The sequence below is a fragment of the Pseudomonas marginalis genome (genome assembly GCF_001645105.1).
Taxonomy (GTDB): domain Bacteria; phylum Pseudomonadota; class Gammaproteobacteria; order Pseudomonadales; family Pseudomonadaceae; genus Aquipseudomonas; species Aquipseudomonas petroselini.
The window spans coordinates 376955-461843 of the sequence record NZ_LKEG01000026.1; the positions used below are offsets into that span (position 1 = coordinate 376955).

The window sequence follows — 84889 nt, forward strand, 5'->3', positions numbered from 1 at the left end:
CTGCTTGCCACCGTCGGGCAACTTGAACTTGCCGGGTACACGGGCCGACAGCTCAACCAAGCGGTAGTCGAGGAACGGCGTACGCGCTTCCAGGCCCCAGGCCATGGTCATGTTGTCGACGCGTTTGACCGGGTCGTCCACCAGCATGACCGTGCTGTCCAGGCGCAGGGCCTTGTCCACTGCCGCATCCGCGCCGGGCATGGCGAAGTGCTCGCGGACGAAATCACCGGCGGCGTCATTGGCGGTCAGCCATTTTGGCGCGACGGTGGCTGCGTAGTCGTCGTAGCTGCGGTCGAAAAACGCATCGCGATACGCGGCGTAGGGATCGGCGGCGCCGTCCACCTGCGGGTACCAGTGGTAACCGGCAAACAGTTCGTCGGCGCCCTGGCCGCTCTGCACCACCTTGCAATGCTTGGCCACTTCCCGTGACAACAGGTAGAAGGCGATGCAGTCATGGCTGACCATCGGCTCGCTCATGGCACGGAACGCCGCCGGGAGTTGCTCGATGATCTCGCTTTCGGCAATGCGCAATTGATGATGACGGGTGCCGTAGTGCTTGGCGATCAGGTCCGAGTACTGGAACTCGTCGCCACGCTCGCCACCGGCGTCTTCAAAGCCGATGGAGAAGGTCGACAGGTCTTGCACGCCGACTTCACGCAGCAAGCCCACGAGCATGCTCGAATCGACGCCGCCGGACAGCAGCACGCCGACATCCACGGCGGCGCGTTGGCGGATGGCCACGGCTTCGCGGGTGCTGTCGAGTACGCGGTCAGTCCAGTCTTCCAGGCTCAGGTTGCGTTCGTCGTCATGTGGGCCGTAGGGCAGGGTCCACCAAGTTTTTTGCTCGGTCTTGCCGTTGGCGTCGATGCGCATCCAGCTCGCCGGCGGCAGTTTTTCGACGCCTGCCAGCAAGGTACGCGGCGCAGGCACCACGGCGTGGAAGTTCAAGTAATGATTGAGTGCCACCGGATCGAGGATCGGGTTGATATCCCCGCCTTTGAGCAACGCCGGCAAGGCCGACGCGAAGCGCAGGCGCTGGCCGGTGCGCGACAGGTACAGCGGCTTCACACCCAGACGGTCGCGGGCAATAAACAGGCGTTGGGCATCACGTTCCCAGATGGCGAACGCGAACATGCCATTGAGCTTGGGCAGCAGCGCTTCGCCCCAGGCGTGATAACCCTTGAGCAGCACTTCGGTGTCGCCGCCGGAGTAGAAGGCGTAGCCGAGGGCTTCCAGCTCTTCTCTCAGTTCAGGGAAGTTGTAGATCGCGCCGTTGAACGCCAGGGACAGCCCCAGTTGGCAGTCGACCATCGGTTGTGCAGAGCCATCCGACAGGTCCATGATTTTCAAGCGCCGATGGCCCAGCGCGACAGGCCCCTGGGCATGAAAACCCCAGGCGTCAGGCCCACGCGGGGCCAGGTGATGGGTGATGCGCTCAATAGCTGCCAGGTCGGCAGGTTGGGCATCGAAACGTAACTCTCCAGCTAATCCGCACATAAATTCCTTACCGGTTTTTCCGTTGGGGAGGGATGAAATGCCGCACGCCAAAAAGGCCGGGCGTTGAGAAACTGACCCGTGTGGTGGATGGGAGTTTTAGAACGATCGGTTATAAGGCGATTGGGCATCAGTGCGGTGATGCGTCAGTCGAGGGGGGTTAGATAGGTAGGCGCAACAGCCTCAAGCCCGTTGATAAGGTTTGGCGAAACACCTGCCATACGGACAATTGCCATGCCTGTCGTACCCTCTGAAACACCCCAATCCTTGAGTTCCGAGATGAAGCTGGCGGCCCTTCTTCAACTGACCGGCGACTTGCCCAGGCGTGCAGTGTGTAAAACCCTCAGGACGTGCCCCGGATCAATCCCCGCAGGGCAAAACGGTTGGGGTGGCAGGCGTGGGCGACGCTGGAGGGGACGGGCAGCGGTTCGTCATTCAGCCAGGCGGTCAGCAGCTCTGCCGCCAGCGGGGCGGTGATCAAACCTCGCGAGCCGTGCCCGCTGTTGATGTACAGCCCATCGAGCCAGGGGCAGGCAATGTCCGGGACTTGCCGAGCATCCTTGCGCAGCGCTGCGTAGGCCAGGTGGAACGCCTCGCGGTCGGCCAGTGGCCCGACAATCGGTAGATAGTCGGGGCTGGTGCAACGAAAGGCCGCACGGCCTTGCAGGTGCTCGGGGTCAAGGGTGTCGGCGTGCAGGCGTTGCAGCAGGTCAACGGAGATTTCCCGCAACATCTGCAGGTTACCGAGGTGTTCGGCGGTGCTGGGGGTGAGGTCTTCGCTGGCGAAGTTGAAGCTGGCGCCGAGCGTATGTTCCCCCAAGCGCGCAGGCGCGACGTAACCCTCGGCGCACACCACCGTGGCCAGTGCCTGGCTTTGCGGGGTTTGCGGCAGGCGGCTGATTTGCCCGCGAATGCGTTTGAGGGGCAGCTCGGCGCTGACCGGGAAGCGGTTGATCTCGGCGGCGCCGGCCAGCACCACCACGCTGGCGCTGGCCAGCAGGGTGTGGCCGTCGTGGGCGTGCCATTGGCCATCGACCTGGCGCAACTCAAGGGCCTCGCGATGCTGCAACAGCGTGATCAGCGGATGTGTCGCTTGCCACTCGCACAGTGCCGGCGGATGCACCCAGCCGCCTTCGGGGAAAAACAGCCCGCCGTGTTCCAAGGCCACGCCGGCGCGCGCCTGGGCCTGCGCCTGATCCAGCACGTGCAAAAGCTCCGGCGCGAAGGCTTGGGCCAGCTGCGCCTGGCGTTCGGCCTCCTTGGCATTGAACGCCAGTTGCAGCACGCCGCAACCGTCCCAGTCGACGCCACGGTGCAGGTGTTCGAGCAGCCGGCGGGTATGGCCGAAGCCGCTGAGGATCAATTGCGACAGCGCCGTGCCATGCGCCGAAAGCTTGAGGTACAGCACGCCCTGCGGGTTACCCGAGGCTTCCTGCGCCAGCGCCGCGTGACGCTCCAGCAGCGTCACCTGCCAGCCGCGCGCCGCCAGGCTGGCGGCGCTCGTGCAGCCGGCCAGGCCGCCGCCGATCACCAGGGCCGTGCGCGCGCCGGGCAGCGGCGCGGGGCGGGCAAACCAGGGTTTGATAGCCTCCGGCGCGGGCGTTTCGGCGGGCCAGCCGAGAAACTCGCCGCGCAGGATTTCCCACTTGTGGCCGATGCCCGGCGTGCGCTTCATCTTGAAGCCGGCGGCGTTGATCAAGCGGCGCACCCAGCCGGTACTGGTAAAGGTGCTGATGGTCGAGCCGGGGGCCGCCAGCCGTGCCAGTTCGGCAAACAGCTCGGCGGTCCACATGTCGGGGTTCTTGGCCGGGGCAAACCCGTCGAGAAACCAGGCGTCGACCTGCGCGTCCAGTTGGGGCAATTGTTCCAGGGCGTCGCCGATCAGCAGCGTCAGCGTCACGCGGCCGTGAGCCAACACCAGCCGTTGGAAGCCTTGATGAATGGCGATGTACTGCGCCAGCAACTGATCGGCAAACGGCTGCAGTTCCGGCCAAAGGGCGAGGGCACGCTGCAGGTCGGCGTGGCTCAGCGGGTACTTTTCCACGCTGACAAAATGCAGGCGGGCACCGGCCACGGCGTGTTGCTCGAACAACTGCCAGGCGCAGAGAAAATTCAACCCCGTGCCGAAACCGGTTTCGCCAATTACCAAGTGGCCCTGGGCCGGCAGGGCGGCGAAGCGCTCCTGCAAACGGTTCTGTTCGAGGAACACGTAGCGCGTTTCTTCAAGGCCCGACTTGTCGGAGAAGTACACATCGTCGAAGACCCGCGAGTGTGGGCGACCTTGCTCATCCCAGTCGAGCTGGGCGTGGGTAACGGGGTTCATGGGCGACTCATAGGCAATAGAAGCAGGCAAAGGCAAGGCGGCCATTCTAGCTGATCAACAGGCGTTGAATTGACCTACGGCAAGCACGCGTGGAATTTCCTCCCGCACGGCGTTGCCCAATCCGCTAGTCTTGAGCCATCTTGAAACGGAGCTGCCCATGTTCGAATCCGCCGAAATCGGTCACGCCATCGACAAAGACACCTTTGAGGCCGAAGTGCCGGCCCTGCGCGAAGCCTTGCTGGAAGTGCAGTACGAACTGCAGCAGCAGAAGCGCTTCCCGGTGATCATCCTGATCAACGGCATCGAAGGCGCCGGCAAGGGCGAGACGGTCAAGCTGCTGAATGAATGGATGGACCCGCGCCTGATTGAAGTGCGCACTTTCGACCAGCAGACCGACGAAGAACTCGCCCGGCCACCGGCCTGGCGCTACTGGCGCCAACTGCCGGCCAAAGGGCGCATGGGGATTTTCTTCGGCAACTGGTACAGCCAGATGCTGCAAGGCCGGGTGCATGGGCAGATCAAGGACGCGCGGCTTGACCAGGCTATTGCCGGCGCCGAACGCCTGGAAAAAATGCTCTGCGACGAAGGCGCGCTGATCTTCAAGTTCTGGTTCCACCTGTCCAAGAAGCAGATGAAGGCGCGGCTCAAGGCCCTGGCCGATGACCCGTTGCACAGCTGGCGCATCAGCCCGTTGGACTGGCAGCAGTCCGAGACCTACGACAAGTTTGTGCATTTCGGCGAGCGCGTGCTGCGGCGTACCAGTCGCGACTACGCGCCGTGGCATGTGATCGAAGGCGTCGACAGCAACTATCGCAGCCTCACCGTGGGCAAGATCCTGCTTGAAGGCCTGCAAAACGCCTTGAAACTGCCCAAGGGCAAGGCCAGCGGCATGAACCCGGCACCGTTGCCGTCGGCTGTCGACCAGATGAGCCTGCTCAACAGCCTCGAGATGACGCTGCACCTGGACAAGGACGATTACGAAGAACAGCTGATCACCGAGCAGGCGCGGTTCTCCGGCCTGATGCGCGACAAACGCATGCGAAAGCACGCTCTGGTCACGGTGTTCGAAGGCAATGATGCGGCAGGCAAGGGCGGGGCGATTCGCCGGGTGGCGGCGGCGCTTGACCCACGCCAGTACCATATCGTGCCGATCGCTGCGCCCACCGAAGACGAACGTGCCCAGCCTTACCTGTGGCGGTTCTGGCAGAAAATCCCGGCACGGGGCAAGTTCACCGTGTTTGACCGCTCCTGGTACGGCCGCGTGCTGGTGGAGCGGATCGAGGGCTTCTGTACCCCGGCCGACTGGCTGCGCGCCTATGGCGAGATCAATGACTTTGAAGAACAACTGCGCGACGCAGGGGTGATCGTGGTCAAGTTCTGGCTGGCCATCGACAAACAGACCCAACTGGAACGCTTCCAGGCGCGTGAAGAGATCCCGTTCAAGCGCTTCAAGATCACTGAAGACGACTGGCGCAACCGCGACAAGTGGGATGACTACCGCGCCGCCGTGGGCGATATGGTCGACCGCACCAGCACCGAAGTCGCGCCCTGGACCCTGGTGGAAGCCAACGATAAGCGCTGGGCGCGCGTCAAGGTGTTGCGCACCATCAACCTGGCCTTGGAGGAGGCGTTCGCCAAGTCCGACAAGCACGATAAAAAGAAAAAGAAATAATGGCCGTCAGGCTTGCCTATTGTAGTGAGCGGGCTTGCCCCGCGCTGGGCTGCGGAGCAGCCCCAACCCAGGCCCCGCGCCCTTTCAGACAAACCTGATTGGCAGGTTTTAGGGCCGCTTCGCAGCCCAGCGCAGGGCAAGCCTGCTCACTACAACAGCCTCAATCACCACAACAGCCCTGGTCACCGCAGGGCGAGCACGCTGGCCATGCTTTTGTATACGCCGGGTGAATGATCGTCGCGGTTGCGCAGGGCTGGCTCTATGCTCGATTCAACCACCACACGATCGAGGTAGCCCATGCGTGAAGTAGTGATTGTCGACAGCGTGCGAACCGGCCTGGCCAAATCCTTTCGCGGTAAGTTCAACCAGACCCGCCCGGATGATATGGCGGCCCATTGCGTCAACGCGCTGCTCGCCCGCAACGGCATCGACCCGGCCACGGTGGAAGATTGCATCGTCGGTGCCGGTTCCAACGAAGGCGCGCAGGGCTACAACATCGGCCGCAACGTGGCGGTGCTCTCGCAACTGGGCACGGGGACGGCGGGCATGACCCTCAACCGTTTCTGCTCGTCGGGGTTGCAGGCGATTGCTATCGCCGCCAACCAGATCGCCTCGGGCTGCAGCGAGATCATCGTCGCCGGGGGTGTCGAATCCATCAGCCTGACAATGAAAAGCGTCAACACCGACAACCTGATCAACCCGCTGTTGAAAGAGCAGGTGCCGGGCCTCTACTTCCCCATGGGCCAGACCGCCGAGATCGTCGCGCGTCGCTACAACGTCAGCCGCGAAGAACAGGACCTGTATGCCCTGCAAAGCCAGCAGCGTACTGCCCAGGCCCAGGCCGATGGGCTGTTCAACGATGAAATCGTGCCGATGGCGGTCAAGTACAAGGTCGAGGACAAGAACACCGGCGAAGTACAGGTGCTTGACGGCGTCGTTGATCGCGATGACTGCAACCGTCCCGACACTACGCTGGCCAGCTTGCAGGGCTTGAAACCGGTGTTCGCCGAGGACGGCTCGGTGACGGCGGGCAACTCCTCGCAGCTCTCCGACGGTGCGTCGATGACCCTGGTGATGAGCCTGGAAAAAGCCCTGGCCCTGGGGCTTAAGCCCAAGGCGTTTTTCCGTGGGTTTACCGTGGCGGGCTGCGAGCCGGACGAGATGGGCATCGGCCCGGTGTTCTCGGTGCCTAAGCTGCTCAAGGCCAAGGGGTTGCAGGTTGCGGATATCGACCTGTGGGAACTCAACGAAGCGTTCGCCTCCCAGTGCCTGTATGCGCGCAATCGCCTGGAAATCGACAATGCCCGGTACAACGTCAACGGCGGCTCGATCTCCATCGGGCACCCGTTCGGCATGACCGGTTCACGGCAGGTCGGGCATTTGGTGCGTGAGTTGCAGCGGCGTAATCTGCGCTACGGCATCGTCACCATGTGCGTGGGCGGCGGCATGGGCGCGACGGGGCTCTTCGAAGCCGTGCGCTAGACTCGGAAGCGGATTTGTGTAGTGAGCAGGCTTGGTGTGGTGAGCAGGCTTGCCCTGCGCTGGGGCGCGAAGCGGCCCCAAAACCTGCCAACCAGTTCTGCCTGAAAGAACGCGGCGCCTGGGTCGGGGCCGCTTCGCAGCCCAGCGCAGGGCAAGCCTGCTCACTACACCCACCCTGCTTCCCTATTTTGAACTGCGGCGTATCTACAATTGTGCGCTTGCCCCTAGAATGCCCGCTCCACTTCCTCTGGCTTCTGGGGCGCTCATGCACATCTCTTCCGGCCGCTGGGTCTATGGTTTTCTCCTGACCCTGCTGACCGCGCTGCTCTGGGGCATTCTGCCGATCAAACTCAAACAGGTCCTGCAGGTGATGGACCCGATTACCGTCACCTGGTTTCGCCTGACCGTGGCCGGTGGTTGCCTGTTCATCTACCTGGCGCTTACCAAGCGCCTGCCCAGCCGCAAGGTGCTGGGCCCCAAGGGCGGCTGGCTGGTGGGAATGGCGGTGTGTGGCCTGGTGGGCAACTATGTGTTGTACCTGGTGGGCCTGAAAATGCTCAGCCCCGGCACCGCACAGTTGGTGGTGCAGATGGGGCCGATCTTTTTGATGATCGCCAGTGTGTTTGTGTTCAAGGAGCGCTTCAGTCGCGGGCAGGTGCTGGGGTTGTTTGTGTTGATCGCAGGCTTTGGCTTGTTCTTCAATCAGCGCCTGGAAGAGTTGCTGACGTCCCTCGGCGCCTACACGGCCGGGGTACTGACGATCCTGCTCGCCACCTCTATTTGGGTGTTCTACGCCCTGGGTCAGAAACAGCTGCTGACGGCGTGGAATTCGTTGCAGGTCATGATGGTGATCTACCTTACCTGCGCGTTGTTGCTCACGCCCTGGGCACATCCCTTGGAGGCACTGGACCTGAGCCCGCTGCAAGGCTGGCTGTTGCTGGCGTGCTGCATGAATACCCTGGTGGCCTATGGCGCCTTTGCCGAAGCGCTCGCCCACTGGGAAGCCTCGCGGGTCAGTGCGACGCTGTCGCTCACGCCGCTGGTGACGTTTGTGGCGGTGGCCTTGGCGGCGTGGCTGTGGCCCGAATATGTGCAGGCCGAAGAAATCAACGCCCTGGGGTATGCCGGGGCGTTGGTGGTGGTACTGGGCTCGGCGACCGTGGCGCTGGCGCCGTCGTTGCTCGCCGGGCTCAAGGCCCGGCGGTTGCGGGTGACGTCCTAGGCTAGGCGCCCAGCATGTCTTGCGGTCGAACCCATTGGTCGAATTCCGCATCGGTGAGGTAGCCCAGGTCCAGCGCCGCCTCCCGAAGCGTCAACCCTTCGGCGTAAGCCTTCTTGGCGATCTCTGCGGACTTGTCGTAGCCGATGTGCGGGTTGAGCGCTGTGACCAACATCAATCCACGTTCCAGGTGTGCGGCCATCTGCACGGGGTCGGGTTCGAGCCCGGCCACGCAGTGTTCCTGGAAGTTATTACAGCCGTCGGCCAGCAGGCGGATCGATTCCAGCAGGTTGTGAATGATCACCGGCTTGTACACGTTCAACTGCAAGTGCCCTTGGCTGGCGGCGATGCCGATGGTCACGTCGTTGCCCAAGACCTGGCAGGCCAGCATCGACAGCGCTTCGCACTGGGTAGGGTTGACCTTGCCGGGCATGATCGAGCTGCCCGGTTCGTTGGCCGGCAACTTCACCTCCGCCAGCCCGGCGCGCGGGCCGGAGCCCAGCAGGCGCAGGTCGTTGGCGATTTTCATCAGGGCCACGGCCAGGGTTTTCAGCGCGCCATGCAGGGTCACCAGCGGCTCGTGGCCGGAGAGGGCGGCGAATTTGTTCGGCGCCGTGACAAACGGCAGTCCCGACAGCGCCGCCAGTTCGGCGGCAATCGCCTCGCCAAACCCATGGGGCGCATTCAGCCCGGTGCCGACAGCGGTGCCGCCCTGGGCCAGCTCGCACACGGCGGGCAGGGCGCTGCGAATCGCGCGTTCGGCGTAATCGAGCTGGGCGATAAAGGCTGAGAGTTCCTGGCCAAAGGTGATCGGCGTGGCATCCATCATGTGGGTGCGACCGGTCTTCACCAGCTTCATATGCCGCGCGGCCAACTCGGCCAGCCCGCCGGACAATGTCGCGATCGCCGGCAACAAGCGCTGATGCACTGCTTGTACGGTCGCAATGCTCATGGCGGTCGGGAAGCAGTCATTGGAACTCTGGGAGCGGTTGACATGATCGTTGGGGTGCACCGGGCTCTTGCCGCCGCGCGGGTTGCCCGCCAGCTCATTGGCGCGGCCGGCGATCACTTCGTTGGCGTTCATGTTGCTCTGGGTGCCGCTGCCGGTCTGCCAGACCACCAGGGGGAACTGGTCGTCGTGTTGACCCGCCAGCACTTCGTCGGCGGCCTGTTCGATCAGGCGGGCGATGTCGGCAGGCAGGTCGCCATTGCGGTCGTTGACGCGTGCCGCGGCTTTCTTGACCAGGGCCAGGGCGTGCAGTACCGCGAGGGGCATGCGTTGTTCGCCGATGGCGAAGTTCACCAGCGAGCGTTGGGTCTGCGCGCCCCAGTAAGCGTCATCCGGGACATGGACTTCTCCCAGGCTGTCGGTTTCGATACGGCTCATCGGGCACACTCCTTCAGGTTCGTTTGCGCAGTTTAGGCTGTGATGAGCCCTGGGGGTTCCCCTAAAAGACTTTTCATCGGATTGGGCGCCGCAAATCCAGGCCCTACAAGGCGTGGGGTTGAGCCATGGCGTTTTTTAGGCGCAGAATGGGCGCCCTTGGGGTCTTACCTCGCCTGCTAGAAAAGGAAACTCGATGACTCGTCTTCGTGCCATCTGTACCGCGGTTGCTCTGGTTTGCGCCAGCGGCCAGGTTTTTGCCGATACCGCCAGCCACAACGCCAGTGCCGAAGCCTTCCTTACCCTGGCCCATGCCGACAAGCTGGGTACCCCGGTGTACATGCAAGTGCAGCAAATGTTCGCCCAGCGTTTCGAACAGACCAAGGCGCCTGCCGCCAAGCAGTCCGTACTGGACAGCTACCAGGCCAAGGCCAACGCCGCCCTGGACCAGGCTATCGGCTGGCCAAAGCTGAAGCCTGACATGGTCAAGCTCTACACCACCAACTTCAGCGAATCCGAACTCAAGGACCTGGTTGCCTTCTACCAGTCGCCACTGGGCAAGAAAGTCCTGGAAAAAATGCCGCAACTGACCCAGCAATCGGCCCAGATGACCCAGCAAAAGCTGGAAAGCGCCGTGCCAGTGGTGAACAAGCTGTTGGAAGACATGACCAACGAGCTGACGCCAAAAGCTGCCGCACCGGCCAAGAAGAAGTAAGCAGGAATGACCATGCAACAGCGTATCGAAACGGCACTTGCCGCCCTGGGCACCGACCACTTGAGCGTGCTGGATGAAAGCCATATGCACAGCCGTGGGTTGCAGACCCACTTCAAGGCCGTGCTGGTCAGCCCGCAGTTCGAGGGGCTCAACCGCGTCAAGCGCCACCAGAAGGTCTACGCCACCCTGGGTGACCTGATGAGCGAGTTTCATGCGCTGGCGCTGCATACCTACACGCCTGATGAATGGGCGAAAATCGACGCAGCCCCGGCCTCGCCGACCTGCGCCGGCGGGCACTGACACTCTGGCGCATGGGCTTGTTGGGGCTGCTTCGCCGCCCAGCGGGAGCAAGCTCCCTCGCCACAGTAAAGAGGCGGTCCATAAACGTCGCCAATTTTGTTAGAATCCGCAACGCGCCGCTTAGCCGGCGCGTTTTTTTTGCATCCGGTTCACCCCTTACGAGGGTAGCCACCTGGAGAGAACACCCATGACTCAACCGATCGTCGTGGCGGCACTGTATAAGTTCGTCACTCTCGAAGATTACGTCGCCCTGCGCGAGCCACTGTTGCAGGCGATGGTCGACAACGGCATCAAAGGCACCTTGCTGATCGCCGAAGAAGGCATCAACGGCACCGTTTCCGGCAGCCGTGAAGGCATTGATGGCCTGATGGCCTGGCTGAAGACCGACCCCCGCATGGTCGACATCGACCATAAAGAATCCTATTGCGATGACCAGCCGTTCTACCGCACCAAGGTCAAGCTCAAGAAAGAGATCGTGACCCTGGGCGTCGATGGCGTCGACCCGAACAAGAAAGTTGGCACCTACGTCGAGCCGCAGGACTGGAACGCGCTGATCAGCGACCCGGAAGTGCTGTTGATCGACACCCGTAACGACTATGAAGTGTCCATCGGCACCTTTGAGGGCGCGATCGACCCGAAAACCACCAGCTTTCGCGAATTTCCCGACTACATCAAAGCCAACTTCGACCCCGCCAAGCATAAGAAAGTCGCCATGTTCTGCACCGGTGGCATTCGCTGTGAGAAGGCCTCGAGCTACATGCTCAGCGAAGGCTTCGATGAGGTTTATCATCTCAAGGGCGGCATCCTGAAGTACCTCGAAGAGGTGCCCCAGGAGGAAACCAAGTGGCAGGGCGACTGCTTTGTTTTCGATAATCGCGTGACCGTACGCCACGACTTGAGCGAAGGCGACTACGATCAATGTCATGCTTGCCGCACACCGGTGAGCGTTGAAGACCGCGCCTCCGAGCACTACGTGGCTGGCATCAGTTGCCCGCATTGCTGGGATAAGCTGCCGGAGAAAACCCGTCGCAGCGCGATCGACCGGCAAAAGCAGATCGAGCTGGCCAAGGCCCGCAACATGCCGCACCCGATTGGTTTCAACTACAAGCAAACCCCTTCCGAGGCCTGAGCCATGTCCGCGCGCCTGCTCTACATAATGGACCCGATGTGTTCCTGGTGCTGGGGCTTTGCTCCGGTGGCCGAGGCGTTGGTGGAGCAGGCCCAGGCGTCCGGCGTGGAACTGCACCTGGTGGTGGGCGGCTTGCGCACCGGCAGCGGTGCGGCGCTGGAGCCAACCACCCGGCGCTACATCCTGGAGCACTGGCAGGCGGTCACCGAGGCCACCGGCCAGCCGTTCAAGCGTGAAGGCGCGTTGCCCGATGGTTTTGTCTACGACACCGAGCCGGCGTGCCGCGCCATCGTCACCGCCCGCAGCCTGGCGCCGGACTGTGCCTGGACGCTGCTGGGGCTGATCCAGCGCGCATTTTATGTCGAGGGTCGCGACGTGACCTTGGCCAGTGTGCTGGTGGAGTTGGCCGAGCAAGCGGGCATCCCGCGTATCGAGTTTGCGGGCGCCTTCGACCGTGCCGAGCAACACGCCGCCACCGCTGCCGACTTTACGTGGGTGCAGGATCTGGGCATCGCCGGTTTCCCGACGCTGCTGGCCGAGCGCAATGGCCAGTTGGCCCTGCTGACCAATGGTTACCAGCCGTTGTCCGACCTGTCGCCGTTATTGGGCCGATGGCTGGAGCGGGCAACCTGTGCATGAACGCCCTCAACGCACCGATCGCCTGACCTGGGCAGAAATCCGCCGGCTGGCCCTGCGCCACAAGAAATCCCTGTGGATCGCCAACGGCGTTGCCGTGCTGGCGACCCTGTGCAGCGTTCCTATCCCTTTGCTGTTGCCGTTATTGGTGGACGAAGTGCTGCTGGGCCACGGCGATGCGGCCCTGAACGTGATGAACCACGCGCTGCCTCTGGGTTGGCAGAAGGCGGCGGGCTATATCGGCCTGATGCTGCTGGTGACCCTGCTGCTGCGCTGCGGTGCGCTGGTATTCAACGTGGTGCAGGCGCGGCTGTTTGCGCGGCTGGCCAAGGACATCGTGTACCGCATCCGCGTGCGCCTGATCGAACGGCTCAAGCGTATTTCCCTGGGCGAATATGAAAGCCTGGGCAGCGGCACGGTCACCACGCACCTGGTCACCGACCTGGACACCCTGGATAAATTCGTCGGTGAAACCCTCAGCCGCTTCCTGGTGGCCATGCTCACGCTGGTGGGCACCTCGGCCATTTTGGTGTGGATGCATTGGCAGCTGGCCTTGCTGATCCTGCTGTTCAACCCGCTGGTGATCTACGCCACGGTGCAGTTGGGCAAGCGCGTCAAACACCTTAAGAAGCTGGAGAACGACAGCACCGCGCGCTTTACCCAGGCACTGACCGAAACCCTGGACGCCATTCAGGAAGTGCGCGCCGGCAACCGCCAGGGTTTCTTCCTCGGGCGCCTCGGCCAGCGTGCCCAGGAGGTGCGTGACTACGCGATCCATTCCCAGTGGAAAACCGACGCTTCCAGCCGCGCCAGCGGTTTGCTGTTCCAGTTTGGTATCGACATCTTCCGCGCCGCCGCGATGCTCACGGTGCTGTTCTCCGACCTGTCCATTGGCCAGATGCTCGCGGTGTTCAGTTACCTGTGGTTCATGATCGGCCCGGTGGAACAGCTGCTGAACCTGCAATACGCCTACTACGCGGCGGGCGGGGCGCTGACGCGGATCAACGAACTGCTGGCGCGTGCCGATGAGCCGCAGTACGCCGGGGGCCAAGACCCGTTTGCCGGGCGTGAGACCGTGGGCATCGAGGTGCGCGGCCTCAGTTTCGGCTATGGCGAAGACCGGGTGCTCGACCAGTTGAACCTGGCCATCGCTCCCGGTGAAAAGGTGGCGATCGTCGGCGCCAGCGGTGGCGGCAAAAGCACTCTGGTGCAGCTGCTGCTCGGGCTCTACACGCCCCAGGCCGGGACGATCCGATTTGGCGGCGCTACCCAGCAGGAAATTGGCCTGGAGACCATTCGCGAGCACGTCGCCGTGGTGCTGCAACACCCGGCGCTGTTCAACGACACCGTGCGCGCCAACCTGACCATGGGCCGCGAGCGCAGTGACCAAGCCTGCTGGCAGGCACTGGAAATTGCGCAGTTGGAGGCTACCGTCAAGGCATTGCCGATGGGCCTGGACAGTGTGGTGGGGCGTTCCGGGGTGCGGTTTTCCGGCGGGCAGCGTCAGCGCCTGGCGATTGCGCGAATGGTGTTGGCCGAGCCGAAAGTGGTGATCCTCGACGAAGCGACTTCCGCCCTGGACGCCGCCACCGAGTACAACCTGCACCAGGCGCTCGCGCGCTTCCTCAGCGGGCGTACTACACTGATTATTGCCCACCGCCTGTCGGCGGTTAAGCAGGCCGATCGAGTATTAGTCTTCGACGGCGGTCACATTGCTGAGGATGGTGATCATCAACAGTTGATTGCCGACGGCGGCCTGTACGCCAAACTCTATGGACACCTGCAACAAGTGCGTTGATTTAGCCTAGGCTGAGCTATCAGAAGCGGATTTTCGCGTGCGTATCCAGCAGTGCATGTGCAAGGGACTTCATGAAGCAAAAGCGGACTCTCGGAACGCCAAGGCTGTTGGGCATTGTCTGGCCCTTTATCGCCGTCGTACTGTTCCAGGCATTGTTAGGCTGCGTCAGTCTTTACGTGCTTTCGGCAGTACGCGGCTATGTGGCTGGCGAAAGCCTGTGGTCCAAGGGCCAGAAAGACGCCATCTATTACCTGACGCTGTACGCCGATAACCGCGACGAAACTACTTACCTCAAGTACCAGCAGGCCATTGCCGTGCCTCAGGGCGGGCATGAACTGCGCATTGCCCTGGACCGTCCCACGCCCGACCTGAGCGCTGCACGACTGGGCATTCTCAAAGGCGGCAACCACCCGGATGACGTTTCCAGCCTGATCTGGTTGTACCTCAATTTTCGCCATTTCAGTTACCTGGAAAAAGCCATCGAGCTGTGGACCGTCGGCGATGGCTACCTGGTGCAATTGGATGAACTGGCGCGTGAGATGCACAGCTCGATCACCCGCGACCAGGTCAGCGCCAACGATGTGCAGCAATGGAAGGCGCATATCATCGCCATCAACGAAGGCGTGACGCCCGCTGCCAAGGCCTTTAGTGATGCGTTGGGCGAAGGCTCGCGGATGATCCTGGGGTTGCTGCTGATCACCAACTTGGCCACGGCGCTCGGCCTGATTGTGCTGGCGTTGTTGCGTACGCATAAGTTACTGGCTCAGCGCCACGCCTTTGCCGATGCCCTGCAACAGGAGAAGGAGCGGGCGCAGATCACCCTGGAGTCGATTGGCGATGGGGTGATCACGACCGACGTCGACGGCGCCATCAGCTATATGAACCCGGCGGCCGAGGCGCTGACCCACTGGAATTCGGCCCAGGCGCAAGGGTTACCCCTGGCAGCGCTGTTCAACTTGCTGGATGACAATGCCCAGCCCGACGGCTTTACCTTGATCGAACATATCGTGAAGGGCCAACTGAGCGGCGGCAGCGAGCATTCGAAAACCATCCAACGCCTGGATGGCAGTACGGTGTCGGTGACCCTGGTGGGCGCGCCGATCCGCAGCGGGGGTAAAGTCACCGGGGCGGTGCTGGTGTTGCATGATATGACCCAGGAGCGTCAATACATTGCCAACCTGTCCTGGCAGGCGACTCACGACGCCCTGACCGGCCTGGCCAACCGTCGTGAATTCGAGTTCCGCCTGGAACAGGTGCTGCATCCTGCCGCTCAGCAGTACGGCGGGCGACATGCCTTGATGTTTCTTGACCTGGACCAGTTCAAGCTGGTCAACGACACCTGTGGCCACGCGGCGGGTGATGAGCTGCTGCGGCATATCTGCGCGCTGCTGCAATCGGACCTGCGCGAAGGCGACACCCTGGCGCGCCTGGGCGGGGATGAATTCGGCATCCTGCTGGAGAATTGCCCGGCGGCGGTGGCGGAGAAAATCGCCGAGAGCCTGCGCCATACCGTGCAAAGCCTGCACTTTGTGTGGAAGGGCCGGCCGTTCATGACCACCGTCAGCATCGGCCTGGTGCACTTGGGGCACACCCCGACCACCCTGGAAACCTCACTGCGCGCCGCCGACATGGCGTGCTACATGGCCAAGGAAAAGGGCCGCAACCGTGTGCAGGTGTACCACGCCGACGACTCGGAACTGTCGCTGCGCTTTGGCGAAATGGCCTGGGTGCAGCGTCTGCACATGGCCTTGGAAGAGAATCGGTTCTGCCTGTATGCCCAGGAAATCTCACCCTTGGGGCAGACCGACGGTGGTGATGGGCATATTGAGATCCTGCTGCGCCTGCACGACGAAGCCGGGCGCATCATCTTGCCCGACAGCTTTATCCCGGCCGCCGAGCGCTACGGTCTGATGACATCCCTGGACCGTTGGGTGGTGGAGAATGTGTTCAAGATCATCGCCCGTTGCCTGCACGAGCGTCCGGGTCGCCCTATGGCCATGTGTGCGATCAATCTGTCAGGCATAACTATTGGTGATGATGACTTTCTCGGATTTTTGCGTGAGAAATTTCATACTTACGCAATTCCGCCCGGCATGATCTGTTTTGAAATAACCGAAACCAGCGCTATTGCAAACTTGGGCAGTGCGATCCGCTTTATTAATGAACTCAAAGCCTTAGGCTGTCAGTTCTCGTTGGATGACTTTTGTGCCGGAATGTCCTCATTCGCCTATCTCAAACATTTACCTGTAGACTTCCTGAAGATCGATGGAAGTTTCGTAAAGGATATGCTGGACGACCCGATTAACCGCGCGATGGTCGAAGTGATCAACCACATCGGCCACGTCATGGGTAAGCGCACAATTGCAGAGTTTGTCGAGACACCGCAAATCGAACAGGCGTTACTCGAAATTGGTGTGGATTACGCTCAGGGCTACCTGATTGAACGACCGCAATTGTTTACCTTTGATAGCTTGCAGTGTCGACCTGTGCGGCCGCAGCCTCTGTTATTCAAGGCGCCCGGCACATTCCGCTGAAACATTTGCTGGTCTGTACAATCACACTTAAAAAGGAGCCTTAACAGTGATCGACACATTCAACAGAACCGGCCCGCTTATGGAAGCCTCGAGTTACCCCGCCTGGGCTCAGAAACTGATCCTGGACTGTAGCGAGAGCAAGCGTCGAGTTGTCGAACACGAACTGTACCAGCGCATGCGCGATAACACGCTCAGCGCCAAAACCATGCGCCATTACCTGATCGGTGGCTGGCCAGTGGTGGAACAGTTTGCCTTGTACATGGCACAGAACCTCACCAAGACCAAATTTGCCCGCCATCCTGGGGAAGACATGGCGCGCCGCTGGCTGATGCGCAATATTCGCGTGGAACTCAACCACGCCGACTATTGGGTGCACTGGGCCCGTGCCCATGGTGTGAGCCTGGAGGAGTTGCAGGCCCAGAACGTACCGCCGGAGTTGCATGCACTGAGCCATTGGTGCTGGCACACCAGCTCCGCCGATTCGCTGATCGTGGCCATCGCCGCGACCAACTACGCGATCGAAGGGGCGACCGGGGAATGGTCCGCCGTGGTGTGTTCCACCGGCGTCTATGCGGCGGCTTTTCCCGAGGAAGAGCGCAAACGTGCGATGAAGTGGCTGAAAATGCACGCCCAGTATGATGATGCCCACCCGTGGGAAGCGCTGGAAATCATCTGCACCCTGGCCGGCATGAACCCGACCAAGGAACTGCAGGCAGAACTGCGCCAAGCCGTGTGCAAGAGCTACGACTACATGTTCCTGTTCCTGGAAAGCTGCATGCGCCTGGAGAAAGAGAAAGCCCCCGCAGTGATGCGTGAGCGCCAGGCGCGGGTCGCCAGCGAAGCTTGACCTGTGGTGAGGGAGCTTGCTCCCTCGCCACCCTTGAAGTGTCGCGCGTTGGCGGGGTTACCCCGCCATCGCCAGGCGGTTACGGCCTTCGCGCTTGGCCACGTACAACGCGGTGTCGGCTCGGCGCAGCAGGCTTTCGGCAGACTCGGCGGCCAGTAAGGTCGAACAACCGAGGCTTACCGTCAATTCGATCCGCGTGTCATCCGCCCAGTAGTCTTGGGCCTGTGCCGCCTGGCGCAGGCGCTCCCCGACCATCGCCGCCGCGTCTCGGCCGGTGTTGGACAGCAGGATCAGAAACTCTTCCCCGCCAAACCGGAACACCATGTCCACGTTACGCAACTGGCCCTTGATCGCCGCGGCGACGGCGCGCAATACATTATCGCCCGCGGCGTGGCCATGGTTGTCGTTGATGCGCTTGAAGTGATCGATGTCGATCATCAACAAGGACAGCGGGTTCAGGTGCCGGCGCGCCATGTCGATTTCCCGTTGCAGGGTCTGGTCCATGGCGATGCGGTTGCCGGTCTCGGTCAACGGGTCGCGCAGGGCACTGCGGGTGGCGGCGCGATACAGCAGGGCGTTGCGCATCGGGTAGAGCAGGGGGGCCAGCAGCGATTCGAGCTGGCCGAGCTCCTCTTCCGACAGCCGTTGGTTACGCCGAAAGATCAGCTCGCCCAGGTGTTCGCCTTCATGGCTCAGGCTGTAGCTCACCGAATGGTGGCCGCGATGGCCGAATTCCAGGCGCAGGTCGCTGGCTTGATGACGGTATTGTAGGGCGTCCAAGGGCACCAGGCGCTGGATCTCGCGGAAGAACACGCCGAGGATGCGCTCCGGCTCCAGGCTGGTTTGCAATTGCTGGCCGAGCTGTTGGCGAAGTTGCGCAAGGGTCGTGGGGCGGCGTGGAAGGAGGGATGGCTGACCAAACCCCAGGCGTTGCAATTTGGCACTGTCGAAGTCAATTGCGTTGGTCTGGGTAGGTGTTTTCATAAGCGATCGGCCTCTAAGCACTAAGCTGTCTTACAGGCTCGATGAGAGTGGCAAGTGCCAAGCGTCTTACTGTTCCTTCAGTTCCGTAAAACATTAGTAACAGTTTAGACCGCTTTGCAGTGGGTTATAACCCCTGGGCACCGCCGCACGTCTTGTCATCGCTTAACCTGCTTGGGATTGGTTAGAGCGATATTCATGCCAATTTGTTTAACATTATTAAATGTTCTTATAAAACAACGACTACTCCCTAATCAGGAAGCAGTCGTTGAATCAGCGCGCCGGTTATTTGGCTGATGTCCGACTTAATGCCGCTGGCCTACCAGGGTGGTGTGGTCAATCTGGTCAATCGACGTTACGCCGGTCAAGGTCATCGCCACGCGCATTTCTTTGGCGAAAATGTCCAGCAGGTTTTCCACGCCGTTTTGGCCATCGGCAGCCAGGGCATAGGCGCTGGCGCGACCCAGCAGGCACGCCTTGGCCCCCAGGGCAAGCATGCGCACCACGTCCAGCCCGGAACGGATGCCGGAGTCCACCAGCACCGTGAGGTCATCGCCCACTGCATCGGCAATCGGTGGCAGGGCCTTGGCGGTGGACAGCACGCCGTCCAGTTGGCGGCCGCCATGGTTGGACACCACGATGCCATCGGCGCCGAAACTCACTGCGTCCTTGGCGTCCTGGGGGTCGAGGATGCCTTTGATGATCATCGGGCCTTTCCAGAATTCGCGGATCCACTCCAGGTCTTTCCAACTGATCGACGGGTCGAAGTTGTTGGCGAGCCAGCCGATGTAGTCTTCCAGATGCGTGGGTTTGCCCAGGTACTTGGAGATATTGCCCAGGTCGTGCGGGCGGCCCATCAAGCCGACGTCGAAAGCCCACTGCGGCTTGGTCATGGCCTGCAGCATACGTCGCTGCGCGGCGAACGGGCCGGACATGCCCGAGTGCGCATCGCGATAGCGGGCGCCGGGCGTGGGCATGTCCACGGTAAAGACCAGTGTGGTGACCCCCGCGGCTTGTGCGCGCTCCAGCGCGTTGCGCATAAAACCCCGGTCCTTGAGCACATAGAGTTGGAACCAGATCGCCCGCGCGCTTTGTGACGCGACTTCTTCAATCGGGCACACCGACACGGTCGACAGGCAGAACGGAACGCCTTTGTTCGCCGCCGCTTTAGCCGCCTGAACTTCACCACGCCGCGCATACATGCCGGTCAGGCCTACCGGGCTGAGGATCACCGGCATGTCCAGTTCCTGGCCGAACACGGTGGTTTTCAGGCTCAGGTTATCCACGTTGCGCAGGATGCGCTGGCGCAGGCTGATCTCGGCCAGGTCCGAACTGTTCGCACGCATCGTGTGTTCGGCGTAGGCGCCGCCGTCGATGTAGTCGAACAGGAAGCGCGGCAGCTTGCGCTGGGCGGCTGCGCGGTAGTCGGAGGCGGACGAGATGATCATGAACGGTGTCTCCACGAGGCAGGGCGGATCAGGATAGGTAAATTTCTGTCATGATAAAAACAACTTTTATCACTGGTATCCAGTCGCCAAGGGAATACTGATGAACTTGAGAACATTGCGTGCCTTTGTCGAAGTGGTGCGCCAGGGTGGTTTCTCTCAGGCCGCCGAGGTGGTGTCCCTGACCCAATCCACCGTGAGTAAGGCGGTCAAGACCCTGGAAGAGGAGTTGGGCACGCCGCTGCTCAACCGTCTTGGCCACCGCAACGAACTCACCGCCGCCGGCGAAATTGCATACCGCCGTGCCTTGGTGCTGCTCGCCGAGCACAACGATCTGGTGGCCGAGATCAACGACCTGCGTGGCCTCAAGCGTGGCGTGCTACGTATCGGTTTGCCACCGGTTGGCTGCGGTGTGCTGTTCGCGACGATGTTCGCCACCTACCGCAGCCGCTACCCGGACATCGACATCGAACTCACCGAATACGGCAGCAAAAAACTGCGCGAGTGCCTGGAAGCAGGAGAGGTCGACCTGGCGGCCCTGCTGCTGCCGGTCGACGAAGACTTTAACTACCAACCGGTGCGCAATGAACCGCTGATGGCCGTGCTGCCCATCAGCCATCCACTGGCTTCGCACACCCGCATCGACTTCACCGACTTGGCGGACTCGCCGTTCATCTTGTTCGAAGCGGGCTTCGCCCTGAACGCCAAGATCCTCGCCGCCTGCGAGCACAAAGGCGTCACCCCAAAGGTGACCGCCCGCAGCGGGCAGATCGACTTTATCGTCGACCTGGTCGCCGCCGGCCTGGGCGTGGCCTTCCTGCCGCGGATGCTGGCGCACAAACATCAACATGCCGGCATCGCCCTAGTCCCCTTGGACGAACCCCACACCGACTGGCACATCGCCCTGGCCTGGCGCGCCAGCGCCCACCTGCCACCCGCCGCCTTGGCCTGGCTGGAGTTGGCCAAGGAACACGCCGATTCAACCGGCTATCCGGTTTAATGCCACCGAATGCCAGGCAACGCTTGACTTCTCCTTTTTAATCAGTAACATACGGCGCATTCCGCGATAGCTCAGTTGGTAGAGCAAATGACTGTTAATCATTGGGTCCCTGGTTCGAGTCCAGGTCGTGGAGCCNGAACATAAAGAGAAGCCTGCAGAAATGCAGGCTTTTTTTTGCCTTGGATTTCTCCAGGGTGATCAAAGCGCACAGCGTGACCAGCATGAAGCCGTCTCAAATCCTACGATTAAGAGGGAAGCTCCATGAAAGTCGCTGCAGTCGTTTCAACCAAAGGCGGGCCGGGTAAAACCACGGTCGGCGTCAACCTAGGCGCGTTCTGCGCCGATGCAGGGATCCGCATCCTGCCCATCGATCTGGATAATCAGCCGTCGCTGTCGTCGTTTTATGCGCTATCGCATGAGGCGCTTGAAAGGATCGACTACCACTTCAATGAGGGCGAGAGCATTACTGGCATTCCCAGTGGTTTGGAGGCGATGCGCCAGATCACAGGCGGCTTTCAAGATGCTGATTTGATCGTCATTGCGGCGCGTCCTTCTATGGGGAAAACCAGTCTGACATTTAGTGTCGTGGATGCAGCGCCTCAACAGAAGCCAACCAACACGGTCCAGATCTATAGACATGTCGATGGGAGACAAACGGCCTCCAGCACAGATCAATCCGGTAGCGACCGCAGCGCTTACCCTACAAGACTCCCTTGAAGCAGTGATGGCTCGGAGACATCATTGCTATCAAAGCGTTCATAAGTTGTACAAAAATAAATATCTGTACAACTTTTCATAAAGTTCTCAATCTCAATGCCGACAGGATGTCTGAAACGTTTAATTGCATAAAACGTGATTAGCCGAATGAGCCAGACAGAGCCAGGCATTCGAGAAAATGGAGTGTTCTCAACTACACATCAACTACAAACCGTCCCATTCCGGGCTGTGAGAACTCCATGAACATCCTTGCTCCTGCCGTACACCTGGCTGACCGATTACGCTTCTCCACGAAATTCGGTGTGCTTGCAATCATCGTCCTAATCCCTTTGGTTCTGCTCGGTACGCGCGTGATCCATCAGATCAACGGAAGCCTTGAGGTCATTCGCTCGGAACAAGTAGGCCAGCGCTATCTATTGGACGTAACACCTGTACTACGCCTATCGATGTTGCAACGTGCGCTCACCAACCGCTTGCTCAGCGGGGATAAAACCGCTCAAGCCGATCTGTCGGCCAACCAGTTGAAGTTGGAGGACGCGTTTTCGAAACTGGCTGCAACCGACCGACAAGTCAACACACAGCTGGAAACCGGTGATCGAGTGCAGCGTCTGCACTCTGGGGCGCAGCGTTTGATTGAGCGGGCGAAAGCGGATGCCAACCAGAGTGCCATCTTCGACGACTGGAACGATCAGCTCACCGAGACGTTGAACTTCGTGTACTACGTATCGGCCACGTCGGGCATGGTGCTGGATGAAGATTACGCATCGTTGTTCATGATCGATCAGAGCACCTTAAGGCTGCCACGACAAATCAATATCGTCGGGCAATTGCGCGGGCTGGCCAGCGGGCTACATGACGGGCGAACGTTGAGTGGGGGTGAGCGCAGCGTCATCAAGTCGATGCTTAAAAATGAGTTGCTCATCCATAAAGAACTTCAGCAAAGCCTGGCACTTTTGCGCCGCAGAGAACCCGCCCTCACCGATAGTATTCAGGCGCCGATCACCAGTGCTTTTGCGAGCCTCGACAGCTTCCGCGCCGACCTCGAAGTATTGATTGGCGCGCCAGGCGACATCATCAGCGGCGTGCAGAACTTGCCGGCCAAGGGCAATGCGGTGGTGGCTGAGTTGTACAAAGCGCAAGACACGCTGCAAGACGCACTGTTGAATGCGCTTGAACGCCGAGTTCAGGAAAAAACGTCGGAACGGCTATTCATTCTAGGTATGTTTGTCGTTCTTGGCCTGTTGCTGGTGTATGTGTTCAGCGGCATCTACAGCGCCATGCGTCGCACGATCAACGATGTTTTGATTGCCACCCAACTCATTGCTCAGGGCGACCTGAGCGTGCGAGTTCAAGTGCGCGGCAAAGATGAAATGGCCGACGTGGGCAACGGCCTTAACCATATGGTGCAAGCCTTTGGCTCCTCGCTTGCCCAGGTCGAGCGAAGTTCACAATCGGTCTCCGATGCGGCGGAGCGCATTGGGGTGTCGATTGACCGGGCTAAACGCGCGATGAGCGCCCAGCAAAGCGAAACCGAACAAGTCGCTACGGCTATCAACGAGATGACCACCAGCGTTGCTGACGTGGCGCAAAACACCGAGGGTGCCGCCCACGCCGCTGGGCACGCCAGCCAGTCCTCCAATACCGGCCTGGCGAAGATGCAGGAAACCCGCGTGACTATTGAAGCCTTGGCCGATGAGGTAGAGCGCAGTGCGCAAAATGTTTCGGCACTCGCGCAACACAGCCAGCAGATCGGCGGCGTGATTGAGGTGATCCGCAACATTGCTGATCAAACCAACCTACTGGCGTTGAACGCGGCCATTGAGGCGGCCCGCGCCGGTGAGCAGGGTCGAGGATTCGCGGTGGTCGCCGACGAGGTCAGAACTCTGGCCTCGCGCACACAAAACTCAACCGAAGAGATCCGCCGGATTATCCAAGAGCTGCAACTGGCGACAGGCGACGCCGTCGAACAAATGAAAGCGGGCAAACTGCGCGCGCAGGAATGCATCGAATCCGCTGATCAGGCCTCGACTAGCCTGGATGCAATCAATGACGGCGTCGAGCAAATCGTAGGAATGAACACCCAGATAGCCAGCGCGGCGGTTCAGCAGCACGCCGTCTCGGAGGATATCAATCGCAATGTGACCGAGATTCGTAACGGTAGCGTTGCGCTGATGGAGGGCATAGAGGACAACGCTGTGACTGCGGAGGAGCTCACGCTGCTGGCAGGGGAACTGCGTACTGTCGTTTCGCGTTTCAAGCTGTAACGCGACAAGGGGGGGCCGAATTTGTTGGCAATAAAAGATTTGTGGCACAGTCCGTTTCGGGTAAATGGCGGGTAAATGGGGTCTGACCCCAATTAGTTTCGGCGCATTCCGCGATAGCTCAGTTGGTAGAGCAAATGACTGTTAATCATTGGGTCCCTGGTTCGAGTCCAGGTCGTGGAGCCNCAACATAAAGAGAAGCCTGCAGAGATGCAGGCTTTTTTTTGCCTTGGATTTCTCCAGGGTGATCAAAGCGCACAGCGTGACCAGCATGAAGCCGTCTCAAACCCTAGGATTAAGAGGGAAGCTCCATGAAAGTTGAATCGCCCCGGACTCTCTAGGCATCAAATAACCGGGAAGGGCGCGCGCCCCCTCCCTCCTGGCCACAAAACAAGCGCCGCGCCGTTTGCCCCATTTATGGGATATCACTTTGCGCTCTTCGCTATAACCTTATAAGCAACTGCCAATTAGACTTGAACCGTGCATTCCATGCCGTGATCGAGGATAACAACGTGCAAGAGATATTCAGCATCAACTGGCTGCTTTGGCTGTCAACCATGGCCCCGCTGACGCTTAGTGCAGGGCCCGGAAACTTGATGGTTGCGACATCGGGCGCACAAAGCGGTGTACGTCGTTCGGTGCAGTTCATCATCGGCCTGGACATCACCTATTTCCTGCTGGCGGTGCTGGTCGGGCTGGGGCTTTACCACACGCTGATGAACAGCCCGCGGCTGGTGTGGGTCCTGCAAGTGCTCGGCAGTTTCTACATTCTGTGGCTGGGTGTACGCCTGCTGCGTCGTCCGCTGAAGGCGCCTGGCGACAAAGCCATACATTTGCAGTTTCGAGACGGCATCGTCGTGCAGTTGGGCAATGTGCAGGGCATCGTGATGCTGATGGTGATGTTTTCCACCTTCATGCCCTCCGGAGAGACCAGCAGCAGCACGGTCCTGATTTTGAGCGCTGCACTGATTTCGCTGAATTTCTTTTCCCATGTCGTCTGGGTATCGATGGGCTCGTCCGTGCAGAGACTGATCCATGCGCGGCCCAAGCTGCTGGTGTTACAGAACGCGGTGTTTGGGTTGATGTTGATCGCGGTAGCGGTTTGGATTTTCCTGCGTACCGGCCCGCTGTAAGGAGGTCGCATGACCCATGCCTATGCTGTTGTCTTCGCCACGCCTGGAGAACCTCAGGTCCTCGAACTACGGGACTACCCATTGCGGGCAGCCGGCCCCGGGGAAATCACCGTTGCCATTGAGGCGGCTGGCGTCAATTTCATCGATGTACATCGGCGCTCCGGGGCGCTTGAGGATGGATCTGCCTTTCCACGAACCCTGGGCGTGGAGGGTGCAGGAAGGGTGGTCGACTGTGGACCGCAGGTGCGAGGTTTGAGCCCCGGCGACCGGGTCGCATTCGTGGACAGCTCCACAGGCAGCTACGCCAGTCACGCTGTACTGCCAGCCACTCGCGCCATTCGACTGCCCGATGACGTATCGAGTGAAACCGCCGCTGCATTGATGTTCAAGGGGCTGACCGCCGAATACCTGACTCATCGCTGCGTACCGCTCGCGCCTGACGATTGGGTCGTGTGGCATGCGGCGGCTGGCGGTGTGGGGAGCATTGCCACAGGCTGGCTGGCGGCCAGGGGCATACGGGTGATTGGGCTTGCTTCCAGCGAAGCCAAGCGGCGCCAAGTGCTGGATGCCGGCTGCTACGCGGCCCTTGACTCCGATGCTCCCGGAGCCTTGTCGTTCATTCGTGACGTGACCGACGGCAAGGGCGCTCACACCGTATTCGACTCTGTCGGACGCGCTACCTTTGAGCTGTCATTGGCCAGCTTGCGTCAGCGCGGTCATCTGGTGCTGTTTGGCAATGCATCGGGCGACGTGACGGGGTTCAATCTGTCGCGGCTTGGAAGCATGGGCTCGCTGCATGTAACGCGACCGTCCTTGAAGCATTACATCGGTCAGGACGCCGAACTTGCCAGCAGTGCCGCACAGGTGCTCGCTTCGCTGTCCAAAGGTTTGATTGCTGTGCCCCTCATCACGCGCCTTCCGCTCGCCATGGCAGCCGAGGCTCATCGCATCATGCAGGACCGGCAAACCCAAGGCTCACTGATCCTGGTGCCATGACCCTTCATCCACCGCACGCTATTACATCTCTGCCGTTTTGCTGTGGAACAGCTCCGTCAGGTAGTCCACCACTTGATCGACGCGACCCACGCCCTGCGTCGCCTGATTGCGCAGCAGCCATATATCGGAACTGTGCAGCGGGCTGTCGGCCAGGACCTGACGCAAGCCCGACTGGTGTGCGACATAGGTCGGCAGCGCGGCGATCCCCAGATGAGCTTCCACCGCCTTGAGCTGGGCATTGAGATTGGATACGCGCATCCACGGTTTCTGCTCGCCGCTCACCTCATTGAGCCATTGCGCGAGCGGCATATAAGACATCTCCTCGGTCCAGCCAATCAGTTGGTGGTCCTTCAGGTCATCCGGCGTCGCGGGCAGTTTGTTAGCGGTCGCATACCCGTCCGAACAGAAAAGCCCCTGCATCAGCGTACCGACCCGGCGCATGGTGAAGTTACCGTTTTCCGGCCTGCGCAGGCGGATAATGATGTCGCTATGGCTTTGCGTGAGTTTTGACGACACCGCCGTATTGATGAAGTCGAAGCTGATCTCGGGGTATCGATCACGGAAGTCCGCCAGCCCGGGAATGATCAGGTGCGTGCCCATCAGCTCCGGGCAATCGATGCGCACCGGACCAGCCATCCGGTCATTTGGCTGCGATATCTGACGCTCCATGAGCTTGAAGCGCTCCTGCGTCTCCAGTGCCAGCGGAAGCAACGCTCTGCCGGCTTCCGTCAGGAAATAGCCGTTGGTCTTTTTCAGGAACAGCACGGCACTCAGCGACTCCTCAAGTGCGGCGATCTTGCGCGACACCGTCGATGCCGAAATTTTCAGCGAGTTTCCCGCCTCGGTCACGTTATTGGACTTGGCCACGAAGATAAAAACTTTCAGATCATCCCAGTTCACGTTGATGCCGTACTCAAAAATGAAAAATCGATCCCCACCTATTTCTGTTCGAAATAAAGAGAGGTCACGGTACAGTTTTTTTCGATGGAACGAACCCGCAGAGGAAACATGGATGATACGTAACTCGATGCGCACCCTTCCAGGGTTCATGCAGCCATTTTTGAGCTGGCTGACCGCCAAGCCTCTACCTGAGGATCTTAACCAGGTTCGTACGCTGAAACCCATTCACCATATTCTTGTATCAGCGGGATTAATTGCATCGGGCGTGGTGTTGGCCGGCGTCGGTTACTTGCACGGCAGCGTCATTTTGTGGGCACTGGGTTTTGGAGTAAATGGGGTCTGACCCCAATTAGTTGGGTCTGACCCAAATTAGTTATTAGGGAGAGGGCGGGATCAACAACCAAAAATGTGGTAAACAATAGCGAACTGCTAAGCGATCTTCGGCAGGTAGAAGCAGGAAAAATGGACTAAGATTTACAAGGACGGTTATGATGCGGTCGGAAATAAAGTGTCGATTCATTACTTTCAAAGTGAAAGTGGGAAAGTTTTTAATGTGAAAACTAAGCCAGATTGGACTAATTATTGATGGGAAATCCAGTTTTAGTCGTAGAGCTATATGAGCCAGAGGAGGCTGCTCGATTTTTAGCTGCCACATCTATCGGGTTGTTGAAGTCGATTATTGATAAAGTTATGACACTTGCTGAAGCTGAACGTTTATTGTTTTCGCCTAGAACTGTAAGGGTGCTGGGTGAAAAAGGCATTTCTTCAGAGCTGTGTGGAATTATTATGGACTGTTGTGAGTTGGGCGATATCTTGGATTTACTGCCATTAAAGTTTGATGGTGAATTGAATAAAATGATTGGGCGTTTTTCTAATTATATAATTGGTACGGTCGCACAGGACCCGTACGCTGCCCATGCAAGATTAAAATGAAAGTGGAAAAGGATACTGAATCTCGATGAATTTGAGATAATCTTGCAAAAGGTGATAAGTATTATTTAGATGGGCAGCATAAAAACATCTTGAGGTTTTTGATAACAAGGGAAGAGTTAAAAGTGTCTTGAATCTTGATGGGTCGTATAATGATGGGGGTAAATGGGGTCTGACCCCAATTAGTTTATAAAGTTTTATCGTGAAGATCCGCGGTCGCCACGTCCTGACAGCATGGAAGTGACCTATACGATAAATGGAAAGGCCGAAAAAGTTATGTTTGAAAATGAAGCCCATGAGATTCCGGAGATTATATAGTGGTTACTCAAGACCTACAGTTGGTGAAGCAGATTTTTGAGTTGCTAGATGCTGGTATCGTGGATGGCTATGACTCTTTTTGTTATGAGGCAAGAGTGAGTGTGGGGTATATGGAGACGGTTCTTACTGTCGAGAAAGAAGGGGTTCGTGTGACGGATGCAGAAACGGATTACAATGGAGCAATTATCTATCGTTTGGTGAAAGAGTTGAGAGAGTGCGCCACCAAGCGTGGTGAAAATTGGAATTCGTTTGTGATGACTTATGCGCGTGGAGGAGAGGTTAAAACCAAGTTTGACGTCTGATGCCGATTGACCTGTCCTATTATCTGGAATAACGCAGACGGATGACGAGCTTCTAGAGGTAAATGATCTGGTTTGGTTTGCTACGAACCAGGACTGGGTGCTTGCGGGGGCATGGTGTTGTCCCCGACGTGCTCCGCGTTTCGATTTCAAATTATGAATTGTTGTATGATTTTTTATTCGTTAACAGAGGCTTATGATTGCGATATTGAAGGGGAGTGATTTGAAGTTTTTTTGATTGTCCAGCAACGCGTGAGTGCTTTCTGCAGTCGTTTATTTAGATGGCTAAGAAAGGTTTGTATAGTTATGGCGCTGAGAGTGTAAACGGGGTCAGACCCTGAGGGATCCCGGCAGGGCTGGCAGGAGGCGATGGCCCATTGGGTTACCGAGGGGCGGATACGATACTTTCCGCCGGTGCTGGCTTTGGGAAAGTCCCTCTCTTGATGGGGGGCTTCGGGTGGGTTGAGAGCAGTAAATGAAGCTGTAAATGGGGTCTGACCCTGAGGAGTAAAATTCTGATAGGCGAAATGTGTTTAAAGACTATGAGTTGTTATTGGATTCAATAGAACGGTAAATGGGGTCTGACCCCAATTAGTTCCCAGCAATCCCATCTCTCCACCACTTTTTTCGTGGTCCCTATGCGCCTAACAGCCAGCAAATGACTGTTAATCATTGGCTCCCTGGTTCGAATCCAGCTCATGGAGCCATATAGCGACATAAAGAGAAACCTGCACAGATGCAGGCTTTTTTCGCCTTGGATTTGACCCGGCCCCCCCCTGCCCAACGCACAGGTCGTTGCCTTAGACAACGATCCTCAATGCCATAGCGTTGAGTCCGTAAAGCGGGCGTTTGTCCGACTCCTGAAAAATAAAGTCATGGATCCATTTTGGATGCCGTGGAACTGGCCTTATCTGCCAACCCACCACTGGCTTGTCTGCTGGCAAACGTCATCCCAGCAGTTATTCATCCGTCACCACCCATTTATTGTTCAGGAATCCAACAACCGTGATAGCCAGCACCGCATTGCCTTATTCCGCACCTCTACCCTTTTTGCAGCGAGAGCAACCCACCACTTCGCCAATGGCGTCGCACCCACCTACCGTCCCATCACTGAATGAATCACAAACACCTGTGTACAAGCCCTTCGTCTTAACGGGCGATGCTTCCAACTACTACCTCAAAGACTCTGCCAACCCCCGTCAATCGCACTCGCTCTATCTTCTGGATACCAGGAAGGGGGTCTATAAGCAGAGCGCCAAGCGCGTCGTATCCGATGGGAATGGAGGCTGGCAGAGGGATGTCGGTTTGAAGGGCGGCAAGGAAGATCCGAGAGTGACACAACAAGCCACTCTTAGACGAGAGTTGCAGCAAAACTTGGTTCAGGCCAGGTCTACGGCGGTCCAGACGGCTTCAGCGGTGAACGCAGAAGGTGCTGCTAACGGCGGCTATGTTTCGAACGCAACGCTTACCGCCAACGCTGAGGCTCAGAACGCAGTGCGGCTGCTTGAAGCAGCCCTGCGTAACTTAGGGTTAGGAGGAGGGGAGTAAGTGTCCGAGCACTACGTCTTGCGTGATTATCCCCCCCGGCGCGCACCAGCACGCCGCGCTCCAGTTCATCCACCACCGCACTCTGCGGCAACCAGGCAACGCCATAGCCCTCGATAGCCATGCGCATCAACCTGAAATGTTTGAGATAGGGCTCACAGTGTCGCTTTGGTCGATCCCACAACGATCCTTGCGCGCCGGTGCGTCAGCCTTTCTTCGGGGGATCATGACCCCGGATAAAAAAATTTTACGGACCCCGCTTGAAATTTTTCCGCCTGAACCTACTTAGGCTTTACGCGATGCCGAATCCGGGTCGCGTACTTAATCACTTGGAGAAAACTCAGGAGATTTTGCAATGGCTACTACTCTTTCGTTGGCCCCACTGTTCCGCCACTCCGTCGGCTTTGACCGGTTCAATGACCTTTTCGAATCGGCGCTTCGCAGCGAGGCCGGTACCACCTATCCACCTCACAACGTCGAAAAGCACGGCGATGACCACTACCGAATCGTCATCGCGGCCGCAGGCCTGGTGGAGGATGACCTGGATATCCAGGTGGAAAAAGGTGTGCTGACCGTCGCCGGCGGCAAGCGCGAGCACAATGAAAGCATCACCTACCTGCACCAGGGCATCGCCCAGCGCGCGTTTCGCCTGTCGTTCCGCCTGGTCGACCACATTGAAGTGCAGGGCGCGCAGCTTTCCAATGGTTTGCTGAGCATTGACCTGCTCAGGGTTGTACCGGAGGAAGCCAAGCCTAAGCGTATTGCGATTGGTGGTGCTGCGAAGGCGGATGTGAAGTCCATCAGCGAGCAGTGACTGAAATGAATAAAGGCGCTCTTTGGAGCGCCTTTATTCGTGGTCTTCATACACGATGTCGCGGTGCCCAAACGGTGCAAAGTAACCTGTGGCGAGGGAGCTTGCTCCCGTTGGGGCGCGAAGCGGCCCCCGTTGTTGCATGACAGACCTGGGGCTGCTGCGCAGTCCAACGGGAGCAAGCTCCCTCGCCACTGGCACAGTGTTCTCCCTTAGCTGAAGGGATCAGGGCTTGTTCTGCACACCACAATCCGGGAGTGTTTGGGCTGTTTGCTGCTGCGCAGCCCGTGCCTCCCGGCTCTCCCACTTGGCAATCACCAACGGCGCCAGCGCATTGCCCAACACGTTCAGGGCGGTCGTCGGCATTTCCATCAAGCGATACACCCCCGCGATGAACGCGATCCCTTCCAATGGCAACCCGGCACTGGCCAGGGTCGCCGACAGAATCACGAACATAAACCCTGGTACCCCGGCAGCGCCTTTCGAGGTGAGCACCATCGTCACCACCAGCAGCGCCTGGTCCCCAAGGCTCAGGTCGATACCGTACAACTGCGCCACGAACAAGGTGCCGATGCCGAGGAACAGCGAGGCACCGTCGAGGTTGAACGAATACCCCACCGGTACCACAAAGCTCACCAGTGAAGGCGGTACGCCGTAGGTTTCGAGCTTCTTCATCAGTTGCGGCATCACCGCCGCCGAGCTGGCGGTGGAGAAGGCCAATACCAGTTCATCCTTGATATGCCGCATCAGCGCGAACAGGTTGATGCCGCACAGGCGTGCCACCAGGTTCAGCACCACCAGTACAAAAAAGGCGATGGCCACGTAGCTGACCATGATCAACTTGGCCAGCGGCATCAGTGAGCCGAAGCCGAAGTTGGCCACGGTCACCGCGATCATGCCGAACACGCCGATGGGCGAGTAGGCCATGATCATCGAGGTGACCTTGAACATCGCATCCGAGACGCCCCGTAGCAGGGCAATCACCGGGTCTTTGCGCTCGGCGGGCAAGCGCGCCACACCCAACCCGAACATCACCGCAAAAAACAGCACCGACAACAGGCTGCCCTGGGCCATGGCGTTGATCACGTTGTCCGGGATGATGCCGACGATGATTTGCCCCAGGCTGTGGCCGCCACCATTGCTGGTGGGCAGGGTGATAGTCGCCGCGTGCAGGCTGGACAATTCCGTGCCGACGCCCGGCTTGAGCAGGTTGCCCAGCACCAGCCCGACGATGATCGCCAAGGTGGTGATGCAGAAAAAATACCCCAGTGAGCGCGCCCCGATCCGGCCCAGGGATTTGCCGTCACCGTGGCCCGCAATGCCCACCACCATGCAGGAGAATACGATAGGCACCACGATCATCTTCATCAGCTTGATAAAGATGTCGCCCGCCGGTTGCAACAGATTGTCCACCAGCCACGGCCGGGATTCGGGAAAGCGGTGCAACAGGGCACCCAGGGCGATGCCGGCGAGCAAGCCGATCATGATTTGCCAGACCAGCGCGATACGGGGCGTGTGCATAGGAATGCCTCATTTGAGATCAATGATTTTAAGTTGTTGTTCTAGGCAGTCAAAACAGCGGCCGTCCGTGGGTCGCCGGGTGCAGCGGGAAACCGTCAGCGCAGGTCGCGGCAGGCGTCCTTGAGACGACGGCACCCTTCTTCGATCACTTCTAACGAGCTTGCGAAGGACAGGCGCACATAGGGCGACATGCCATACGCTGCGCCGCTCACGGTGGCCAGGCCGTAGTCACGCAGCAGGTAGTCCACCAGTTGGGTGTCGCTGTCGAGGCGATCGCCTTGTGGGGTGAGCTTGCCCATCAGTGCGCTGACGTTGGCGAACACGTAGAACGCGCCGTCCGGCGGGGTGCAGCTCACGCCGGGGATGCCCGCCAGCAGGGCCAGCATGCGTGCGCGGCGTTGCTGGTATTCCTCGCGCATCGCGGCGATGGGCGCCTGGTCTCCGGCAAACGCAGCCACGGCAGCCGCTTGGCTCAACGAACTGGGGCACGTGGTGGTTTGCGACAGCAGCTTGGCGATGGCCGCGATCAGCCAGGCGGGGCCGGCACCAAAACCCAGGCGCCAGCCGGTCATGGCGTAGCCTTTGGAGGCACCGTTGACGATCAGCGTGCGCGGCTTGAGGTCGGGCGCCAGGCGCGTCAATGGCACGTGCCGGGCTTCGCCATACACGAAGTGCTCGTAGATTTCGTCGGCCATGATCAGCACATGAGGATGACGCCGCAGCACCTGTGCCAGCGCCAGCAGGTCGGCCTCACTGTAGACCGCGCCGCTGGGGTTGTTCGGGCTGTTGAGGATCACCCATTTGGTGCGCGGGGTGATCGCCTGTTCCAAGGCGTCGGGCGACAGCTTGAAGCCCAGGCTTTCGTCGCCGGGAATGATCACCGGCGTTGCATCGTTGAGCCGTGCGATATCGGGGTACGACACCCAGTAAGGCGTTTGCACTATGACTTCATCACCCCGATTCAGCGTGGCGGCCAGCGCGTGATAGATGATGTGCTTGCCGCCGCAACCGGCCACCACTTCATCCAGCCCGTAGACCAGGTCGTTGTCCCGTTGCAGCTTGAGGCAGATGGCCTGGCGCAGGGCGAGGGTGCCGGTGGTCGGCGTGTAATGGGTGTCGCCGCTGTGCATCGCCTGGCCGGCGGCTGCAAGGATATGCGCCGGGGTGTCGAAGTCCGGCTCGCCTACGGTGAAGTTGACGATATCGCGGCCCTGGGCGCGCAACTCGGTCACCAGCGCGTTGGCGGCAATACTGGGGGAGGGCGCGATGCCCAGGACGCGGTCAGACAAAAAGTGCTTCATGGCGCCAACCCTGCAGTGTCCAGGACCTTGTCGATCCAGCTCTGGCGCACGGCACCGCTGGCGATCTCGGCTTTGACAGCCTCTTCATGTTCGGCATGCTGCGCGGCGCGGCGCAGCACTTCGGCGGCGTCTGCCTGGGAGAACGCGACCAGGCCGTCTTCATCGCCTACCAGCAGGTCGCCGGGGTTGATGATCATACCGCCGATCGACACCGGCACGTTCACTTCGCCGGGGCCGGTTTTGTACGGGCCGGTGTGCACAACGGCGCGGGCATAGCACGGGGTGTCCTCAAAGCTGGCGACATCGCGGATCGCCCCATCAATCACAAACCCCACGCAGCCGCGTTGCTGGGCGTAGAGCTTGACCAGCTCGCCGATCACCGCGTTGTTGGTATCGCCCTGGCCATCCACCACCAGCACATGGCCGGGTTGCAGCAAGCTCAAGGCTTTGTAGATCAGCAGGTTGTCGCCGGGGCGGGTTTTTACCGTGATAGCCGTGCCGACCAATTTGCCGGTGCGGTTGTAGCGCGTGAGGCCACGGGCGCCGATGTGCCGGCCGAGGTTGTCGCTGATGTGCGGGGTGACCACCTGGGCGAAGGCCTCGACCAGTTCGGCCGAGGCCATGGGGGCGTTGGGAAGGATGCGTGAACCGGGCAAGGACATGGCAAATCTCCAGAATCGTTGGATAGCAACGGGCTATGGCCAGATCTTAGGAGTGATAATCGGAGAGTTTTAGCGATATTTTATGATGTGTTAGCATCGCTTTTTTTCATGATTGGTCCGCCATGATTACCTTCAAGCAAATCGACGCGCTGTACTGGATCGCTGAACTGGGCAGCTTCGAAGCGGCGGCCAACAAGCTGAACATGTCGCAGTCGGCCATCTCCAAGCGTATCCAGGAGCTGGAAGACACCTTCGACGTCGAGATTTTCGACCGCAGCAAGCGCAATGCCCGGCTGACGGAAAAGGGCGGCGAGCTGCTCGACTACGCCCGTGACCTGCTCAACAGCCGCGACCAATTGCTGGAACGGGTCAGCGCCCGTGAGGTGCTGGTGCGCAGGTTTCGCCTGGGCGTCACTGAACTCACCGCGCTCACCTGGTTGCCGGCGTTGGTGGAAGCGCTGCGCCAGGCCTACCCCAAGGTGCAAATCGAGCCGTCGGTGGAGCTCAGCAGCGAGCTGTTCCGCAAACTGGAAAGCGACCAACTGGACCTGGTGATCGTGCCCGACGTGTACAGCGATCCGCGTTTCCACAGCACCGCGCTGCAATGCGTGGAAAACGCCTGGATCTGTTCGCCGGGTCTTATCCCTGACGCAGACCCTGTCAGCCTTGAGACCCTGGCCAACTACACGGTGTTGACCCAGGGTTCACAGTCGGGCACCGGCTTGATCTACGAGCGCTGGCTGGCCGCGCACAACGTGCAGATGCCACGCACACTCACCAGCCATAACCTGCTGGTGCAGGTGGGGTTGGCGTTGTCGGGGATCGGTGTGAGCTATTTGCCAAAGGCGTGTCTGTCCCACCTGATCGAGCAAGGGGCGTTGCGCGCGTTGGTCACGCAGCCGGAATTGCCGACTATTCAGTATGTGGCGCTGCACAGGGTGGATCGGCAATTTGGCTTGAACCAGGACGTGGCGCGGATGGCGCAGGCGTGCTGCAATTTTTCGCGCCTGTTATTTTAGCGCACGTGGAACGTGGCCAGGCCGGTGGGTATGCCTGTGTCTCGGTATCGTGATGGCGTAAGTTCAACGTTCTTGACGATGCATCGACCCGCTCCTCTCTCTAGCAAGAGGTCCAAGCGCATGGCGTTTACCACCCTGATACTGGATGCACCCGGCCCTCCATTGTTATTTGAGGAAGTTGACCGCTTCCTTGAGTTGGGCCTAGTGGTCACACTCAATCTCTATTATTTCGCGGATAAACACAGCATTCGCCAACACTATGGCGAGCGCCTGCGGTACACCGAGATCAACGGCCACGACAGGCAAGCGTTCATCGACGCCGTGACTCAGGCCGGGGGGTACAGCGTGTTCAAGACGCGCCTGAATATTCCCATGGACGGCGAACTGATCCGCGCCGCCGTATCACCGGCCTTGCCCACGCCGCTGCGCGCTATCGCCCAAGCCGGTGCAGGCCTCAACCATATCGACCAGCAAGAGGCGCAGCGGTGTGGTGTGACCTTGCTGAACACGCCGGGCTCCAACGCGACGGCGGTCGCCGATTATGTGGTGGCCCAGGCGTTGTTTTTATCCAGAGACCTGGACCACTACAACGCCGAAACGCACTGCGGTCGCTGGTCCAAGGGCACCTTGGCGCCAAGCCTCGAATTCAGTGAACTCACGCTAGGGTTGGTCGGCACGGGCAGCATTGCTCAAGAGGTCGCACGCAAAGCGGGATCGCTCGGTATCAAGGTCATCGCCACCGGTTCCGAACGTTTTACCGAGCAGGCTGCGCGCAGTCTTGGGCTTGAGCGACGACCAACCCTCGAGCACGTGCTGGAGGAGGCCGACGTGGTCTCTATTCACGTCCCGCTGACACCGCTCACCCGAGGCCTGTTCGGGCTTGCCCAGTTCAGGCAAATGCGCCAAGGGTCGGTGCTGATCAACACCGCTCGCGGCGGCATCGTCGATGAAGCCCAGTTGGCAAGCTTCATGACCGCGTTTCCCAGGCACCTCAAAGCGGTCGCCATCGATACCTTCGCGCTGGAAAAAGACCGCTTCAACTCGCCCCTGGCAGGCGTCGGCAATGCCCAACTCACACCGCATATCGCAGGCAACACGACGACGGCGATCCGTAGGGCTTCACGGCAGATTGTCGACAAGATCCATGCGTTCAGCCTCACGTGAGCCTGTGGCGAGGGCGCTTGCTCCCGTTGGGCTGCGCAGCAGCCGCAGCCCTCAGGAACGCGCCGTCCCTGACGCACCTGTATCAGCCGATGTGGGGACGCTGCGCGTCCCAACGGGAGCAAGCTCCCTCGCCACAGGGGAGGCGAGGGAGGCTGCAATGTCCCAAGTCAGCATGAGTTGGCTGATCGCTGCGTCGAGGGTGGCGTGCGGGACGTTATCGCGCGCCAGAATCGAAACGCCCTGCAGGAAACTATCAAACACCGACGCCATCACTGCCGGGTTAACCGTGGGCGGCAACTGCCCCAGACGAATCGCCCGTTCCACACACGCCACAATCCCCGCCCGCGTACGCAGCCGCGACTGCGTCAACCCATCCGCCACCCGCGCATTCTCCGGGCTCGGCGCGCTCATCACGCCCAGTGCCACCATGCAGCCCTTGGGGTGTCCGTCTTCACACTGCATGCGCGCGGATTGGCGCAGTGCGGTTTCAACGGCCCGGCGCGGTGGCAGGTTTTCGTCCCACAGGCATTCAGTGACCTGGGCGTAGGTCGCCAGATAGCGCTGCACGCATTCGTCGAACAACGCTTCTTTGGAACCGAAGGCCGCGTAGAAACTCGGCGCGGAGATCCCGCCGCCCAGGCCGGCCTTGAGCTGCGCCAGTGACGTGGCGTCGTAGCCGTGCTGCCAGAACAGGTGCATGGCCTGTTCCACGGCGTGTTCACGGTCGAAGGTGCGGGGGCGGCCCATTTGTGCCATGAGAGATCTCCGGTGGAAAGCGAGATAAATACTAGTCGATACATAAGTCGTTGACAACGCATGGCGTACGCCCGCAACATCTGTATCGATCAGTATTTAAGTCTCACTCAAGGAGTTTCCCGTGACCCCCTCATTGACCTTATCGGCGTCATCCGACCGTCTGCCCATCGGCGCCTTGCTCGCCCTGGCGATGACCGGCTTTATCTGCATCGTCACCGAAACCCTGCCCGCCGGCCTCTTGCCGTTGATCAGCGAAGGCCTGGCGATTTCCCCGTCCATGGCCGGGCAGATGGTCACCGCGTATGCCTTGGGCTCGGTGCTGGCAGTGATCCCCATGACCATCGCCACCCGCGGCTGGCGCCGGCGTAATGTGCTGCTGCTGACCATCGTCGGCTTTTTGCTGTTCAATTCCATCACGGCGCTGTCGTCCCACTATGGCGTGACCCTGGTGGCACGCTTCTTTGCCGGTGTCGCGGCGGGGTTGGCCTGGAGCCTGCTGGCCGGTTACGCCCGGCGTATGGTCGCGCCCCATCAACAGGGCAGGGCGCTGGCGTTGGCGATGGTTGGTACGCCGATTGCGCTGTCGTTGGGTGTGCCGCTGGGTACCTGGCTGGGCGGCTTGGTGGGGTGGCGCACGACCTTCGGCCTGATGTCGGCCGTGAGCCTGGTACTGATTGCGTGGGTGCTGGTGAAAGTCCCGGACTACGCGCCCCAGCCTGCGCATCAGCGCGTGTCGTTGGGCAAGGTGCTGACGACGCCGGGCGTACGGCCGGTGCTGGCGGTGGTGATGACGTGGATGCTGGCGCACAACATTCTGTACACCTACATTGCACCGTTCGTGGCGCCTGCTGGCTTGTCGGAGCGGGTTGACCTGGTGCTATTGGTGTTCGGGATGGCCGCGTTGGCGGGGATCTGGATCGCGGCCAGGTTGGTGGAGCCGCTCTTGCGCAACACGGTCCTCGCCAGCCTGGCGGTGTTTGGCGGCGTCTCGCTGGTGTTGGGCTTTTTTGGCGGTGTGCCTGAAGTGGTGTACCTCGGTGTGGCGGTCTGGGGCCTGAGTTTTGGCGGCGCGGCAACCTTGCTGCAAACCGCGCTGGCCGATGCAGCGGGGGATGGCGCGGATGTGGCGCTGTCGCTGAACGTGGTGGCCTGGAACAGCGCCATTGCCGGCAGCGGCGTGGTCGGCGGGGTATTGCTGGATACCTGGGGCGTGGCGTCGTTTCCGTGGGCGATGCTGGTGTTGGTGGGCGTGTCCCTGGCGATTGCCTGGGGTGCCAGCGCCCATGGTTTCAAGCCCGGCCGGCGGGCCGGTGCGGCAATAGTGGCCCATTAAACCTTCGGTCGAGCGCCATAGGGTGTACGCTGGGTCTCAATTCATCGGATATTAGCCCTTCATGTCCACACAAAGCGAAGAGAGCCGCCAGATCGTAGCTTCTCTGGCGCACCGTGTTGGTCCCACCGCTGATATTGCAGGCATCGCCCAGGCGATCATGTCGATATTGCAGGACATGGACGCAGCACTCACCCCCATTATCGGGCAGCAAGGCTGTGTCGCGCTGTTGCGTCGCAGCCTGCACCTCAGCGCCTCGAAGCATGCGCGACTGGCCGGTGTGCATGACCGCGTGCAGGCCGCGCCGGATCGGGCCGAACTCAAAGCCCTATTGCTCGAGCAGAGCGAAGCCGATGCGTTGTTTTTCGGTGAAGAGCTGTTGACCACCTTTTACGCCTTGCTCACCACGCTGATCGGGCCCTCGCTGACCGCGCGTTTACTGCGCGACGTATGGGCACCTTCTTTGAGCGACACCCCTTCGCAGGAAAATTCGCCATGAGCACCAAAGTAACTATCAACCGCCTGGCTACCGGTGTGCCAGGTCTGGACGAGGTGCTGGGCGGAGGTTTGCCGGAGTTTTCGTTCAACCTGATCGCCGGCCCGCCCGGCTGCGGCAAGACCACCTTGGCGCATCAGATGATGTTCGCCCTGGCGACACCTGAACGCCCTGCGCTGTTTTTCACCGTGCTGGGCGAGCCGCCGCTGAAGATGCTGCGTTATCAGCAGCAGTTCGACTTTTTCGACAACGAAGCGATCAACCAGTCGATCCGCTACATCAACCTGGCCGACGACACCCTGGCCGGTGATTTGGATGAAGTGCTGCGGCGCATCGTCAGCGAAGTCGAGGCGCATTCACCGTCACTGGTGTTTGTCGACTCCTTCCGTTCGGTGGTGCTGGCCAGCCAGACCCAGCACAACCCCAACAACAACCTGCCGCAGTTCGTTCAGCAACTGGGCATGTTGATGACCACCTGGCAGGCGACCACCTTCCTGATCGGCGAGTATTTCACCGAAACCGACACCAACCCGATTTTCACCGTGGCCGATGGGCTGATCTGGTTGCGCCAGAGCGTCGAGCGCAATTCGATGGTGCGCAAGATGGAAATCATGAAGATGCGCGGCCAGCCGACCTTGCCGGGGCTGCACACGTTCCGGATCGCCAGTTCGGGCATCAAGGTATTCGCACCGGCCCCGCTCAACCCGGTCGAGACGCCGATGACGCTGCCGGTGCAACGCCTGAAAATGGGCGTGCCACGCCTCGACGAGATGCTCGGCGGCGGCTTGCCCCGTGGTTATTCGCTGCTGGTGGCGGGGCCTTCGGGGTCGGGCAAAAGCATTCTCGCGGCCACCTTCCTGGCCGAGGGCGCACGCAATGGCGAAACCGGGGTTATCGCGGTGTTCGAGCAACGCCCCAATCACTCGCAAAACGCCACGCTCGCTGACTTGATCCTCAGCGGCAAGGTTGGCCTGGTGGACAGCCGGGCGCCGGACCTGTCGATTGATGAGATTGTCCAACTGCTGCTCAGCGAAATCAGCCGCCTGGGCGCCACGCGGGTAGTCATCGATTCACTGTCGGGCTTTGAGTTGGCCCTGGCGCCGACCTTTCGCGCCGACTTCCGCGAGTCGTTGTCGCGCATGGTCACCGCGTTGACCCGCGCCGGGGTCAGTGTGTTGATGACGTCGGAGCTGGAAGACCGCTACACCGACCTGCGCTTCAGCCCCTACGGCACGGCGTTCCTCACCGACGCGATCATCGTGCAGCGCTACATCGAAGTGCGCAGCCGCCTGTTGCGCATCATGGCCGTGGTCAAAGTGCGCGCCAGCGCCCACTGCGACGAGCTGCGCCAATACCACATCAATGACGATGGCCTGCAGATCGGCGAGATGCTCGTTGACCAGGAGGGGCTGCTCGGTGGACGCCCGACCACCCGGCGCACAGGAGACCCTGATGTTTGAGCTGACCCATGAGTAATACGCCTGGGGAGGACGAGCGTAAGGTGGCCAATGCTGCCCACGAACTCTTCCTGCTCGGCCAGAAAACCGTTGAGGCCCGCGCGGTATTGGCCGCGCTGCAGCAACAGCTGGACGACGCCAACAGCCGTTTGGAGGATTCCCAGCACGTCGAGCAACTGATCGAGGCCAACCAGCAGTTAGTGCTGGCGATACTCCTGGCGCAATCCGACGCGGTCGCGGCCCCCCAGGTCGAGGATCAGCCGCTGTTTCAGGCGCTGCGCGAAGCGAACGCGCAGTTGGTGATCGCCGCACTCAGCGCCCAAGACCTGCAGGCCACGGCGGAGCGGGCTTTGGGCCAGCAAAAAAGCATCCTGGCGATGGTCGCCCACGAGCTGCGCAACCCGCTGACGCCGATCAGCCTGATTGCCGAGCGCATGGTGCGGCTGCCCAGCGACCAACTGCCGCGCATGCGCGAGTTGATCGAAGGCCAGGTGCAGCATATTTCCCAATTGGTCGACGACCTGTTGGATGTCTCACGCGCCAGCACCGGCAAACTGCGTATCCACCGCCGCGAGGTGGACATGCTGCGCATCCTGAATGCTGCCGTCGATGCCTGCAGCCCGGTGATGATCAGCCGCAAACAGCAATTCGACGTGGCGCTGCCCGACGCCGTCCTGACCGTGGACGGCGACCCTGTACGGCTCGCGCAGATTCTGCACAACCTGCTGGGCAACGCGGCCAAGTACACCCAGGTGGGCGGCACCATTGCGATGGTGGTGACCGCAGAGGCCGGACAGCTCAGGATCAGCATTGCCGACAATGGCATCGGCGTGACCGCCAAAGCCTTGCCGTTCATCTTTGATCCTTATGTGCAAGACGCCCACGCCATCGGTTTCAACAGTGCCGGCCTGGGCATTGGCTTGACCGTGGTGCGCGAACTGGTCGAAGCCCATGGCGGCACGGTGACGGGCAAGAGTGAGGGGCATGGCAAGGGCAGCGAGTTTGTGGTGAGGCTGCCCCTGTCGGGTTAAGGGATCAACCGCGCGGCGCGCAACTGATCGAACACCGCGAAAAACGCCTGGTCGCTGGCCTGGTAAGCGGTGAAACCCAGCTGGCGGCTCTTGGACATGTCCGTGACCACCTCGATCGGCCGCCCCAGGTCGGCATCGGTGTGCCACGGCGAGACGAGCCGGCTGATGTCGGCTTCTTTCAACCCATGCTGCGCAACCATCTGGCTCCAGGCGGACTGGTCATCGGCCATCTGCTGCTCAAGCGGGCAGGGCTGGGCGGGGAAGTCTGCCGGGGTGAGGCCAAAGTAATCGGCGATTTGCCCCCACATCCATTGCCAGCGGAACACATCGCCATTGGTGATGTTGAACGCCTGGTTCGCCGCCGCCGGTGTGGTCGCCGCCCATAGCTGTTGTTGGGCCAGTTGCCGGGCATCGGTCATGTCGGTGAGGCTGTCCCACTGCACACGCGAACCTGGGAACACAAACGGGCGCCCGGTGTGTTTGCACACGCTGGCGTAGACGGCGAGGGTGGTCGCCATGTTCATCGCATTGCCCACGGCCACGCCCGTGACGGTGTGCGGGCGGTGCACGCTCCAGGTGAAGCCGTCTTTCTCGGCCGCAGCGAACACTTCGTCCTCTTGGGCGTAGTAGAAATTCTCCACGTCCAGGCGGCCTTGTTCTTCGCGGAACGGGGTCTGCGGCAGGCTGCCCTTGCCATAGTTCTCGAACGGGCCGAGGTAGTGCTTCAAACCGGTCACCAGGGCCACATGCTGCACCGTGCCGGCGGGGCGCACGGCGTCCAGCACGTTGCGCACCATGGCGGCGTTGACGCGGATGTTCTCGGCTTCCGTGGCCTGGCGCGACCAGGTGGTGATGAACACATGGGTGGGTTTCAACTCGGCCAGTGCCTGCTGTACTGAGGCCGGGTCTTGCAAGTCGGCGGCTACCGGGATCACGTCAGGTATCTGGGACGGGCTACGCGACAGCGCGGCAACCTGCCACTGGTTATCGAGCAGTAACTGGGTGGTGGCGCTGCCAACGATGCCGCTGGCGCCCACGACGAGTGCGGTCTGGGTCATACAATTCTCCCTAGGATGTAGGGTTCTGAGCCCTGGCGTGTAGGAGAGGTTCAACCTTATCCGTGAGCCTTGCGGCACCAAACCGGCCTATCAGGGTCCATACACCCCGCACGAACATTCGCGCTCGTCCGTTTACCCTCACCATAAGATCTAACGCATGTACCTACGCAAGATTGCAGTCGGGCTGTCGGCCCTCGTTTTACTCTCCACCGCTGTAGACGCACGCAGCCTGGCCAATCCCTACACCCCCACGCAGCAACGCAGTTCGTTTGACGGTTGCGCCCAACTTTTTCCCGCCACCATCCCGATCAACATGGCCACCGTCCCGGCGTCGATGAAGCCCTTGGCCCTGTGCTCCGACACCTTCGCGGTGCTGTACTCGCAAACCAGCAAGACCCCGCTGGTGGTGGTTGAACGCCTGAATGCCGCGCAGTTGAAAGACGCCAAAGGCGAGGAGCGCACCAACCAGTTCTACCCCGACCCACGCATCCCCAAGGCCGGGCGCGCCGAGCTGAGCGACTACCGCAGCCAGCACCCGGCCGTGGACCGTGGCCACCAGGCCCCGGCCGCCGATGCACCGAACGCCCATGCCATGGCTCAATCCTTCGCGCTGTCGAACATGGTGCCGCAAGACCCCACCAACAACCGCAAGATCTGGAGCAAGGTCGAGGCCGACGTGCGCAAGTTTGCCCAGCGCTCCGGCGGCGATGTGTACGTGTTTACCGGCCCGCTGTTCGACGCCGGCTACAGCACCATCGGTAAAAACAAGGTCTGGGTGCCGACGCGCCTGTTCAAGCTGGTGTACGACGCCTCGTCCCGGCGCGCCTGGGCGTATGTGCTGCCCAATGCTGAGACGCGGATCCAGAAGCCGATGGACTACGACACCTTCGTGAAGAGCACCGGGCTCAAGTTGTTGGGGAATCTTCCGGTTTCCGGGTCGGTGGGGCGGACGTGATCGACGCGGGCCGATCCATCTGGCGCTTGAGGGTATAGAGCGCCACACCCACCGCCAGGATGCCCGACACGGCGCCGACCCCCAGCGCCCAGCGCGGCCCGAGGTGGTCGGCCACCCAGCCGACGATAGGCGCGCCGATCGGCGTGCCGCCCAGGGCCACGCCGACACGCAGGGCGATCACCCGGCCGCGCATGGCCGGCTCGGTGGTGAGTTGCATCAGGCTGTTGGTGGTGTTGCTGAAGGTCATGGCGCCCACGCCGATGATCACCAGCGCCACGGCAAACAGCCAGTAGTTCGGCGCCAGGGCCGCCAACGTGCAGCCGATCCCGAAGATCGCCGCGCCGTTGAGCAGTGACCTGAACTGCGGTCGTTCACGGCCAGCCGCGATCAGGGCGCCGGCGATGGTGCCGATGGCCAACGTCGAAGACAACAGGCCATAGCCGCGCGCATCGGTATCGAACACGCGGACCGCCATGGTCGAGATGAAAATCGGGAAGTTCATGCCGAAGGTGCCGATCAGAAACAGCATCAGCAGAATCGCCTTCAAGTCCGGCCGCGCCCACACATAGCGCAAGCCCTCGGTGAGGCTGCCCTTGGTGCGCAGGGCGCGAACCTTGGCGTGCTGCCCCGACACCCGCAGGAAAAACAACGACGCCAGCACCGCAAAAAAACTGCTGCCGTTGAGCAGGAATGCCCAGCCGGTGCCCACCGACGCGATGGTCAGGCCGGCCACCGCCGGGCCGATCATGCGCGCCATATTGAACGAGGTGGAATTGAGCGCGATGGCGTTGGACAAGTCCTTCTCGGCCACCAGCTCCGCGACGAAAATCTGCCGCACCGGCGCATCGAACGCCGACGCGCAGCCGGACAGGAACGCGAACACATACACGTGCCACAGCTCGACAACCCCGGTGAGGGTGAACACCCCCAGCGTCAGCGCCAGCAAGCCCATGACCGCCTGGGTGACGATCAGCAGCTTGCGCTGGTCATAGTGGTCGGCGGCAAACCCGGTCCATGGCAACAGCAGCAACTGCGGCCCGAACTGCAACGACATGACGATGCCGACAGCGGCGGCGTTGTGCGGGGTAAGCTGAGTGAGTACCAGCCAGTCCTGGGCGGTGCGTTGCATCCAAGTGCCGATATTGGACACCAACGCACCCGCGGCCCAGATGCGGTAATTGGGGCTGCGCAGCGAGCGGAAGGTGCCGAGGAAACTCATGGCGGTATTTTTTACTCCTCAAGGCGGGATGATCTAAACAGCGCCTGGGTGTATGACGCGGCAGGCGCAGTTCACAACCACAGTGAAGATCAATGTGGGAGTTGTCGAGCCCCAGCGAGGCTACGAAGGCGGCGGTATTGCTGGCATCTTCTTACCTGACCCACCGCCATCGCAGCCTCGCTGAAGCTCGACAGCTCCCACAGGGGATTGGCGGTGGCGGTTGGGTTGCGGTTCACAAGGCCCGCACGGCGATTGCAGTGCTCGACAGCAGTGAAGCTCAAAGGTGGGAGTTGTCGAGCCCCAGCGAGGCTACGAAGGCGGCGGTATTGCTGGCATCTTCTTACCTGACCCACCGCCATCGCAGCCTCGCTGAAGCTCGACAGCTCCCACAGGGGATTGGCGGTGGCGGTTGGGTTGCGGTTCACAAGGCCCACACGGCGATTGCAGTGCCCGACAGCAGTGAAGCTCAAAGGTGGGAGTTGTCGAGCCCCAGCGAGGCTACGAAGGCGGCGGTATTGCTGGCATTTTCTTTGCCTGACCCACCGCCATCGCAGCCTCGCTGAAGCTCGACAGCTCCCACCCTGAATATCACCCCACGGCGTTATACTCGCCCCCTCGCAATCAACCCATTCAATCAACCCGGGATACCCCATGAGCACCTCTCTCCCTCTCACCCCTGCGCGCAAGCCTGTCGCGCCGCTGGTGGCCTTTATCATCCTGGTGCTGGGCGCCCTGTTCCTGCAAAACAGTGTCGGCTCACGCCAGGTGCTGTTGCTGGTGGTCGGCGCTGCACTGGGCTTGACCCTTTACCATGCCGCCTTCGGTTTTACCTCGGCCTGGCGTGTGTTTATCAATGATCGCCGTGGCGCCGGCTTGCGTGCGCAGATGGTGATGCTGGCGGTGGCGGTGCTGCTGTTCTTCCCCGCATTGGGGGCGGGCACCTTGTTCGGCCAGCCGGTGGTCGGGCTGGTGGCGCCGGCCGGGGTGTCGGTGGTGTTCGGGGCGTTTATCTTCGGGATCGGCATGCAGCTGGGCGGCGGTTGTGCGTCGGGCACGTTGTTCACCGTGGGCGGCGGTAATGCGCGCATGCTGGTGACGTTGTTGTTCTTTATCTGCGGTTCGTTGATTGCCACACACCACGTTGACTGGTGGTTTGCGCTGCCTGCGTTCCCGGCGGTGTCCATCGTCAAGAGCTTCGGCGTGCTGCCGGCGCTGGGCTTGAGCCTGACTGTGTTTGCGCTCATTGCGGTTATCACCGTGCGCCTGGAGAAGGGCCGTCATGGTCAGCTGGAAGAGGGCGTAAAAAGCGAGCACCAAGGCGTGCGCCGCTTCCTGCGTGGGCCATGGCCACTGGTGTGGGGTGCCATCGGCCTGGCCCTGCTCAACTACGCCACCCTGGCATTGGCGGGGCGGCCATGGGGTATTACTTCTGCGTTCGCCTTGTGGGGCGCCAAGGTGGCAAGCGGTGTGGGTGTGGACGTAGCCAACTGGGCGTTCTGGCAAATGCCGGGCAATGCCAAGGCCCTCGCCGCGCCGGTATGGGAAGACATCACCAGCGTCATGGACATCGGCATTGTCCTCGGCGCGTTGTTGGCCGCAGGCCTGGCCGGGCGTTTCGCCCCCAGCCTGAACATCCCGGCGCGCTCGCTGGTGGCGGCGGTGATCGGCGGCCTGTTGCTCGGCTATGGCTCGCGTCTGGCCTACGGCTGCAATATCGGCGCGTACTTCAGCGGCATCGCCTCGGGCAGCCTGCATGGTTGGGTGTGGCTGGTGGCGGCGTTTATCGGCAATGGCGTGGGCGTGCGGTTACGGCCGTTTTTCTTTGCCGGCGAGCGGCCGCAGGTTGCGTTGAGCGGTTGCTGAGTCAGCTCTGCGGAGAAATGTCTGGCGCCTGAGCGGCTTCAGCCGCCAGCTTTTCCCGGTCCGCTTTGCTGATGTACGTATCTTTTTTCTTCGGCGCCAATTTGGCGCTGGCTTTTTTGGCTTTGGCCTTGAAGAGCTGCTGGAGTTTTTTCTGGCGATTCATGTCTTTTACCAACCTTTGAAAGGCCTCGATGATACCAGTTTAAAAAAGCGGGCTGTTCCCCTGCGCGCTTTTCAGCATAAGGCGCTTGATAAAGCCTTTTCCGACGGTTGGCGTTGCTCTTAGGGGTGAGCCGTGCGCTGCAAAAAATCGCTGATCAGCGCGATCACCTGCTGCTGGATCACCGCTCGCGGCCGCGCGCCCTCACCATCCCGGCAGATCATGCCATCGCCTGGCGAACTCTCTTCAACCAAGGCCATGCCACCTGGCTTGCAGATCGGCATGAAACTGAAGTGAGTGGCATCGTCGATCTTCACGTACTGCGTCGACGCTTCTGGCAGCCGTTTGGCCAAGTCGGCGGACTCCAGATTGAAGTCCATATCCTCGGTTGGCACGCCCCCCGCAATCACCAATGTCGGCACTTGCAGTGCGGCCAGGCTGGCGTCGGTCATACCGCGCGACAGGCCCAGGTCCAATGACACGATGGCGGTAACGCGCTTGTCGCGCAAATCCGCCGCCAGTTGGGCCTTCCCGTCTGGTGTGCCGGCGGGGTTCATCTCCCGGTAGCCAATGCAACCGCCCAGTTTAGGGTGTACGTCGCAGTCGCGACTGAACAGGTCGGGGTCGAAGCGCGCCCCGGCGATTTCCAGCACGGTCCAGCCGCCGAGGGAGTGGCCCACGGCGGCAATCTGGTTTTTCGCCACTGCGCCAAATTGCTTCGGCTGTGCCAGGACCGCATCGATAGCACGGCTCAGGTCGGCCGGGCGTTGCCATAGCTGCGCGGCGTTTTGCGGGCTGCGGTCCTGGGTAGTGGTGCCGGGGTGGTTGACCGCCGCCACGATGTAACCCTTGTGCGCCAAAGCACTGGCCAGCCACACCTGTTTGCCCCAATTGCCGCCGTAACCGTGGGAGAGCACGACCAGCGGATGGTCGCCGCTGGCCGGTGGTGCGTCAGGCACGGCAAGGGCGCCGATGAAGACCGCGTTGTCGGCGATCAGCTTGGGTTGGGCGGTGGTGGCGGCGGGGTACCAGACCACCATTTCAAGCGCGCGGTTGGTTGGCGCGGCGGGCAGCGTGGTGGTTGTGAAACCGACGGAGCGTTCGTCGGCGAAGGCGGGCGTGGCCAGGCAGAGCAGGAACAGGGCGCGAAAAGCGGTTTTCATTTTTGTTATCGTCCTTGATTCGGGGCGTGCATCATTACCTGAAACCGTTCGTCTGGGTACCCCCCCAACCCGCCCTTGGTATTGGCCAACACAGCCCCATAACTACTCAGTATCCATTCAGGGGAAATGCCGACCATGACCAACCAAACCGAAACCGCCATTCTTGCCGGCGGCTGCTTCTGGGGCATGCAAGACCTTTTGCGCCGCTACCCCGGCGTGCTGCACACGCGGGTTGGCTACACCGGCGGCGATGTGCCGAACGCCACCTACCGAAACCATGGCAACCATGCCGAAGCGATTGAGATCGTGTTTGACCCGGCGGTGATCAGTTACCGGCAGATTCTTGAATTCTTTTTCCAGATCCATGACCCGAGCACGGCCAACCGGCAGGGCAATGACCTTGGGCCCAGTTATCGTTCGGCGATTTATTACCTGAGTGAGCAGCAGCGGGATATTGCCGAAGATACGGCAGCGGATGTCGATGCATCCCAGTTGTGGCCGGGTCGCGTGGTCACTGAGATAGAACCGGCCGGACCGTTTTGGGAAGCGGAGCCGGAGCATCAGGATTATCTGGAGCGTATTCCTAATGGGTATACGTGCCACTTTGTGCGGCCAAATTGGAAGCTGCCGAAGCGGGGTTGAAGAGGGCGGTGAGGAGGAAGGTCAAGGGTGGCGGCGCGCCAGCGAAAGGTGTGCGCGCCGCCTCTTGATGTGAACCGTTGCCTTGCCTACGCGTGGGTCAGCCCGGTCAACGTATCCGCAATGGTTTTGGTGCGTTGCGCCGTGCCTTCCGTGGCGCGGCTGGAGGCCTCCAGTGCATCGAGCATCTCGCGCAGTGCGCCGACCCCGGTGGACTGATCTTCAATCTGCTGCGCAACGCGCTGGATTTCACTCGATAGCAGGTCGATATCCACACCGATTTCCGCCGCATTCTTACGCGTGATCTCCGCCAGTTTGCGCACCTCATCGGCCACCACCGCAAAGCCACGGCCCAGGTCACCCGCGCGCGCCGCTTCGATGGCGGCGTTGAGCGCCAGCAGGTTGGTCTGCCCGGCGATCTGCTGGATCACCTGCACAATCGACTGGATACGCAAACTCGAACCGGCCAGCGTGCGCGCGCCTTCAACGGCAACATCCGCCTGGCTGGACAGCCCCTCCACCGTCGCCCCTGCCTGGGCCGACACGCTGTTTTGCCGATCAATAGTGCCCACCAGGTCGTCCATCGACGCATGCAGCTCACCGGAGTAATGCTTGAGCTGCGCAGCGATGTCCTCCTGCTGACGCTCGGCATGTGCCAGCACCAGGCCCAAGTCCGCCAGGCCTTCGAACACCGGCAGGATATTGCGGTCCAGCCCACGGGTATTCAGGGTGTTGGTGAAGTCGTTGTTCTTGAATGCGGCAATCTGCTTGACCACCACATGGTTCAACCCCGCCAGCTTCTTCACCTGGCGACGTAGGAAAAACGCCTTGAACTCGCCATAGTGCGCGATGAAATTATCCACGTACTCATCACTGAAACTGGCCCCCTTGGCCACCCGGAAAAAGAAAATCGCCGTCAGCGTCTGGTTCAGGTTCAACCCCAGAATCTCACCAAAGGTCGAGAACCCCGCCAGCGGCACGTCCCCAAACGCCCCGGCCATGCTGCCCAGCTCGGCGGCGTTGTTGAGTCGACGCAAAATGCAGTCATTCAAAATACCCGCTACCGGCACACCGCCCTTGCCACGCAAAAATTGCTCGTAGTCCAACCGCGTCGCCTCACGCAACGGTGTGCGCCGCACCATCACCAACTCCTCGCCCGGCGCCACGTCGCAAAACAACTGCACGATCTGCTGCTCAAAGTCGATGCGCGCAATGGACCGCACGAACAACTCACTGCCCACCCGGATCGCAAACGAATAATCCGCCAGCTTCGACTCCAGCGCCTGGGGCGCACAACTGAAGGCATCACACAGCGCCTGCACCATGCTCTTGATATTGCCGGCGCTGTCGATCACCTGATCAATCGTGCGGTCCTCCACCGAAGCCGTCAGCACACTGAAGGTCAAATCCGCCGGCTTGAAGTTCTGGCTCTTGAACACCCCAAACCGCACCTGCGCCGCCGTCTTCAGGAACACAATCTGCGCATGGTGCTGATAACTGCGCTGGCCGTCATGAATCAGCGTCTTCTTGAAATCCGATTTACCCCCGGCCGACCCCCCCACAAACAGGCAAGGAAAGCGCCCCGACTCATACAGCGCCTCCATAAAAAACGACTCCGACGCCGACAACCCATCGAACACCACATACGCCAACGTATCGCGATGATCAATCGAGGTACGCACCTGCACCCGCTTGATATTGCTCACCAACTTGGCAATGCGCTCCTGCATGCCCATGCGCTTGCCGCCACTGCGGATGTCCTCGCATTCCAGCGGCACCATCACGACTTCGGCGGAGGCGATCACACTGTCGTCGAACAGCTGCAAGACGATCCGGTCCCAACGCTCGCCCGTGGCGCAATACAGCGAATTGGGGGCGTTGCAGAGCTCGCCGGAGGTGGTGCAGAGGCTGATGGTGGACTGTGGGAAGCGGCGTTTGAGCTTGGCGGCGATGGCGTCGATGTCGAGGTGGGGGGAAATGAAACCGGTGATCAGGGTGGGGGTGATGCGCAGGGTGGTGAGGGAAGCGTCCAGGTCGTTGGCGGTGCAGGTGAGCGTGGTGGTGCCTTGACGAGCGGCCCGGGGGCTTTTGAAGAGGGAGAGTGGGTTCATTAGGTGGGGGCTCGAAAGGGGGGGCACACGGGAGATGTGTGTGGATAGTTAGGTTATCGGCGGGGGGGGGGGGGGGGGGGGGGGGGGGGGGGGGNNNTAGACTGCTGTCGGCCAGACGCAGATGTTTAAAGCTGGGAGAATACAAACCGTCGCATTTCTTCCCGCTTGGACAATTTGCGCGACGCGCTTTTACACACTCTGGGCTGCCAAGTAGAGTTGGCAAATCAACTCGTCCCTTTTTCTAAAGTAGGTGCAAATGGTGACTTCCTTCGTTCCTCAGGACTTTGATGTTGGATGGGTCGCCACCGACGCCGTCGGTCAGGTTGCGCTCTTCACTACGGGTGGCCAGGGGCCGGTTCCTGACTCTGCACTGCCCTCAGTCGAGAACTCCGAGGAATTTGTACTTTCATTGCCGGAGGTGTCCGATGTAGATCGGGTCACTGCCATGGCCGGCGCAAACGCTTTCGTTGAATTTGCCAAACGCGGGTTCTTTGCGTATGACTGGTCTGACGTTCATCGCGCTGCAACCCAGGCCTTGAGGGGGTATGAGCTGCAATACCGACCACTGAATCCACTGACACTGTTCGACTTGCCGACTCCTTTACAGGCATTGGCTGAGGCTACCCGGCTACCTGACGTAACGTTCGGAGTCTCCATTATAGTGATAGGTGATCAGATTTCTTAGCCGTCATTCGGCGGTCAGGGCCGCTTTTTTTTGGCCGACGGCATTCAGTTGTGTACAGCAGCAATCGGCCAGAACCTGCTGGTCGTTTTCCCTTGAATAAGCGCTAACGAAAGTAGACCTCGCGATGAAAAACTGGATAGCTGGTACGAAAGTTAATGCACTGTTAGAGGCTAACTCTCAAAAAATTGATGGCGTGAAGGTCAGGCGGACGCTTATAGACTACTGCGGCAGGTATCAAAAGATTTACCCTTTTGAAATTCTGGAAGATCCACTTGAATTTCTGACAAACAAGGTACATCCAGATAGTAAATACAGGGAAATGCGAGCACTGCTTAGTATTGCTGCTGAAGAATACTGCTTTAGTTTAAACGAGATAGCCGATGCTCTTCTTGACCTGATAGACACGCGAGTCCTTACTACGGACCAAGCCAAGAAAGTTATCAATCACGTTTTCGAAGCGTTTTCATGCAATGAAAGCCCTGAACATTTCCTCCCAAGAGAGGATGCCTATTTGTGCAAACAATTATCTGCGATTACCTCTAGCTAGCAAATGGGTCAAACCGCTCGCCAGGGCCTGGAGCGGTTTGTCGGAAACGTTCTACCGCGTCAGCTCGCACGCCATCGGTCTCAAGGATCTGGCTAATCAGGTTGCACACAATCGGCAGCCTCTCATGGCGGCGAAACAAAGCCCCCACCTCTGAAAAAATGGGAGGCCCGGCGATCTCCCGAAAGACCACATTCGGCAGTTGAATCGTTTGAATCAGAACGCTGGGAATGACCGCTATACCCACGCCCAGTGCCACCTGTGTCAGCACTGCGACCAGACTTCCAGGCGCCGAGACAATGTATGGATCGAATCTCCCGCGCTTGGCCACCTCACGCACCCCTAGCGCTTGTTCAGGCAGCACAAACAACTCGCTCGCAAGCGCACTCGGGCGAATGGCATCATCTGTCTTCGCCAAGACATGGTCAGCTGGCAGCGCCAGGCAGAAGCGGTCGCGCGCCAAAATACGGCTGGAGATTGCATCAGGTAGATGCACGGGCATTCGTACAAAGGCCACATCAATCCGCCCATCCTCAAGAAGTGCCGTGAGCTGCTCGGTAGGGAGTTCCTTGGTGTTCACCATGACGTCTGGCCACTGATTGCGAAAGCGCTGGACTTGGTCCTGGAGTACCCCGAAAAAGGCGGCTGAACCAACGTAGCCGATTTCCACTCGGCCAACCTGGCCTCGGCCTGCACGTTGGCCCACGTTAATAGCCCTCTCAAATTGCTCAAGGGTAGAGCGGGCTTCTATCAGAAACGCTTCCCCAGCCGGCTTCAAAACGACAGACCGCTTTGTTCTGTTAAACAGCCGAGCGTCTAACAAGCGCTCTACTTCCTGGATCTGCGCAGTGAGCGTTGGGGCCGAAACGCCCAACTGCTCAGCTGAGCGTGAAAAATGTAGATTTTCCGCAACGGTGACGAAGGCGCGAAGATGGCGAATGTCCATGTCACTTGATTCCAGTATTCAGTTTTCCTGAATTATATAGCTGATAGGCTTTATTGTTCTGAATTGTCTCCCCTGTTTCAATCGTTGGACTCACTTTCCCAGGAGTTCACCGTGTTCCGTCTTCCCCCCGTCGCAATCGCTGTTGGCCTAGCGGGATCCCTCGCACTGGTTTCCTTGCCAGCCGCCGCATTAGATTTGCCCAACCAGCCAGTTCTGACGCTTGCCGCCGCTCAACAGATCCTCACAGCGGCGCAAACGAAGGCGCAAACGGCTGGGTGGCCGTGCGTCATCTCCGTTGTCGATAGTGCTGGTCTGCCCATTCTCCTCGTTCGCATGGACAACGCCGCTGTGCCAGCGGGTGTTGAGCTCGCCCCCGGAAAAGCGCGTACCGCCGCTCTGTTCCGACGTCCCAGCGGCGCCTTGGAAGATGCCATCAACGGCCCCCGACCTGCCGCGATCACCGCCCAAGGCTTTGTGCTGATGCGTGGTGGTTTTCCGATCATCGTCAACGGACACACCGTTGGGGCGGTAGGGGTATCTGCGGACACACCCCAGCACGATGAAGAGATCGCTCAAGCCGGGCTGGCTGCATTTAAATAAATGCCCTGTTGAAAACGTGCAGTTACCGCTCCCGCTATTAGAAGAGACTGTCATTCCATGAGAAAAGAAGCGGCCATACTGGTTGTCGCGTCGGCGGGCTGTGCCATGACCGTTCTAGATACGAACGTCGTGGGCATCGTTTTGCCAACCATTGCCAGGGATCTTCAAGCCTCGTTTGCAGAGGTCGAGTGGGTCATAAGCACCTATGTGCTCTGCTTCGCTGCCCTCTTGCTTCCGGCGGGCTCCATCGCTGACCGGTACGGCCGGCGACGCGTCTTTCTGTTCGGAATAGCGCTCTTTGCAGCCTCTTCCCTGGCCTGTGGTTTGGCGCCTTCAGCACCAGGCCTGTATCTGGCGCGAGCGGTACAGGGCGTCGGAGCCGCTTTCCTGCTTGCTCCTGCCCTCGCCATCATCGGGCACACGTTTCACGATGAAAAATCGCGCAGCCACGCTTGGGCGATATGGGGCGGCATCATGGGACTCACCATGGTTGTCTCGCCGCTCATAGGTGGAGTGATCAGTAGTTCACTTGGATGGCGCTGGGCGTTCTATATCAACATCCCCGTCTGCTTATTGCTGGCGGCAGCGGTCGTGACGCTGGTGGATGAATCTCGTGATCCCACGCCGAGAACGCTGGACATCCCGGGAATTGCGCTTTTCGCGCTAGGGATGTTCAGTGCCACATGGGCACTCATCGCCGGTCCCAGTCATGGATGGTCGAGTGTCCCTGTCCTCATGAGCATGATCGGGGGGCTGCTGTTGTTCGCAGTCTTTGTCTGGGTCGAAAAACGTCGCCCCTACCCGATGCTGGATCTCGAATTGTTCACAGCCAGGCCCTTCGTTGGCGCCGTACTCGCGATGCTAGCCTATGCCTCGTCTGCTCAAGTCATGGCATCGCTGTTACCGCTCTTTCTACAAAATGGCCGTGGCAACGGGGTCCTCCAAGCGGGTATCGCCATGCTTCCATTTGCCGTTGCGATGCTGATTTTTCCGCAAGTAGGTAGGCGACTTTCGCCTTACCTTGAGAGCGCGGGCATCCTGGCGCTGGGCCTCTTAATCGTTGCACTTGGTAACCTTATCCTGATGTTCGCCGCCGTTCAGCAGGGAGAACTGTTGCTGATTTCCGGCATGGCAATTCTGGGAACAGGCGGTGGATTGCTGAATGGCGAAACCCAGAAGGCCATCATGGGCACGGTTCCTCGAAGTCGCGCCGGAATGGCATCCGGCATCAGCACTACCTCCAGATTCACCGGCATATTGTTGGGTTTCGCTGGACTCGGAGCGGTAATGGCCAGCGGCGTGAAATCGGCGATTGAAAGCAAACTGATAGACGCGGGAGTTTCTGCTCAACCCGGGTTTTCCGAATACGTCATGGCAGGCGACTTCGAACGTGCTATCGCACTGTATCCCCACGACTTAAACGAAACGTTGAGTGGGCTTGCCCGGCAGAGTTACAGCCAGGGGTTTGCCGGCGCATTTGTGATTGCCGCTATGTTCTCGCTGCTCGCATCCGCTGCGGTGTATGGGCTGATGCGCAGCAAACGACGCTATAGCCAGAACCCTGCAATCTAACCAGAGCCCTGCCAAACGCGAGTAAAGCCCCATGTCGATAAACGACCTGAACATTGCACACCCGGTAGAGACAGGCGCGATCATTTTTGACCTGGACGGCACGCTCGTCGATTCAGCGGGCGACATGACAGCTCAACTGAACACCCTTCTTATCGAGTCGGATCTTGAGCCTCTTTTGGTCGCGACGGCTTCAAAGTTCCTCGGTGACGGGCTGCGGTCATTTGCCAGGCGAGCGTTCTGTTTACGAGGGATGAATGCTATGGAAGAAGCGATCAATACCTTCATCTCGCGCTACGAACACACCGACCATTCGATGACAAAGCCTTATGACGAGGTGATGGAAACCCTTGGCGCGTTGCAAGAAGCGGGGTGGAGAATGTCTGTCTGTACCAATAAAGACGAATCGATTGCCATCGATATTCTTAAACAAACCGACCTGTTGAGGTTTATTGATAGGGTGTGCGGCGGGGATACCGTGTCGTTCAAGAAGCCTGACCCCGGACACCTGGGTGCGTTGGTAGCGCGTGCCGATTACGCAACGCTTCCCAAAATAATGATAGGCGACAATAAGAACGATTTTGAAGCCGCACGCGGATACGGAATACCGTTTGCCTTTGCCAGTTGGGGCTATGGATCTCTGCCTGACGATTGCACAGCCGTTAATCTCATAAAATTCAGAGATGTTCTCGGCATCGTTGGCTTGCATGGGCACTGAGCAGCACCTAAGGATGGGCTCTCGTCCTTGTCGGTCTACTAAATTCCGGACCCTTTGCACGCACTAAGGTCAGCGGTTTTCCAAGGATGGGCGGCGCTCATATCGGTCACCGCGGCGAGTGGCACCGCGCGTAAGGTTCGGTTGAGTGCTGTCACCGACTAGCGTCTGACGTCTCTCGTATCGCTGAGGATCCGCCCCGCATCTTTTGCAGGAGATAGCCCGAACACCCGGGCATAATCTCGACTGAATTGCGTGGCGCTTTCGTAGCCAACCTCGAAGGCTGCAGCCATGACGCTCATGGAACTTGCAACCATCAATGTTCGCGCCTGTAGCAAGCGCACGCGTTTCTGATACTGCAAGGGGCTCAAGTTGGTGACAGCCTTGAAATGGCGATGAAATGCCGAGACGCTCATCGATGCTCGCTCCGCCAACCGTTCTACGCCGATGGGCTCGGCAAAGTCGCGGCGAATCCATTGGATAGCCATGTTAACGCGGGCCATTGCGGTATCAGGCGCTGCGATCTCTCTGAGCATCCAGCCATGCGGCCCCTGTAGGACGCGGAAGATGATCTCCCGCTCGTAAACCGGGGCCAACGCTGCGATGGCCTCTGGATCGCCCATCAGTCGGAGCATGCGTACCCATGCGTCCATCAACTCGGTCGTAACCGAGGCCACCGAAAAGCCGGGATTATTTTCCATGCGGGCGGCAGGTTTGGGCAAGTCGGCGAATAATGTCGACAGCACCACCGGGTCAAGCGTCAGGCTGACTGCCAGATAAGGCTCGCCTGATGCGGCGGGATGTACTAAGCCCACGGCGGGTAAATCGATGGACATGACGAAGTAGGTCGCAGAATCATACCTAAGCGTGCGATTACCCACGGTCATGCTTTTGCTGCCTTGCAGAATCAAATTGATCATGGGGTCATAGACCGCCGCCAGCAGGTGCTCGGGGATCTTGCCTTGAACCATCGCTACGCGCGGGATGCCTGTTTCGGTTCGGCGGTTTTCAGCGCCGGCCGCCAGTGATCTGAGTTCTTTGAGTGAGTTGTCCATGGTTGGCATGCTGAAGGCATAACGGCTCCACGCGCAAGCAAAAAGCAGAAACAGGCAGGTTTCGAGTAGGAACGGATATGACCTGTCAGGCGCTGATTATTACTCTGGATGCACATTCCAAGCACAGAGGAAACGGATATGGGCGTCATCGTGATCACAGGCGGCAGTCGCGGAATCGGTGCCAGTGCCGCTGAGCATATTGCCAAAAAAGGGATGGGCGTCATCCTGACCTATAACGCCAACCCCCAGGCGGCAGCGTCGGTGGTGAAGCACATTGAGGACGCAGGTGGGAAAGCCGTAGCGCTCAAGCTCGATGTCTCGGAGGTTGGCAGTTTTGAGGCATTTCGCGAGGCAGTCGTGGTAGCCCTGCGGGAGACGTGGAATGCCACTACGCTGAGTGGCCTGGTCAACAACGCAGGGTATGGCCTGTTCAACCCGTTGGCTTCCGTCAGCGAGGCGCAGTTCGATGACTTGTTCAACGTGCATCTCAAAGGTCCGTTTTTTCTCACTCAGGCATTGCTGCCGCTGCTGACGGAAGGCGCCAGTATCGTCAACCTGACCAGCGCCACTACTCGTGTAGCCACCGCTGGCGTTGCACCGTACGCCGCGTTCAAGGGCGGGCTCGAAGTGCTCACTCGCTATATGGCCAAAGAGTTTGGTGAGCGGCACATACGGGCCAATGCCGTCTCACCGGGTGCTATCCGTACCGAGCTGGGTGGCGGGCTGAACGACGAGTTCGAAGCGATGCTGGCGGCGCAAACAGCACTCGGAAGGGTGGGTGAGCCCGAAGATGTCGCGCGGGTGATTGCCATGCTGCTGTCCGAAGAGGGCGCTTGGATCAATGCCCAGACGATTGAAGTCGCCGGCGGCTACAACATCTGAACATACGGGGTGTACACCATGCTTGATCATATTTTTTTGTCGGTAAGCGATATCGCACGCTCTATCCGTTTCTATGAGGCTGCACTGACGCCGCTGGGCATCACCGCGCGTTTGGACTACGACGGCAAGGACGGTCCACCGGGGCATCCAGACCTGAAAGGTTTTGGCGCCAATGGCCGCATGTTTTTCTGGTTGCGCGAAGGTGTATCTGAAGGGCGGGCTGTGCACGTGGGTTTCGTCGCGAACAACAAGGCCGAAGTTGATGCTGCCTACGCCGCGGCCATAGCGCAGGGCGCCATCGATAATGGTGCGCCGGGCGCCCGCTTACACTACGACCCCGATTACTACGCAGCCAATGTACTGGACCCGGATGGGTACAGCCTGGAATTCGTCTATAAAAAATGGCAGCACGCCCAATGAGCACACTTCTGATCTACGGAGCCACGGGCTACACCGGTCGTATGGCGGCCCAGCGGGCAAAAGCGCTTGAGCTGAATGTTGAAATCGCCGGACGCAGCGAGCAGCGGCTTGCCACCCTTGCCGCGCAATTGGGCGTGCCATATCGAGTGTTCGATACGGGCGCAGTGACCGACACTGATCTGTCTGGCATCGCGGTATTACTAAACTTCGCGGGGCCATTCGCGCAAACGGCAGAACCACTGATACACGCGTGCATCAAGGCTGGCGTCGACTATCTGGACATCACCGCCGAGATCAACGTTTACCGGCTGGCTGAGAGACTGGGCGTTCAAGCCGCTGCCAATCAGGTGATGCTGTTGCCAGGCGTTGGTTGGGACGTCGTCCCCACTGATTCGCTGGCGGTGCAGGTTGCCAGGCGCGTTGAAAAGCCGCTGGCGCTGAGCATTGCACTTCAGGTCCCAGGGTCAATGTCCCGTGGGTCGGCCATGAGCGTCAGTGAGATCATCGGTGCCGGCCTACTCACCAGGGTGGACGGCGAATTGGTTATGGCGCCCGATGCGACGCCACGGCACTTTGACTTTGGTCAGGGGCCGGTCCTTTGCGCGCCGCTCTCCTTTGGTGACCTGGTCACAGGTTGGCATTCGACGGGCATTCCTAATATCGCGATGTTTGTGCATATCGCGGGTGATGCGTTTCCAGAAGGTGATCTGTCGCAACTGCCTGACGGGCCCACGGCAGAGCAGCGGGATGCACATCGCGCCCGCGCAGTGGTTGAGGTCATAGGTGCCGATGGAACAACCGCAAGGTCTGTGATCGAAACCGTGAACGGCTATTCCTATACACCCTTGGCAGCGGTGGAAGCTGCGCGCCGTGTACTGAACGGCGAACGACGCACGGGCTTTGCGACACCGGCCACGGTCTTCGGCGATGGATTTGCCCAGAGCATTGCCGGGACGGTAATTACCAACTTTTAACGTTGGTGCTGGCGATTCAGGTGGTTGCGGTGCGCTCTCGGGCGAAGGCACCGTGCCACCTTAGAGACGCGTATTTCAAGCGCACACGCCGGCGGTTTCCGTCTGTGGCAATGGCGAGCCTTTCAAACGTCGAAGACGGATGGGGCAATGCGGTTGTGGCTAGAGCAGTTGCCCGCCCGAGATATCAAACGTGGTGCCGTTAGCCCAGGCCATGTCATCGGACAGGATGGCGGCAACCGCTGCGCCTATATCGTCGGGTAGACCGACGCGCCCGAGTGCGATGCCTTGTGCCACGTAGGCGTTCACGTCCTGATTGTCGCGTACCACGCCACCGCCAAAATCGGTCGCGATGGCGCCCGGAGCAATCGCGTTCACCCGAATTTGGCGCGGACCCAGTTCTACCGCCATGTAACGGGTCAGCACTTCGACTGCAGCCTTCACCGCCGCATATAGGCTGTACCCCGGCAGGGTAAAGCGCACGAAACCGGACGAAACATTGAGGATGCGGCCGCCGTCTTCCATCAGAGGCAGCAGCTTCTGGGTCAGGAACACCGGGCCGCGAAGGTGCGTGGCGACCAGCGATGCAAACTGGTCTTCGGTCGCGTCGATAAAGTTCGAAAACAGGCCATTGCCAGCGTTGTTGACGAGAAAGTCGAAGCGCTCGCGACCGAAGTTGGTCTTTAGCGTATCGGTCACCTTGCTTGAAAAAGCCTGGTAGCTGGCAGTATCGGTGATGTCGAGCGCGAGCACCGCGGCTTTGCCACCCAGCGCCTCGATTTCCTGCATCAGCGATTCGGCTTCTGCCGCGCCGCTGCGATAGGTGCCGATGATGTGAACGCCGCGCTTGGCGAGGTGAAGGGCCATGTTGCGGCCAAGGCCACGGCTGGCGCCGGTGATGAGTGCGATCGGGTGGGTCATGGATAGTCTCTGCTCGGTTAGGCGCGCCTCTCGACGCATTCTTGACCTGCTCACGATAGGCAATCACCGGTCGCCAACCCACGCCTGATGCGCTCAATTCATTGCCTGATTGTATCAATCGTCTTGCGTGATAGCGGTGCTTCGGCATAATCGGCCCATGAATAACGACCTTGCACCGCACCTTGAAATAGCCCTGCGCCACGCGCCACCGGGTTTGACCACTACGCGGATCCCGCGTGTGGACCTCTGCGTCGGGCAAGGCACCACAGATAAAGCGCCATGCCTGTATCGCTCGATGATCTGCTTCATTCTGCAAGGCTCGAAGCGCGTCGCGATTAACGACACACTTCTGAGCTACGACAGTGAGCAATATCTCATCAGCGCCCTGGACCTGCCTTTGATCGGGCAGATTCTTGATGCTGAAGGGGGGCAGCCCTACGTTGCGGTATCGCTCGTGCTGGACCCAGCCATACTGGCGGAATTGGCGGCGAGTATGCCGCTGCTTCGCGAGAGCGAACAAAAAGGTATTGGCATCACGCTCAACCCGATGAGCGCTTCGTTGCGCGATACGTTATTGCGCTTCTTGTCATTGCTCGACACGCCAGCCGATATTCCGGTGCTGGGCCCCTTGGTCGAACGGGAATTGCTCTATCGTCTCCTTCAGGGGCCTCAAGGGCTGCTGCTGCGTCAGATTGCCCAACCCGACGGCGCACTGGCCAGCATCCGCCGCGCCGTTGCCTGGATCAGGGACAATTACAAAGTCCAACTTCGTATCGACGCGTTGTGCGATGCAAGCGGCATGAGTCGCGCGAGCCTGCATCGCCACTTCCTGTCGATGACAGGCCTCAGCCCCCTGCGCTATCAGAAGCAGCTTAGATTGCAGGAAGCTCGTCAGCTTTTACTGGCGGGCGAGCATCGTGCGTCTGACGTGGCGTTTGCGGTGGGTTATGAGAGCGCATCGCAGTTCAGCCGCGAATATCTACGGCAATTCGGTGCATCGCCTGCGCGTCATGTGCGCGAGATACGGCAGGCGATTGGTCGTCCTGCGAGCGTCAATCAGGGGCAGGCCAAAACCGTGATTCCTGCGCAGTAGGTACACTGTATCCAGTGCGACGACCGCTACCTGTGGCGCGGGCGGTGCGACGATTTACAGGTATGAGCTGTTCATCAGGCCTGGGCCTTTGCCACACCCACCCGCCACTGCGCCGGCGGCAAAATCCCGTTCACCAGGTAATTCCCCACAATCCGCGACTTGTACACGCGCGGGTTGTGGTTCGCCAGGGTGCGCGCATTGCGCCACAGCCGGTCCAGCGCTTTGTCGCTGGTGGTGGCACTGGCACCCAGTGCATCGAACAGCGCCGTGGTTGCCGCAAGCGTTGCGTCGACCACCGGGTTGACCGCCAGGCACACTTCCAGCTCCGCCAAGGCCACCTGTGGGTCGTCATCCTGCAGCGGTTGGTCGTGGGCAATCACATACTGCGCGGTGTGCTCCAGGCGTTGCGCCGCTTGCTGGGTGATGGCTTGGGCGGCATAGGCTTGGCTGGCGACTTCGCCGATTACTTGCAGCAGCTGCACGTCGTGGCCTGCGGTGTCGGCGTTGCCGGTGGTGAAGGTGCGGGCGCGTTTGCCGAGTTCTTCGGCGCCACTGAGTGCGGCACGCCGAGCGATGCCGGCGAGGGTGCTGAGGTGGTAGAGCTGGAAGAATGATTGCCCATGGCCAAAGCGCTGGTGGGTGAGGCGCACATCGTTGTCCACCACCGGTGCGTTATCGAACACGCAGGTACCGCTGGCGGTGAGGCGTTGGCCGAAGCCGTTCCAGTCATCGATGATCTGCACGCCGGGGGCCTTGAGGTCGACGACCACGCTGTAGACCGTGCCGTCTTCGCCAGTGGCGATGGTGTTGATCAGGTCGCTGTAGAGCGCGCCGGTGGTGTAGAACTTTTTGCCGCTGATACGCAGCGCACCGGCGTCGTCACGGTGCAGGCGGGTGTCGAAATCGCCACGGGCCTGGCTGCCGACTTCGGTGCTGCCCGGCGACAGCAGGGCGCCCTGGCCGAGCCGGTCCAGCCATTTAGCGCGCCAGTCACGGTCTTTGGCGCTGAGCACGTCTTCGCAAAAACCAAAGTGGCCACGCAGGGCCTGGGTGATGTTGGAATCAGCGGCGGATAACTCGGTGAGCAACGTGAGCAGCTCGACCAGCGTGGCGTCCTGGCCGCCATAGCTGGCCGGCAGACGCCAGCGCGGTAAGCCCAGGGCGTTCAGTTGCTGGATCACCGTGGCGAGGCTGGCGCGTGTCTGATCCGCCTCGGCGGCCTGCGCGAGGATGTGCGCAAACAGCGGCCGAAACGGCGCGGCCAGGTGTTCGTAGCGGGCAGTGGGCGGCGTGCCCCAGATATTCAAAGCGGGAGTCGGCATGCAATGGACCTTGCAGAAAGTGGTTCAGGTGCTGGGGTCCAGTGGTCTGGTGACGTCACCCTAACTCAGAGGCGGCCAAGTTTTTAATACGAAAAGCAGCTAGCGACCTGTACGACGGTTCTATCGATAGTGCGCAACAGTATTAAACCTCGCCCTCTTATTGCGATAGCTTCTACGCTGAACGACCAGACTGCATGCCCACAGATGGTTGAAACAGCCATCTAACCGTGTGGGAATTTTTATGATCAACCGCCGAACACTGCTTTCGTTGCTGGGCCTTGCTTCTCTGACCCTGCAGGGCCCTTCCGCCTGGGCAGCGGAGCCGCTGACCCTGACGGTGGGCGACCAGTTCTTCTCCAACCGCATCGTGCTGGAGCTGTCCGGGGAGCTGAAAGACCTGCCGTACACCATCGATTTCAAGCGTTTCAACACCGGCTCCCCCGTGGCCTCGGCGGTGGCCAGCGGCGCGCTGGACGTGGGTATCGTCGGCGATACCCCGGTGATCAGCCTGGCCGCGAATGGCGCGCCGGTGAAGGTGGTCGCCAGTACCCAGACCAGCCTCGACGGCGTCGGCATTGTGGCGCGCAAGGGCATTCATTCAGTGGCCGACCTCAAGGGCAAGACCGTCGCCATCTGGAACGGTTCGTGGAGCCAACAGTTGGCGTACAAGGCGTTGGATGAGGCCGGTGTGCCGCGCAGCAGCGTCCACTTCAAGTACCTGCTGCCGGCCGAGGCGAGCCTGGCGTTGACGCAAGGCGACATCGACGCCTTCGGCACCTGGGAACCCTACGTGTCCTTGCAGGAAAAAGAAGGCAGCAGCCTGATCCGCAACGCCAAAGGCTTGATGAGCGCGCCCACCTACATCGTGGCGTACGAGCCGGCCCTGGCGCAGAAAAGCGCGATCATCAAAGACTTTATTGCCCGCCTCACCCGCGCTCGGGAGTGGAGCAACACGCACATCGATGAGTACGCCGAAGCCTGGTCCAAGGCCAACCAGTCGGCGCCGGAAATCGCCAAGGTGTGGTTCAAGAGCGACGCGATCAAGGTGCTCCCGATCTCGCCGACGATTGTCAGCGAGGCCCAGGCAACGGCGGATTTCCTGGTAGATGCCCAGATGCTGAAGCAGCGGTATGACGTGGCGCCGTTGTTTGATCGGGTGCTGAACTAGGATTTTTCTTCCGGGGCTCATCGGAAACAAAAAATCACTGGCATCGACAGGGCGTAGCCATCAGGCTACAAGCAATTCTGTGACTGATCTGATTGGCAGGACGCCCGAGTTTGATACAGGGCTCGACGGTTTGAGGGAGGGATAAAACCGACCAGAAGCGAGGAATCAAGCGCGCAAAAGAGATTCTTGATGCCCTGAGAGGTAGATGACATGAACGAGTCGAAATTCAAACCCGAGGACATGCCGATCCTCAATCTTGATACGTCCGGTACCAGCGTTTATGAAGCGTCGCGCTTCCTCGATAGCCCGGAAACCATCAGTGCGTATATTGCGCAAAGCATGATGGCCCAAGATCCGCAGGTACTCATGAAGGCGCTTGCCGAGGTCGCCAAAGCGCAAGGCGTGAACAACGTTGCCGAGGCGGCAGGCGTTAGGGGTTGAGCTGACCGTGCAGCCCATCAAACGACCACCATCGGCAAAATAACCAAGGTCAACTGTGGGAGCTCGACAGCTCCCACATTCACCTAAGTTGCCTTAGGGAATTACCGCACCAGGCACGGCTGCTTGTTGTTGAAGCGCCATCCCGGAATCAGGAACTGCATCGCCACGCTGTCATCCCGCGCGCCGAGGCCCATGCCTTTGTATACCTCATGGGCCTTGGCCACCGCGTCCATGTCGATCTCCACACCCAGGCCTGGCTTGCTCGGCACTTTCACGTAGCCGCCTTCGATTTTCAGCGGTGCCTTGGTCAGGCGTTGGCCGTCCTGCCAGATCCAATGGGTGTCGATGGCGGTGATGTCGCCGGGGGCGGCGGCGGCGACCTGGGTGAACATCGCCAGGGAAATATCAAAGTGGTTGTTGGAGTGCGAGCCCCAGGTGAGGCCCCAGTCGTTGCACATCTGCGCCACGCGCACCGAGCCCTGCAGGGTCCAGAAGTGTGGGTCGGCGAGGGGGATGTCCACCGATTGCAACTGGATCGCATGGCCCATTTCGCGCCAGTCGGTGGCAATCATATTGGTGGCAGTCTTGAGGCCGGTGGCGCGACGGAATTCGGCCATGACCTCGCGGCCCGAGTAGCCGTTTTCGGCACCACAGGGGTCTTCGGCGTAGGCGAGTACGTGGTGCTGGTCGCGGCACAGGCGGATGGCTTCTTTCAATGACCAGGCGCCATTCGGGTCGAGGGTGATGCGTGCGTCGGGGAAACGTTCGGCCAGGGCAGTGACGGCTTCGATTTCGGCATCGCCACTGAGCACGCCGCCCTTGAGCTTGAAGTCATTGAAGCCGTACTTGGCTTGGGCGGCTTCGGCCAGGCGTACCACGGCGTCGCTGGTCAGGGCCTTTTCGTGACGCAGGCGGAACCATTCATCGTCGCTGTCGGCTTCGTTGCGGTAGGCCAGGTCGGTCGCGTTGCGGTCGCCGACATAGAACAGGTAGCCGAGCATTTTCACCGCATCGCGCTGCTGCCCTTCACCGAGCAAGGCGGCTACGGGGACTTCGAGGAACTGACCCAGCAGGTCGAGCAGCGCGGCTTCCACGGCGGTGACGGCGTGGATGGTGATGCGCAGGTCGAAGGTTTGCAGGCCGCGGCCGGCCGCATCCCGTGAGGCAAAGGTGCTGCGCATCTGGTTGAGGACACGCTGGTACTGGCCGATCGGCTGGCCCACCACCAGGCTGCGGGCGTCTTCGAGCGTTTCGCGGATACGCTCGCCGCCGGGGACTTCACCCACGCCGGTATTGCCACTGCTGTCCTTGAGGATGACGATATTGCGCGTGAAGTAGGGGCCATGGGCGCCGCTGAGGTTGAGCAGCATGCTGTCGTGGCCGGCGACGGGGATGACCTGGAAGTGAGTGACGACGGGAGTATTCATGGCAGGTTCCTAAAGGGGCTCAGAGAGGTTTGCTGATGGCAGCGCCTGTTGGCGCGCTGGGCGACGTCAACACGGCAGACGGCGACGTCTTGGCGAAGAACACCAGGATCGCGGCGAGCACCGAGGTGCCGGCCAGGCCGTAGAGGCCGCCCTGGATCGAACCGGTGGCCTGTTCGAGAAAGCCGAAGGTGGTCGGCGCGACGAAGCCGCCCAGGTTGCCGATGGAGTTGATCAACGCGATCACCGCTGCGGCGATGCGCACATCCAGGTAGCCCTGGGGGATTGGCCAGAACAGCGACGATGCCGACTTGAAGCCAATGGCCGCAAAACAGATCGCCACAAAGGCAAACACCGGCCCACCGGTGGTGGACATGAACATCCCGGCCGCTGCAATCAACAGCGCTGCCGCCACCCAGGCCTGCTGGAACTTGAACTTGCCCGACAGCGAAGCGAAGGCGTACATGGCGATGATCGAGATCAGCCAGGGAATCGAGTTGAAAAAACCGACCTGCACATCACTCAAGTCACCCATTTTCTTGATGATGCTCGGCAGCCAGAAGGTCGCCGCGTAAATCGTCAGTTGGATGCAAAAGTACAGGGCGCAAAACAGCAGGATCTGACGGTCCTTGAGCAGCTTGCCAATCGTCGGTTTGACGGTGGTGAGGGCTTCACGTTCGCGCTGTTCCTGGTCGATAGCGTTGACCAGTGCGTCCTGTTCTTCGCGGGTCATCCATTTGGCGTCGTGGGGCTTGGAGTCCAGCCAGAACCACACAAAGAAACCGATCACCACCGAGGCCAGGCCTTCAATGGCAAACATCCACTGCCAGCCGTGAAAGCCGAACCCTTCGATCTGCAGCAGCACCCCCGACAGCGGGCCGGAAATCAGCGAGGCCACCGCAGAACCACTGAGGAAAATCGCGATGGCTTTACCGCGCTCCACGCCCGGCAGCCAGCGGGTGAAGTAGTAGATCACCCCAGGGAAGAAACCGGCTTCGGCCACGCCCAACAGAAAACGCAGGATGTAGAAGTGGGTTTCGTTCTGGATGAACGCCATCATCGTCGCGACGATGCCCCAGGTGAACATGATGCGGGTCAGCCAAATACGTGCCCCGACCTTTTGGAGCAGCATGTTGGAGGGTACTTCGAAGAGGGCGTAGCCGATGAAGAACAACCCGGCGCCGAACCCATAGGCGGCGGCGCCGATGCCCAAGTCATGTTCCATGTGCGTGCGTACAAAGCCGATATTGACCCGGTCGATGTAGTTGAGGATGAACATGATCACGAACAGTGGGAGCACATGGCCCTTCACTTTGCTCACGGCGCGCGCGAGGACCGAATCACTTTCTGGTGCGGCAGATGCATGGCTTGAATTGTTCACAATTCAAAACTCCCCCTGATTATTTTTATGCGGGTTTGCGTGTTTTGTTGATAGACATCATACAAGTGGTTTTCTTTTTATCGCAATGCATGGGGGGTATTTTTGTTCTTATAAGGGGCCTGCCTGATTGTGTGTTCTGGTTATTTTCCAGTGTTTACGGGTTTTTTGCGCGTTTAGCGAAAGGGGAGACGCATTTCTGAAACTTTTACTAAACCGGCGGCTCAGGTTGGTTGTCATACAAGTTGGGCGTATTTTTGATTTGCAGGACCTTGCCCGTCCAGGCGGTGTTAAGCTCCCCCCAGCCCAACCCCGTGGACCCGCCGTAATGCCGATTGATAGCGCAACCCCTCCCCGTAGACGCTCCACCAACCTGGCCCAAGGCGTGGTCGATGCCCTGACCCAGCGCATCCTGCTCGGCCAGTTGAAGCCCGGTGAAAAATTGCCGTCGGAATCCACCATCGTGCTTGAGCATGGGGTGAGCCGCACCGTGGTCCGCGAGGCGCTTTCGAAGTTGCAGGCGTCCGGGTTGGTCGAGACGCGTCATGGCATCGGCACCTTTGTGCTGGCGCAACAGGCTCAACAAGGGCTGCGCCTGCACGTGGACACGGTGGCCAGCGTGCGCAACATGCTCGAACTGCGCCTGGGCCTGGAGGTGCAAGCCGTGGCGCTGGCGGCCTTGCGCCGAACCGGGGAACAACTCGCGCACATGCGCCAAGCGCTGGATGACTACCAAGCCTCCCTGGCCAACAACGACAGCTGCGTGGAGGAAGACAAACGCTTTCACCAACTGATTGCCGAGGCCACCGGCAATACCTTCTTCACTGAAATCATGCTGCACCTGGGCAATGCGATGATCCCCCGCACCCAAGTGAAGGGCGATGAACGGGGCGGTGCCGACTTTGCCAAACTGGGTCAGTTGGCGAACCTGGAACACGAGGCGATCTTCAATGCGATCAAACGCCAGGACCCGGACGCCGCCCGCGCCGCGATGGTGCTGCACCTGACCAACAGCCGGGATCGTTTTTCGGGGGAGCAAGACCGGTGAACGAACACACTTTATCCCTGCGCCTGGAGCGCGTGGCGGCGAACGTGCCCCATGGCGCGCGCCTGGCCGATATCGGTTCCGACCACGCTTACCTGCCGGTCGCGTTGATGCGCCGGGGTGTGATCGCTGCGGCTGTGGCGGGGGAGGTGGCGACGACGCCTTTTCATGCGGCGCAACGCACCGTGCGTGACAACGGCCTGGAGCAGCACATCACCGTGCGCCTGGCCGATGGTCTGGCGGCCATCGAGGCGGCGGACGGGATCACCGCGATCAGCGTCTGCGGCATGGGCGGCGAGACGATCCGGGACATTCTGGAAAGCGGCAAGGCGCATCTGAGCGGCCAGGAGCGGCTGGTCCTGCAACCCAACGGCGGTGAGCAGCCGTTGCGTCAGTGGCTGATGGACAACGGTTATTCGATCCGCAGTGAAGAGCTGCTGCGGGAGAACCGTTTCTATTACGAGATTATCGTTGCCGAGCGCGCCGGGCCGGTGGTGTATAGCGCTGAACAGCTGTACTTCGGCCCCTTGCAGATGCAGGCGCGTAGCCCGGCGTTCATCGCCAAGTGGCAGCGCATGTTGCATCAGAAGCAGAAGACCTTGGCGAGCCTGGAGCACGCGCGGCAGGCGGTGCCGGAGGACAAGGTGCAAGAGATTGCCCGGCAGGCGGGGTGGATTGCTCAATTGCTGGCGTGAGCGGGTGAAGGGTCAAAAGCGTCAGGTGGCCAACGTTCTTTTCGGGGCTGCTGTGCAGCCCAGCGCGGGGCAAGCCCGCTCACCACAAGTACGTTTGCGGGCCCTCAAGTTCGGTTGGGGAGCGGCCGATAGGATGCCTGTGATTAAGGGTGTTTTGGAACGCGTCTCGGGCAGTCGTCTCCGACGGTGACAGCGCCGTTGTCGATGCTGAGTGTTTTCGCCCCATTTTCGAGCACGCAGAGGAGGTTGCTGGTGCACCGCCCGCCCTGTTTCAGGGCTGTGCACCAGCGGCCCGTATCTTGCTTGGGCCTTCTCAATCAATGACATGGCATTTTGCCGTTAGTCATTTCAAGCATTCGCCCACCGTCGCACCGTGTGGGTTGTTTTGGGGAGTTGTCGTACATGCACAGCCTTTTGTCACCCGGTATCCGCCTGCTCGGGCGTTTCGGCTTTGCGCGTAAGTTCCAGGTCCTGTTTTTCCTGTTCATGCTGCCCCTGGCGGGTAGCCTGTGGATGATGGGGTCGGACTATCGCGACAAATTAAGCGTGATTTCCAGCGAGCAGTCCGGCCTTCGGCAGCTGTTAGCCCTGGACGCGTTGGATGGCCAGTTGACGGCTCAGCGCAACCTGGCCGCGCGCTGGAAAGCGGCAGACATCCTGCACGCCCCGACGCCGGCGGCGAAGGCCGCGATGGACAAGGTCGATGCGAATTTCCCAGTGATCCAGCAAAGCCTGCAAGCCTTGGGCGATTCGCTGAAAACCCAGAACGCCAGCGCTGACATCCTGGCGCGCTTCGAGGCGTTGCAGGCCACGGTCAAGGGCATGGACTCCCAATCCCTGCGCACCGTAGGCTGGTGGCCGGACGGTTATGATCGTTTCACCGCGGCCCTGACGGCGATGCAAACCCTGCGCGAGCAGATCACCCTGGACGCCGGGCTGATCCTCGACCCTTGGCTGGAAACCTACATGCTCATGCAGATGGGCACCCAGCACACCCCTGACCTGATTGAACGGGTCGGCCGGATGGCCAGCGTCGGGCAATCGTCTATTTCTTCGGGACAGTTCACTTTGCAAAGCCGGTTGCAACTGCGCGACCTGCGCAGCCGCATCGGCGATGCGCGGGACCAGTTGGCCAAGGCCGCCGCCTCGCTCAAGGCCAAGCAATACGCCGGGATGGAACCGTGGACCGCGCAGTACGACGCCAGCCTGCAGTTGCTGGATAACGAACTCAAAGTGCTCGACGACGGCGTATTCGGAGGCAGCATCAAGCTCGACACGGCCGGTTTCGAACGCAGTATCGACGCGATGCTCGACTCGCTCGGCGCGCTGCGCATTCAGTCGCTGAAGTCCATGGATGCGCGCCTGAGCTACTACCACGACCGCGCGAGCCAACAGTTCATCCCGCTGGCGCTGACGTTCGGCCTGCTGGCCTTGGCGGCGCTGTACCTGTTCATGTGCCTGCAAACTTCCATCCGCCGCAGCGCCAGCGGCATCACCACGCTCGCCGAGTCTTTGCGCGATGGCAACCTGTGCGTGGAAGTGGCGGTGGAGGGGCGCGACGAACTCGCCGCCATCAGCACCGCGCTGAACGTCGCGGTGGTGCAATTGCGCACCAGCCTGCTCGGGGTCAATCACGAAACCCAGCAGCTCGGCTCGGCGGTGCTCACCCTCAATTCGCAGTCGGGCAGCACCCTCACCGAAGTCGAAGACCAGCAGCACCAGATCAGCCAGATTGCCGCCGCCGCCACGCAGTTGGCCGCCACCTCCCTGGGCGTCGCCCAAAGCTGTGAACAAGCCTCGGGCAGTGTCCAGCAAACCCGGCGCATCGCCGAAGACAGCAGTCGCGACAGCCAGCGCACCACCGCCAGCATCCAGCAGCTCAACCAACGCCTGACCGACACCGCCAACGCGTTGGAACAAGTGAGCCAGCAGGGCCAGCAGATTCAGTCGGTGGTCGACACCATTCGCGGCATTGCCGAGCAGACCAACCTGCTGGCACTGAACGCCGCCATTGAAGCGGCGCGTGCCGGCGAGCAGGGCCGGGGGTTTGCCGTGGTTGCCGATGAAGTGCGCAGCCTGTCGCAACGCACCCAGGCCTCCACCGCGCAGATCGCCGGCACCGTGGACAGCCTGCGCGCCACCGTCAGCCAGGCGGTCACCCTGATGGGCGCCGCGTGCGATCAGGCGCTGACCGACGCCGAGTCCGTCACCGGGCTGGGCGCGCGCTTAGGCGAAATCGCCGGCGCGGTGCAGAACGTCACCGACACCCTGGCGCAGATCGCCACGGCGGTCGAGGAGCAGGCCGCGACGGCGGATGAGGTGAGCGGCAACATCCAGCAAGTGGACCAGGCGGCGGGGCGCTTGCTGGAAGGTGCACGAGCGGTCAACCGCGCAGCGGACACCCTGAGCAAGGGCAGCCAGGCGTTGAGTGACAACACCGCGCGGTTCCGGTTGAGCTGAGGGTTACTTCGCTGCGGTGTGCAGCACTTCAATCCACAGCGCGCCTTTGCCCGACGGTGCTTCGCTCACTCGCTTCAAGGCACCTGTGTCGCTGACGGCATAGGTGCCGACGGTGTCGCTTTTCTCACCCGTCACCAGTAGCCACTGCCCATTGGGTGAGAAGGCGATATTGCGCGGCTGTTTCTCTTCTACCGGGTAGTTGTCGAGAAAACGCAGGCCGCCGGTAGCGGCATCCACCGCAAAGGCCGATACCGAACTGCTGGTGCGCTCGCTCATCAGCAGCAGCTTGCCATCCGGCGAGAGGCGCAGGTCGGCCGCCCAGATGCGCGGCGTCGGGTCGTCTTTCAAGTCGTTGTTGCGCGCATCCCGCACCTCGCCGTGGGCCAGTTTCAAGCGATCAGGAATGCCGTTGGCCACGCCAATCGGGGTCAACGCGCCGCTGCGGTCATCGATGGAAAACGCGGTGACGGTGCCGCTCATTTCCCCGACCACGTACAGGTATTTACCGTTGGCCGAAAACGCCAGGTGCCGAGGCCCGGTGTTGGCCGGGACACTCACGTAGCCTGTACCGATGGGCGTGAGTGCGCCGGTGTCGGCGTCGAAGCGGTATTGCAGTACATGGTCCGCGCCCAGATTGCCTGCGTAGGCAAAGCGATTGCTCGGGTCGGTGCGCAGCGAATGCGCGTGGGGGCCGGTCTTGTAGGTGAGGATCTTGTCGGCCTTGTCGACGGGCTGCACGCTGAGGGTGTCTGCACCGTAAGACGCGGCGAGCAAGTAACGCCCGGCGCGGTCAGTGGCCAGGTACGCCATGCTCTCGGCCAGCGGCGCCTTGGACTGCGGCGTCAAATGCCCGCTGGTGGGGTCAATGCTGAAACCCTGGACCTGAAACGGCTTGACCCGCAAGGCGGCGAACAGCGTTTTGCCGTCAGGGCTGAGGGCCATGGGGTTGACCTGGTCGCCGGCGTTGACTTGATTGATCAGCTTCAGCGCACCGTTGTTTTCGTCGAGGCGGTACTGGGAAATCATCCCGTCACCGGGGCTGGAGATATACGCAAAGGTGGCGGCGTTGGCGTGTGCACTGAAGCCGCAGACAACGGCGGCGGCCAGGAGGAGAGGTTTATTCACTGCGGAACCCTTATTTTTATGATTGTGGTCAGTCATCGTATGACTGTAAATGGATCTCGGCAATGGTTGTTTTTTTAACGCGGTGGGCGATGGCCTCGCTCCCTTGCTAACCGCCTAACCTTGCTTACCCCAACGATCTTAAGCGCCGCAATAGGCCCAGATACATTCAGTCATCAAGTGATACTGGCCCCCCGCACACCGCACGCTAGCGTTATTGCTCTTCAGGACTTTCACCAAGAGCAGCGGAATGCGCCCCACACCCCAGTCCCATCGTCTGCGTCACGGTCGCTATTCGGAACACGGACGCAGCTACCTGATTACCGTCGTCGTTCATCACCGTCAGCGTTTATTCACAGACCTTTCCCTGGGGCGTCTGCTGGTTGCCGAATTCCGGCAGGCTCATGAGCGGGGACTGGTCGACTCTCTGGCCTGGGTCATCATGCCTGACCACATTCACTGGTTGTTTGAGTTGAAGCAGATGACCTTGGCCGACGTGGTGCGACGCATGAAGTCGCGTAGCACATTGACCATCAACCGACGCCGTCAAAGCAAAGAACGTGTCTGGCAACCGGGCTATCACGACAGGGCGGTGCGGGAAGAGGACGATATTCGCAAAATGGCCCGCTACATCATTGCCAACCCATTGCGAGCCGGCTTGGTGGAGCGGGTAGGGGATTATTCATTATGGGATGCGGCGTGGCTTTAAGCTGAAACGGAGGTTTTCCCAGCAAGACCGCCCGTTCGGCTCACCCTGTTTTTGATGAGCGGACTTCTCTGGTAAGCAAGCTTTTGTGATGGTCGAGCTTTCGTGGTGAGCGGGCTTTTGTGGTGAGCGGGCTTGCCCCGCGCTGGGCTGCGCAGCAGCCCCAAAACCTGACCACGCGTTCTGCCTGATTCAACGCACTGGTCCCATTAGGGCCGCTTCGCAGCCCAGCGCGGGGCAAGCCCGCTCACTACAAAAGGCCCCGCCCCTCAGCCCCCGTGCGCACTTGCTGGGCTCCTCTGGTGATCGAGCCTCTGTAGTGATCGAGCTTTTGTGGTGAGCGGGCTTGCCCCGCGCTGGGCTGCGCAGCAGCCCCAAAACCTGGCTACGCGCTCTGCCTGATTCAACGCGTTGGTCGCATTAGGGCCGCTTCGCAGCCCCAAAACCTGGCTACGCGCTCTGCCTGATTCAACGCGTTGGTCGCATTAGGGCCGCTTCGCAGCCCAGCGCGGGGCAAGCCCGCTCACTACAAAAGGCCCGACCCTCAGCCCCCGTGCGCACTTGCTGGGATCCTCTGGTGATCGAGCTTTTGTGGTGAGCGGGCTTGCCCCGCGCTGGGCTGCGCAGCAGCCCCAAAACCTGGCCACGCGTTCTGCCTGAATCAACGCATTGGTCGCATTGGGGCCGCTTCGCAGCCCAGCGCGGGCGGNNNNTGCGACGATTCGACAAGCCCGCTCACTACAAAAGGCCGACCCGGCGCATTAACTCAGGAACCTTCAGCCCCCCGCAGGGCTCACTTGTGTGGTCGCCCCGTTCCCTGCCGAAAGGAATCCGCATGCCCTCGACCTTGCCAACGCTCCCCATGCACGCCCCTGTCGAACGTGAACTCAGCCTGCGCGCCGTGATCACCGGCACTGTCCTTGGCATTCTGCTCACGCCTTCCAACGTGTACGCCGGGTTGAAGATCGGCTGGTCGTTCAACATGTCGATCATCGCGTTGCTGGTCGGCTACGCGATCTGGCAAGGCCTGTCCAAGCGCTCCTCCGGGCAGCTGCCGTGGACGCTGCATGAAAGCAACATCAACCAGACCGTCGCCTCGGCAGCGGCGTCGATCATTTCCGGCGGGCTGGTGGCGCCGATCCCGGCTTACACCTTGCTCACGGGCAACCAGCTGGACGCTCTCCCGATGATCGCCTGGGTGTTCTCGGTGAGCTTCCTGGGGATCTGGATCGCCTGGTACCTGCGCCCATCACTGCTCAATGACAACGCACTGAAATTCCCCGAGGGCATGGCCACCCTGGAAACCCTGCTGCACATCTACAACCACGGCCGCGAAGCCGCGACGCGCTTGAAGGTGTTGCTCAGTGCGGCGGTACTGTCCGGCTCGGTCAAGTGGGTGGATACCTTTATCTGGGCCTTCCCGCGCTGGTCGCCGAGCGCCTCGTGGGAGCGCCTGACCTTCACCGCCGACCCATCGCTGTTGCTGGTGGGCTTCGGCGGGATCATCGGTATTCGTGTGGGCCTGACCCTGCTGCTCGGTGCTTTGCTCGCCTGGGGTGGCCTGGCGCCGTGGCTGTTGGCGCAAGGCCTGGTGACATTGCCGGCCGACAGCAGCGGCCCCCAGTTCGCCGCCCTGGTGGAGTGGTTGCTGTGGCCGGGGGTGAGCCTGATGGTGTGTTCCACCTTGGCCTCGCTGGCCATCCGTTTATGCGCCCTGCACCGGTCGACCCAAGCCGATGGCGGTACTCCTTGGCGTATCCCCAAGCCCGGACCTGCCGCCGGTTTCGCCCTGTCGATTGTGCTGGTGGTGGGCCTGCAGGCGCTGTTATTCGGGATCAACCTGTGGATGGCCTTGCTGACCATCCCGTTGGCCATCTGCCTGGCCGCCGTGGCCGCGCGTGTCGTCGGTGCTACGGGTATTCCGCCGATCGGCGCCATCGGGCAACTGTCGCAGTTGAGCTTCGGCATCGTCGCGCCGGGGCAGGTGCCGATCAACCTGATGAGCGCCAACACTGCCGGTGGTTCGGCCGGGCAGTGCACGGACCTGATGAATGATTTCAAGGTGGGCAAGGCCATTGGCGCCACGCCGCACAAGCAAGTGATCGCGCAGATCCTGGGGATTTTCGTCGGCAGCATCGTGGGCGTGTTCGCCTACCTGGCGCTGATTCCCGACCCCCAATCCATGCTGCTCACCGAAGAGTGGCCGGCACCGGCGGTCGCCACCTGGAAAGCTGTGGCGCAAACCCTGACCCTCGGGCTGGATTCGTTGTCGACGAGCATCCGCTGGGCAATCGTGATCGGCGGCTTATTCGGCGTGTTGCTGGGCGTGCTGGACAGCACCTTGGCGGCGCATCGCGCCCGCTACCTGCCCAGCGCCGCCGCCTTGGGCCTGGCCTTTGTATTGCCGGCCTCGGTGTCGCTGATGATGGCGCTGGGGGCCGTGCTCACCTGGCTGGTGAGCTGCCGCTGGCCGAGCATCACCGAACGCTTTGCGATCACTGCTGCTGCGGGGTTGATTGCGGGAGAGAGCATTACGGGCGTGGGGGCTTCGTTGTGGGCGATGGTGGGGAACGGCTGATCAGCCAAATGCCTCCTTTCCAACCGACGCCCCTGGTAACGATGGCGCTCGTCACCTGGAAAATTATTTGATGGCACTGCGCGACGGTGGCGTAGTCTGTTTATCCACAACCCACTCTTGCCCAGCGGAGCCTCCATGATCATCGTCCATCACCTCAACAACTCACGCTCGCAACGCATCCTGTGGCTGCTTGAAGAACTCGGCCTGCCTTACGAGATCAAGCGTTACCAACGCGACCTGAAAACCAACCTCGCGCCGCCTGAACTCAAGGCCATCCACCCGTTGGGCAAATCCCCAGTGATCGAAGACGGCGGCCGGGTGCTGATCGAATCCGCCGCCATCATCGACTACCTGATCCGCCACCACGGCCAGGGCCGCCTGCAACCGGACCCTGCCAGCGCCGCCTACGACACCTACGTGCAATGGCTGCACTTTGCCGAAGGCTCGGCGATGCTGCCGCTGATGCTCAACCTCTACGTCGGCCGTTTGGGCGACGCCGGTGCGCCGCTGCACCCGCGTATCGAGTCGGAAGTGGCTAACCATCTGGGTTACCTGAATGACGAGCTGGCGGGTAAGTCCTATCTGCTGGGGGATGAATTGAGCGGCGCGGATATCCAGATGAGCTTCATCGGCGAAATCGCCAAGGCCCAAGGCAAGCTGCAGGCCTATCCGAACCTGGCGGCCTGGGTGGAAAAATTTCAGGCGAGGCCTGCTTATCGCAAGGCGGTGGAGCAGGGTGGGGAGTATGCGTTTGCCAAATGAAGGGTTTGGCAATGCCACGCCAGGCCCATAAACAGCGCGCCCATTGTGACCGGTGTTTACAACTGTTAACGGATTGATTGGCGCAGTCGTTATAGGCTTTGCCCTGTCCCTACAGGAGTCTTCGGTCATGAGCCTACGCGCTGTCGCCGCCACGTTGTTTGCATCCGCGCTGTTGCTGCCTTCGCCTGCCGAGGCTGCGACGCCCATTGCCCACGTCGCCATCTACCGGGGCCCGGCGGGCTGCGATGACTGTTCCGAGAACGTGGCGAAGGGCCTGCATCGCCTCAACCCCGACTACCAGATCGATTACGTGGGTGCGGATGAGGCCATCGACATCACACCGAAAACCCTGGCGCGCTACGACCTCTACGTGCAACCCGGCGGCGGCCAGGACATTCCCGGTGCCCTGCGCAGCCTGGGCGATGCGCGCAGCGAGGCGATCCGCGATTACGTGGCCAACGGCGGGCGCTACCTGGGCTTGTGCATGGGCGCCTACCTGGCGGATGACAGCAACCTCGGTTTGATCCCGGTGGATCTCGACGGCGAAGCCGGCCGCCCCGGCTTCGAAGTGCCCGACATCGCCGACGCCGCCGTGCAGGTCACGTGGGACGGCAAGCCTGACCAGGTGTTCTTCCAGGACGGCCCTTACTTCCCCAATGTCGCGCCCTTCACGGCCATCGCCACCTACCGCAACGGCGACGTCGCGGCCGCGCGGTACACCTTCGAGAAGGGCGTGGTAATACTGAGCGGTCCGCATCCCGAAGCCAGCGCGCAGTGGTTCGAGAACGCCGACATCCCGTTGAGCAAAATGCCGCAAGGCGACCTGTTTGGCTCGCTCATACGCCACTTCTAACCGCCCCTCCATTTCCTGTAGTGAGCCCGTTCACCACAAGTGCGACCGCGGCTAAAACACAATGGGCGATCAGCGGCCGTGTCGATGTGTTCTTGCGCGGCGTGGAGCTTTAGTCAGCGCACCACATCCAGCGCTTGGATTTCATTCACATAGTGGGTCTGGCTCGACGTCGACTCCAGCGTCAGGGCGACGCCCAGGTCCTCGATAAACGCGCGTGAGGACGTGTAGCCGTCCTGCTCACAGGCCAGCCGGATGGCGTCACCTGTCAACGACGCGAACACCTCGCGCGCCGGGAAGCGCTCGCCGACCTTACAGGTCAAGGTGGTCTCGGTCGGTTTGTCAGTGGGCTTGACCGGCACATTGGCCATCTTCAGGTGGGCACTCAAGGTCTGGCCCGGCGCCCAACGGGTCGGTAGTTTGACCTCGGCCTCGCGGGTCTGCAGCACCTGGCCTTCACCCACACCGTTCATTTTCGATTTCAGCTGGATCAGGTCCGCCACCATTAACCGGTCCACATTGAAGGCGTTGCCATAGGCCTCATTCTTGACCAGCAAACCGCCTTCGGCCTTGAACCGGATGGTGATCGGCGCCTCCTTGCCCGCGTCATTTTTTGACAGATAAGTGTAATTCAGCGACTTGAACTTGGGCTGCAACAACGGTGCATCGAGGCCCTGGAGCACAGTGGGCGGCACCGGCACATCGGCGAGATTCGTATCGGCCACCGTGCGCGGGTAATCGACCGGCGCAATGTCCGGCCGCAGCAGCGCCACCAAGCCGGGCGTCACACCGCCCTGCACCGAACAGCTCACACGGGAATGATTACCCTCCGGCTCCACGATCAGCACCCGCTCCACATGGCGCAGCCCCGGTGCCTTGCCCGGCATCGGCTTGATCGCCTGCCAACTGTTGCCCACCTTGAGTTCGCTGCGCGTGTATTGTCCCTCGCCTTTTTGCAGCGCACCGGGTGGGTCCAGCAGTGCCGCGAAGCGCTGGGCGACGTCATCAATGTTGCCGTCCACTGTGAAACCCCAGAAGTAATACAGGCCCAACGGGCCAAGATCGCTGACCTCATCGTTGTAGGACAGCAACTTCAAACCGGCGATGGCCGGCGCGCTCACCGGCACCGCAGTGGCCTTGGGGTCGGTGCGATCGCGCACCGCGATCCAGCTGAAGTCCTTCTCCTGCTTGAGGGGCGCGTAGGCCCGCCAGGCGTCGCGGTGGGTGTTCAGGCTGCTGAAAAAACTCGCGTCGCAGCGGGTGAAGGCCTTGAGGGTGTCGACCAAAGCGGCGTCGTCGGCGTGGGCGAGGGAAGGCAACAGCAAGGCTGCGGCGAGGGCGACGGCGGACGCGGGCAACTTCATAGCGTGGGATTTCCGTATCGAGGCGGGAGGAGGGGCATTATCCAGAGATTGTCGAGTGGGCTCTAGCGCTTATCGTGACGACTGACTTAAGGCTTGCCCCGTCGCTGCCGATAACCTGAAAGACCCCGCCAATCATGGACTGATTAAATGGCCCTTATCCTCAGCTCTGTCTCTATCCCACCCGCCAATACCGCCCTAAAGCCTTCCGGCCAAAAGCTCACGCCCGAGCCGATGACGGACGCCGCCAAGGCCGCATTGGCCAATGCGGCCCCGGCGGCCATCTACCACCCCAGCGAAAACACCTCGATCACCGCGCAACCCCTGGAAGCCATCGACACGTGGGTCGGCCGCTCGGCATCGCCGGACTTGCCTCGATTCGTACAACGCTACCAGGGCGCAACAAGCACGCTGAAAGCCGCAGTTGAGACCTTTCGGGCCACACTGCCGGCAGACCTGGCCAACAAAAAGTTCGGCTTCACCGTCGAGGCCAATGACACGCTGAAGGTGCTCGACACGGCGGGCCAGCTTAGCCCTTCGGACACTCAACGGCTCAGCGACCTGCTTAATCAGTCCCGCGACCTGAAGCCTGCGTCGATCCAATACCGCGAGGCGACGATCGATATGCTGGACGCCGACTCGCCCTGGTCGGGAAACCTGATGGGCTACTACAGCCTGACCCAGGAAAACTTCGCCGCCACGCTTGACCTGGCCGCACTGTTCAATCGCCCCGGCTCTTTGCCGCCCAAGGAATATTCAGCCGGGCTGTTTATAAACCAACTGGCCTACAAAGGCACAGTCGCTACACGCGAGACGGAAGCGGCGATGCTTGAGCGGCGCGGCGCGCAGCGGTTTACCGCACAGGCCTGACAACACTGGCCGCGCGAGCCAGCCGCACACCCCAATCGCCGCCGTGCTGCACGTGGCATTCCTCTTCGGAGTCGAAGTGCACGCAGCGGTCCAACGGCACGGCGGGGACGTCAGCGTCCTGCAACGCAGTGGCGGTCAACACGCGCATGCGCTGGTCGACGCCGCTGGCCAGGGCGTGGTCCTTGCTGGCGCGCGTGTCGAATACCCAGGTGATACGCAGGCTTTTGGGGAACGCGGCGTAGTTGACCGTATGCGTCAGCCATTCGAACCCCGGGATTTCAGCCTTGGCGGTTTCGCAGGCCTCAGTCAGCGCGGCGACCAGTTGGCGTTCAATACCGGCGATTTCACGTTTGGACAGGGCCATGTAATGCTCCGAATGCAGATCAATGGTAGGCGTTGTCGAGCTTGCGCGAGGCCGCGATGGGGTCATCTTCCGCAGCCTGTGTGTCGCATCCCGCTCAATAAAAATCATAATAAAGCGCCCACTCCCCCGTGACGCGGTGCTTCCAGAACATCAAGCTCCCGCTATCCACCACATTCAGCTGGATTTTTGCGTCCGACGAAATCTGGAACACAAACTCGAACCCCTCACCGGGATCGACACCCGATTGGCAGAACGACGGATAGCCGCCGAGCTTATGCTCATAGGTGTGGGTCACCAGGTCGTAGTAACTCTGTATCTCCCCGGCGCGTTCCAGCTTGAGTATTTCCTGCTCAAGCTCAGCAGGCACACCGCCGCCATCCCACAACGGGTAATCCTCCGGCACGGGTTCCGCCTTCAAGGGGAACGGCTTGAGAAACGCGCCCGGCACCGGCAGGGTTTTACGCACCAGCACATCGTCCGGTCCGTATTCGCGTATCAGCCAGTTATCCCCCATGGGTTCAAAATGCTCGGGGAACGGGTTCGACACAAACAGCGTCAACACCCGAACGCCCTTCAGCGCCGGGCTGTTGAAGGGCAGGGCGGGCAAGTAGAACTGCGCGTAGGGCAACAACGGTTCCCCGGCCTTGTTGGTGGGGATGCCTTCATCGGCGCGGAACAGAAAGACGTCACCCAGCCAGCTTTCTTCATCAGTGCCCGCAGGGCGAAAACCGCCGGCGATGAGTTTGAGCGCCGGGCGGGCCAGGCGTTGTTTGAGGTCTTGGATATCCATAAGGGTGTGAACCTTCCTTTTGATAGCGGTACGCGACAGGGCTATGCCTTAGCTCTAAGTGCACTGATGATAAACCCATGCAGGCTGTTGACGGCCTTAGACCCGCGCGATGCCCTACTACGTAGAATCGACACCTCCATGGGTTCGATAGCGCCCAAGCCGTGTTCGCTGTTCAGGACCTGCAAGGATGGCTGCACGGTGCATTGGGTAATCGCAGCAATCGCCAGCCCACCTTCCACGGCGGCGACCTGGCCGGCCAGGCTGGAGCTGTTGTACACCACCTTGAATTGACGGCCCTGTTGCGCCAGTGAATTCACCGCGTACCGGCGCGCCAGGCTTTCGCTTTCGTAGACGGCGATAGGCACCGGGTCTCGGCGCCACAGTTCGAACTGCGGGGAACCTACCCAGACCATCGGCTCCTTGAACAGAAAAGTCCCCGTGTGCGCCGAGTCCCTGGACACCAGCGCAAGATCGAGGTCGCCACTGTGCACACGGGGGATCAGGGCGGTCGACTGTTCACAGGTCAGCTCGATGTCCACCCCCGCATACCGTGGCGCAAACCGTTTCAGCACTGGCGTGAGGTACTTGGCCGCGTAGTCCTCGGCAACGCCAAGGCGGATGCGCCCGGTCAACGCTTCACCGTGAAACGCCGCCTGGGTTTCCGCGTGCAAGGCGAGCATGCGGCGGGCATAGCCCAGCAACGTCTGGCCGTCGTCGGTCAGTTGAAGGTGCCGGGGGCCACGGTTCAGTAAGGGCCGGCCCAGCGCAGCCTCAAGTTTTTTCATCTGCATGCTGACGGCGGACTGCGACCGATTGACCTCATGGGCCGCACCCGACAGCGAGCCAGCGTCCACCACGGCCACAAAGCACTTGAGCCAATCGATCTGCAAATCGCTGGAGGACATGGTGGTTACCTTTATTCGTTAATCGAATGGCTGCGCCGTGAATTATGCGCTTTTCACGGTAGTTGTTCATTCGCAAGATAGCGGCCAGAACCTACCCATTAAGGACCTGATCATGCCCTTCGAGACCTGGTTGCTCTACCTGTTCACCTGCTGCGGGATATCCGTGGTGCCAGGGCCGAATGCGTTACTGGTGCTGACCCACGGCGCGCTGCACGGCAGTCGCAGAACCCTGTTCACCATCAGCGGCGGCGTGCTCGGCTTTGCCCTGGTGCTTGCGCTGTGCGCGCTGGGCCTGGGTGCACTGATCCAGGCCTCCGCCAGTGGGTTCGCGGCCTTGAAGATTGCCGGCGGGCTTTACCTGATCTGGCTGGGCTACGGACTGTGGCGCGCCGCCCCCGTCACCCTGGAAACGGCGGCTACCACCGGCCTGCGACGTTGGTCGCTGTTCCGCCAAGGGTTGGTCTCGGCCCTCTCAAACCCCAAGGCGCTGCTGCTGTTCACCGCGTTTATCCCACCCTTCCTGGACCCCCACAGAAACATCATCACGCAGACCGCCATCATCGCGCTGACCTACGCCGTGGTGGAGTTTGTGGTCGAATACCTGGTGGCCAGCGCCGCGCACCGGGTGCGGCCATGGTTGGCTCGCACGGGGCGGCGGTTCAATAAAGTCTGCGGTGGGTTCTTCGTGTTGTTTGGGGTGGCGTTGCCGTTGCATAGCTGAGGGCGAGACGTGACTCAGAAGTTATCGCCCCAGTTGCACAACTTGCTCTCACCCAATGGCACCCGGGTGCCCTCAGTCTTGCCGACCAACATGCGCTTGAGCGTCACCCCGCACTTATAGCGACCCGCTGCATCCAGTTCGTAATCCATCCCCGCCTCCGGCACGAAAGTGAACATGTTGTAGCAACGATTGCCGATGTAATGAAACGCGATGGGCTGCCCGGCCGGCACCCGCAGCTCACTCATCACCGTGGCATCCGAACCCCGCTCGACGGGCGCCATGCCCAGGCTTTCGCCATTGCGGTCTGCGTAGCCATCTCGGTTGACCACCATCACCCCCGCGCCGGGCAGGCGGAAGTTGATGCAGTTGGAATTGGGCACGGCGCGCACCATGCCATCGCTCATCACGCGCAGGCGCACGGTTTCAGCGCTGGTGGGCGTGGCGTAGGGCGTGGAGAAGGAGCGCACATCCGTCAATGCGCCGCAGCCGGTGAGGGCGGCGAGGAGGGTAAGGCAGATGAGGGGTTTGAGCAGGCGCGGGGAGTTGTTCATGGTGTCGATTCCATTCGTAAGGGGGTCGATAAGCATGGTTAGGCAACCGAAACACGCACCCGTTGCCACTCATTCCAGCAGTCCTCGGCGACGATATCCGGATAACCCCGCTCGGTTTCCATCGCCAGCGCGGTGCTGAACGGCAGCGCAATACAGGTGGCTGCATCGCGGATTTCACACGCTTCAGCTTCGGTCAACGGCGCGCCCTTTTTCGCCTCGGCGGCGGTGAGCACAGCCACAAGGGCGGGGACAAAAACCAGGCATAGCGGATCGGTGGACATTGAGTGCTTCCCTGAGTGAGCGGCGCAGAAGGCGCCAGTGTAAACGTGGGAAACCAAATTCGTCGCCTCAATCTCCCGTTTGTAATCGTGGGGTGGTCCGAAGGCTCCTGCGCACTTACTCTCTTGCCTGCGCAAAGGGGCTACTGCCTTACCCCACGGCGCGGGTTGTGGGCATGGCGCTATTTCAGCGGGGGTTGAATTGCAAACGCGAGGGCACCGAGGGTGAATAAAGCGCAATTGACCGCGCAGGGCGAAAGGGCTTCACACGGGCTGTTTGCGTGGAGCCAATTTGTCGCGCACACCGAATGCCTGTGGCAGGACACCACGCGGGTGAACGACGCTGCCGCCTGGCAGCGCCAATGGTTCGAGCTGGAAATTATCAATGGCCTGGCGTTGGCCGAGTGGGAAGAGCAGGGCAGGCCTGAGGATTTCTCAGTCCGCTGGCGCGAGGGCTATCAGCAGGAAGCCCTTGAACTGGTGAATGAGTTGCTGGCGCTGGTGGCTGATCCCTACATCCCCGGATAGAGACTGGGAGGCGGCTGGTAATCCGGGTCCTCGAAGCGACTGTTGTTGTAGTGGGTTTTGGTGGTGGAGCCGACAGGCGAGAATGAAATAGGGGTCAGACCACCATTATTGAAAACGTGAAAACGTGGTCTGACCCCAATTCTCTCAATTCTCTCCGACGATCAGAAGGTTAGACAATCTGGGGAGATTTTTACCAAGCCAGGGACCAATTGGTCGCTCACGACGGGCATAAATCAGCGAAGAGTTGACGATAGACACTTGATCGCGAGGTGCCTAATCTAGGCTTCTAAGTCACGACAGGGAAAAGGATATGGCAGGAGGGAACATCATTTGCGGTACGTTCCAAAGTGCCGACAAATCGGGATCAGCCTTGGAGGCAGTGTTAGATGCACTCCCATTGCAGGCTCACGAACTTGTCGAGAATGTTAAACAGCAACTCGATACAGCAGACTTTGTCCTCATAGATGTAGAACAAGCGAAAAGCTTGCTTCCATTTTTACGGGTCTACCAGACGCAAATGATCGCTGAGATCGGGCACGATGATTGGGCTCGGGCAACACAGGAGGAGGAATTTTCGCTTGACGCGGTCGCTGCCAAGTGGGGGGCGGGTAAAGGATGGAGACTTTACTGCGTGCGAGATCTCGTAGGTGCTTGTGAACATGCGTTGGTAGAGATGGAATCCGTTTGCATAGCGTTCAGTTAACTGCATCCAGCCCGTTTTCACACAACCTGGACCCAAAGCTGCCGTTGGCGAAGGGCAGTTCACGACCCAAAGCTGACGGTGGCGGCAGGTAGAAATCGGCCCTGAGCAGACATTCAAGAGGCGACGTCAGTGGGACTGCTACTAAGCACCTCATAGGTCAACCCAGCCTCAAAATATGACGCTCTCCACTCAAGAAATCCTACTTCTGGCTCGCACAACAAGAGAACGGTACATCCAGCCTCCCCCATTGAAACCCTTTCCACCACGGCGATATCTCCAGGAGCCGCCTCCCGAGAGTTCATCCAGTCCCTGAGTACCACCGCTGCCCGGTCAATAGTGATCAGTTTTATGATACTGCCCTTGGAAAGGGTCATACCGTCTTGCCTAAACTTGTGAACGTATCTGGTTTGTAAACCTATTTGGAGATTTAAGGAAGGTCTGCTCCTGGCCGATTGCAGCCCTTCGCGACAGGCAGTTATCGAACCTAAAGGGACACCGGAGCAGGTTATCTACTAACTGTGTGTTTGGAGGTGTGTATTGTTGAATTTGCCGTTACCCTTCTGGGACATCAAGCAATAAGGACTATGCACATGAGTGTCGGAATGGCTCATGCGATTGAGGCCGCAGAAAGCGAGTATTTGTGTGCCCGCGTCGAGAGTTTGTCTCGGATAAGTGGAAACCCTTTTGGTGCT

75 protein-coding genes, 2 tRNA genes and 6 pseudogenes (1 of these 83 only partly in view) are annotated in these 84889 nt (G+C 60.4%); 54 read left to right on the forward strand and 29 right to left on the reverse strand.

Annotated features, from left to right (window positions below):
• Positions 1-1497, reverse strand: partial view of an N-acetylglutaminylglutamine amidotransferase gene (locus tag AO064_RS06685; RefSeq protein WP_064052772.1) — the 5' portion only. It extends 276 nt beyond the left edge of the window; only the first 1497 of its 1773 coding nucleotides appear in the window; its start codon is at positions 1495-1497; its stop codon lies off the left edge, out of view.
• A 340-nt stretch (positions 1498-1837) separates the two neighbouring features.
• The gene (gene mnmC / locus AO064_RS06690; RefSeq protein WP_064052773.1) at positions 1838-3817 is read right to left on the reverse strand and encodes a bifunctional tRNA (5-methylaminomethyl-2-thiouridine)(34)-methyltransferase MnmC2/FAD-dependent 5-carboxymethylaminomethyl-2-thiouridine(34) oxidoreductase MnmC1; all 1980 of its coding nucleotides are present in this window, start codon (positions 3815-3817) and stop codon (positions 1838-1840) included.
• A 157-nt stretch (positions 3818-3974) separates the two neighbouring features.
• Here mnmC and pap point away from each other — a divergent pair, with 157 nt between their 5' ends.
• From pap to AO064_RS06705, 3 genes are all read left to right on the forward strand, one after another.
• Positions 3975-5489, forward strand: coding sequence for a polyphosphate:AMP phosphotransferase (gene pap, locus AO064_RS06695; protein ID WP_064052774.1), 1515 nt, complete (start codon positions 3975-3977; stop codon positions 5487-5489).
• Between the two features lie 297 nt (positions 5490-5786).
• Positions 5787-6971, forward strand: coding sequence for a thiolase family protein (locus tag AO064_RS06700; protein ID WP_064052775.1), 1185 nt, complete (start codon positions 5787-5789; stop codon positions 6969-6971).
• A 265-nt stretch (positions 6972-7236) separates the two neighbouring features.
• A complete protein-coding gene (locus AO064_RS06705) occupies positions 7237-8193 on the forward strand; it encodes a DMT family transporter (protein ID WP_064052776.1) in 957 nt (318 codons plus the stop codon).
• Position 8194: 1 nt separating this feature from the next.
• Here AO064_RS06705 and AO064_RS06710 read toward each other — a convergent pair whose 3' ends face one another.
• A complete protein-coding gene (locus AO064_RS06710; protein ID WP_046036071.1) occupies positions 8195-9577 on the reverse strand; it encodes a class II fumarate hydratase in 1383 nt (460 codons plus the stop codon).
• Between the two features lie 193 nt (positions 9578-9770).
• Between AO064_RS06710 and AO064_RS06715 the strand changes: the two genes are divergently transcribed.
• From AO064_RS06715 to AO064_RS06745, 7 genes are all read left to right on the forward strand, one after another.
• On the forward strand, positions 9771-10289 hold the full coding sequence (locus AO064_RS06715; RefSeq protein WP_015885083.1) for a DUF2059 domain-containing protein: 519 nt from the start codon (positions 9771-9773) through the stop codon (positions 10287-10289).
• Positions 10290-10295: 6 nt separating this feature from the next.
• Positions 10296-10589 (forward strand): BolA family protein, encoded by a 294-nt coding sequence (locus AO064_RS06720; RefSeq protein WP_015885082.1) that lies wholly within the window; start codon positions 10296-10298, stop codon positions 10587-10589.
• A 187-nt stretch (positions 10590-10776) separates the two neighbouring features.
• Positions 10777-11718, forward strand: a complete 942-nt coding sequence (gene trhO, locus AO064_RS06725) for an oxygen-dependent tRNA uridine(34) hydroxylase TrhO (protein ID WP_046036072.1) — start codon at positions 10777-10779, stop codon at positions 11716-11718.
• Between the two features lie 36 nt (positions 11719-11754).
• The gene (locus tag AO064_RS06730) at positions 11755-12357 is read left to right on the forward strand and encodes a DsbA family protein (RefSeq protein WP_183143951.1); all 603 of its coding nucleotides are present in this window, start codon (positions 11755-11757) and stop codon (positions 12355-12357) included.
• A complete protein-coding gene (locus AO064_RS06735; RefSeq protein ID WP_046036074.1) occupies positions 12350-14152 on the forward strand; it encodes an ABC transporter ATP-binding protein in 1803 nt (600 codons plus the stop codon). Before AO064_RS06730 ends, AO064_RS06735 begins: the two co-directional genes overlap by 8 nt.
• 71 nt (positions 14153-14223) lie before the next feature.
• Positions 14224-16686, forward strand: coding sequence for an EAL domain-containing protein (locus tag AO064_RS06740; RefSeq protein ID WP_046036075.1), 2463 nt, complete (start codon positions 14224-14226; stop codon positions 16684-16686).
• A gap of 79 nt (positions 16687-16765) precedes the next feature.
• On the forward strand, positions 16766-17533 hold the full coding sequence (locus AO064_RS06745) for an iron-containing redox enzyme family protein (protein WP_252120936.1): 768 nt from the start codon (positions 16766-16768) through the stop codon (positions 17531-17533).
• A gap of 57 nt (positions 17534-17590) precedes the next feature.
• On the opposite strand, the gene AO064_RS06750 is transcribed toward AO064_RS06745, so the two are convergent.
• Both AO064_RS06750 and lldD read right to left on the reverse strand, forming a co-directional pair.
• Positions 17591-18517, reverse strand: coding sequence for a GGDEF domain-containing protein (locus tag AO064_RS06750; RefSeq protein WP_064052778.1), 927 nt, complete (start codon positions 18515-18517; stop codon positions 17591-17593).
• Positions 18518-18819: 302 nt separating this feature from the next.
• A complete protein-coding gene (lldD, locus tag AO064_RS06755) occupies positions 18820-19962 on the reverse strand; it encodes an FMN-dependent L-lactate dehydrogenase LldD (RefSeq protein ID WP_046036077.1) in 1143 nt (380 codons plus the stop codon).
• Between the two features lie 100 nt (positions 19963-20062).
• On the opposite strand from lldD, the gene AO064_RS06760 reads away from it, so the two are divergent.
• The 8 genes and pseudogenes from AO064_RS06760 (at position 20063) to AO064_RS06790 (ending at position 26066) form a co-directional block, all read left to right on the forward strand.
• A complete protein-coding gene (locus AO064_RS06760; protein WP_015885074.1) occupies positions 20063-20959 on the forward strand; it encodes a LysR family transcriptional regulator in 897 nt (298 codons plus the stop codon).
• Positions 20960-21019: 60 nt separating this feature from the next.
• Positions 21020-21092 (forward strand) — tRNA-Asn (locus tag AO064_RS06765).
• Between the two features lie 128 nt (positions 21093-21220).
• A complete protein-coding gene (locus AO064_RS31465; protein WP_064052779.1) occupies positions 21221-21676 on the forward strand; it encodes a ParA family protein in 456 nt (151 codons plus the stop codon).
• Positions 21677-22953: 1277 nt separating this feature from the next.
• Positions 22954-23076: pseudogene (locus AO064_RS31705) on the forward strand (HAMP domain-containing protein); the annotation flags it as partial.
• A 324-nt stretch (positions 23077-23400) separates the two neighbouring features.
• Positions 23401-23940 (forward strand): annotated as a pseudogene (locus tag AO064_RS31710) (methyl-accepting chemotaxis protein); the annotation flags it as partial.
• A gap of 107 nt (positions 23941-24047) precedes the next feature.
• Positions 24048-24120, forward strand: a tRNA-Asn gene (locus tag AO064_RS06780).
• Positions 24121-24449: 329 nt separating this feature from the next.
• Positions 24450-25070: a LysE family translocator gene (locus tag AO064_RS06785; protein ID WP_082893892.1), complete on the forward strand. Its 621-nt coding sequence runs from the start codon at positions 24450-24452 to the stop codon at positions 25068-25070.
• 9 nt (positions 25071-25079) lie between these two features.
• Complete coding sequence (locus AO064_RS06790) at positions 25080-26066, forward strand: quinone oxidoreductase family protein (RefSeq protein ID WP_064052781.1); 987 nt, start codon at positions 25080-25082, stop codon at positions 26064-26066.
• Between the two features lie 21 nt (positions 26067-26087).
• Here the strand turns inward: AO064_RS06790 and AO064_RS06795 are convergent, their stop codons facing one another.
• Positions 26088-26966 (reverse strand): LysR family transcriptional regulator, encoded by an 879-nt coding sequence (locus AO064_RS06795; RefSeq protein ID WP_064052782.1) that lies wholly within the window; start codon positions 26964-26966, stop codon positions 26088-26090.
• 585 nt (positions 26967-27551) lie between these two features.
• Between AO064_RS06795 and AO064_RS30075 the strand changes: the two genes are divergently transcribed.
• The 3 genes from AO064_RS30075 (at position 27552) to AO064_RS30885 (ending at position 30061) form a co-directional block, all read left to right on the forward strand.
• Positions 27552-27899, forward strand: a complete 348-nt coding sequence (locus tag AO064_RS30075) for a DUF3969 family protein (protein ID WP_082893886.1) — start codon at positions 27552-27554, stop codon at positions 27897-27899.
• Positions 27900-28213: 314 nt separating this feature from the next.
• Positions 28214-28516: a hypothetical protein gene (locus tag AO064_RS06805; RefSeq protein WP_064052784.1), complete on the forward strand. Its 303-nt coding sequence runs from the start codon at positions 28214-28216 to the stop codon at positions 28514-28516.
• Positions 28517-29518: 1002 nt separating this feature from the next.
• The gene (locus tag AO064_RS30885) at positions 29519-30061 is read left to right on the forward strand and encodes a hypothetical protein (protein WP_167355308.1); all 543 of its coding nucleotides are present in this window, start codon (positions 29519-29521) and stop codon (positions 30059-30061) included.
• 13 nt (positions 30062-30074) lie between these two features.
• Here AO064_RS30885 and AO064_RS31155 read toward each other — a convergent pair.
• A pseudogene (locus tag AO064_RS31155) lies at positions 30075-30191 on the reverse strand (LysR family transcriptional regulator); the annotation flags it as partial.
• A gap of 222 nt (positions 30192-30413) precedes the next feature.
• Between AO064_RS31155 and AO064_RS06815 the strand changes: the two are divergent.
• Positions 30414-30872, forward strand: a complete 459-nt coding sequence (locus AO064_RS06815; protein ID WP_064052786.1) for an Hsp20 family protein — start codon at positions 30414-30416, stop codon at positions 30870-30872.
• A gap of 222 nt (positions 30873-31094) precedes the next feature.
• Here AO064_RS06815 and AO064_RS06820 read toward each other — a convergent pair whose 3' ends face one another.
• The 3 genes from AO064_RS06820 to AO064_RS06830 form a co-directional block, all read right to left on the reverse strand.
• Positions 31095-32390, reverse strand: coding sequence for a cation:dicarboxylate symporter family transporter (locus AO064_RS06820; RefSeq protein ID WP_064052787.1), 1296 nt, complete (start codon positions 32388-32390; stop codon positions 31095-31097).
• Between the two features lie 95 nt (positions 32391-32485).
• Complete coding sequence (locus AO064_RS06825; protein ID WP_064052788.1) at positions 32486-33691, reverse strand: pyridoxal phosphate-dependent aminotransferase; 1206 nt, start codon at positions 33689-33691, stop codon at positions 32486-32488.
• Entirely contained in the window at positions 33688-34353 is a 666-nt protein-coding gene (locus tag AO064_RS06830) for an RraA family protein (RefSeq protein ID WP_064052789.1), read from the reverse strand. The genes AO064_RS06825 and AO064_RS06830 overlap by 4 nt, the downstream gene beginning before the upstream one ends.
• Positions 34354-34475: 122 nt before the next feature.
• Between AO064_RS06830 and AO064_RS06835 the strand changes: the two genes are divergently transcribed.
• Positions 34476-35372, forward strand: coding sequence for a LysR family transcriptional regulator (locus AO064_RS06835; protein WP_015885066.1), 897 nt, complete (start codon positions 34476-34478; stop codon positions 35370-35372).
• Between the two features lie 120 nt (positions 35373-35492).
• Positions 35493-36536, forward strand: a complete 1044-nt coding sequence (locus tag AO064_RS06840; protein WP_064052790.1) for an NAD(P)-dependent oxidoreductase — start codon at positions 35493-35495, stop codon at positions 36534-36536.
• A gap of 51 nt (positions 36537-36587) precedes the next feature.
• On the opposite strand, the gene AO064_RS06845 is transcribed toward AO064_RS06840, so the two are convergent.
• Complete coding sequence (locus AO064_RS06845) at positions 36588-37292, reverse strand: TetR/AcrR family transcriptional regulator (protein ID WP_064052791.1); 705 nt, start codon at positions 37290-37292, stop codon at positions 36588-36590.
• 121 nt (positions 37293-37413) lie between these two features.
• On the opposite strand from AO064_RS06845, the gene AO064_RS06850 reads away from it, so the two are divergent.
• The 4 genes from AO064_RS06850 (at position 37414) to AO064_RS06865 (ending at position 41606) form a co-directional block, all read left to right on the forward strand.
• Positions 37414-38625, forward strand: a complete 1212-nt coding sequence (locus AO064_RS06850; protein WP_064052792.1) for an MFS transporter — start codon at positions 37414-37416, stop codon at positions 38623-38625.
• Between the two features lie 61 nt (positions 38626-38686).
• Positions 38687-39121, forward strand: a complete 435-nt coding sequence (locus AO064_RS06855) for a hypothetical protein (protein ID WP_064052793.1) — start codon at positions 38687-38689, stop codon at positions 39119-39121.
• Positions 39118-40578 (forward strand): ATPase domain-containing protein, encoded by a 1461-nt coding sequence (locus tag AO064_RS06860; RefSeq protein WP_015885061.1) that lies wholly within the window; start codon positions 39118-39120, stop codon positions 40576-40578. The genes AO064_RS06855 and AO064_RS06860 overlap by 4 nt, the downstream gene beginning before the upstream one ends.
• A gap of 8 nt (positions 40579-40586) precedes the next feature.
• Positions 40587-41606 carry a sensor histidine kinase gene (locus AO064_RS06865; RefSeq protein ID WP_064052794.1) on the forward strand — a complete coding sequence of 340 codons (1020 nt, stop codon included), beginning with the start codon at positions 40587-40589 and terminating at the stop codon, positions 41604-41606.
• On the opposite strand, the gene AO064_RS06870 is transcribed toward AO064_RS06865, so the two are convergent.
• Positions 41603-42664, reverse strand: coding sequence for an SDR family oxidoreductase (locus tag AO064_RS06870; protein WP_064052795.1), 1062 nt, complete (start codon positions 42662-42664; stop codon positions 41603-41605). The two genes, AO064_RS06865 and AO064_RS06870, sit on opposite strands and share 4 nt — an antisense overlap.
• A gap of 157 nt (positions 42665-42821) precedes the next feature.
• Here AO064_RS06870 and AO064_RS06875 point away from each other — a divergent pair, with 157 nt between their 5' ends.
• Positions 42822-43619, forward strand: a complete 798-nt coding sequence (locus AO064_RS06875; protein ID WP_064052796.1) for a DNA/RNA non-specific endonuclease — start codon at positions 42822-42824, stop codon at positions 43617-43619.
• Here AO064_RS06875 and AO064_RS06880 read toward each other — a convergent pair.
• On the reverse strand, positions 43570-44838 hold the full coding sequence (locus AO064_RS06880) for an MFS transporter (protein WP_064052797.1): 1269 nt from the start codon (positions 44836-44838) through the stop codon (positions 43570-43572). The two genes, AO064_RS06875 and AO064_RS06880, sit on opposite strands and share 50 nt — an antisense overlap.
• 651 nt (positions 44839-45489) lie before the next feature.
• Between AO064_RS06880 and AO064_RS06890 the strand changes: the two genes are divergently transcribed.
• A complete protein-coding gene (locus AO064_RS06890) occupies positions 45490-46701 on the forward strand; it encodes a YeeE/YedE family protein (RefSeq protein ID WP_064052799.1) in 1212 nt (403 codons plus the stop codon).
• A gap of 1 nt (position 46702) precedes the next feature.
• Here AO064_RS06890 and AO064_RS29875 read toward each other — a convergent pair whose 3' ends face one another.
• Together AO064_RS29875 and AO064_RS06895 are read right to left on the reverse strand one after the other, a co-directional pair.
• Entirely contained in the window at positions 46703-46864 is a 162-nt protein-coding gene (locus AO064_RS29875) for a DUF2986 domain-containing protein (protein ID WP_064490545.1), read from the reverse strand.
• A 119-nt stretch (positions 46865-46983) separates the two neighbouring features.
• Entirely contained in the window at positions 46984-48024 is a 1041-nt protein-coding gene (locus AO064_RS06895; RefSeq protein WP_064052800.1) for an alpha/beta hydrolase family protein, read from the reverse strand.
• 135 nt (positions 48025-48159) lie between these two features.
• Between AO064_RS06895 and msrA the strand changes: the two genes are divergently transcribed.
• Positions 48160-48666: a peptide-methionine (S)-S-oxide reductase MsrA gene (msrA, locus tag AO064_RS06900; RefSeq protein WP_064052801.1), complete on the forward strand. Its 507-nt coding sequence runs from the start codon at positions 48160-48162 to the stop codon at positions 48664-48666.
• Between the two features lie 86 nt (positions 48667-48752).
• On the opposite strand, the gene AO064_RS32020 is transcribed toward msrA, so the two are convergent.
• Positions 48753-50774 (reverse strand): FIST N-terminal domain-containing protein, encoded by a 2022-nt coding sequence (locus tag AO064_RS32020; protein ID WP_064052802.1) that lies wholly within the window; start codon positions 50772-50774, stop codon positions 48753-48755.
• A gap of 809 nt (positions 50775-51583) precedes the next feature.
• Between AO064_RS32020 and AO064_RS06915 the strand changes: the two genes are divergently transcribed.
• Positions 51584-52006 (forward strand): hypothetical protein, encoded by a 423-nt coding sequence (locus AO064_RS06915; protein ID WP_064052804.1) that lies wholly within the window; start codon positions 51584-51586, stop codon positions 52004-52006.
• Here the strand turns inward: AO064_RS06915 and AO064_RS06920 are convergent.
• Positions 51999-52949: a LysR family transcriptional regulator gene (locus tag AO064_RS06920; protein ID WP_064052805.1), complete on the reverse strand. Its 951-nt coding sequence runs from the start codon at positions 52947-52949 to the stop codon at positions 51999-52001. The two genes, AO064_RS06915 and AO064_RS06920, sit on opposite strands and share 8 nt — an antisense overlap.
• Positions 52950-53144: 195 nt before the next feature.
• Here AO064_RS06920 and AO064_RS06925 point away from each other — a divergent pair, with 195 nt between their 5' ends.
• From AO064_RS06925 to AO064_RS06935, 3 genes are read left to right on the forward strand one after another with little or no spacing between them, the layout of a single operon-like run.
• On the forward strand, positions 53145-53549 hold the full coding sequence (locus AO064_RS06925; RefSeq protein WP_082893894.1) for a GlcG/HbpS family heme-binding protein: 405 nt from the start codon (positions 53145-53147) through the stop codon (positions 53547-53549).
• A gap of 57 nt (positions 53550-53606) precedes the next feature.
• Positions 53607-55121 carry an MFS transporter gene (locus AO064_RS06930; RefSeq protein ID WP_064052806.1) on the forward strand — a complete coding sequence of 505 codons (1515 nt, stop codon included), beginning with the start codon at positions 53607-53609 and terminating at the stop codon, positions 55119-55121.
• Between the two features lie 31 nt (positions 55122-55152).
• Complete coding sequence (locus tag AO064_RS06935; RefSeq protein ID WP_064052807.1) at positions 55153-55836, forward strand: HAD hydrolase-like protein; 684 nt, start codon at positions 55153-55155, stop codon at positions 55834-55836.
• Positions 55837-55994: 158 nt separating this feature from the next.
• Here AO064_RS06935 and AO064_RS06940 read toward each other — a convergent pair whose 3' ends face one another.
• The gene (locus AO064_RS06940; RefSeq protein ID WP_102062091.1) at positions 55995-56888 is read right to left on the reverse strand and encodes an AraC family transcriptional regulator; all 894 of its coding nucleotides are present in this window, start codon (positions 56886-56888) and stop codon (positions 55995-55997) included.
• Between the two features lie 138 nt (positions 56889-57026).
• Here AO064_RS06940 and AO064_RS06945 point away from each other — a divergent pair, with 138 nt between their 5' ends.
• The 3 genes from AO064_RS06945 to AO064_RS06955 are packed head-to-tail and all read left to right on the forward strand — an operon-like array spanning position 57027 to position 59164.
• The gene (locus AO064_RS06945) at positions 57027-57770 is read left to right on the forward strand and encodes an SDR family NAD(P)-dependent oxidoreductase (protein ID WP_064052808.1); all 744 of its coding nucleotides are present in this window, start codon (positions 57027-57029) and stop codon (positions 57768-57770) included.
• A gap of 18 nt (positions 57771-57788) precedes the next feature.
• A complete protein-coding gene (locus tag AO064_RS06950; protein WP_064052864.1) occupies positions 57789-58190 on the forward strand; it encodes a VOC family protein in 402 nt (133 codons plus the stop codon).
• On the forward strand, positions 58187-59164 hold the full coding sequence (locus AO064_RS06955; protein WP_064052809.1) for a saccharopine dehydrogenase family protein: 978 nt from the start codon (positions 58187-58189) through the stop codon (positions 59162-59164). Before AO064_RS06950 ends, AO064_RS06955 begins: the two co-directional genes overlap by 4 nt.
• A 159-nt stretch (positions 59165-59323) precedes the next feature.
• Here the strand turns inward: AO064_RS06955 and AO064_RS06960 are convergent, their stop codons facing one another.
• Positions 59324-60082 carry an SDR family NAD(P)-dependent oxidoreductase gene (locus AO064_RS06960; protein ID WP_064052810.1) on the reverse strand — a complete coding sequence of 253 codons (759 nt, stop codon included), beginning with the start codon at positions 60080-60082 and terminating at the stop codon, positions 59324-59326.
• Between the two features lie 157 nt (positions 60083-60239).
• Here AO064_RS06960 and AO064_RS06965 point away from each other — a divergent pair, with 157 nt between their 5' ends.
• The gene (locus AO064_RS06965; protein WP_064052811.1) at positions 60240-61175 is read left to right on the forward strand and encodes an AraC family transcriptional regulator; all 936 of its coding nucleotides are present in this window, start codon (positions 60240-60242) and stop codon (positions 61173-61175) included.
• A 74-nt stretch (positions 61176-61249) separates the two neighbouring features.
• On the opposite strand, the gene AO064_RS06970 is transcribed toward AO064_RS06965, so the two are convergent.
• Entirely contained in the window at positions 61250-62497 is a 1248-nt protein-coding gene (locus tag AO064_RS06970; RefSeq protein ID WP_064052812.1) for an acyl-CoA dehydrogenase family protein, read from the reverse strand.
• A gap of 241 nt (positions 62498-62738) precedes the next feature.
• Between AO064_RS06970 and AO064_RS06975 the strand changes: the two genes are divergently transcribed.
• The 3 genes and pseudogenes from AO064_RS06975 to AO064_RS06980 form a co-directional block, all read left to right on the forward strand.
• Positions 62739-63665, forward strand: coding sequence for an ABC transporter substrate-binding protein (locus tag AO064_RS06975; RefSeq protein WP_064052813.1), 927 nt, complete (start codon positions 62739-62741; stop codon positions 63663-63665).
• A 134-nt stretch (positions 63666-63799) separates the two neighbouring features.
• Positions 63800-63874: pseudogene (locus AO064_RS31725) on the forward strand (type II toxin-antitoxin system RelE/ParE family toxin); the annotation flags it as partial.
• Between the two features lies 1 nt (position 63875).
• Positions 63876-64097: pseudogene (locus AO064_RS06980) on the forward strand (helix-turn-helix domain-containing transcriptional regulator); the annotation flags it as partial.
• Between the two features lie 110 nt (positions 64098-64207).
• On the opposite strand, the gene gudD reads toward AO064_RS06980, so the two are convergent.
• The gene (gene gudD, locus AO064_RS06985) at positions 64208-65533 is read right to left on the reverse strand and encodes a glucarate dehydratase (protein ID WP_015885038.1); all 1326 of its coding nucleotides are present in this window, start codon (positions 65531-65533) and stop codon (positions 64208-64210) included.
• A 19-nt stretch (positions 65534-65552) separates the two neighbouring features.
• Entirely contained in the window at positions 65553-66911 is a 1359-nt protein-coding gene (locus AO064_RS06990; protein ID WP_064052814.1) for an MFS transporter, read from the reverse strand.
• 325 nt (positions 66912-67236) lie between these two features.
• On the opposite strand from AO064_RS06990, the gene AO064_RS06995 reads away from it, so the two are divergent.
• The 3 genes from AO064_RS06995 to AO064_RS07005 all read left to right on the forward strand — a co-directional run bounded on the left by AO064_RS06995 (position 67237) and on the right by AO064_RS07005 (position 71108).
• Complete coding sequence (locus AO064_RS06995; protein ID WP_064052815.1) at positions 67237-67956, forward strand: FadR/GntR family transcriptional regulator; 720 nt, start codon at positions 67237-67239, stop codon at positions 67954-67956.
• Entirely contained in the window at positions 67953-68648 is a 696-nt protein-coding gene (locus AO064_RS07000; RefSeq protein ID WP_046036682.1) for a tRNA (adenine(22)-N(1))-methyltransferase, read from the forward strand. Before AO064_RS06995 ends, AO064_RS07000 begins: the two co-directional genes overlap by 4 nt.
• A gap of 402 nt (positions 68649-69050) precedes the next feature.
• Positions 69051-71108, forward strand: coding sequence for a methyl-accepting chemotaxis protein (locus AO064_RS07005; protein WP_064052816.1), 2058 nt, complete (start codon positions 69051-69053; stop codon positions 71106-71108).
• A 3-nt stretch (positions 71109-71111) separates the two neighbouring features.
• Here the strand turns inward: AO064_RS07005 and AO064_RS07010 are convergent, their stop codons facing one another.
• Positions 71112-72233 carry a lactonase family protein gene (locus tag AO064_RS07010; RefSeq protein ID WP_064052817.1) on the reverse strand — a complete coding sequence of 374 codons (1122 nt, stop codon included), beginning with the start codon at positions 72231-72233 and terminating at the stop codon, positions 71112-71114.
• 247 nt (positions 72234-72480) lie between these two features.
• Between AO064_RS07010 and AO064_RS07015 the strand changes: the two genes are divergently transcribed.
• The 4 genes from AO064_RS07015 (at position 72481) to AO064_RS07030 (ending at position 77129) form a co-directional block, all read left to right on the forward strand.
• The gene (locus AO064_RS07015; protein WP_064052818.1) at positions 72481-72939 is read left to right on the forward strand and encodes an REP-associated tyrosine transposase; all 459 of its coding nucleotides are present in this window, start codon (positions 72481-72483) and stop codon (positions 72937-72939) included.
• An 832-nt stretch (positions 72940-73771) separates the two neighbouring features.
• Positions 73772-75514 carry an OPT family oligopeptide transporter gene (locus tag AO064_RS07020; RefSeq protein WP_064052819.1) on the forward strand — a complete coding sequence of 581 codons (1743 nt, stop codon included), beginning with the start codon at positions 73772-73774 and terminating at the stop codon, positions 75512-75514.
• Between the two features lie 135 nt (positions 75515-75649).
• Entirely contained in the window at positions 75650-76276 is a 627-nt protein-coding gene (locus AO064_RS07025) for a glutathione S-transferase family protein (protein WP_064052820.1), read from the forward strand.
• Between the two features lie 127 nt (positions 76277-76403).
• On the forward strand, positions 76404-77129 hold the full coding sequence (locus AO064_RS07030; protein ID WP_064052821.1) for a BPL-N domain-containing protein: 726 nt from the start codon (positions 76404-76406) through the stop codon (positions 77127-77129).
• 113 nt (positions 77130-77242) lie between these two features.
• On the opposite strand, the gene AO064_RS07035 is transcribed toward AO064_RS07030, so the two are convergent.
• Positions 77243-78490 carry a hypothetical protein gene (locus AO064_RS07035; RefSeq protein WP_046036596.1) on the reverse strand — a complete coding sequence of 416 codons (1248 nt, stop codon included), beginning with the start codon at positions 78488-78490 and terminating at the stop codon, positions 77243-77245.
• Positions 78491-78637: 147 nt separating this feature from the next.
• Between AO064_RS07035 and AO064_RS07040 the strand changes: the two genes are divergently transcribed.
• Positions 78638-79357: a hypothetical protein gene (locus AO064_RS07040; protein ID WP_064052822.1), complete on the forward strand. Its 720-nt coding sequence runs from the start codon at positions 78638-78640 to the stop codon at positions 79355-79357.
• On the opposite strand, the gene AO064_RS07045 is transcribed toward AO064_RS07040, so the two are convergent.
• The 3 genes from AO064_RS07045 to AO064_RS07055 all read right to left on the reverse strand — a co-directional run bounded on the left by AO064_RS07045 (position 79341) and on the right by AO064_RS07055 (position 81416).
• Positions 79341-79721 carry a hypothetical protein gene (locus AO064_RS07045; RefSeq protein WP_064052823.1) on the reverse strand — a complete coding sequence of 127 codons (381 nt, stop codon included), beginning with the start codon at positions 79719-79721 and terminating at the stop codon, positions 79341-79343. The genes AO064_RS07040 and AO064_RS07045 overlap by 17 nt on opposite strands.
• A 94-nt stretch (positions 79722-79815) precedes the next feature.
• Positions 79816-80511 (reverse strand): DUF1963 domain-containing protein, encoded by a 696-nt coding sequence (locus tag AO064_RS07050; RefSeq protein WP_064052824.1) that lies wholly within the window; start codon positions 80509-80511, stop codon positions 79816-79818.
• A 41-nt stretch (positions 80512-80552) separates the two neighbouring features.
• Positions 80553-81416, reverse strand: coding sequence for a LysR family transcriptional regulator (locus AO064_RS07055; protein WP_064052825.1), 864 nt, complete (start codon positions 81414-81416; stop codon positions 80553-80555).
• 112 nt (positions 81417-81528) lie between these two features.
• Between AO064_RS07055 and AO064_RS07060 the strand changes: the two genes are divergently transcribed.
• Positions 81529-82137 carry a LysE family translocator gene (locus tag AO064_RS07060; protein WP_064052826.1) on the forward strand — a complete coding sequence of 203 codons (609 nt, stop codon included), beginning with the start codon at positions 81529-81531 and terminating at the stop codon, positions 82135-82137.
• A gap of 14 nt (positions 82138-82151) precedes the next feature.
• Here AO064_RS07060 and AO064_RS07065 read toward each other — a convergent pair whose 3' ends face one another.
• A complete protein-coding gene (locus AO064_RS07065) occupies positions 82152-82688 on the reverse strand; it encodes a hypothetical protein (RefSeq protein ID WP_244159495.1) in 537 nt (178 codons plus the stop codon).
• Positions 82689-82726: 38 nt separating this feature from the next.
• On the reverse strand, positions 82727-82969 hold the full coding sequence (locus AO064_RS07070) for a hypothetical protein (protein ID WP_064052828.1): 243 nt from the start codon (positions 82967-82969) through the stop codon (positions 82727-82729).
• Positions 82970-83191: 222 nt separating this feature from the next.
• Here AO064_RS07070 and AO064_RS07075 point away from each other — a divergent pair, with 222 nt between their 5' ends.
• From AO064_RS07075 to AO064_RS31160, 3 genes and pseudogenes are all read left to right on the forward strand, one after another.
• A complete protein-coding gene (locus tag AO064_RS07075) occupies positions 83192-83494 on the forward strand; it encodes a hypothetical protein (protein WP_064052829.1) in 303 nt (100 codons plus the stop codon).
• 310 nt (positions 83495-83804) lie between these two features.
• Positions 83805-84197 carry a hypothetical protein gene (locus tag AO064_RS07080; RefSeq protein WP_064052830.1) on the forward strand — a complete coding sequence of 131 codons (393 nt, stop codon included), beginning with the start codon at positions 83805-83807 and terminating at the stop codon, positions 84195-84197.
• Between the two features lie 590 nt (positions 84198-84787).
• Positions 84788-84889, forward strand: a pseudogene (locus AO064_RS31160) (GNAT family N-acetyltransferase); the annotation flags it as partial.

What these genes read in the sequence shown, in the direction of transcription:
- mnmC (WP_064052773.1), bottom strand. Translation starts at nt 3,817, where the DNA reads ATGAACCCCGTTACCCACGCCCAGCTCGACTGGGATGAGCAAGGTCGC.
- pap (WP_064052774.1), top strand. Translation starts at nt 3,975, where the DNA reads ATGTTCGAATCCGCCGAAATCGGTCACGCCATCGACAAAGACACCTTT.
- AO064_RS06700 (WP_064052775.1), top strand. Translation starts at nt 5,787, where the DNA reads ATGCGTGAAGTAGTGATTGTCGACAGCGTGCGAACCGGCCTGGCCAAA.
- AO064_RS06705 (WP_064052776.1), top strand. Translation starts at nt 7,237, where the DNA reads ATGCACATCTCTTCCGGCCGCTGGGTCTATGGTTTTCTCCTGACCCTG.
- AO064_RS06710 (WP_046036071.1), bottom strand. Translation starts at nt 9,577, where the DNA reads ATGAGCCGTATCGAAACCGACAGCCTGGGAGAAGTCCATGTCCCGGAT.
- AO064_RS06715 (WP_015885083.1), top strand. Translation starts at nt 9,771, where the DNA reads ATGACTCGTCTTCGTGCCATCTGTACCGCGGTTGCTCTGGTTTGCGCC.
- AO064_RS06720 (WP_015885082.1), top strand. Translation starts at nt 10,296, where the DNA reads ATGACCATGCAACAGCGTATCGAAACGGCACTTGCCGCCCTGGGCACC.
- trhO (WP_046036072.1), top strand. Translation starts at nt 10,777, where the DNA reads ATGACTCAACCGATCGTCGTGGCGGCACTGTATAAGTTCGTCACTCTC.
- AO064_RS06730 (WP_183143951.1), top strand. Translation starts at nt 11,755, where the DNA reads ATGTGTTCCTGGTGCTGGGGCTTTGCTCCGGTGGCCGAGGCGTTGGTG.
- AO064_RS06740 (WP_046036075.1), top strand. Translation starts at nt 14,224, where the DNA reads ATGAAGCAAAAGCGGACTCTCGGAACGCCAAGGCTGTTGGGCATTGTC.
- AO064_RS06745 (WP_252120936.1), top strand. Translation starts at nt 16,766, where the DNA reads ATGGAAGCCTCGAGTTACCCCGCCTGGGCTCAGAAACTGATCCTGGAC.
- AO064_RS06750 (WP_064052778.1), bottom strand. Translation starts at nt 18,517, where the DNA reads ATGAAAACACCTACCCAGACCAACGCAATTGACTTCGACAGTGCCAAA.
- lldD (WP_046036077.1), bottom strand. Translation starts at nt 19,962, where the DNA reads ATGATCATCTCGTCCGCCTCCGACTACCGCGCAGCCGCCCAGCGCAAG.
- AO064_RS06760 (WP_015885074.1), top strand. Translation starts at nt 20,063, where the DNA reads ATGAACTTGAGAACATTGCGTGCCTTTGTCGAAGTGGTGCGCCAGGGT.
- AO064_RS31465 (WP_064052779.1), top strand. Translation starts at nt 21,221, where the DNA reads ATGAAAGTCGCTGCAGTCGTTTCAACCAAAGGCGGGCCGGGTAAAACC.
- AO064_RS06790 (WP_064052781.1), top strand. Translation starts at nt 25,080, where the DNA reads ATGACCCATGCCTATGCTGTTGTCTTCGCCACGCCTGGAGAACCTCAG.
- AO064_RS30075 (WP_082893886.1), top strand. Translation starts at nt 27,552, where the DNA reads ATGGGAAATCCAGTTTTAGTCGTAGAGCTATATGAGCCAGAGGAGGCT.
- AO064_RS06815 (WP_064052786.1), top strand. Translation starts at nt 30,414, where the DNA reads ATGGCTACTACTCTTTCGTTGGCCCCACTGTTCCGCCACTCCGTCGGC.
- AO064_RS06820 (WP_064052787.1), bottom strand. Translation starts at nt 32,390, where the DNA reads ATGCACACGCCCCGTATCGCGCTGGTCTGGCAAATCATGATCGGCTTG.
- AO064_RS06825 (WP_064052788.1), bottom strand. Translation starts at nt 33,691, where the DNA reads ATGAAGCACTTTTTGTCTGACCGCGTCCTGGGCATCGCGCCCTCCCCC.
- AO064_RS06830 (WP_064052789.1), bottom strand. Translation starts at nt 34,353, where the DNA reads ATGTCCTTGCCCGGTTCACGCATCCTTCCCAACGCCCCCATGGCCTCG.
- AO064_RS06835 (WP_015885066.1), top strand. Translation starts at nt 34,476, where the DNA reads ATGATTACCTTCAAGCAAATCGACGCGCTGTACTGGATCGCTGAACTG.
- AO064_RS06840 (WP_064052790.1), top strand. Translation starts at nt 35,493, where the DNA reads ATGGCGTTTACCACCCTGATACTGGATGCACCCGGCCCTCCATTGTTA.
- AO064_RS06845 (WP_064052791.1), bottom strand. Translation starts at nt 37,292, where the DNA reads ATGGCACAAATGGGCCGCCCCCGCACCTTCGACCGTGAACACGCCGTG.
- AO064_RS06855 (WP_064052793.1), top strand. Translation starts at nt 38,687, where the DNA reads ATGTCCACACAAAGCGAAGAGAGCCGCCAGATCGTAGCTTCTCTGGCG.
- AO064_RS06860 (WP_015885061.1), top strand. Translation starts at nt 39,118, where the DNA reads ATGAGCACCAAAGTAACTATCAACCGCCTGGCTACCGGTGTGCCAGGT.
- AO064_RS06865 (WP_064052794.1), top strand. Translation starts at nt 40,587, where the DNA reads ATGAGTAATACGCCTGGGGAGGACGAGCGTAAGGTGGCCAATGCTGCC.
- AO064_RS06870 (WP_064052795.1), bottom strand. Translation starts at nt 42,664, where the DNA reads ATGACCCAGACCGCACTCGTCGTGGGCGCCAGCGGCATCGTTGGCAGC.
- AO064_RS06875 (WP_064052796.1), top strand. Translation starts at nt 42,822, where the DNA reads ATGTACCTACGCAAGATTGCAGTCGGGCTGTCGGCCCTCGTTTTACTC.
- AO064_RS06880 (WP_064052797.1), bottom strand. Translation starts at nt 44,838, where the DNA reads ATGAGTTTCCTCGGCACCTTCCGCTCGCTGCGCAGCCCCAATTACCGC.
- AO064_RS06890 (WP_064052799.1), top strand. Translation starts at nt 45,490, where the DNA reads ATGAGCACCTCTCTCCCTCTCACCCCTGCGCGCAAGCCTGTCGCGCCG.
- AO064_RS29875 (WP_064490545.1), bottom strand. Translation starts at nt 46,864, where the DNA reads ATGAATCGCCAGAAAAAACTCCAGCAGCTCTTCAAGGCCAAAGCCAAA.
- AO064_RS06895 (WP_064052800.1), bottom strand. Translation starts at nt 48,024, where the DNA reads ATGAAAACCGCTTTTCGCGCCCTGTTCCTGCTCTGCCTGGCCACGCCC.
- msrA (WP_064052801.1), top strand. Translation starts at nt 48,160, where the DNA reads ATGACCAACCAAACCGAAACCGCCATTCTTGCCGGCGGCTGCTTCTGG.
- AO064_RS32020 (WP_064052802.1), bottom strand. Translation starts at nt 50,774, where the DNA reads ATGAACCCACTCTCCCTCTTCAAAAGCCCCCGGGCCGCTCGTCAAGGC.
- AO064_RS06915 (WP_064052804.1), top strand. Translation starts at nt 51,584, where the DNA reads ATGAAAAACTGGATAGCTGGTACGAAAGTTAATGCACTGTTAGAGGCT.
- AO064_RS06920 (WP_064052805.1), bottom strand. Translation starts at nt 52,949, where the DNA reads ATGGACATTCGCCATCTTCGCGCCTTCGTCACCGTTGCGGAAAATCTA.
- AO064_RS06930 (WP_064052806.1), top strand. Translation starts at nt 53,607, where the DNA reads ATGAGAAAAGAAGCGGCCATACTGGTTGTCGCGTCGGCGGGCTGTGCC.
- AO064_RS06935 (WP_064052807.1), top strand. Translation starts at nt 55,153, where the DNA reads ATGTCGATAAACGACCTGAACATTGCACACCCGGTAGAGACAGGCGCG.
- AO064_RS06940 (WP_102062091.1), bottom strand. Translation starts at nt 56,888, where the DNA reads ATGGACAACTCACTCAAAGAACTCAGATCACTGGCGGCCGGCGCTGAA.
- AO064_RS06945 (WP_064052808.1), top strand. Translation starts at nt 57,027, where the DNA reads ATGGGCGTCATCGTGATCACAGGCGGCAGTCGCGGAATCGGTGCCAGT.
- AO064_RS06950 (WP_064052864.1), top strand. Translation starts at nt 57,789, where the DNA reads ATGCTTGATCATATTTTTTTGTCGGTAAGCGATATCGCACGCTCTATC.
- AO064_RS06955 (WP_064052809.1), top strand. Translation starts at nt 58,187, where the DNA reads ATGAGCACACTTCTGATCTACGGAGCCACGGGCTACACCGGTCGTATG.
- AO064_RS06960 (WP_064052810.1), bottom strand. Translation starts at nt 60,082, where the DNA reads ATGACCCACCCGATCGCACTCATCACCGGCGCCAGCCGTGGCCTTGGC.
- AO064_RS06965 (WP_064052811.1), top strand. Translation starts at nt 60,240, where the DNA reads ATGAATAACGACCTTGCACCGCACCTTGAAATAGCCCTGCGCCACGCG.
- AO064_RS06970 (WP_064052812.1), bottom strand. Translation starts at nt 62,497, where the DNA reads ATGCCGACTCCCGCTTTGAATATCTGGGGCACGCCGCCCACTGCCCGC.
- AO064_RS06975 (WP_064052813.1), top strand. Translation starts at nt 62,739, where the DNA reads ATGATCAACCGCCGAACACTGCTTTCGTTGCTGGGCCTTGCTTCTCTG.
- gudD (WP_015885038.1), bottom strand. Translation starts at nt 65,533, where the DNA reads ATGAATACTCCCGTCGTCACTCACTTCCAGGTCATCCCCGTCGCCGGC.
- AO064_RS06995 (WP_064052815.1), top strand. Translation starts at nt 67,237, where the DNA reads ATGCCGATTGATAGCGCAACCCCTCCCCGTAGACGCTCCACCAACCTG.
- AO064_RS07005 (WP_064052816.1), top strand. Translation starts at nt 69,051, where the DNA reads ATGCACAGCCTTTTGTCACCCGGTATCCGCCTGCTCGGGCGTTTCGGC.
- AO064_RS07015 (WP_064052818.1), top strand. Translation starts at nt 72,481, where the DNA reads ATGCGCCCCACACCCCAGTCCCATCGTCTGCGTCACGGTCGCTATTCG.
- AO064_RS07020 (WP_064052819.1), top strand. Translation starts at nt 73,772, where the DNA reads ATGCCCTCGACCTTGCCAACGCTCCCCATGCACGCCCCTGTCGAACGT.
- AO064_RS07025 (WP_064052820.1), top strand. Translation starts at nt 75,650, where the DNA reads ATGATCATCGTCCATCACCTCAACAACTCACGCTCGCAACGCATCCTG.
- AO064_RS07030 (WP_064052821.1), top strand. Translation starts at nt 76,404, where the DNA reads ATGAGCCTACGCGCTGTCGCCGCCACGTTGTTTGCATCCGCGCTGTTG.
- AO064_RS07035 (WP_046036596.1), bottom strand. Translation starts at nt 78,490, where the DNA reads ATGAAGTTGCCCGCGTCCGCCGTCGCCCTCGCCGCAGCCTTGCTGTTG.
- AO064_RS07040 (WP_064052822.1), top strand. Translation starts at nt 78,638, where the DNA reads ATGGCCCTTATCCTCAGCTCTGTCTCTATCCCACCCGCCAATACCGCC.
- AO064_RS07045 (WP_064052823.1), bottom strand. Translation starts at nt 79,721, where the DNA reads ATGGCCCTGTCCAAACGTGAAATCGCCGGTATTGAACGCCAACTGGTC.
- AO064_RS07050 (WP_064052824.1), bottom strand. Translation starts at nt 80,511, where the DNA reads ATGGATATCCAAGACCTCAAACAACGCCTGGCCCGCCCGGCGCTCAAA.
- AO064_RS07055 (WP_064052825.1), bottom strand. Translation starts at nt 81,416, where the DNA reads ATGTCCTCCAGCGATTTGCAGATCGATTGGCTCAAGTGCTTTGTGGCC.
- AO064_RS07060 (WP_064052826.1), top strand. Translation starts at nt 81,529, where the DNA reads ATGCCCTTCGAGACCTGGTTGCTCTACCTGTTCACCTGCTGCGGGATA.
- AO064_RS07065 (WP_244159495.1), bottom strand. Translation starts at nt 82,688, where the DNA reads ATGAACAACTCCCCGCGCCTGCTCAAACCCCTCATCTGCCTTACCCTC.
- AO064_RS07070 (WP_064052828.1), bottom strand. Translation starts at nt 82,969, where the DNA reads ATGTCCACCGATCCGCTATGCCTGGTTTTTGTCCCCGCCCTTGTGGCT.
- AO064_RS07080 (WP_064052830.1), top strand. Translation starts at nt 83,805, where the DNA reads ATGGCAGGAGGGAACATCATTTGCGGTACGTTCCAAAGTGCCGACAAA.